This window comes from Mycolicibacterium palauense (genome assembly GCF_002592005.1).
Classification (GTDB): Bacteria; Actinomycetota; Actinomycetes; order Mycobacteriales; family Mycobacteriaceae; genus Mycobacterium; species Mycobacterium palauense.
In genome coordinates this window covers 113,115-200,069 of sequence record NZ_NVQF01000001.1, presented here as the reverse complement: position 1 = coordinate 200,069, position 86,955 = coordinate 113,115, and the positions used below count along the sequence as shown (strand labels likewise).

Here is an 86,955-nt window from a genome sequence, read left to right as displayed (position 1 = left end):
GCAGGCCGCGGCCGGATCAGCCGGGTCCGGCTGTCGATGCGGGGGCGGGGGCGGGTCGGGGCCCCGGCCGGTCACCCCCGGCGAACCGGCTAGGGGTTGATGGTGTGCTCGCCGATCTGCCGTCCCCACACGTACTCCGCGAGCAGGGGCTGGGCCGGCTCGAGGTGGTTGTAGGGGGCGATCGACGCTCCGGTGTCGGCCACCAGATACGGCGCCGGCCACAGCTCGCGGGTGATCGGCTGCCAGCATCCGGGTGCACCGCCCGGCCCGCCGTGCGCGTTCACCCGCGGCAGGTTGTCCGGATAGATGTAGGCGTTGGGGGTGGTCGAGGTGATCATGTAGAGGTGCATCGAGTAGCCGTTTCCACCGCCACTGTCGGCGATTTTGGGTGCGGCGTCGTGGTAGTTGCGGATCATGCAGAACAGTTCCGGGCTGTAGGTGTCGAGCACGGTGGAGGTCGGCGTCAGATCGGCCGCACCGCGCAGGAGGAACGGCTGCGCCCGGGTCAGCACATCGGTTCCCGTATCGGCGAATCCCACCGCTGCCATCAGCGCCGAGTCGAACTCGTCCTGCCGCAGGTCCAGCGTGCGCGCGGTGGTGACCGCGGCGTCCAGGGCTGCGAACAGATCCGGGGCCGTATCGGCGTAGAGGCCCGCCAGCTCCGCGATCCGGCGATTGTCGTAGCGGATCTGTGCCATCCGCGAGTTGAGGTCGTCGAGGATCGCCGTCGAGTCGACCAGCGCCCCACCCAGGCTGTCGCCGAGCCCCGTCAGCGACTCCGCCGCGGCCGAGAGCGTGGCATTGAGCTTCACCGGATCGACCCGCTCCGAGATCGCGGTGATGGTTTCGAACAGGGTGTTGAATTCCGTTGTCACCGAGGAGGCGTCGATCCTCGCCGAGGCGGAGATGTGTCGGGATGACGGATCGGTCGGCGAGGTCAGGGAGACGTACTTGCCGCCGAACACGGTGCTGGCGACGATGTCGGCGCGGACATTCGACGGGATCAGCGCGAGATAGCGCGGGGAGACCGCCAGCTGCAGTTGCGCCTCGGACGCCTCGGCGGTGCCGGCCCGGGCGTCGCGGTTCACCGCTTTGACCGAGGCCACCCGGCCGATCTGGACCCCGTTGAAGGTGACCCTGGCCCCGGGGTCCATCACCAGGCCGGAACGGTTGGTCACCAGGGTCAGCTGCTCGGTCGGGGTGAAGTAGCCGCGGAACTGCAGCCACACCAGCGCGACGATCGTGACCAGGGCGATGATCAGCACCCCGGCCGAGGTCTTCAGCGGTGGATCGTACTGCCAGCGGCGGAGCCGGAGACGGATCCGCCGCAGTGTCCGTTGCCCGGGGCTGGTCGGCGTGCTGGAGTCACCGGTGCGCAACGCTGTTTTGGCTCCTCGGGCCCGACGGACAGTGAAAAGCGGAAAAAAAGAGTGCCGGACCTCCGGCTGGACCTCCGACGATGCGGGACATGGTCCGGCCGATGATCTCGGCAAATAGTTTCTGGCGCAAAGCTTCTCGGACACCATGTCAGGCGGCATCCGGTCCTGCAACCGGACGGGGGTATGACTATGGTCACGGCCGTCTCCAGATGTGACCCGGGCCCCTCGTGGGGGCGCCCGCCCCGTGCGGCCGCGGGCCGACGCCGGCGGCGCACGAAACCCGTGACCGCGAGAGCTTCGCTCCCCGCTATCTCGTGGCGGCGTCCGTGGGTGCGGGTCGGCGCAGCCGTGGGAACAGCAAGCCGGTTCGGGCGCGGTAGGCGGCGAACCCGGGATGGCGGGCCATCGACCGATCCTTGTTGATCATGTTCCGAACGAAGAACCCGAAGATCCACGCGGCATTCACCGCGAACGGAATGGGATTCCAGGAGATGATCGCGAACCCGAGATAGGTCAGAATCTCGCCGAGGTAGTTCGGGTTGCGCGTCCGGGTGAACAATCCGTCGTCGATCAGCCCGGGGTGAACCCGGAGGGTGAAGTACTTCTGGGCGTCGGAGGTGAAGTGCAGGAAGATCCCGAACACATAGACGGTGACGCCGAGGCAGATGGCGAAGCCGGGAACCTCGGGATGCAGCCATGCCAGCAGGATCGGCGCAGCGTAGTAGCCGGCCAGGGGTAGGAAGACGAAAACGACCCCGACCCAGATCGGTACGGATTCCGCGAACCGGCGGTCGGGGTAGGTCCGGCCCTTGATCAGCCAGAGGATGGAGTAGCTGCCGTGCATGGCCAGGTAGAGCCACATCGCGGTGCTGTAGTTGGCGAAGACGAGCATCGCCGTGACGGTGACCGGGATGACGAGGGCCTTGTGCAGGTTGATGAAGAAACCGGTGGTTGCCATGTCTTCTCCGTGTGACGGTGCGGGCCGTGGGCGACTTCCTCGAAACGGGACTGGAAATGAGAGCGGGAGCAAGGGGTGCCGTTGTGCTAGATAGTAGAACTATCTAGTAAACAATGCAAGGGGCCGCCGAACGACCGCGTCGGCTTCGTGGCCATGTGCCGAACGGGTGGTGGCCGGACAGGTGGCGGCCCGACAGGAGGAACGGGTGCGGGTATCCGAATTGGCCGAATGCGCCGGTGTGTCCGTGGCGACGGTGAAGTACTACATCCGCGAAGGCATGCTCGCCGCAGGTGATCCAGCGGGGCCGCGGCGGGCGAACTACGACGAGTCCCACGTACGGCGGATTCGGCTGATTCAGGCGCTGACCGGTCCAGCGGGCCTCGCCCTGTCCCGGGCCAAGGCGATCCTGCAGATCATCGACCAACCGGGATTCGAGGTCATCGAGCGCCTGGCCGCCGCGACGAGGGTGCTCACCGACGCCGCCGGTGTGGACGGTGACGCCGAGGCGTTCTATCCCCGTGCCGAGCGGGTCGTGGCGTGGCTCGGTGACTCCTACCGGGCCGAGGCCCCGGCCGCCGCGCTGCTGGAGCGCGCGCTCGAGGCGGTGGAGGCGGCGGGTTTTCCGCTCGATCCCGATCAGTTCGCCGTCTACGGGGAGCACATGCTCGCCATTGCCGGCAGCGAGGTCGCCAATACCCCCGCCGACCCGGTCGAGGCCGTCCGGTACGTGGTGCTCGGCACCGTTCTCTTCGAGCCGGTCCTCGCCGCGATCCGCCGCCTCGGTCAGCAGAGCATCGTCAAATACGGCACCGGCGGCTGAGCCGGCCGCCCGGTCTTGACGCCACCGGCCCGCGGGCCGATACTCGGCATCGAACATACTTTCGAATGCGGTCCGGGGAGGTGTCGATGACCCTGTCGATGACCCGGACACCGTCGCGGGTGTTGGCGATCTGGTGCATGGACTGGCCGGCGGTGGCCGCCGCCGTGGCCGCAGACCTGCCGGCCACCGCCCCGGTGGCGGTGACCCTGGCCAACCGGGTGATCGCCTGTTCGGCGGCGGCGCGCTCGGCCGGTGTCCGGCGCGGACTGCGGCGCCGGGAGGCCCAGGGCCGCTGCCCGGATCTGCATGTCGTGGCTGCCGACCCGGACCGGGATGCCCGGTTCTTCGAGGCGGTCACGGTCGCGGTGGACGAGCTGGCGCCGCGCGCCGAGGTGTTGCGGCCGGGGTTGCTGGTGCTGGCGGTCCGTGGGGTCGCACGCTATTTCGGCTCCGAGCATCACGCGGCCGAACGGCTCGTCGACGCGGTGGCCGCCGCCGGCGCCGAGTGCCAGGTGGGCATCGCCGATCAGCTCGCCACCGCGGTCTTGGCGGCCCGGGCCGGCCGGGTGGTCGGCCCGGGCCGGGATCGCGAGTACCTGGCCCCATTGTCGATCCGGCAGCTGTCGGCCGAGCCGGCCCTGTCCGCACCCGGCCGGGACGATCTGGTGGACCTGTTGTGGCGGATGGGAATCCGCACCATCGGCGGGTTCGCGGAGCTGCCCCGCGCCGACGTGGTGTCGCGGTTCGGGGCCGACGCGACGGTGGCGTACCGGATCGCCTGCGCCGAATCGTTGCGGGGGCCGTCGGGACGGGAGCCTCCGGCCGACCTGGACGTGATGATGGACTGCGATCCACCGGTCGACCGGGTCGACGCGGCGGCCTTCGCCGGGCGCATGCTTGCCGGTCGCCTGCACCGCGGGCTGGAGGCGGCCGGGGTGGGGTGCACCCGGCTGGCCATCCACGCGGTCACCGCCGAGGGCGGGGAATTCTCGCGGGTGTGGCGATGCGCGGAACCGCTGACCGAGGATGCCACCGCCGATCGGGTGCGCTGGCAGCTCGACGGCTGGCTGAACCGGAGAAATCCCGCCGAGCGGCCGGCCGGACCGATCACGGTGCTGCGGCTGCAGCCGGTGGAGGTGATCTCCGCCGGTGCCCTGCAGCTGCCGCTGTGGGGAGGCGTCGGCGACGAGGACCGGCTGCGTGCCCGCCGCGCCCTGGTCCGCGTGCAGGGTCTGCTGGGTCCCGACGCGGTGCGGCTGCCGGTGCTCAGCGGCGGACGGGGGCCCGCCGAGCGCATCACCCTCACCCCGTTGGGCGACGAGGCGGTACCGCGGGCCGACCCGGACCTGCCATGGCCGGGCCGGCTGCCCGAGCCCGCTCCGGCGGTGCTCGTCGATGACCCGGTCGAACTGCTCGACGCCGATGGTCATCCGGTCCGGGTGACCGGGCGCGGGCTGTTCACCGCCGACCCGGTGCGCCTTGCCGGGCCCGGGGGCGACACCCGGAGTTGCCCATACCGGGGAACCCTGCGGTGGTGGACCGGCCCGTGGCCGGTGGACGAACGCTGGTGGGATCCGGCCGCGGGGCCGGGCGGCCGCACCGCCCGGGCGCAGGTGATGGTCGAAAACGGTTCGCGGCGGGGCGAACCCGGTCCGGCGCTGCTGCTGTGCTACCGGCAGCGCCGCTGGTATGTCGAGGGCGTCTACGAGTAGGGGCAGGGGGAAGGCAGGAGAAACGCAGGGGAGGGTCAGGTGGTGTCCGGTCCGAGGCGCCGGGCGAAGGCGCCCACCCGCTCGATGAAACGGTCGAAGAACGCCGCCGGGTCGACGTCGACACCGACCAGCGCATTGGGTTCCCGACCCCAGTGTCCGGACCAGTCGGCGATCGTCATCCCCCGGGTCAGCGTTCCGGTCAGCTCGACATCGACCGTCGCGGGTCTGCAGCCGACCACCTCCGGGTCCAGCGCCACCGCCGCCGCCAACGGATCGTGCAGGTGGGCCAGGTAGCCCTCGCCCTGGTCGTAGTGGAACTCGAAATAGAACCGCATGGCGTCCTCGAGCGCCCGGATCACGGGGCTGGCGGCCCCCGACCGGGTGCCCCGGGTATCCAGCACGCTCATCGTCATGGTCGCCGAATCCGAGGCGGCCGCGAGCCGGCTCAGGATCGCCGGGGTCATCGCGATGTGTTCGGTCAGGTTGAGTCCCAGCACGATCGGCAGGTGCTGGGGCGCCGACAGCCCCCAGGCGGCGTTCCAGGCCCGGAAGACCTCCGCGGCGGCCTCCGGGTCCACGCTGATGTTCCACTCGGCCACCGGGGTGGTGTTACCCCGGTAGCCGAACGAGCCGCCCATGATGACCAGTCGGCGCAGCAGCCTCGGCAGCGCGGGATCGATCCGCAACGCCAACGCCAGGTTCGTCAGCGGACCGGTGACCAGACCGACCAGTTCGCCGGGGTGGGTGTGGGCGGCCCGGATCCAGGCCTGCGCCGAGTCGTAGTCGGTCAGTGCCGCGGTCTCCGGGGGAAGTTCGGCATAACCGAGCCCGGCCGGGCCGTGCGTGTCCTCGGCGGTACGCAGCGATCCGTTCAGTGCGCGCTGGGCCCCGCGCGAGACCGGGACGTCGTCGGCGCCGCACAGTGCCAGTAACCGCAGATTGTTCACGCACACCTGGTCGACGGCGACATTCCCGCCCGTCGAGGCGATCCCGACCAGGTCGGCATCGGGACTGGCGAGCAGGTAGACCAGGGCCATCGCGTCGTCGACGCCGGTGTCGGTGTCGGCGAAGACCGGCAGTGTGGCCCCGGATGATCCTGCCGCTGAACCCATTCCGCTGACCTTACCGGTGCCGGACGGGATGTACCGGCTGCGGCGTGTCGGTCACGCCGTGGCCGGCGGACTCACCAGTGCACGCCGGGAACCAGGCGTACCGCCTGCTTCACCGGGCGCGGTACCCGCATCGCGCGCAGGGCCCGGGCCGGCGGACGCGGCCGTCGGCGCGGTCGCTCCCGCGGCTCCGGTGGTTCGGAAGCGGCGGGGTCCGGATGGCCGCGTGCCGCGGCGGGGTCCGGATGGCCGCGTGCCGCGGCGGGGTCCGGATGGCCGCGTGCCGCGGCGGGGTCCGGATAGCCGCGTGCCGCGGCGGAATCCGGATAGCCCAGATACAGCTGATGCAGCACCCGTCGGGACAGCCGTGGGGTGAAGTAGTTCCCGAGGTCCGACAGTGTGCCCAGTGGGGTGTCGATGCGCACCGGTTTGTCGATCAGTCCGCGCACCACCATGGCCGCGGCGTGCTCGGCGCTGATCGCCGGAACGGGGTTCAGCCGTTTCGACGGCGTGATCATCGGTGTGCGCACCAGCGGCATGTGGATGGTGGTGAAGGTGACGTGGTCGGACAGCGTCTCGGCGGCCACCACGTCGGCGAAGGTGTCCAGCGCGGCCTTGCTGGGCAGATAGGCCGAATACCGCGGGGAATTGGCCTGCACCCCGGCGCTGGAGACGTTGACGATATGGCCGAAGCGGCGTTCGCGCCAGTGGGGCAGCAGGGCTAGCACCATCCGGACGGCGCCGAAGTAGTTGACCGCCATCACCCGCTCGTAGTCGTGCAGTCGGCCGGTGGAGGCCTGCACCGACCGGCGGATGGACCGCCCGGCATTGTTCACCAGATAGTCGACGTGGCCGAACCGGTCGAGGATCTCCGAGACCGTCCGATCCACCGATTCGGTGTCGGTGACATCGCAGGTGAAGGCGTACCCCTGCCCGCCGGCGGCGCGGATCTCGCCGACCAGGCCGGACAGGGCCTCGCCGTTGCGGGCCAGCGCGAAGACCGTGGCGCCGCGTGCGGCCACCGCGAGCGCTGCGGCCCTGCCGATCCCGCTGGAGGCGCCGGTGATGATGACGTGGCGGCCCGCCAGCGGCTCGGTGTCGTCGACACGGCGGGTGCGGGCCGGGTCCAGGTGGGTGGCCCAGTAGCGCCACAGGGCCGGCGCATAGGCCGCGAAGTCGGGTACCGCGATCCCCGTTGCGCGCAGCGCCTCCCGGGTGCGCTCGGCGGTGAAGGTCGGGGCGAGGTCGACGACGTCGAGGATCTCGGCGGGCAGGCCCAGCTGGGTGGCGGCCATGTTGCGCCAGGCGCGGGCACGGCCCCGCGCGTCCAGCACCGGGCGGGCCAGCGCTCCCGGCAGCGACATCCGCAGCCGCGGCAGCCCCGCCGCCGGCGCCAGCGCCCGGTAGATGCCGGGCAGGCTGATGGCCCGGGGCGCGGTCAGATGGAAGGTCGCGCCGTCGTGGCCGTCGGCGCCGATGAGCGCCACCAGCGCCTCGGCCACATAGTCCACCGGCACGATGTTGGTGCGGCCGGTGTCGGGCAGGGCCACCGGCGCGAACGCGGGGAGTGCCGCCAGCCTGGCCAGCAGCCCGAAGAAGTAGTAGGGGCCGTCGACCTTGTCGATCTCCCCGGTGCGCGAGTCGCCGACCACCACCGCCGGCCGGTAGATGCGGTACCGCAGCCCCGCCGCCGTTCGGACCAGCGCCTCGGCCTGGAACTTCGTGCGGTGGTAAGGCGTCGGCAACGCCTGCCCGACGTCGAAGTCGTCCTCGGTGTACACCCCGGGATAGCTGCCGGCCACCGCGATCGAGGAGACGTGGTGCAGCGTCGCGTCCAGGTGCCGGGCCAGCCCGATCACCGCCCGGGTGCCCTCGACATTGGCGGCGTGCTGCCGGGCCTCGTCGGCGGTGAGGTCGTAGATCGCGGCGCAGTGCACGAGGTGGTCGACGGCGCCGAGCTCGGCGAGCGCGGTGGGCTCGAGGCCGAGCTGTGCAACCGTCAGGTCGCCGATCAGCGGTTGCGCCCGCGGGCCCCACCCGGCGGCCAGCCTCTCGAAGCGGGCCAGGCTGGGCCGGCGCACCAGGACCCACACCACGGCATCCGGGTCAGCGTCGAGCAGTGCGGTGACCACCCGGCGGCCGATGAACCCGGTACCGCCGGTAACGACATAACGCATGCGCGTCATCGTGGCCCGTCGCGGCGGAGTCCGTCAACACCTCGCGGCTGATTCGTCCGGGAGTTCGTCGGCCAGTCGTTCGACCCGGACGCGGCCGGAGTCCATCGCCGAGGTCTGCGACAGCGGATCCAGCGCCGCACCGTCCACCAGAAGGTTGCGGTTCACCCCGAACCGCTGCGGGTCGGTCCCTCCCGCGGGGTCGAAGATCCGCGAGCCCCAGCCGTGGTCGATGAGCACCATGCCCGGACGGGGCCGGTCGCTGATCACCGCGGCGAGCTCGACCGCGGCCACCGTCGAGGACACCCGGACCCGGTCACCGTCGCGCACGCCGAGGGCGCGGGCGTCGTGCGGATGGATCAGCACCTCGTTGGCCCGTCCCGCCGGGTGCAGCCCGGGCAGCTCGTTGAGCCACGAGTTCATCGAATGCCGGCGCCGCCGGTTGCCCAGCAGCAGTGGGAACTCCGCGGGAACGGCCGGTCGCGTCGCCGCCAGCAGCTCGTGGGCGCGGGCGACGAACGGTGCCGGCGCGGCGTGCACCCGGCCGTCGTCGGTGCGCAGCGCCGCGCGGAACCGGCCGTACTCCCGCGGGCCCAACACCATGCCGTGCGGGTGGGCGATCACGTCGCGCCAGCGCACCCGGCGCCCACCGAACCTGCGGGAGGTGGCCAGCACCAGCCGGTCCAGCCAGTGCGGCCCGAAGGCCAGGGCGGGGCGGCGGGTCAGCGCGGCCAGCCGGCGGGTGGCCGCGATGAACCCGTTGACGCCGCGCACCCCGAACAGCGGCCTGCGCATCGCCAGGGCGAGATCGGTGAAGACGCGCCATTCCTCGCGGACACCCGCGGGCGGGTCCAGCACCCGCGCTCCGTACTGGATGAACGGTTCGTCGTGCATGCCGCTGGTGAAGGCCAGCAGGTCGGCGCGCTCCAGCCAGTGCGCGGCCGGAAGCAGCCAGTGTGCGTGCCGGTGGCTTTCGCGTTGCACCAGATCGACGGCCACCAACAGATCCAGCTGTGCCAGCGCGGCGTCGAGGGCGGCTCCGTCGGGACCGGAGACCACGGGGTTGCCGCAGTTGAGCAGCACCGCGCGGATCCGGCCGGGCCCGGGCGTGGTGATCTCGGCGGGCAACTCGGCCAGGGCGTGCGCGCCGGCGACCATGGGCCGGCCGGTCACCCGGCTCAGGTGATCGGGATTCTTGGCCAGGCCCGCCATCCGCAGCGCGTCGACGTAGCCGGCCTCGAAGCGGCGTCCGCCGGGGCGATCCATCCGACCGGTGATCACGTTGAGCACCTGCCCCAGCCACTCGCCGACGGTGCCGGCCGGATGCAGCGAGACCCCCGTGCGGGTGATCGCCATCGCGGTGCGTGCCGTCGCGAACGACCGGGCCAGCCATTCGATCCGGGAGCGTGGAATGTCACAGCGCGCCGCCAGGTCATCGAGGTCGGCCGCAGCGGCCAGCCGGCGCAGATCGCCTACCCCGGTGGCCAGTTCGCGACAGTCGGCACGGTGCTCGAGGCCCTCGTCGAGGATGACCTTGACCATCCCGAGCAACAGCGCCCAGTCCTGGCCCGGGTACACGGCCAGGTGCGCATCGGCACGCTCCGCGGTCTCCGTACGCACCGGGTCGACGACGACGATCGTGGCCCCCCGCTGCTGCCGGTCCAGCGCGCGGCGCCATCCGCCGGGCACCGTCTCCAACCAGTTCCACGCCGACACCGCCGGATTGGTGCCCACCAGCAGGAAGAAGTCGCACTCGTCGACATCGGAGACCGGCACCATCAGCGACGAGCCGTACATCTCCTCGGCGACGACGTGCAGCGCGTTCTGGTCGACCGAGCCCACGGCGTAGCGGTTGCCGGTGCCGATCGCGTCCAGCAGCGCATTGAAGAAGATCAGGTTCGACGACGAATAGCCGGCGGGGTTTCCGTAGTAGGCGCCGACCGCGTCGGGGCCGTCGGCGTCGATCACCGCGTTGAGCCGCGCGGCGATGTCGGACAGGGCCTCCTCCCAGGATGCCTCGACGTAGCGGTATCCGGCCCCGACGGGCACCCGGCGCAGCGGGGTGCGCAGGCGGCGGGGATGCTCCACCATCTGGGCGGCGGTGCGGCCCTTGGCGCAGAAGTCCCGCCAGGTGTGCGGGTTCTGCCTGTCCGGGGAGATCTTCTCGGCGCGGTTGTCGCGTACCGTCACCTCGATGCCGCAGGCGGCGTGGCAGTACCGGCAGAACGTGTAGGTGGTGGCGGGGTCGGCCCGGGTCAATCGAAGTCCTCGATCCCGTCCCAGTCCACCAGTGTCCACCCGGTGACCGGGTTGCCCTTGATCACCACCCGTCCGGTGTTGGGCAGCGGATGCGACATCAGCAGGCTGTGATCGGGATTGCGCACGTTCATCTGCGTCCACAGCATGATCGCCGCGGCGTGGGAGAACGCCACCGGCTTGGTGTCTCCGCTGTCATAGATCTTGTGCACCGCCGCGCTGAACTGGTCGTTGAACTCGTTGCCGTCGATGGAACCCGGGATGGTCGCGCCGCGGAAGCCCTCGAGCCACTGCTCGGGTGCCAGCAGATACGTCGAGGCCGCCCCGGCCTCCGGGGTGCCCTCGAACCAGCCCGCGTCGATCTCGCGCAGGCCGGGCAGCACCTCGACCCGTTCGTCGAGGTCGGCCGCCAGCGGCGCGGCGGTCTGCTGGGAGCGCACCATCGTCGAGGCGTAGATCCCGTCGTAGTCGTTGCGGCGCAACGAGTCGGCGGCGTCCTCGGCCTGTTCGCGTCCCTCGGTGGTCAGGCCCGGTCCGGGCACCGCGGTGTTGATCAGGCCCGAGGCATTGCCCGCGGACTGGGCGTGGCGGACGAAGGTCAGGACGATCGACGGCGGTGGCGGCGGCCCGGAGCCGCAGGCGCCGACCATCGCGGCGGCCATCAGGGCGGCGGCCGCTTTGCCGAGATGCCCCAGAGATGTCCGTGTGCGCCGCAAGACCCGCCACCACCTCCCAGGTACCCCGACCCCGAGACCCTCAACGTCACCGTACCGACCGGTGCAGGCCGGCGGGTGCGGTTTGCCGGCTTGGATCGCACACCGGTATAGGGTCGGCAGCTATCGACCACGCAGCTCGACCCGGACCACAGCAGGGAGGCGCCGCATGCCGATCGACCCGAACGCCGTCGGCGCGACCACCGCGCCGTACACGTTCTCCTGGACGGACCGCGACACCCTGCTCTATGCGCTCGGTGTCGGTTGCGGGACCACGGATTTGGCGTTCACCACCGAGAACAGTCACGACGTGACCCAGCAGGTGTTGCCCACCTACGCGGTGATCGCCTGCAACGGGTTCGCCGCCGCCGGCGAGATCGGCGACTTCGACTTCGGCAGGCTGCTGCACGGATCCCAGCGGATCCGCCTGCACCGCCCCCTGCCGCCCGCGGGGCGGTTGAGCGTGGTCTGCGAGGTGGCCGACATCCAGGACAAGGGGCCGGGCAAGAACGCGATCGTGATGCTGCGCGCCCGCGGCAGTGACCCCGAGACCGACGAACCGGTCGCCGACACCGTGGCCACGTTCGTCATTCGCGGCGCCGGCGGGTTCGGCGGGGTGCAGGGCACACGGCCTCCGGCGCCGGAGGTGCCCGACCGTGACCCCGACTCCCGCACCGTCATGCCGACCCGCGAGGACCAGGCGCTGATCTACCGGCTTTCCGGTGACCGCAATCCACTGCACAGCGATCCGTGGTTCGCCCAGAACCTGGCCGGCTTTCCCCGGCCGATCCTGCACGGATTGTGTACCTACGGGTTCGCCGGCCGGGCGCTGGTGGCCGACCTCGGCGGTGGTGACGCGTCGCGGGTCACCGAGATCTCGGCGCGGTTCACCTCCCCGGTGTTTCCGGGTGAGACGCTGACGACCTCGGTGTGGCGCACCGACCCGGGCCGGGCGGTCTTCATGACCGAGGCCACCGCTCTTGACGGCTCGGGGTCCAGGGTCGTCCTGGCCGACGGGACCGCCGCCTACCAGAATTAGCCGCCCGCGGCCTGCCCTGAACCAGCCTGGTAGGGGACCTGTCGGGCCCCAACCCGGGCCATTGGTCCCTAGTCGGGTCGCGACTCGCGCGACGACCATGGTCTGCATCGGCGCCGGGTGGGAGCGCCGCCTGAGGGAGCAGTCATGTCAGTCATGTCGTCGCCCGGGTTCAGCACACGCCACTGGGTTCTGCGGGCTTTCGGCCGCAATCCGCTGGTGCGGCCCAGCGACCGGATCGAAGCCTCGGTGACGGTGCTGGCGGCGCTGGTCGTGCTGCTGGCCATCCCGTTCGTCGGCGCCGTCGGCACCGCCGTGCACGAGGACCGCGCCCATCTCTATGCCAGCCAGGCCGCGGCGTTGCACCCGGTGGAGGCGACGGTCACCCGGCGCAGCGTGACCGAACTGCGTGGATACTCGATCCGCATCTCGGCCCCGGTGGCCTGGGAGGATCCGGGACAGCGCTCCGGCGGCAAGCACACCGAGGTGGTGGCGCTGGATGCCCCCGTGCGCGCTGGCGACACCGTCAAGATCTGGCTGGACGACGGTGGCAATCGGGTCGATGCGCCCCCGGACCGCGCCCGGGCCGGGGCCGAGGCGGTCGCGGCAGCGCTCGCGCTGTGGGTCAGTGTCGCGACCGTCAGCGCCGTGCTCGTCGCCCTGGTGCACCTGCGGATGGGCAGGCTCCGCGCGCGGGCCTGGGACCGGGAACTGCAGCACCTCGTGGGGGACGACGGCGGACGGCGCTAGAGCCGCCGTCCGTTGACGATCAGGACCGAACAGTCCGAGTTGCGCAGGGCGGCCGAACCGTCGGGGCCCACCAGCGGGGCGACCTCGGTGCCCGCGGCGGCACCCGGTCGGCCGCCCTCGTCGATCCCGACGACGACGAGCTGGATGTGCGCGCCGTTGGCGGCGACGTAGTCGAGCAGGTTGCTGCGCACCACCTCGTCGTGGACGTCGAGGGCCGGATAGCGGTGCTGCCACTGCGCGATCCTGCGCTCGGCCCGCGCCACCAGCACGCGGTCGGCGTCACCGGCTGACGTCCCCGGCGACAGGGCCAGCACGTGCAGCGGTGCCCGTCGCAGCAGCGCCTCGTTGACCGCCGCCTCCAGGGCGGCGTCGCTGTCGGCGGACTGGTCGATCTCCACCACGACCCGGCCCGGTCCGCGTTCCCCGCCGCGGACCCGGTGCCGGATCACCGCCACCGGGCAGTGCGCGGCGGCCGCCAGCGCCTCGGCGGTGGAGCCGACGCGCCCATCGTCGAAGTGGTGCAGGCCGACGGCGCCGATGCAGATCATCGCCGCGGAGCGCGACGCCCGCCGCAGTACCTCCACCGGCGCGCCCTGGGCGATCTCGATCTCCACCTTGACCGGCTGCTCGGCGGCCTCGACCGCGGTGAAGGCATTGCGGACGGCCAGCTCGGCGGTGGCCAGCTTGTGCGCCTCCTCCTCGCCGGTGGCCGCGGACGCGGGATCGATGGCGTAGACCAGACGCAGCGGGATGCTGCGCTCCACCGCCTCGTCGACGGCCCACAGTGCGGCGCTCACCGCCGCCCGCGATCCGTCGATACCCACCACAACGCAGGGCGGCGACTCGTCGACCGTCACGGATCCTCCTTTCGCCCTGCCCGCCCGTCAGTCGGCGAACCGCAGCAGGTCGGATACTTCGCGCCGGGGTGTCGGGGACGGAACGCGTTCGAGTTCGGGTGCCATTCCCACCCGGACCAGCACCTGGGGGATCCCCGGATCGCCGACCAGCCCGGCGACGATCTTGCGCGCTCCCTCGGTCTCGGTCAGGTGGCTCACGGGGCAGGTGGCCAGGCCGAACGCGGTGCACTCCAGCAGAACCTTCGACAGCGCGGCACCGGCCTCCAGCGCGTCGCGCTGGGTGGAGTCCGGCGTCGAGACCACCAGGACCCGCGCCTGGTCGGAGCCCACCGACTGGCGGCGCTCGGCGTGCGCGCTGGCCGGGAACGTCCGGTTGAGGTCCACCCGGTCGGCCTCGGCGACGGAGTTCAGGGCACTGGGCGGGATGCCCTCGTTGAGGTCGAAGGGCGATGTCCACCAGTCCAGTTCGGCCTGATACTCCGAGTCGTACCGGCGCAGCCGGTCGGTCAGCCGGGACGCCTCGGCCAGTTCGGGATGCGCCGCGGCGGGCAATGCGTCCACGCGCGCCGAATCGGAGTCGACGAGCGCGTGCAACGCCGGCTCGATCGTGTCCCACTCCCCGGGGGGCAGAAACGGCAGCCGGTCGGTGCGCCGGCGCAGGATCGCGTTGGCGCGCGCGGTGACCGACTCCGGGATGTACTCCGATCGGCGGAAGCCGATGGTCACCAGATGCTCACGATCGTTCGGGTTGGGGAAGTACTCCACCAGCGACTCCCGGCCCGCGGCGGCCATCGCGGTGACGAGGTGGTCCAGCTCGGCCCCGCAACTGATCAAGGCCTGCCGTGCGGACGAATCCGTGTGCCGCACGATGCGGCTGCGGTCCAGGTGTAGCTGCAGTTCGGGCCCCACCGCCACCCAGTTCCACGGCTGGCTGTTGTGCAGCGACGGTGCCCGGGCCGCGAGCGCCACCGCATGCTTGATGAGGTCGCTGTCAACGATTGTGTCGGCCATGTCATCACTTCCTCTACATGGACCATCTTGGCCGTCGGCGCGCTGTGCGGCCAGAGTCATTGGTCCTCGGCATCGGGTCGTAGGACTACTTGGCGAAACGGCCGGCGGCTAGCACGATCGAAGTATGCACAGGGAATTCGACGTCCAGCCCGGCAGCGATCCCTACGTCGAGGTCCACGAAACCCACACCGGTGTCGTGGTCCTCGCCGGCGACCGAGCCTACAAGGCCAAGCGTCCCGTCGTCACCGACTTCCTCGATTTCAGCACCCGGGAGGCGCGGGAGCAGGCACTGATCCGCGAGCGGGAACTCAACGGCAGACTGGCCGCGCAGGCTTACCTGGGCATCGCCCACCTCACCGGTCCGCTGCCCGGTGACAGCGAACCGGTGCTGGTGATGCGCCGCTATCCGTCGCAGACCAGCCTGGCCGCGCGGGTGGCCGCCGACGCCGACGGGCTGGCCGCCAACGTGGTGCGGGTGGCCGACGATCTGGCCGACTTCCACGCCGACGCGGTGCGCAGCCGGGCCATCGATGCCTGCGCGCGGGTACCCGCGGTCACCGCGCGCTGGGACGACAACCTGCGCGAACTGGAGACCCACGCCGGTACCGTGATCCCGAAGGAGACCTTGGACCAGGTCAAAGACCTTGCCCACCAGTACATTCTCGGGCGCGCCGTGCTCTTCGCCGACAGGATCACGCTGCGTCGCGTGGTCGACGGACACGGCGACCTCACCGCCCCGGACATCTTCTGCCTCGACGACGGACCGGTGCTGCTGGACTGCCTGGACTTCGACGATCAGCTACGCCACGTGGATTGCGTCGATGACGCCGCGTTCCTGGCGATGGACCTGGAGTACCGGGGCCGGCGCGACCTCGCCGACGTGTTCATCGACCGCTACAGCCGGCGCGCCGACGAGCAGGCGCCGCGCTCGCTGTGGGACTTCTACATCGCCTACCGGGCCGTGGTCCGGGCCAAGGTCGACTGCATCCGCAGCGTCCAGGGCCACGCCGAGGCCGCCGAGCAGGCCCGCCGTCACCTCGATCTGGCCGCCGAGCACCTGCGCGCGGCCACGGTGCGGCTGATCGTGGTCGGTGGCGCGCCCGGCACCGGGAAGACCACCCTGGCGCGCTCGCTCGCCGGAAAACTTGGGGCCCAGGTGATCTCCACCGACGACGTCCGCAGGGACCTGCAGCGCGACGGGGTCATCGCCGGCAAGCCCGGCGAACTCGATGCCGGCCTGTACACCCCCGAGAATGTGGCGACCGTCTACAAGGTGGTGTTGCGGCGGGCCCACAGCGTGCTGGCGGCGGGCCGGTCGGTGATCCTGGACGGGACCTGGCGCGACCCGGCCGAACGCGGCCGCGCCCGCGAGCTGGCCGAGTCGGCCAACGCCAGGCTGCTGGAGATGGTCTGTTCGGCGCCGCTGGCCGAGGCCAAGAGCCGGGTGGGGGAGCGGACCGGCAGCAATTCGGACGCCACCGCAGACATCGCCGAGGCCCTGCACGGTGCGGACAACTCCGGCGAGCACGGCGGGGCCGAAGACCCGTGGCGCGGCCTTGCCCGGATCAATACCGAACGCCCCCTGGCCGATTCGGTCGCCGAAGCCCAGGAGCTGTGCCTGAGCGCCTAGCCGCGTGCCGGCCGGGCCCTCAGTCGAACCGGATGGTGTTGCCGGCCGCCAACCGCCGTACCCGGCCGTGGCACTGCACCTTCACCGACATCGCGTGGTCGGAATCGGCGCTGACCTCCACACCGCGGCCCAGTACCCGCACGTGCAGGCGCTGACCCCGGTAGTAGATCGGAAACACCAGTGGTCCTAGTGATTCGGGCCACATCGGATTGAGAACGAGCCGGTCCGCGCGCATTTCCAGGCCGGTGAAGCACCGCTGTACCAGGTCGATGCTGCCCGCCATCGCGGCCAGGTGGATCCCCTCGGCGGTGGTGCCCCCCTGGATGTCGGTGAGATCCGAGCGCAGCACGTCGCCGAAGAACTTCATCGCCTGATGGCGGTTACCGCGGGCCAGCACCCAGGCGTGCACGACGGCCGACAGCGTCGAGCCGTGCGAGGTCCGCTGCAGGTAGTACTCGACGGTCCGGGGGATCTGGTCCGGGGTGAACCGGTAACCCAGCCGGTCCAACAGCTCTCGCAGCTCGTCGGCCGAGAGCAGATAGAGCAGCATCAGCACGTCGGCCTGCTTGGCCGCCTTGTAGCGGTTGATGTCGTCGTTCTCGGATTCCAGGATGCGATCCAGCCGCGCGATGTCCGTGTAGCGCCGCCGGTACTCGTCCCAGTCGAGCTCCTCGAGCTCGGCGTAACCCTCGAACTGGCTGATCACCCCGTCGTGGAACGGCACGAACATGCGCCGGCTCACGTCGTCGAAACGTGCAAGTTCCTCCTCGCTCAGCCCGAGCCTCTCCACCAGCGCCAGCCGGTCACCGAACGCCAGCAGGGCCAGGGCGTCCAGGGCGCGGGTGATCACCCAGGTGGCCATCACATTCGTGTAGGCGTTGTTGTCGACGCCTTCGAACGGCCGGCCCGGGTATCCGGAATGGAACTCGTCGGGCCCGATCACCCCGCGGATGACGTATCTGTCGCGGTCGGGGTCGAACCGGGCCAGGCTCACCCAGAACCGGGCGATGTCGACCATCATCTCGGCGCCCTCGGCAACCAGGAAATCGACGTCGCCGGTGGACTGGTAGTACTGCCACACGTTGTAGGCCACCGCGATGCCGATGTGGTGCGCGCGAAAGCTGGCGTCGGGGTTCCACCGGCCCGACATCGGATTCAGGTGCAGCCGCTGGCTGTCCTCGCTGCCGTCGTTGCCGGACTGCCACGGGAACATCGCACCGCGGTGGCCGGCCTCGGCGGCCGCGCGCCGTGCCGCGGGCAACCGCCGGTAGCGGTAGGTCAGCAGCGCCCGGGTGACCGAGGGGATGCGCAGGTTCAGCACCGGGAACACGAACAGCTCGTCCCAGAAGATGTGCCCGCGGTAGGCCTCGCCGTGCAGGCCCCGCGCGGGCACACCGGCATCGAGGTCGCCGGTGTGCGTGGACACGGTCTGCAGCATGTGCATCAGGTGGAAGCGCAGCACCCGCAGATCGTCGAGGTCGGCGTCGAGATCGATGTACAGCTGCTCCCACAACCGGTCCCACGAGGTGCAGTGCGCGCCGTACAGCTCGGCGAAGCGGCCGAGACCCGGCAGGCACCGACGGGCCTGCTCGGCGGATTCGGCCATCGCGGGGTCACGGTCGGTCATCAGCACCGCGGTCTTCTCGACGGTGACGGGCTCGCCCCCGGTGACGGGCACCGCGACCACGTGCCCCACCCGGTGGTCGTCGGAGAAGAACCGCCGGGTCACCGCGGCGGGCCCGTCCGGGCCCCAGAAGGTGGTGCGCGCGCCGACCGCCACCCCGATCCGGGACTGCACCGTGTCGGCGGCCACCACAACGGAATCGGCGCCCAGCTCACCGGCCTCGCGGATGGCCAGGTGCCGTCCGGACAGGCCCCGGTAGCGTGCGACCCCGTCGTTCTCGACGTCGATGTCCACGGCGGTGAGGAATTCGACGTTGCCGCTGTAGTTCTCGGCGACCAGGATGCACTCCAGTGCGGCCACGTGCGGGCAGTGCATGGAGGTGAACCGGCGCTGGGTCAACCGGGTGATCCGCCCGTCGTCGTCGCGTACCCGGAACTCACGGATCAACACCGCGCGCTGCAGATCGATCCTCTGGTGGTAGGCGAGCACCTCGACCCCGTCGATGTCGAACCACGGCCCGCCGTCGACCCGGAACGTCAGCGCAAGCCAGTTGGGGAGGTTGACCATGCTCTCGTTGTCGACCTGTTTACCGGAGACCGTGTCGGAGAGGCGGTTGAAGATTCCCGCGTGGTAGGTGCCCGGGTAGTGGTGGACGCCGGGGCGGGCCTCGGGGGCGCACCCGCGGGTGGCGAAGACACCGTTACCGGTGGTGCACAGGGCCTCGCGCAACCGCTCCTGATCGGGGTGGTAGCCCTCGAACGTGAGCAGCCACGGGTCGTCGACCTGTGCCGTGACCGTGTCGAGGTGGTCGGCCAGCCGGTCCAGCAGCGCCCGCACGTGCTGTGGGGCGTCCAGCGCGAAGCGCGCCGCGGTCGGCCTGGCGGCGTCGTCGCCGGTGCCGACCACGATGCCCACCCCGTGGAAGCGCACCCGGTCGAAACCGTCCTCGGCCCCGGGCCCGGAGCCGACGACGATCGGCAGTAGCCGGGTCCCGTCGTCGGACATGGCCTCGACCGCCGACGCGAGATCGGTGAATTCGCCGAGGTGCCGGACACCGGCGGTGGCGTCCGGTTCGCCGCCGACGGTGGCCACCGGGCAGTGGGCGGCCAGCCGGGCCAACTCGGGAGCCGGGCCGTCGAGCAACCGCGACTCCACGATCACCGCCGGCGTGCGCCCGATCAACAGTGTGGCGATCTCGTCGAAGCAGCCCCGGGCGTCGGGCAGCGCGGTCGCGGGCACGAAGCCGTTGCGGACACCCACCTCACCCAGGTCGGTGACCACGGTGTCGGCCCCGCAGCTGCGCAGCGCCTCCGCGGCGCTGTCTTCCGGGCCGTGCCGGTCCACACCGATCACCAGCGCGAACCCGCCGCGGTGGCCGGCCTGCACCCCGGCCTCGGCGTCCTCGACGACCACGCTCCGGTCCGGGGGCACCCCGAGGCGGCGGGCCGCTTCGATCAGCACCGCCGGGTCGGGTTTGCCGGGTAGGCCCAACCGCTCGGCCTCCACGCCGTCGACGACGACCGGGAACAGGTCCTCGACACCGGCGACCCGCAGCACCTGCCGGCAGTTGCGGCTCGCGGAGTAGATCGCGACGGCGACGCCGGCGGCGCGCAGCCGGCAGATCAGCGCCACCGTGGTCTCGAAGGCGGGGACACCGTGCTCCAGCGCCCGCAGGAACGCCGCCTGTTTGCGGTTGGCCAGACCGTAGATCGTGGACTCGCCGTCGTCGTCGGGGTCGCCCTCGGGCAGCGAGACATTGCGGGCGGCGAGGAAGTCGCGCACGCCGTCGAGGCGGGACTTGCCGTCCACGTAGTGCAGGTAGTCGGTGTCGGTGAACGGCGAGGCGTCCTCACCGGGGCGGGCGCCCCGGCGGGCGAACATGCCGTCGAACAGATCCCGCCAGGCCGCGGCGTGCACCACCGCGGTGTCGGTGACGACACCGTCGAGGTCGAACAGCACGGCTCGGTGGCGGCGCACGTCGATGGATACCCGCATAACGACCTCCACGGTAACGTGAGGTCACGCCGGCGGGGCCGGGACGGACGGCCCCGCATTGGTTACCTGTTTCCCTTACCCGTGGTGCCTCAGGTCGGTACCGTCGATGGCGGATTGTGGTCGACGTTGACCGCGATCGGCGGAAGGAGAACGAAATGTCCACTCCCGCAGCGCATCGGGGCATCCTGGTCGGGGTCGACGGGTCGGCGCCGGCGAAGGTGGCCGTAGATTGGGCCGCGCGTGAGGCTGCACTGCGAAACGTCCCGCTGACGTTGGCCTATGTGTTGAGTCCGCCGCTGATGATGGCCTGGCCCGAGGTGCCGATGCCGCCGGAGTACGCGCAGTGGCAGGACCGGCAGGGCCGCAAGATGCTCGACGAAGCCGCGGAGGTGGCCAAGGCGGCGGCCGAGGACCGGGGCGGGGTGCGGGTGCACACCGAGATGCCGGTCGGCCCCACCCTGCCGACCATGGTGGACCTCAGCAAGGATTCCGAGTTGGTGGTCGTCGGAAGCCGCGGTCGCGGTGCGCTGGCGCGTGGTCTGCTGGGCTCGGTCAGTTCGGGGCTGGTGCGCCATGCGCACTGCCCGGTGGCGGTCATCCACGACGAGGACCCGCTGATGGAGAACCCGGCCCAGGCTCCGGTCGTCGTCGGTATCGACGGGTCGCGCGCCTCCGAAGAAGCCACCGGGATCGCCTTCGACGCGGCCTCGCGCCGGGGTGTCGACCTGGTGGCCGTGCATGCCATCAGCGACTCCGACGTGATCGAGATGCCCGGCCTGGACTACAACGCGCTGGAACAGCAGGCCCACGAGGTGCTCGGGGAGCGGCTGGCCGGCTGGCGCGAACGCTATCCGGACGTCGCGGTGCGCCGGGTCGTCGAATGGGCCCGGCCGGCGCGCGCCCTGCTCGAGGAGTCCAAGAACGCCCAGCTGCTGGTCGTCGGCAGTCACGGCCGCGGCGGATTCGCCGGGATGCTGCTGGGGTCGGTCAGTGCCTCGGTGGCGCAATCGGTTCGGATGCCGGTGATCGTGGCGCGCTGACGCGGGGCTCCGGGCGAACGCAGCCGGCTCAGCCGACCGGCACCGGTTCGGGGGCCTCGCCGAAGAGCCGTTCGACGTCGTCGCGGTCGCAGACCTCGGTGCCCGGGGTCAGCAGGGTCGCCGCCCCGGTGGCGGTGCCCAGCAGCACCGCCTTCTGCAGCGGCCAACCGCGCAGCAGGCCGACGGTGATGCCGGCGACCATCGCGTCGCCGGCCCCGACTCCGCTGCGCGACTGAACCGGAATCACGCCGAACCGCACCGCCTCGGCGGCCGAGACCAGCAGCGCCCCACGGCCGCCGAGCGAGACCACGACGTTGTCGGCGTGACCGGCGTCGATGACCGACCGCGCCGCGGCGATCTGGTCGGCCTCGGTGGTCAGCGAGCGCCCGCAGTGTTCGTTCAACTCGCGCAGGCTCGGCTTGAGCAGCAGCACCGCGGTGTCGAGGTATTTCAGGCAGTCCCCGGAGCTGTCCAGGATCAGCGGCGTGCCGAATTCCGCGCAGATGTCGGCGACGCGCTGGTAGAAGTCCGCGGGCACCCCCGGCGGCAGACTGCCGCTGGCCACCACGTAGTCGGCGACCCCGACGGTGTGGCGCAGCCGGTCCAGGCACTCGATCTGCTCGGCGTCGGTGAGCACGGGCCCGGGCAGGATGAACCGGAACTGCTTGCCGGTGCTGAGTTCGTTGACGGTGAAGCTCTCCCGGGTGGGCTCGGCGATCGGAATGCGGTCGGCGGGTATTCCGGCCATCCCGAGCAGCCGGCTCAGCGCCTCGCCGGTGACACCGCCGGCGGGAAAGATCGCCGACACCGGCGCGCCGAGCACCCGCGCCACCCGCGCCACGTTGATGCCGCCGCCGCCGGGATCGTACTGCGGTGTGCCGCAGCGCATCTTGTGGGTCGGCTGGACGGTGCCGATCTCGGTGGTGATGTCGAGCGCAGGGTTCATCGTCAGCGTGACGATCATCGCGTTCACAGTCCGCTCGGATAGGTCTCCGGGGTCTCACCGGCGATCCAGACACTGCTCGGCTCCAGCGGGTGCAGGGCCCGGGTGTGGTCGATGTGGATCATGGCGTCGTACTGATCGGAGGGCCGCACGTGGTAATAGTGGCTCTGCCGTTCGGTGGCCGGAAGGTAGATCACGCCGATCGCGCGCGCCAGCCGCACCGTCTCCAGGGTCTCGGCGGCCGCGCCCGCGTCGTGCATCGGCACCAGGAACGAGGGCAGCTCGGTGTGGTGGAACACCTCCTCGACGCTACCGGGCAGCGCCGGGCGGACCGTCTTGCGCTGCGCCTGGCCGCCCCAGCTGCTCGCGGCGGTGACGGTGCCGCTGTAGGTCGAGAAGCCGATCAGCCGGGCCTTGGTGCCGTAGCGCTGCCGGACGAGCTGACCCAGGGTGAGCTGGCCGTCGCCGCCGACCTCGGTGGCCCGGGCGTCGCCGACGTGGGAGTTGTGTGCCCACACCACGATCCGTGCCGGTGTGCCGCCGCGGGCGCCGCGGTGGCGGTCCAGATGGGCCAGCAGGGCATCCAGGGTCTGGGCCATGTGCTCGTCGCGCAGGTTCCACGAGGTGACCCGTCCGCCGAACATGGTCCGGTAGTACTCCTCGGCGTTTCGCACCGTCTGGGCGTTCTGCTGCGCGCAGAACAGTTCGTCCTCGGCGACCAGCCCGTCGCTGCGCAGGTACTCCAGGGCGTTGCGGTGCACCTCGACCAGCTGGGCGACGGCCTCGTGTTCGCACGACGGGCCGGCCCCGAACGCGGCCGCGTAGCCGTAGGCCTGCCCGTCCTCGGGTGAGGCGTGATCGAAGCAGGCGTAGCGGGCGCGGGCGCGTTCGGCCGCCGCCGGATCCACCCTGTCCAGGTAGCCGATCACCTCCTGGATCGAGCGGTGCAGGCTGTAGAGGTCCAGCCCGTAGAACCCGGCCGGCAGGCCGTCGGCGTAGGACGACTGGCGCTGGTTGTGCCAGCGCAGCCAGGTCACGAAGTCGCGGACCACCTCGTTGCGCCACATCCAGGCCGGGAACCGCTCGAATCCCGAGAGGGCCTCCTCGGCGGTGGTGTCGCCGCCCAGGCCGTGCGCGTAGCGGTTGACCCGGTAGGCGTCGGGCCAGTCCGCCTCGGCGGCCACCGCGGTGAATCCCTTGTGCTCGATGAGCCATTTGGTGATCTCGGCGCGCGCCTCGTAGAACTCGTGGGTGCCGTGCGAGCTCTCGCCGATGAGCACGACCCGGGCATCGCCGATCAGGTCGTCGAGTACGTCGGCGGGCGGCACTCCGCCGGGGGCGTCGACGGCCACCCGGGCGATCGACTGGGCCGGTGTCTCCGGCGCCGTCGGTGTCGGGGCGCTCGCCGGGGGTGTGGTGGGCGCCGACAGCAGGGAGCGCACCTCGTCGTCGCTGGTCTGGCTGAAGTCCCAGTAGGATTCGCCGACCGCCAGAAACGGCGTGGGCATCGAGGCGCACACCATGTCGTCGACCATGCCGGCGAACTCGCGGCAGGTGGACTCCGGCGCGGCCGGGACCGCCACCACGATCTGGGCGGGTTCGCACTCGCGCAGCGCGATGACCGCGGCCCGCATGCTCGCCCCGGTGGCCAGGCCGTCGTCGACGAGGATGACGGTCTTGCCGGCGACGTCCACCGGCGGTCGTTCGCCGCGGTAGGTGGCCTCGCGCCGATGCAGTTCGCGGGTCTCGCGCTCGGCGACCTCGCGCAGCTGCGTGGGGGTGACGCGCAGAGCGCGGACCACGTCGTCGTTGAGCACCACCCGCCCGCCTCCGGCGAGCGCGCCGACGGCGAATTCCTCGTGCCCGGGCGCGCCCAGCTTGCGCACGACGTAGGCGTCGAGCGGGGCGCCCAGCGCCCGGGCCACCTCGAAGGCGACCGGGACCCCGCCGCGGGCCAGCCCGAGGACGATCACGTCGGGCCGGCCCCGGTAGGAGTCCAGCAGCCGGGCCAGCACCCGGCCGGCTTCGCGCCGGTCGCGGAACAGCGGGCGGGGTTCGTTGCGTCGGGACGTGGAGGTGGTCGCGGGACTCATCGTGGCCCTCCCGGAGTTAGGGCCGCGGTCCCGGGGCCGACACGTCCCGGGACCGCGGGATTGTGGGTTATCTCGGCCGGAGATCTTCGGTGCTGGTGCTCTCCTTCATCTCAGCACCCGGTACCCGCCGTGCCCAGATTCTGAAGTCCCCGATTTCGCACCGGCGGGGCGGCCATTGGTCCCTGCGCGCGGTGACCATCCGACCGGAGGTGCGAGCCCTGCGACCGCTGGTGCCGGGCGGCGTCGCGGCGGCACGATCAGAGTGATTCGACCGGGAGGCAGCCATGACCGAAGCACAGCAGACCGCGACGATGGCGGCACAGGTCCGCGATTTCACCAAACTCAGTCTCGCCGACGCCGAGGAGGCCGGTGGCAAGGGGGCCAATCTGGGCGAGCTGGTGAGTGCCGGTCTGCCGGTGCCTCCCGGATTCGTGCTGCTGCGGGACTGCTACCGCGTCTCGATGCGGGCGGGCGGTGTCGCCGAGGAACTCGCGGAGCTGCACCGTCGGGCGCTGGGGGTGATCGCCGACTCCGACGAACTGACCACCCTGTGCCGGCAGATGGCCGACCTGGTCGCCAAGGCCGGCGTCGCCGACGAGGTGCGCACCGAGCTGCTGGCCGCCTACCACCGACTGGGTGACAACGTGGCGGTGGCGGTGCGCTCGTCGGCGACCGGCGAGGACGGACGCGACGCCTCTTTCGCGGGGATGAACGCCACGCTGACCGACATCACCGGTGACGACGAGCTGGTCGATGCGGTGCTCAAGTGCTGGATGTCGCTGTTCGGGCCCCGCGTGGTGGCCTACCGGGCCAGCCGCGGCTTCGAGGCCGAACCGGCCATGGCGGTGGTCGTGCAGCGCATGGTCACCTCGCAGCGGTCGGGAGTGGCCTTCACCGCCGACCCCAGCAGCGGCGACCGCGAGCACGTGGTGATCGAGGGTGCGTTCGGGCTGGGTGAGGTCGTGGTGTCGGGCCTGGTCCAGCCGGACACGTACACCGTCGACAAGGCCACGCTGAAGGAACTCGACGCCCACATCGGCCACCAGGACTTCCAGATCGTGCGCGGTGCCGACGGCCATGACCGCAACGAGCCGCTGAGCCCCGAGCAGGCCGATGCCCGCGTCCTCGACGGCGCCGCACTGCACCGGGTCGCCGAGCTGGCGGTCGCGGTGGAACGCCACCACGGCACCCCGCAGGACATCGAGTGGGCGGTGGACCCGGCCGGCGACACCTGGCTGGTGCAGGCCCGCCCGATCACCACGCTCGGCAACGGGGGACCGGCCGTGGGGACCGAGCTGGCCCGCGGGTTGGCCGCGGCGCCGGGCACCGCCTCGGGCACGGTGCGGGTGCTGCGCAGTCCCGACGAGGGCGGGCAGCTGGTCGACGGCGAGATCCTGGTGGCGCCGATGACCAACCCGGACTGGCTGCCGACGCTGCGCCGGGCGGCCGCGGTCGTCACCGACGCCGGTGGCATGACCTGTCACGCGGCCATCGTGGCGCGCGAACTCGGGGTGCCCTGTGTGGTCGGTGCGCGCAGCGCGACCAAGGACCTGGAGCCGGGCACGGTCGTCACCGTCGACGGCACGCACGGAAAGGTGCTCGCCGGGGCGGCCGCCGCACCCACGGTCAAGGCCGAGGACCGGCCGGCCGCGCCGGCGGGTCCGGCCGCCGAGGTGACCGCCACGAGGATCTACGTCAACCTCGCCATGCCGGACACCGCCGAGCGTGTCGCGGCCGGTGATGTGGACGGGGTGGGCCTGCTGCGGGCGGAGTTCATCCTCACCGAGGCGCTGGGCGGGCGTCACCCGCACGACCTGATCGCGCACGGCGAGGGTGACGCGGTGGTGCGGGCGCTGGTCGAATCGGTCGGCCGGATCGCCGCCGCGTTCGCGCCGCGGCCGGTGATCTACCGTGCCACCGACTTCCGCAGCAACGAGTTCCGCAAGCTGGTGGGCGGCGAGGCCTACGAGCCCGTCGAGCACAACCCGATGATCGGCTACCGGGGGTGCTTCCGCTACATCAAGGATCCCGAGCTGTTCAACCTGGAACTGCAGGCCCTGGCGCAGATCCGGGAGAGCAGCCCGAACCTCGGGCTGATGATCCCCTTCGTGCGCACCAAGTGGGAGCTGGAGGAGTGCCTGGCGTTGGTCGACGCCAGTCCGGCCGGCAGGCAGCGCGGTCTGCACCGGTGGGTGATGGCCGAGGTGCCTTCGGTGGTGCACTGGCTGCCGGAGTACATTGGCATGGGCATCGACGGGGTGTCCATCGGCAGCAACGACCTGACCCAGCTGATGCTCGGCGTGGACCGGGATTCGGAGATCTGCGCCGAGGTGTTCGACGAGGCCGACGGCGCGGTGCTCGACGCGATCGGCCGGATCGTCTCCACCGCACGCACGCACGGCATCACGTCCTCGCTGTGCGGGCAGCGCCCGTCGACGGACCCGGCGTTCGCCGAGAAGCTGGTCGCCATGGGCATCACGTCGATCTCGGTCAACCCCGACGCCGCCCCGGCCGCCCGCCACACCGTGGCCGCCGCCGAGCGCAGGCTGCTGTTGGAGTCGACCCGCACGTGATTTCGGTGCAGTAGGTCCCGCTGGGCGGGACGTACTGCACCGAAATCACCGTTTGGCCGCGAGTTCGGCCAGCCGCGCCACCGACCGTTCGATCCCGGTGGCGAGCACGTCGAGATCGGGTGCGCTGTCGTAGTCGGCGACGATGCCGAAGGTGAGGTCGTCGCCGTAGCTGAGCATGGCGATGCCGCTGCGCAGGTGCAGGGCGATGGGTGGGACGGGCAGCATGCGCACCACGTCGCGGCCCAGCACCTGCAGCCGTTGGCGGGGCCCGGGCACGTTGGTGGCCAGGCTGACCACCCCACGTTGTGGCAACCGGCTGAGCAGTCGCACCGCCCAGGCGGTCAGCGGGAACGGCAGCAGGCCGGCGACGCCCACCACCGAACTGCCGGCCTGCTTCTGGCCGCTGGACTTGGCCCTGGACATCCGCGAGCGCACGAGGCGCAGCTGATCGAGCGGGTTGGCCCGGTCCACCGGCAGCAGCGGCAGCATGATCGAGACCCGGTTGTCGGGGGTGTCCAGATCCTCGGTCTGCCGCACCGAGACCGGGACCAGCGTGCGCAGCGACGTGCGGTCGGGGCGCTCGCCCCGGCGCAGCAGCACCTCGCGGTAGCCCTGGGTGATGGCGGTCAGCGCGACGTCGTTGAGGGTCGCGTCGAAGGCGGCGCAGACGGCGTTGACCTCCGAGAGCGAGACGCGGGCGGCGTGATAGCGCCGCAGCGTGCTGACGGGTCCGTTGAGCGAGCTCGCCGCCGCCGGGCTCACCAGCCCGGACACCACCTCGACGGTGCCCCGCAGCGCCCGGGCGGCCACGGTGGTGGCGGTGGCCGACAGCTCCACCGCGCCGCGCCCCCAGTCCAGCGGGTTGAGCGGCAGCGACCGGCCCGCTCCGGTGGCCGCAGCGCTCTTGGTGGCGTTGATGTCGGTGGCGTTGATATCGGTGGCGTTGATATCGGTGGCGAAGGTGGTGGCCGACGCCCCGTTGTCGGACAGCCCGGTCACCATCCGGGTGGCGGAGATCCCGTCGGCGATGCAGTGGTGCACCTTCATCACCAGCGCCCAGCGGTCCTGCGCCAGGCCCTCGATGACCCAGCACTCCCACAGCGGGTGGTCCCGGTCCAGGCGCCGCTCGAAGATGTCGGCGATAGCGCGGAACAGGGTCGCGTCGTCGCCGGGCTGCGGCAACGCGGTGCGGCGGAAGTGGTGGCGCAGATCCAGCCCGGTGCGCTCGACCCATTCCGGTGGTTCCAGATCGAAGCGGTGGGTGCGCAGCACCCGACGCAGCCGCGGGACGGTCACCAGCCGCTCGGTCAGTGCGGTGACCAGCTCGTCGAAGTCGGGGACGGGACCATCGAGCACCGACACCCCGCCGATGGCCATGCTGATGTGCGGGTCGGAGTCCTCGACCTCCAGGAACCCGGCGTCGAGGGCCGACAAGTGTTCCATGACCCGTACCTCCGCGGTGAGATCCCGTTCACTTCACTATGCCTAATCCAGGGCCTAATCCAAGGCTTAATCCAGGGCCTTATCCAGGGCCCAATCCAGGGCCCAACCTATGCCTACTCTCGGCCCGTCCATTTCGGCCGTGGGTAAGAGGGCCGGACGCGGTGCGCCCGGGGACCAGCGACCCTATCCGGACGGGCGGCGAAGGCCGACGATGGGGTCATGACCGAGAGCGCGGCCGACGAGGCACTGGACAGGGCACCGACCGAGACGATCCTGGACGCCGTCCTGCCGCGCTTCGACGTGGTGCTCGCCGAACATCTGGTGGTCGGGGCCGACCCGGGCGACACCCTGCAGGCGGTGCAGAGCCTCGACCTGCTGACGGTGCGCTCGCCTCTGCTGGACGCCTCGATGTGGTTGCGGGGGTTGCCCGCACGCTTGTCGGGCACGGCGGTTCCGGTGGCGCCGAGAGTAGTGGTCGGGGAGGGCGGGCTGCCCGGTTGGCTGGTGTTGGGTGAATCCGGGAGTGAGTTCGCCTTCGTTGCGGTGGGCCGGTTCTGGCAACCGGTGATCGAGTGGTACGACGTGACCGGATGGGACGCGGAGCGGTTCGCCGCATTCGACGAGCCCGGCTGGGGCAAGATCGCCGCGAACTTCTCGGTGCGGCCCTATGGGCACGGAACGCTGCTCAGCTACGAATGCCGCACCGCCACCACCGATTCGGTGGCGCAGCGACGTTTCCTGCGCTACTGGTGGCTGATCCGGCCCTTCGTGGGGCACATCATGCGGGCCACCCTGCGCACGGTCAAGACGAACATCGAGTAGATCGAGGGGGGTGTGGCGATGCGTGTCCTGATCGCCTACGGATCCAAGCGCGGCGCCACCGCCGGGCTTGCGGTGATGATCGGCGACGCGTTCGCCGACGCGGGCGCCGAGGTCGACGTGGTGCGCGCCGGCGATGTGCACGACCTGAGCGGGTTCGACGCGGTGGTGGTCGCCGGAGCGCTGTATGCCAACAGGTGGCACCGTCATGCGCGCCGGTTCGTCCGGCGGCACGCCGCAGAGCTGCGCGGAAAGCCGGTCTGGCTGGTCAGCAGCGGCCCGCTGGACGACTCGGCGGCCCAGGGTGAGATAGCCCCGGTGCGCCAGGTGGCCAAGCTGGCGGCCCGGATCGGGGCGCGCGGGCACAAGACCTTCGGCGGGGCGCTGGACGCCGACGTGCGTGGCTTCCCGGCCAGTGCGCTGGCCAAGACGCACGCGGGGGACTGGCGCGATCCCGTCGCGGTGCGGGCCTGGGTGCAGGGCGTGCGGGCGCAGCTGCCCCTTTCCGAATCGAACTGATGTTCGATACCCTGGCGGGGTGGGCTGGCACAACGGCCCGCCCAGCTGGGCGGAGATGCAGCGCGTACTCAACAGCAAGCCGCGCCGTGCCGGCCTGCCCCTCGGTGAGCCTGCCGGCGACGGGGGTGACAGCCCGGCCTGGTCGAGCAGGCGGGTGCCCTACCAACCGGTCCCCGGGCCGGTGCAGGCCCGCTCGCGTGTTCCCTACGCCGAGCTGCACGCGCACTCGGCCTTCAGCTTCCTCGACGGGGCGAGCACTCCCGAGGAACTCGTCGAGGAGGCGGTGCGCCTGGATCTGCGCGCCATCGCCCTGACCGACCACGACGGTCTCTACGGTGTGGTCCGGTTCGCCGAGGCGGCCAAGGAGCTGGAGATGGCCACCGTGTTCGGCGCCGAACTGTCCCTGGGCAACGTGGCGCGCACCGAGCACCCCGACCCGCCGGGCCCGCATCTGCTGGTGCTGGCCCGCGGCCCGGAGGGGTATCGCCGACTGTCCCGGCAGCTGGCGGCCGCGCATCTGGCCGGCGGGGAGAAGGGCCGGCCACGGTATGACTTCGACGTCCTAGCCGAGAGTGCGGGTGGACACTGGCACATCCTCACCGGCTGTCGCAAAGGTCATGTCCAACAGGCATATTCGGCGAGTGGCCCGGAAGCGGCCGCGGCGGCGCTGGCCGGGCTGGTGGACCGGTTCGGCGCCGACCGGGTCAGCGTCGAGCTCACCTGCCACGGACACCCCCTCGACGGGGAGCGAAATGCGGCCCTGGCCGAACTCGCGGCGCGCTTCGGTGTCGGGATCGTGGCGACCACCGGGGCGCACTTCGCCGGCCCGTCCCGGGGTCGGCTGGCCATGGCGATGGGGGCCATCCGGGCCCGCCGGTCCCTCGACCAGGCGGAGGGGTGGCTGGCGCCGCTGGGCGGGGCCCATCTGAGGTCCGGGGACGAGCTGGCCCGGCTGCTGTCCCACTGTCCCGGCGCGGTCACCGCGGCGGCCGAACTCGGCGAGCAGTGCGCGTTCGAGCTGACGCTCATCGCCCCGCAGCTGCCGCCGTTTGACGTCCCCGACGGACACACCGAGGACAGCTGGCTGCGCGAGCTGGTACTGGCCGGCGCCGCGGGTCGGTACGGGCCGCGGGCGTCGGCGCCGCGGGCCTACGCCCAGATCGAGAAGGAACTGGCGATCATCGCCGAGCTGAAGTTTCCCGGCTATTTCCTGGTGGTTCACGACATCACCCGGTTCTGCCGGGAGAACGGGATCCTGTGCCAGGGCCGGGGATCGGCGGCCAACTCGGCGGTCTGCTACGCCCTCGGAGTCACCGCCGTGGACCCGATCGCCAACGAGCTGCTCTTCGAGCGGTTCCTGTCACCGGCGCGCGACGGGCCACCCGACATCGACATCGACATCGAATCCGACCTGCGCGAGCACGTCATCCAGTACGTCTATGAGCGGTACGGCCGCGACAACGCCGCCCAGGTCGCCAACGTCATCACCTATCGGGGGCGCAGCGCGGTCCGGGACATGGCCCGCGCGCTGGGGTTCTCCCAGGGACAGCAGGACGCCTGGAGCAAGCAGATCGGGGGGTGGGGCAACCTGGCCGACGCCGACCACGTCGAGGGCATCCCCGAATCGGTGATCGACCTGGCCGGCGAGATCAAGAACCTGCCGCGGCACATGGGCATCCACTCCGGGGGGATGGTCATCTGTGACCGGCCGATCGCCGACGTGTGTCCGGTGGAGTGGGCGCGCATGGACAACCGCAGTGTGTTGCAGTGGGACAAGGATGACTGCGCGGCAATCGGTTTGGTCAAGTTCGACCTGCTGGGGCTGGGCATGCTCTCGGCGTTGCACTACGCCGTGGACCTGCTGGCCGAGCACAAGGGCGTCGAGGTCGACTTCGCCCGGCTGGACCTGTCCGAACCGGCGGTCTACGAGATGCTGCAGCGCGCCGATTCCGTCGGGGTGTTCCAGGTGGAGTCGCGGGCCCAGATGGCTACCCTGCCGCGGCTGAAACCGCGGGTGTTCTACGACCTGGTGGTCGAGGTGGCGCTGATCCGCCCCGGCCCCATCCAGGGCGGTTCGGTGCACCCCTACATCAAGCGGCGCAACGGACTCGAACCCGTCACCTACGACCATCCGGCGATGGAGCCCGCCCTGCGCAAGACGCTGGGGGTGCCGCTGTTCCAGGAGCAGCTCATGCAGCTGGCGGTGGACTGTGCGGGGTTCTCGGCCGCCGAGGCCGACCAGCTGCGCCGGGCCATGGGCTCCAAGCGCTCGACCGAGAAGATGCGACGGCTGCGGGACCGGTTCTACGCCGGGATGGCGCAGCGGCACGGCATCACCGGCGAGGTGGCCGAACGGATCTACGAGAAACTGGAGGCCTTCGCCAATTTCGGCTTCCCGGAAAGCCATTCGTTGAGCTTCGCCTCGTTGGTCTTCTACTCGTCGTGGCTGAAGTTGCACCATCCCGCGGCGTTCTGCGCGGCCCTGCTGCGGGCCCAGCCGATGGGCTTCTATTCACCGCAGTCGCTGGTCGCCGACGCCCGCCGCCACGGGGTCGTGGTGCACGGGCCCGATGTCAACGCCTCGACGTCACACCCGGGGCTGCAGAACGGTGGCGACGAGGTCCGGCTGGGCCTGGCCGCGGTCCGTCACATCGGCGAGGATCTGGCCCAGCGGATCGTCGACGAACGCGAGGCCAACGGCGCGTTCGCCTCCCTGCTGGACCTGACCGGCCGGGTACGGCTCAGCGTCCCGCAGACCGAGGCGCTGGCGACCGCCGGTGCCCTGGGCTGCTTCGGGATCACCCGCCGCGAGGCCCTGTGGGCGGCGGGCGCGGCGGCCGTCGAACGTCCCGGCCGGTTGCCCGGGGTGGGGACGTCCTCGCACGTGCCGACGCTGCCCGGGATGAGCGAGGTGGAACTGGCCGCCGCCGACGTCTGGGCCACCGGGGTCTCCCCGGACAGCTATCCGACGCAGTTCCTGCGCGCGGATCTCGACGCTCTCGGTGTGGTGGCGGCCGCGGCGCTGCCGCAGGTGCCCGACGGCACCCGGGTGCTGGTTGCCGGGGCGGTGACCCACCGGCAGCGGCCGGCCACCGCGCAGGGGGTGACGTTCGTCAATCTCGAGGACGAGACGGGCATGGTCAACGTGCTCTGTTCGCCGGGGGTGTGGTCACGGCACCGCAGGCTGGCCCAGACCGCCTCGGCGTTGATGATCCGCGGCATCGTGCAGAACGCCAGCGGTGCGGTGACCGTGGTGGCCGATCGGATGGGGCGCATCGACATGCGGGTGGGCTCGCGGTCCCGGGACTTCCGTTAGTCCGGCCGCCTCGCCGGGCCGCGAATGTAGCCTGCGGGTATGACCCTCGACCTGTCCATCGATGAAGTGCTGACCACGACCCGCTCGGTGCGCAAACGGCTCGACTTCGACAAGCCGGTCCCGCGCGAGGTCCTGATGGAGTGTCTGGACCTGGCCCTGCAGGCGCCGACGGGATCAAACGCCCAGGGCTGGCAGTGGGTCTTCGTCGACGACCCCGCCACGAAGAAGGCCCTGGCCGACATCTACCGCGCCAACGCGACGCCCTACCTGGATCTGCCGAAGCCGGAACGCGGGGACATGCGCGACCAGCAGATGGACGCCGTGCTGAGCTCGGCGAAATACCTCAACGAGCACCTCGAGGAGGCGCCGGTCTTCCTGATCCCGTGCCTGGAGGGTCGCCCCGACGGCGTGTCGTCCGGGATGAGTGCGTCCTACTGGGGCTCGCTGCTGCCCGCGGTGTGGAGTTTCATGCTGGCGCTGCGCTCCCGCGGGCTGGGCACGGCCTGGACGACGCTGCACCTGGTGGAGGGCGGCGAGAAGCGGGCCGCCGAGGTGCTGGGCATCCCGTTCGACGACTACGCCCAGGGCGGCCTGTTCCCGATCGCCTACACCAAGGGCACCGACTTCAAGCGGGCCAAGCGGCTGCCCGCCGAGCAGCTCACCCACTGGAACACCTGGTAGCCGGGGCGGGCGCGATGCGGTGTCGGCGCCGCGAGAGTGTCAACCGCCAGTGTCAGCCGTCGGTGTCAGCCGCCAGTGTCAACCGTCGGTGTCAACCGCCATCTGCCGTGCCCCCGATGACGTTACGATGTCGCGGTGGACGGGCCAGTCTCGCGAACTGTCCGGAAGGCGCGGGTCTCCCCGGGCATCGTCGCCGTGGTGGTCATCATCGCGATCTACCTCGGCCTGATGTTGATCGGGTACTTCGCACTGGACCGTTCGTCGCCGACGCCGAAGACCGAGGACTTGGCGGGCACTCGCGAGACGGTGATCCTGCTCCAGCCCACCACGATCCGTGCCGTCGAGGACAGGTTCAGGGCGGAGGTGTTGCTGCTTCCGGGCGCCGAGTTCATCGACCCCGAGTTCGGGCTGCTCAACACCGATATGACGGTGCAGGTGTACGCATCGACCGGTTTGGGTGAGTTCACCTATTCCGAGGGGACCGCACCGGGGGTCGTCACCGTCTCCCTGTGGGCGTGGGGCGACACGAACAGGTACCCGTTCGACACCTATACGACGTCGCCCATCACCGCCAGCGTCACGGCCGGCTCCGATGATGCGCGGCGACTTGTCCCGGCGCGCATGGAGGTTGCCGGCGCGATCTACGGCTGGGAGATCGGGCACAACCACATGGGTCCGGCCGGCACCTACCATCGCGCCGACGACGACGCCATCATCACCTTCTCCAGGTCGCGTGTCACCATCGCCATGGCGCTCGGACTCTGCCTCGTTCTGCTGGCGCTGCCGCCGTTGGCGCTCTATGTCGCGGTGAACATCGCCCGGGGCGCCAAGAAGTTCCAGCCGCCGATGGTCGCCTGGTTCGCGGTGATGTTGTTCGCCGTCATCCCGATCCGAGAGGTGTTCCCCGAGAACCCTCCCACCGGAATCCTCTTCGACGAGTTCGGCGTGCTGTGGGTGCTCATCTCCCTGGTCACGGCGATGGTCATCTTCATCGTCGGCTGGGCCCGACACAGCGACTGACCTGACGGCGCCGGAGCCGACCGGGTCGGCCCGGAGGCCGGCTGTTTCGCTCCCCGTCGCTTCCCTGAAGCGATCCTGAAGGAAACACCGCCGAGGCGCCGGCTTCAGGTTCGCTTCAGGTAGCCCCACGAACGTCGACACCGCAAGTAACCGACAGGCGCCGCCGGAGAGTCTGGTTCCAGCGGTCGTCGACGAAAGGAGCTTCCATCATGACCGCATCCGACACCACCGCAGCCACCGTCGAGACCCGCCCGACCGTCGCCGCCCGGTCCGCCGGCGTCGGCGTCCATCTGCCCGTCACGGTGGGGCGCTACATCGTCGAAGCGATCGGCACACTGTTTCTGGTCTTCACCGTCGGGGCCAGTGTCCGCAGCGGCAGCATGCTGGCGCCGCTGGCCATCGGCGCGGTACTGATGGCGATGATCTACGCCGGGGGCCACATCTCGGGCGCCCACTACAACCCCGCGGTCACGGTGGCCGCGCTGGTGCGCGGCCGGATCGACACGCGCCAGGCGATCGGCTACTGGATCGCCCAGTTCGTCGGCGGCCTGATCGGCGCCGGAGCCGTGCTGGCCGTCGTGCCCGCCGGACAGACCGCGGCGACCGGCCTGTCGGGGCACGCGCTGATGGCCGCATTCGTCGCCGAACTGCTGTTCACCTTCGTCCTGTGCTACGTCGTGCTGAACGTCGCGACCAGCAAGGACCACCCCGACAACTCGTTCTACGGGCTGGCCATCGGTTTCACCGTGGCTGCCGGTGCGGTCGCGGTCGGCGGGGTGTCGGGCGCCGCGTTCAACCCCGCCGTGATGCTCGGCGGAGCCGCGATGGGGCTGTTCACCCTGCCGATGCTGCCGGTGTACTTCACGGCCCAGATCATCGCCGGTGTCGCCGCGGGCCTGGCGTTCCGGGCGTTGAACCCCGACGACAAGTGAGAAGCCAACGGAGAACCTGACACGCGCGCACCCCCGGGGCTCTCCTCCTGACCGGCGATCGGCGGGAGGAGAGCCTCGTCGTCGTTGCGGCACTGCCGAATCCCCACGCAGAGATCGGCACGGTGCGCGCCAAGCAGGCACGAGCGCAGTGTGGAAATCGTAGACTTCGCCGGAGAACACCGATTCGCGCTATCGCAGAGGCGGTGCGAGCGTGGCCAGCCAGTCCGACGACGACCACCCGTGGGCTGTCGACCGATCGAGGCGCAGCGCTCTGCGCGGGCTGGGCACACTCGCGGCGCTGACCGTGGCCGGGTCGGCACTGTCCTGCTCCCAGGAGCATCAAGCCGGGGACGACGGTGCCGGCGCGGCGTCACAGCGCGGCGACGCAACGAGCTACTTCGAAGCCGACGTCGCCCGGGCGGCCCGGCACCTCATCGCCGTCACCCCGGAAACGCAGCGCGCTCAGCTTGTCATGCCCTTCGACAGCGCGGCGCGCACCCGCGGACAGGACACCAGCCAGACCGAGGCCTTCTGCGCGGTCCTGCAGTGGTGCCCGTTGGGGTGGGGAGTCACGATCGGCTCGATGCCGGCACCGCAGCGCACCGCGGCGCACGCGCTGTTGAATCGGGCGATGTCGGCCGGTGGCTACCAAGCCCTGCTCGCCGTCGTGAACCGCAACCGGGTCATCGGTGAAATGGAGGACGTGGGCGACGGCGACGTCATCCGCAGGATCCTCGACGCCGATCCGACCGCCCGCGGTGCCGAATCGGTGTTCGACCTGGCGCCCAACCCGGATCCGTCCGCGCCGTGGTACCCCGTCGTCGGCGGGGCCAAGGAGTTTCTCGGCACCGGCACCGAGATCGATTGGAGCTGGGGCCTGCCGCCCGGTCTGGAGGCGCGCTACGAACAGTTCGTCAACTACACGATCGGGATCTTCGGGAACCCCGGCGACGATGCATGGGCCGTCCGGTTCGAAGGACACCACATCACATTCAATCTGACGTTTCGGAAGACCGCCGACGGCGGGGTCGACGTGCACTCCACGCCGCTGTTCTTCGGGGCGTTCCCGATGATCGTCCCGGAGGCCCCCTTCGGGGCCGACGACAAGGACAAGCAGTGGCATTGGACAACCGGCCAGGTGCTGATGTTGGGCGTCGTTCACCACCTTCGCGAGTTCTGGCGCGACCTCCCGGAGGCGGCGCGCCGGCAGGCGTTCATCGGCGCCGACCTGATGACCCAGGCGCCGCCGCTGCTGCTCGACACGCCTGCCTCCTCGATGATCGCCGCGCTGTCGCCCACGGTGGACCGGCAGGCGATCGCCGGGTACCCGCACATCGAGATCGATGCCGCCGATCTGAGCGAACCCGCGTTGTGGAACCTCCGGCAGGCCTTCGCCTTCTACACCGGGGCCATGAATCCCACTGTCGGTGACGCCTGTCTGGCCCGCTTCGACAGCGCCGTCCGAGACGGCGCGAGCCTGACGCTGTCCTGGGCCGGGGGAGAGTTGGAGGCGTTCGGGTCACACCACTACACCTACGCCGTGGTCGATGACCTGCTTCTGGAGGTTCTTCAGAGCAACCAATTCTCGGTCCAGCACGACCCGGCGGTCACGGGCAACCACCTGCACACGATGCTGCGCGATCTGCGGTTCGACTGGGAAGACCCGATGCGCCGCCATCACCACACCGACCACACGACGCCGTCGCGGTGACTCGGTGGGCTCAGTCGCCGGCCGTGCCGGGGCGCGGCGCCGGCTGGTGCAGCGGCAGTGACAGCCGGAACGTGGCACCGCCACCGCCGGGCAGGCAGATCAGCGAGCCGTGATGCGCCTCGGCGAGCGCCCGGGCTATCGGCAAACCGAGTCCCGCGCCACCGGAGTCCTGGTCTCTGGCGTCGTCGAGGCGGACCAGTCGGTCGAATATCCGCTCGCGGTCGCTTTCGCAAACACCGGGCCCGGTGTCGGTGACCGTGACTTGCGCTGTGCCGTCGAGGGTCTGGAGGTGCACTCGGATCCGACCGCCCGGAGGGGTGTGGCGGCGGGCGTTGTCGAGCAGATTGGACAGTATCTGCGCGACCCTGGTCGGGTCCGCGTCGATGCGGAGCTCCTGCTCGCCCGTGTGCTCGATGCTGACATCGGGTGCCAGCATCGCCGCACGATCCACCTCGTCGGCGACGATGCGTGCGAGGTCGGTGCCTTCGGGGCGCAGACTGAGGCCGGCGTCGATGCGGGCGATGTCGAGTAGGTCGTTGACCAACCTTGCAGCTCTTCGGGTTTCATTGCCCAATAGTTCGGCGTGCCGCTGAGTTCGCGCCCGCGCGCCGTCCGCACCGTCGGGCGCATCGGAGTGGTGGGCGACACCGGCGACGAGCTGATCGGCGACCGCCTGGATTCCCGCGAGCGGGGTCCGCAACTCGTGGGCGGCGTCGGAGAGAAAACGTCGCCCCTGCGCCTCGGCGCGACGCGCCACCGCGGCGGCTTCCCTTTCGTTCTGCTCGGCGGATTCCAGCGCATCGAGCATGCGGTCGAACGCCGCCGCGGCGTGTCCGAGTTCGGTACGAGGCCGGTCGGGATGCAGCCGGCGGCCCCGGTCACCGAGCGTGATGCCGTCGGCGGTGGTGGTCAGGCGCTGCAGCGGAGACAGCGCCCGCCCCACCGTGAAACGCACCACGACGGCGGCCAGCACGAGCGTGATCGCCGCACCGATCAGCATGTTGCGCCTCATGACGGCGCGGGTGCGGCTGATGCCGCTGGTGTCGGCCTGAATCGTCAGCAGCGATCCATCGGCCAGGACGCCGGTCACCTTCAGGCTCGGCAGGTCGCCCCAGGGCAACGGGGTGTGCGCCCCGGTGTCGATCGGAACGGGCCTGGGCAACGGGTGTAGGTGTTTGTCCGCCGGCACCAGTTGTGGATCGCCGTAGCGGGTGCCGTCGGCGGCGATCAGCTGGACCCGGAAATCGGTTTCCTGCAGGACGTCCACCAGTTCCTGTGGGCCGAGGCCCAGCTTCACCAGGGCCGGCGCGTCGTAGAAGAGGTCGGCCAGCTCGTCGTCGAGGTCGTCGGTCAGGCGCGCACCGAAGGCGATGTCGAACAGGACGCCGACCAGCATGAGCAGTACGGCGATGAGGCCGACGGCGGCGACGGTCACGCGCCGGTGCAGTGACGGCGTGGGCGTGGTTTCCGGGCTCACCGCTCGCCCGCCGACAGTCGATAGCCGATGCCGCGCACGGTGTGCAGCATGCGTGGGCCATGGGTCTCCAGCTTGCGCCGCAACGCGCTGATGTAGACCTCGACGAGATTGGGGTCGTAGGCGTCATAGCCCCACACCGCGGCAAGGATCTGATCCTTGCTGACCACTCGTCCACGCTGATCGGCCAGATAGGACAGCAGCCGCAGCTCGGTGGCCGTCAGATCCAGCACCGCCCCGGCCCGGCTGGCCGTCGAAGCGTCCATGTCGAGGACCAGGTCACCGAGCTGGATAGCCGAGGAGACCCGGCCCCGGCGCCGCAGTACCGCCGCAACCCGTGACAGCAACTCGGCCATCTCGAACGGTTTGACCAGATAGTCGTCGGCGCCGCTGTCGAGCCCGCGCAGTCGGTCCGCCAAGGCGTCGCGTGCCGTCAGGAGAACGATTCCGGCATCGCCGTATCCGCGCACCACATCGATCAGGGCGAACCCGTCGCGACCCGGCAGCATCACGTCGAGCACCACCACGTCCGGCCGGAACGCCGCCAGCACATCCTCGAGTCCACCGCCGTGGGTGCGGCCGCCACTGACATAGCCCGCGTCGGCGAGCGCTTCCACGACCATCTCGCGAATCGCGACCGAGTCTTCGACGATGAGCACCCGCGGGGGGCCGGCGCCTTTGCCGTGCTGGTTGGACACACCATGCATTGTCCTCGCCCAGACCTGAAGCGAGGCTGAAAGAAGCGATCTGATCGGGCTCTCTTCAGGTTCGCTTCAGTGTCGCCGACGAGCGTCGGCAACGTAGCAAACCGAAAGGGACGCCGGAGAACCGCCGACTGGCATCGAGTTCTCCAGTGGCCCAACGACGAAGGAGTTGTTGATCATGATCAAGAAGAGTCATATCGCCGCGCTGGCCGCCGGCGGGATCTGCGCGGTGTCGCTGGCTGTCGCCCCGATCGCGTCGGCGGCGCAGGCCACCCCGACGTGTTCGAACCTCAGTAGCCGGACCACGCTGTGCCAGTCCAACGGCAGCGCCAGTCTGCAGACGTCGCCCGAGGTGCGGGCCTACGGCTGGTCCCCGTACTGGTACGGCTATGGCGGCCACTATCACCGGTGACCGTTCGGCACGGCCCGGGAGGTTCGGAGTCGTTCGGCCACGGCAAACCCGTTGCAGTACTGCGAGTGTGGGCCGTGAGCGCCGATGACGATCGGTCCGTCCGGGCTGGTCTAGGTGGTGTCGGCGACGCGGCACCACGCCCCGACCTCGGAGCGCCCGATCACCGTCGACGAGGTTTGCTCGACCTCGTCGATCAGTCGCTGCGCGAGGGTGCCGAGTCCGGCTTCGGCCGCGGTGGCCACGCCCTGTGCCTCCATCGCAGGAAGGAGTGTCTCGACGATGTCGACCAGGGCGCGCAGCCAGGTCTGCGCTGCGGTGCCGGATCCGATGAAGGTCCGCATCCTCAACGTCGGGGCCGGCATTCCGGCTTCAGTGAAGGCGCCGTGCAGTCGATCCGCCATGTTCCAGGATGTCCGGGTTCGGTCCAGGGTCTCGAGCACCCACCGACAGCAGCGGTCGTGGTGCGGCGCGGGCGGAGAGGACCGGATGGCGCGCCAGTCCGGTTCGTGAAAAACGATGATGCCGCCCGGTGCGAGGTGCCGGGCCAGTCGGCGGATCATGGCCGCGGGATCCGGTTGGAAGGTCAGTACGTAGCGGCCGACGATCGCGTCGAATCGCTGGTCGAAGGTCAGTTCGGCGGGGTCGCCGGGCCGGAACCGCACGACTTCGGACAGGCCCCGGGCGGCGGCGGTCGCCGAGGCGGCATCCACCGCGGCCGCCGCCGTGTCGGTGCCGAGCACGGTGCCGCCGGGTGTCGTGAGCGCCGCCGCGAGGAACGCGACATCGCCGGCGCCGCTTCCCACGTCGAGGACACGCATCCCCGGTGTCAGACCGGCCGACAGCAGGTATTCGCGTGTGGTGGAGTCGAGCATCGCCGCCTGACGCCGCAAGCGGCCCAGCTCGTGATCCGAGTGGCCCAACACGTAGGGAGTTTCGTGCACCGCGCACACCTGCCTGCCGGACCGCCAGATGGCGTCAATGGTAGAGCGTGCGTCACGCCCGGCCGGCGATTCGGGCGGCCCCGTCCGAACCGCCCAGGACGACGGCTACTCCGGCAGGTGTGCGGTGAGCAGCCAGGCGGCCACCGACTTGCGCCCGCTGTCCTCCTGGCGGATGTCGCCGAACGGCGGGGCGTTCTCGCCGGCCGCGTCGGGGATGTTGGCATGGATGCGGGCGGGCCTGATCTCGTCGATGGTCCAGTACCTACCCACCACATCGCGCAGCTCGTCCTCGGTGACGCCGACGACCGGACCGTCGCCACGCATGTTCGTGCGGTCGAAGACCAGCACGATATACGAGGCGCCGGGTGCGGCCGCCCGCACGATCGACTGCTGATAGCCCTCGCGCAGGCTCGCCGGCATGGAGTGGAAAAGCGTGGAATCGATGATCGTGCCGAAGCGGCCGTCGTAGCCGGTGAAGGAGCTGATGTCGGCCACCTCGAAGGTCGCGTTGGTCAACCCCCGACGGGCCGCCTCCTCGCGGGCCAGCTTGATGCCGGTCGGTGACACGTCCAGGCCGACGGTGCGGAAGCCGCGTTCGGCCAGCACCATCGACACCGCGGCCTCGCCGCAGCCGGCATCGAGGACCTCGCCGTGGATCTTGCCGGCCTCGATCAGTGCGGCGATCTCGGGCTGTGGTTCGCCGATGCTCCAGGGCGGGCGACCGCCGTCGCCGATCTCCGGAGCCTCCCCCCGGTAGGCCGCTTCGAACATCGCTTCACTGGGCTCGGTCATCTTCGGCTCGGTCATACACCCGGTTTATCAACGTGGTTGATATATGTCAACATACCTGACATGAACGCCGGCAGTCAGCAGCCGCTGGGCTACCTGCTCTACCGGGTGGCTGCGGCGCTGCGCAGCGAGCTGGTCAGCACGGTGCTCGAACCGCTGGGGCTCAGCTTCCCGGAGTACATCTGCCTGCGGATGGTCTCGCAGTCCCCGGGGAAGACCAACGCCGAACTGGCGCGCGACGCCGGAGTGTCCCCGCAGGCGATGAATACGGTGCTGCGCGGACTCGTGCGGCGGGGGCTGGTCAGCCGCCCCGACACCGTGGCCTCCGGGCGTTCCCTGCCCGCCAAGCTGACCGGCCGGGGCGCCGCGCTGCTCACAGACATCGACTCCGGCACGCCGCAGGCCGAGGAGCGGGTGCTTTCGGTCCTCGACGCCCAGGATCGCCGGGATTTCCGGCGCATCCTGACGGCACTGGGTTGAGCCTCAGGTCGCCCCGGCGAATCCGTGCTGGCGCCAGGCCTCGTAGACGGCCACCGCCGCGGCGTTGGACAGGTTCAGCGACCGGCGCCCGGCCAGCATGGGGATCCGCACCTGGTCGGTGATGTGCGGGTCGGCCAGCGTCGCGGCGTCCAGGCCCGTGGGCTCGGGTCCGAACATCAGCACATCGTGCGGTCGGTAGCCGACGTCGGCGAACGAGCGGGTCGCCCCGGCGGTGAAGGCGAACACCCGCCCCGGACCCAACGCCGCCCACGCCGTCGGGAGATCGGCGTGCACAGTGACCGAGGCCAGGTCGTGGTAGTCCAGCCCGGCGCGGCGCAACCTGGGTTCGGACAGGTCGAATCCGAGTGGCTCGACCAGATGCAGCTCGGCGCCCGTGGCGGCGACCATACGGATCGCGTTGCCGGTGTTGGGCGCGATACGCGGCGAATAGAACAGAACCCGGAACATCCCACGATGATCCCAGGCCCCGCCGGGAGTTTGCTCGATGTCACCGGTCGTGCGATGTGGCGCATCGGCGCGGGGCTTCCGTTGCGGGTGAACTGTGGAACCGCCAGTCCCGGACTGTCATACTGCTCGAATTGCCAGGCGGATTGCGCCCCCGTACCTCCGTGGGCGAATCGACCGAGCGGGAAAGTCCGGAAAAGTCTATGAACCAGGCGGAAGCACAGAACAGCGCCGGGACCGGCGGGCGGGCCAACGGACCCGCGGTCCGGATGCCGGGGGCTGTGCGATGACGCTCTTCGACGGGGCCGAAGCCGATCACCCCGGTCCGGGCGGGCCGCCGCAGCCGAGCCCGGCGGTGGTCACGCGGCCGCGCCGGTGGGCGCCGGCGAACTGGCCGGTGCGCTGGAAGGTCTTCGCCATCGCGCTGGTTCCGCTGCTGCTGGCCGCGGTGTTCGGCGGCCTGCGCATCTATTCCAGCGCCGTCGATGCGCGCGATCTGCGGGTGGCCGCCGACCGCGCCGGCCTGGTCCCCTTCATCAGCGACTACATGGCCGGGCTGGAGAACGCGTTGGTCGTCAACGCCGCCGGCGGTGATGTCGCGCAGGCCAAATCGGAGTTCGACGAGAGCCGCGCGGCCCTGCAGGGCGCGCTGGCCGAGACCGGCGTCGTTCCCAACGTGCGTCTGGCCGTGACGACCCTGCTGACGATGGGTGCCGGGGTGCTCGACGAGGCGATGGCCGGTACCGCCGACATCCGCCAGCAGGTGCTCGACTTCGCGCCGCTGCTGCTGACCGCCGAGACCGCGATCACCGGCTCGGTCCGGGTCGACGACGAGGAGCTGCGCCTGCAGGCCACGGGGCTGGCCCGCGCGGTCGGCTCGCACGGTCAGATGTCGATGCAACGCATGCTGATCCAGGGCGGCTCCGCGCTGCCCGAACCGTTCCTGCGCAACGCGATGACGACGCTGGCCGGTACCGAGCCGCAGACGGTCATCGGCATGTCCCAACTGCTCGGCGGCGCCTCGGCGGAGGCCAACACCCTGCGTTCCCAGATGGTGCGGCGCCTGACGATGATGGCCGATCCCGCCGTCGCCCTGCTGGGTAACCCGGATTTGCTGCAGTCGATCGATGCCACCGACGCCATCGCGCGGCAGCTGATCGCCGACACCACGGCATCGATCACCGACACCATCGACGAGCAGGCCACCGCCCAGCGCAACAGTGCCATCCGCGACGCCGCCCTGGTGCTGGCCGCGCTGCTGATCGCGCTGGCCGTGGTGGTGCTGGTGGCCCGCTCGCTGACCCGTCCGCTGCGCCGGCTGCGCGACGGCGCGCTCGCCATCGCCCACGAGGAACTGCCGGCCGAGATCGACCGGGTCAAGGCCGGTGACGAACGCGAACCCGCCCCGCTGCCCATCCACACCACCGAGGAGATCGGTCAGGTCGCCCACGCCGTCGACGAGCTGCATGCGCGTGCGCTGCTGCTGGCCGGGGACGAGGCGCGGCTGAGGGTCGTCGTCAACGACATGTTCGAGACGCTCTCGCGTCGCAGCAGGTCGCTGGTCGATCAGCAGTTGTCGCTGATCGACCAGCTGGAACGCGACGAGGCCGACCCGCAGCGCCTCGACAGCCTGTTCCGGCTGGATCACCTGGCCACCCGGATGCGCCGCAACGGTGCCAACCTGCTGGTGCTCGCCGGGGCCGGCGCCGGGCGCGAGCATGGCGCCGCGGTGCCGTTGGCGTCGCTGGTCAACGCCGCGGCCTCGGAGGTCGAGGACTATCAACGGGTGCAGACGGGCAGCGTTCCCGACTGCTCACTGGCGGGCGTGGCCGCCGCCGACGCCGTGCATCTGCTGGCCGAGCTGATCGACAACGCACTGCGCTACTCCCCGCCGGACGAGCCCGTCCGGGTCAGTGCCGTGCACACCGGCGACGGGGGAGTGCTCATCGACATCGACGACGCCGGGCTGGGCATGACCGAGGCCGACCTGAGGATCGCCAACACGAGGCTCGGTGCCGGCGGCGAGGTCACCCCCGACAGCACCCGGCACATGGGCTTGTTCGTGGTGGGCCGGCTGGCCCGACGGCACGGTATGACCGTGCGCCTGCTGGCTGCGCCCACGGGCCGGGGAACCACCGCCGAACTCCACGTGCCCCCGGGGCTCGTGGAGGGCATGGCCGGTGAGGTGTTCGCCGCGCCCGCCCCTGCGGAGTCGTCCGCCCGCTCCGGACCCGGGCAGCCCGAGGCGCGCCCCTGGTCACCCACCGCGGGGTCACCCACCGGGGCGGGAAGCGGCGAGCCGGCCGGGCTGCTGCCGCGCCGCAGCCCGGGTTCCAGCGGGATCACCGGGGCGCCGGAGCGCCCCGACCACGCGCAGCAGTGGTGGGGCGGGCCGCGGCACCAGCACGTCGGCGCCCGCCCGGGTGCCGCCGAGCCGGGACCGCCGGCCGACACCTCGGGGTTCTTCGGGTCGCGGCGCCGTGCACGTGGTCAGGGTGCGCCACGGCCGCCGGCCGGACCCGCGGTTCCGGAGCGGGTCGAGCGGGTGCCGGCCGGGCCCTCCGCCGCCGGTGGCACCGCTCCGGAGGGGCGCGAGGGCACCGCTCCGGAGGGGCGCGAGGACACCGCTCCGGAGGGGCGCGAGGGCACCGCTCCGGAGGGGCGCGAGCACACCGATGACATGGACACCCCGACGATCGACCTGTCGGACATGCGCCGGCTGGCCGACGAACTGAGCCCGCACCCCACCGCCTCCGGTGTCGACCTGATCTACCAGAACATGCTCTCGGAGTGGCTGGTCGACCCGCACGAGCTCGCCCTACCGCAGGACTGGAAAACCGTGTGGGACAACGGGTGGGCCGCCGCGGCGGAGGCCGAGACCCGGCCGGTGGACGAGCACACCGACTCGGGCCTGCCGGTGCGGGAACCGGGGGCGCGGCTGGTCCCGGGCGGGGCTCCCGAGCCGTCCGGGCGGCACAGCAGTGACCGGGATCCCGACGCGATCCGCAACTCGATGAGCAACCATTTCGGCGGCGTGCGCGCGGCGCGGTCGCATGCCCACAACACGAACCGAGGATCCGATCAGCAATGAGCCACCCGTCGAGTTCGCCCCAGGACAACCCGTTGGACTGGTTGGTGTCGAAGTTCGCCCGGGATGTGCCCGGCGTGGCGCATGCGGTGCTGGTCTCCGTCGACGGGCTGCTCGTCGCCTCCAGCGAGCACCTGCCCCCCGAACGCGCCGACCAGCTCGCCGCGGTGACGTCCGGGCTGGCCAGTCTCTCGGCGGGGGCCGCGGAGTTGTTCGAGGGCGGCCGGGTGCTGCAGTCGGTGGTGGAGATGGACCACGGCTACGTCCTGATCATGGGCGTCGGCGACGGGTCCCAGCTGGCGGCGCTGGCGTCGAAGTCCTGCGACATCGGCCAGGTCGGCTACGAGATGGCGCTGCTGGTGGAACGCGTCGGGGCGACGGTGTCCACCGAGCGGCGCCGGGCGCCGGCTACGTGAGCCGCAGATGGACCCTGCACAGCGTGGCTCCCCGGAGCGGGCACCCAACCTGGTCCGCCCCTACACGCTGACCGCGGGACGCACCGACACCGCGGTCCACCTGCCCCTGGAGGCCCCGGTGCGCGCCCTGGCCACGGGCGGCGATCCGCGGTGGCCGGCCGGCGACGTCCGTGCCCGTATCGTCGAGATGTGCGCGGAAAGTCCGTCTGTGGCCGAGATCTCCGCGCGCCTGGATGTTCCCCTCGGGGTGGCTCGTGTCCTGGTCGGGGATCTGGTCGCCTCGGGTTACCTTCAGGTACAGACGTCGCTGACCGAGACGTCCAGTGCGGACGAGCGTCGCGAATTGATAGGAAGGACTCTGCGTGGCCTACGCGCACTCTGAGAGGCGTGCTGCCGCATCGACCAAGATCGTCGTCGCCGGCGGTTTCGGTGTCGGAAAGACCACCTTCGTCGGTGCGGTCTCCGAGATCATGCCGCTGCGCACCGAGGCGATGGTGACCGCGGCGTCGGCGGCCGTGGACAGCCTGGCGTCGACCCCGGCGAAGTCGACCACCACGGTGGCGATGGATTTCGGCCGGATCACCCTGGACGACGACCTGGTGCTCTACCTGTTCGGTACCCCCGGTCAGCGTCGCTTCTGGTTCATGTGGGATGACCTGGTGCACGGCGCGATCGGGGCGGTGGTGCTCGTCGACACCCGCCGGCTGGAGGACAGCTTCGCCGCGGTCGACTTCTTCGAGGCCCGCGGGATTCCGTTCATCATCGCCGTCAACGAGTTCGACGGTGCGCGGCGTTTTCCGGTGGAGGACGTCCGGCAGGCACTGACGATCGCGCAGGGCGTGCCGATCATCACCGTCGACGCCCGCGACCGCGAGTCCGCCAAGCGGGCGTTGATCGCCGTCAGCGAGTACGCGCTGGAATCACTGTCGGCCGCCGGTTGAGTCGTGGACCATATTCGTTGGGTGGACCGGGAATTCGCCGGCGTGGATTTCGGTGACGACGCCCAAGTCGACGAGGCGCCGGGCGCGCCGGATCTCAACGGGTTACGAACCGAGCGGGTCGTGTTCGACGGCTGCGACTTCAGCGGGGTGGACCTCGCCGAGTCCGATCACCGCGGATCGGCGTTTCGCAACTGCCGTTTCCACCGTACGTCGTTGTGGCACAGCACATTCAGCAACTGCAGCTTCATGGGTTCGGTGTTCACCGAGTGCCGGTTGCGGCCCGTCTCCTTCGATGAGATCGATTTCACGCTGGCGGTGCTCGGCGGCGCCGACCTGCGCGCGGTGGACCTCAGCGGGTGCCGGTTGCGGGAAACCTCGCTGGTGGAGGCCGACCTGCGCAAGGCGGTGCTGCGCGGCGCGGATCTGTCCGGGGCGCGCACCACGGGGGCCAAACTCGGCGACGCGGACCTGCGCGGCGCGCGGATCGACGCCACCCTGTGGACGACGGCGTCGCTGCGCGGGGCGAAGATCGACATCCACCAGGCGCTGGCGTTCGCCGCCGCACACGGCCTGAACGTGCACGGCGAATAGGTCGGCGCGGATGCCCCGCAGGGCATCCGCGCCGATGAGGCCGAACTTCAGAGCAGAACGGGTTCGCTGTTCAGAGGCATGGCGGGCGCCTCCTCTTCCTCGGAGAGCGGGTTGTAGAACGTGTACTCCGAGAAGCCCGCGGCCGCGTCGTACGTGGTGAACAGGGGAACCCGGCCCAGCGGGGTCACCCACTGGTACAGGAGCGCGTCGCCGCCGGAGTCCGAGGGCCGCGCCGAGTAGAAGTACCCGAAGCCGGACTTGTTCATCTGGAAGTTGAACACCGAGCCCGCCGGCGGGATGTCACCGACCGCGGTGCCGACGTCGCCCGAGATGACGTCGGTGACGATGATCGCCTTGCTGGTGCCGCCGTCGACGTCCCACTGGCTGGTCACGATCGCGTTGAAGCTGCCGACCTTGGTGTCGTTGGCGTCGTAGACGTCGTATTGCTGGTAGTTCTGGACGATCGCTTCCCGGGGCGGCAGTCCGTTGACGCCGACGGGCGTGGTGCTCTCGACGGGCACGAAGGTGTAACCGCCGGGCAACTCCATTGTGTCGTCGTAGGGCCTCGACGCGTTGAAGTCGATGCTCTTGATCGGGATGGTCCGCTTGGGCGTCACCAGCGTGGTCGAGTTGATGTCGCCGGACTCCGACGGCAGCGACGAGTAGATGGCGAACCGGTCGTCACTGCCCCAGTAGATGACGTTGAACACCGAGCCGACCGGGGGAGTGTCGCCGGCCTCGGTCCCGACGTTGGTCGCACCGTCGGTGGAGGTGACCAGGATCGCCTCGGTGTAGGTGCCCAGAACGTCGGCCGTGGTGGTCACGGTGCCCACGAAGGTGCCCACCTGCTCGTCGGTCGCCGAGTCGAAGACCCCGAACGTCTGGGTGCCCTGGACGGCGACGAACAGCGGCGGAAGCCCGGTGATCCCGGTGTATTCGGTGCTGTTGGGCGTTTCCGGCTTGAGGTAGTAACCGTTGGCGAGGTCGACCGGCCGGTCCGCCGCGGACTTGTCGTCGTAGCCCGCCGACGCGTCGAAGTTCGAGAAGAGCGGGATGTCCCCGAACGGCGTGTTGAACTTGTAGGTGACCACGTCGGTGTCACCGGAGGGCATGGACGCGTACGTGCTGCCGAACTTGCTGTTGCCCCACCGATAGCTGGAGATGATCGAGCCGACCGGCGGAACCTCGCCGGCGTCGGTGCCCGCGGTGCCCGACACGGTGTCGGTGACCAGGATCTCGACGTACTTGTTGCCGAGGCCGTCCTGATTGTTGCGGCTCACCAGGGCGTTGAAGGAGCCGACGGTGTCCCCGGACTCCGGGTCGACGAGGTCGAACTGCTGGCTACCCTGCACCACGCCCTGGAAACCGGGGAAGTTGGTGTACATGCCGTAGTAGGTGTTGACGTCCAGCGGGCCGGCTTCCACCACGTTGTAGCCGTCGAGCACGAACGTCGGGTTCGCAGAGGTGGTGGCGCTCGCCGAGCTGATGTTGGAGGAGGTGGTCCCGAAGATCTCCCGGCGGGCCGCGGCGAGCAGCGCCCACAGGGTGGGCGAGTCCGCGGGCGGGCTGTCGGGATCGGTGCCGGCCAGCGGGTTGAAGATCCGGCTGACCATGTTGGACAGGACGTTGGCGAAGGTGGGGGCCGCCTCCTCGTCCACCGCGTCGGCCTCGGTGGTGACCGTCGAGCTCGCCTCGTCCGAAGAGCTGTCGGCGGTCGAGTCCGCCGTGGAGACCGTCGTCGCGGCGCTCGGCGCGTCGGAACTGGGGCTCAGCAGCGACTTGGCGGTCGCCATCGCCACCGCGGCGATCGCCGACGTGTCCTGGGAGTCCTCGTCGGCGGTGCTGGTGTCGCTCTCGGACGCCGCGGAGTCCGAGCTTCCCGAGGTGGAGGCGGCCGAGCCGCCCGAGGACCCGCCGGACTGCGATGCCGTGCTGCCCGTCGTGGCGTCGCCGGATGCGGTGTCCCCGGTCGAGTCGTCGGTGCTGGAGTCGGTCGACTCGTCCGTCGTGGAGTCACCGGTCGTCTCGTCACCGGTGGTGCCGTCGGTGGCGGTCCCGCCGTCGCTGCTCGCCTCGTCGCCGGTCGAGTCGTCGCCGGTGGACGCGTCGCCCGCATCCGAGCTGTCGGTGTCGTCCCCGGAGTCCGCGGATGTCTCCGAGGCGGATTCATCCTTGGAGTCGGACTTTGAGTCGGACGACTCGGAGTCGGAATCGGACTTGGAGTCGGCCTTCGAGTCGGACTTGGAGTCGGCCTTCGAGTCGGCCTTGGAATCGGCCTTGGAATCGGCCTTCGAGTCGGCCTTCGAGTCGGCCTTCGAGTCGGAGTCGGAATCAGACGTGGAGGCGGACCCCGACTTCGAGTCGGAACCCGATTCGGAGTCGGACCCGGACGTGGTCGAGCTCTTGCTCGAACTCGTGGTCGAGCTCTTGGTGTCGGTCGAGGACTTCGCTGCGCTCCTCGTCTTGGCCGGCCCCGCGCCCGATGTGCTGCCAGAACCGGAGTTGCTGGTGGACGATCCCGACGAGTCCGTGGAATCGGCCCACGCGATGCCCGTACCGGTGAACGCCGCTGCGCCCACGCCCAGTGCCACGGCAAGTCCGCCGATCCGGCCGATATGACTCGAAGCCTTCATTGTGCTTCCCCTCGAACTTCAAACTTCGCGGTGCCCTCCGGACGAGGGGCGTGGGTTCCGCTCAGGTGCTGTTTGCTGACCCCGCAACAGTGGAGCATAGATGCAGGCATTGTCTCAAGGGCCGTTTTAGCCCGTTCGATCCGATAGTTGGTACTCGTCGTAGATGTAGGCCAGGTCTTTGCGGATGCGTTCGGCGCTGAGTCCGAACCGGTCCGGCGCATGCTTGTGCTTGCTCTGGTAACTGCGCTGGCGCTCGGCCTGCGCGCGCACCTCTTCGCGGAACGCCTCGGTGGGCTCGATCTCGGCGAACTCCAGGATCCGGTCGATGGTCGGCTCGAGGTTATCCAGCAGGTCGGTGTAGCGCACGACGCAGACGTTCTTCTCCGGGATGAGGCCGGCCTGCTGTGCCTCGTAGAACGATCCGAGCATCGCGCAGGAAGCCTGGTAGAGGTTCTCGATCCACCGCTCCTGGTCGCCCTTGCCGGTTCGGTTCCAGACGTCGTAACCGTTCTCGAGCACGCTGGCCAGCAGCGACATCCCGGACGGGATGACCTCGACCGGATCACGGATGATGTAGACGAGCTTGCAGTCCGGGTAGCGCTGGAGCACCTCGTCGAGACGGAAGGTGAGCATGCTGGTCTTGGCCAGAATGCGGTTGGCGCCCTTGTAGGTCAGGTTCCGTCGCCAGCACGCCTCGTAGTAGCGGAAGAAGCGCTCCTTCTCGTGCTCGGTCACCCCTTCGATCCCGAACTCGCGCCGGGACAGTTCGCTGCCCCAGGTGTCCTGCCAGGCGAGGAAGTACGCCCACGCGAACGGGCCGTCGAGGGTGCGGAAGAACCACGCCACGTCGTCGGTCTCGATGCCCCGCAGGCTGGTGTCGTGCACATCCGACGGGTGGTAGCGCGCGGGGGAGATCCGGTCCAGGCGCGGCACGATGCGGCCCAGCAGCTTGCGCGCGGTGATGGCCGGGAAGAGCATCTCCCATAGCTCGAACGCGGCCAGCCCGCCGGCGCCCAGCAGCAGCCGGTGCAGGAACGTGGTGCCGCTGCGGGGATTGCCGATGATGAACACCGGCCGGTCGATCTCCTGCTTGCGGTGGCGCGGGTACACGAGGTGGTCGAGTCCCAGGGTGGTCGCAGAGATCGCCTGCCGCACCTGGAGGACCAGAAACGTGCCGAGCGGCCGCAGCCTCAACCCGAACGTCTTGTTGATGATCCGGTAGAGGCGCAGGTAATGACTCACTCGCCCTCCCACTCCAGGGCGGCGCCGACGATGGTGAAGCCGGCCGCGGCACTGGCGAGCACGATCTTGTCGCCGGTCTGGACGTTGCCCTCCTTGAGGCGGTAGTCCAGCGCGAGGGCCCAGGCGGTGCTGGCGGTGTTGCCGAACATCGAGTGGGTGTGGATACAGGCCTGGGGGCGGGCGCCCAGCTCGGTGAAGACCCTTTCGAGCACGGCCTCGCTGGGCTGGTGGAAGGCGTAGTGGTCGATCTCCTCCGGGGACCAGCCGATGCCGGCCAACAGGGTGCGGATCTCCGGCGGGACGTGGACCGAGAGCGCGAACAGCTCCTTGGAGTGTGAGGTGAAGTGTCCGTCGACGGGGGTGCGGCACAGGTCGTAGTGCTCACAGAGCGTCTTGTGCAGCAGCCCGGTGACCCGCGCGCCGCCGGTGGCCAGTTGGTCGCGGGTGACCAGGAAGGCGGCCGCGGCGTTGCCCAGAGTCAGCCCGGCGGCAAACACCGACAGGTCCTCGAGGGACTGCATGTCGTAGGTGATGCGGTCGCGGGTCAGCTCGCCGGCGCAGATGAGTGCGGTGTTGATCTCCGGGTGGATGGCGAAGTAGCCCGTCACGACGTGCAGGGCCTCGATGAGTCCGGCGCAGGCGCAGGTCACGTCCATGGCGTGCAGGGGATTGGCGCCGATGCGCCCGGCGACCTCGGCCGCGGTCGCGGGCTCGAAGGCGTCGCGTGCGATACCGCCGTAGACCAGCAGATCGATGTCGGTGGCCGCGACGCCGTTCTCCTGCAGGCAGGCGCTGGCCGCGCGCGAGGCGAACTCACCGGGGGACAGTGTCGGGTCCTCCTCGAGGTAGCGCATCTTGCTGTTGCAGCGGTCGAACACGTACCGAATGCTTTGCTCGATGGTGTCCCATTCCGAGGCCTGGCCGCGGAACGATTCACGCACGCGAGCGAGCACCGTGTCGTTGTCGAAAGCCGCATCGGGAATGACGGTCGCGGGCCGGGACAGGTAGAGCCGAGGAAGCGTCATGCCGGTGATGCTATCGCCTTTGCGTGACGGTTTCAGGGCAAACCTTGGGATTGGAGAGGTTGCCACCGCGCAAGCCTGCTGCCGGACCGCCGTGCTCGGCGCGGAGGAAGCTGCGATGCTCCTTCTGAACTGCGGTTTCCTGTGTCCGCGGCATAACCCGACTTGTGGTCGGAGATGGAGCCGAACGCCCAGCGGCGGCGTGAAAATGTGCGTGATCCTAGCGTTTACAGCTCACTCGTCAGAATTTCGGTGATTCGCTGACAGGTATTTCCCAGTTTCGCCGAACCGGCGTCGCCGCGGCGCTCGGCGGATAGCGAATTTGCTGAGATTCCTGGGTCGGCTGTGACAGGTGTCAATTCAATGTGCGGAAGTGCCTGTCGGCGGACCGGAAGAACACGCATTCGACGTTGCTGGAGGAGCTTGCTGGGTCGTGGAGGAGCCCGCGCCTGCGCCCCGCAGGGCGTCGTGAACGGTGTCTCGCACCGAGCGCCCCGACGGGTTCGCGGCTCCCGCGTCCACCGCCAGGTGAACATCTGGCGAATTCCTCCCGTCGCCCCGTTGCGGGGTCGGTCCGCCGGGAGCGCCGGGGTCTCCCGGGGCTCGGCCAGGCCCCGAGATCAGGCCCCGAGATCAGGCCCCGAGATCAGGCCCCGAGATCAGGCCCCGAGATCAGGCCTTGAGCCGGATCTTCCACCGCACGAATGTCAGGTATCCGATGCTGAGCAGAGCCAGCATGGCCATGTCGAACCACCAGGTGCCCGCGGTGTGCTCCCAGTGCCGGTCCTTGGGGGTCAGCGGGCCGGGCACCAGCTTGATCAGATCGACCGTCGAGGCCGAGGCCGCAAAGCCCCACCGGGCCGGTGTGAACCAGGACAGCTGGTCGAGCACGACGCGGCCGGTCACCGGGATCATGCCGCCGGAGAACACCAACTGGCTCATGATCGCCACCACCAGCAGCGGCATGATCTGCTCGTGCGAGCGGGCCAGGGCCGACAGCGCCAGGCCCACCATCGCCGAGGTGACCGTCGTGGCGGCCATGACGATGAACAGTTCCAGCGACGGATTCCCGAAGACCACCGCCCCCTGGGTGGGGGTGCCCTTGCCCAGCAGCGTGATGGTGGTGACGATCGCCGACTGCACGATCGCGAACAGTGAGTACACCGCCACCTTGGCCAGCAGATAGGCCGTGGTGGACAGGCCGACGGCCTGTTCCCGGCGGAAGATCGCGCGTTCGCCGATGAGGTCGCGGATGGTCAGCGCGGTACCCATGAAGATGGCCCCGACATTGAGCAGAACCAGGATCTGACCGGGCTCGTTGGGTGCGTCGCCGTAGGGGTCGGGGATGCCGAAGCCGACGGTTCCGGGCACCGACAGCGACAGCACCCCCATGATGAACGGCAGCAGCGCCAGGAAGGCGAAGTATCCGCGGTCGGAGATGATCAGGCGCATCTGCCGGCGCGCGATCGTGGACAGCTGGCGCAGCAGGCTGGTCTTGGCGGGCTTGCCCAGGTCGCTGGGTTTCTCCGAGGCCGGCGCCGAGTCGGACGGGCCGCTGCGGGCCAGGAAGCGTTGATAGGCGGCGTCCGGCTCGGAGGCCACCGAACTGAAGATGTCGGCCCAGTTCGTCGTGCCCATCGACGGGCCGATCTCGTTGGGAGCGCCGCAGAACGCGGTCTTGCCGCCGGGGGCCAGCAGCAGCACCTGGTCGCAGACATCGAGATAGGTCAGCGAGTGCGTCACCACCAGCACGACGCGACCGGCGTCGGCGAGCTGGCGCAGCATCGTCATGACCTGACGGTCCAGCGCCGGATCCAGGCCCGAGGTCGGCTCGTCGAGAATCAACAGTGACGGCCCGGTCAGCAGCTCCATGGCCACCGAGGCACGCTTGCGCTGGCCACCCGAGAGCCTGTCCACCCGGGTCTCGGCGTGCTGGGACATCTCCAGCTCCTCGAGCACCTGCGCGACGACCTGGGCGCGGTCCTCCCTGGTGGTGTCCGGCGGCAACCGCAGTTCGGCGGCGTACATCAGGGCCTGGCTGACGGTGAGCTGGCGGTGCACCACGTCGTCCTGCGGCACCATCCCGATCCGGGAGCGCAGCGAGGCGTACTCGGCGTGGATGTCGTGGCCCTCGAAGGTGATGGTTCCGCTGGTCGGATGGGTCAGCCCGGCGACCTGACGGGCGAACGTCGACTTACCGGCACCCGACGGCCCGATCACGGCGGTCAGTGTTCCCGGCCGCGCGGCCAGCGAGATGTTCTCCAGCAGGGTCTTGTTGCCCTCGATGGTCCAGGTCAGGCCGTGCACCTCCAGGCCGCCGGTGCGGGTGGCGGCCTCGGTCTCCGAGCGGCGCGCCAGGGTGCCGTCGGCGAAGACGAGGTCGACGTTGCCGATCGTGACGACGTCGCCGTCGCGCAGCAGCGCAGCGTCGACCCGCTGACCGTTGACGAACGTGCCGTTGATGCTGCGGTTGTCCTGGATCTCCGTGCCGGCCGGCGTCGGGACCAGTGAGGCGTGATGGCGGGAGGCCAGCACGTCGGGGATGACGATGTCGTTGTCGGTGGCCCGACCGATGGTCGTCGCCCCCTCGGGGGTGTCCGCGGCCCGGCCGGGACGCAGGATCTTCAGCATCGTCGTCGCGATGTTGCCGTCGGAGGACTTGGGGGGCACCGCCGTCGGGCCCATCTGGGTGGGCATGTTGGCCGGCTGGGTCGAGGACGGGGCCGCCGCGTGCGGCGCGGTCGCCGGCCGTGGCGGCGAAGCGGGAGGCTCGGTCGGGTAGCGCGGCTCCGGTCGAGACACCGGCCGTGCCACCGGAGGTGGGGTGGGAGGCGCCGCCGGCGGTGGCGGTGGCGCCCAACCTCCTCCGGTGGGCATCGCCGGCTGCGACTGGTAGTCCACCGCCGCGGTCATCGGCATCGACGATGTCTGCGGGGGACGCCCCACCGAACCGGTGTGCTGGACGAGCTCGAAGACCAGCTGCGGGCCGTCCGGGTTGCCGATGTTGACCGTCAGCCCGTTGTGGATCTCGGCCGCGGGCACCCGCCGGCCGTTGACGAACATGCCGTTGAGCGACCCGTTGTCGATCGCCATCCACCGGCCGCCGCCGGCGTGCGGGTCGAACCGCAGCACCAGGTGGGCCCGTGAGATCAGCGGGTGTGCGATGCGCACGTCGGCCCGCAGATCACGGCCCACGACGACGTCGTGGCCTGCGGCGAAGGTCCGGTGTGACCCGTCGTACCGAACGGTGAGAGCGGGTGCGACTGGTCGAGTCATCGCGTTCACTGTAACGGTATGCCGACCGCCAGCGCGGATTCGCCCGCGCGCTCCTCAGCGGGCCGCTCAGCGGTCCGGCGCACCAGTCAGGACGCAGTGGGTATGGCTGTAGATGGTGGGCATGCACTGATTGCAGTGAGTGCACACCGAGCGCACCGAATGCGCGTCGCCGTCCGCGCGGATGCGGTTGAGCAGATCGGGTTCGGCCAGCAGGGCCCGGCCCATCGCCACGAAGTCGAATCCCTCGGCCATCGCGGTGTCCATGGTGTCGCGGTTTGTGATGCCGCCCAACAGGATCAGCGGCATCGTCAGCTCCGAGCGGAACAACCTGGCGTCGCGCAGCAGGTAGGCCTCGCGGTAGGGGTACTCGCGCAGGAACTTCTTGCCCATCATTCGCACCCCCCAACGCATCGGCGGGGCGAACGCGTTGGCGAACTCCCTGACCGGTGCGTCGCCGCGGAACAGGTACATCGGGTTGACCAGCGAGCTCCCGGCGGTCAGTTCCAGGGCGTCCAGGCCGCCGTCCTCCTCGAGCCACTTCGCCGTCTGCACCGACTCCTCGGTGGTGATACCGCCACGCACGCCGTCTGCCATGTTCAGCTTGGCGGTGACCGCGATGCGCCCACCCAGCTCGTCGACCGCGCGGCGCACCGAGCGCACCACCCCGCGGGCGACCTTGGCCCGGTTGGCCAGTGAGCCGCCGAACTCGTCGGTGCGGCGGTTGATCAGCGGGCTCAGGAACGAACTCGCCAGGTAGTTGTGGCCGAGGTGGATCTCGACGGCGTCGAAGCCGGACTCGACGGCCAGCCGCGCGGCGTTGGCGTGGGCGGCCATGACGTCGTCGATGTCGGCGCGGGTGGCCTTCCTGGCGAAGCGCATCGACATGGGGTTGAAGAACCGTACGGGCGCCAGCGCCGGGGCCTTGTTCGTGCGGGCGTTGGCCACCGGCCCGGCGTGCCCGATCTGGGCGCTGATGGCCGCCCCCTCGGCGTGGATCGCGTCGGTGAGCCGGCGCAGGCCGGGAACCGCCTCGGGGCGCATCCAGATCTGCCAGCCGTCGGTCCGGCCCCCGGGTGTGACGGCGCAGTAGGCGACCGTGGTCATGCCGACGCCGCCGGCGGCCGGGCGGCGGTGGTAGTTGATGAGGTCGTCGGTCACCAGTGAATCGGGGGTGGCGGCCTCGAACGTCGCGGCCTTGATGATGCGGTTGCGCAGCGTCAGCGGGCCGAGCTTGGCCGGACTGAACACATTGGGCTGTGTGTCCACAGGTGTAGCCCAGCACGGCGCCGACCGCACTGTCAAAGGTGTGCTGTCGCGGGAGTGCCGGCCGACGGTGCCAGAATGGCAGGCGTGGGTGCAACGGTTCTGGACGGCAAGGCCACGCGGGACGAGATCTTCGTCGATCTCACCGAGCGGGTGGCGAAACTGAACGCGGCGGGTCGCACGCCCGGGCTGGGCACCATCCTCGTCGGCGACGACCCGGGTTCGCAGGCCTACGTGCGGGGCAAGCACGCCGACTGCGCGAAGGTGGGGATCAACTCGATCCGGCGCGACCTGCCGGCCGACGTCAGCCAGGCCGAGCTGAACGCGACCATCGACGAGCTCAACGACAACCCCGAGTGCACCGGCTACATCGTGCAGCTGCCGCTGCCGCGTCACCTGGACGAGAATGCCGCGCTGGAGCGGGTGGACCCCGACAAGGACGCCGACGGACTGCATCCGACGAATCTGGGCCGGCTGGTGCTCGGCAAGGAGGCGCCGCTGCCGTGCACCCCGCGCGGCATCGTGCACCTGCTGCGCCGGTTCGACGTCGAGATCGCCGGCGCCCACGTGGTGGTGATCGGCCGCGGGATCACGGTGGGGCGCCCAATCGGCCTGCTGCTGACCCGCCGGTCGGAGAACGCCACGGTCACGTTGTGCCACACCGGAACCCGTGATCTTCCGGCGCTGACCCGCCAGGCCGACATCATCATCGCGGCCGTCGGGGTGCCGCACATGGTGACCGCCGACATGGTGCGTCCCGGCGCGGCGGTCGTCGACGTCGGTGTCAGCCGCGTCGAGGGCAAGCTGACCGGCGATGTCGCGCCCGGTGTCTGGGACGTCGCCGGGCATGTCTCGCCGAACCCGGGGGGTGTGGGACCGCTCACCCGCGCGTTCCTGCTCACTAACGTCGTCGAGCGGGCCGAGAGCGCGCGGTGAGCCTGCGCACCGCCGTCCGGGCGCAGTGGCCGATCCTCGTCGTCGCGGCGATCTTGGTCCTGGCCTTCGTCCTGGTCGCCGCGAACTTCTGGCGGCGCGGCGCGCTGCTACTCGGGATCGGGGTGGGGGTGGCGGCCGCGCTGCGGCTGGTGCTCTCCGAGGACCGCGCGGGGCTGCTGGCGGTGCGCAGCAGACCGGTCGACTTCGCGATGACCGCGACCGTCGGCGCGACCGTCATCTACACGGCGTGGACGATCGACCCGCTGGGCACGGCCTGACCCGAACCATTAGCCCAGCGTCGCCCGGATGCCGACCGTCACATACGGCAACGCGACACCGGGGGCGCCGGCCAGCGCCGGGTGGGTGGCCAGCAGATGGCGTACCCGGTCGAGGGTGCGGGTGCGCACCGCGTCCGGGGAGGTGATGCAGTAGCTGCGGGAGGCCACCAGGTCGACGACCGCCTGCGGGGTCAGGTAGTTGGTCCACTCCACCTGATGCCGCTGCTGATCGGCGAACGGCGCCGGCAGTGCGACCTCGTGGCTGAACGGGTCGTGTTCGTGCCCGATGATCCGGCCCAGCTCCTTGACCCAGCCCAGCCGTTCGTCGCGGGTGTTCCACACCAGGCCCAACCGGCCGCCGGGCCGCAGCACCCGGGCCACCTCGGCCAGCGCCAGCTCCGGGTCGAACCAGTGCCAGGCCTGGGCCACCAGCACGGTGTCGACGCTGTCGTCCGCCAGCGGGATCTCCTCGGCTGTGCCCAGCAGCGCCGGGGTCTGGGGCAAGGAGGACCGCAGCACCTCCAGCATCTCGGGCAGCGGATCCACGGCGGTGACGTCCAGCCCGCGCTCGACGAGCCGGGCGGTCAGCTTTCCCGTCCCGGCCCCCAGATCGAGGACGGACACCGCGGCCGGGGGCAGCAGCCAGTCGATCGCCTCCGGCGGGTAGGAGGGCCGGCCGCGCTCGTAGGCGGCGGCCTCGGCGCCGAAGGACAGACCGGATGACAGCGAGCGCTCCCCGTGGGCCCCGCTCACCGGCCGGCCAGGTGCAGGGTCTGCCGGATCAGCTCCCCGACCGCCTCGGTCTCGACGAGGAAGCCGTCGTGGCCGTAGATGGAGTCCACCACCTCCAGCCCCGAGCAGCCGGGCAGCAGATCGGCCAGTTCCTGTTGCAGCCGAAGCGGATACAGCCGGTCGGAGGTGATGCCGCCGACGACCACCGGGGCCCGGCAGGACCGCAGCGCCGCGGCCACCCCGCCGCGGCCCCGCCCGACGTCGTGGCTCGACAGCGAATCGGACAGGGTCACATAGCTGCCGGCGTCGAAGCGCGACACCAGTTTTCCGCCCTGGTGTTCCAGGTAGCTCTGCACCGCGTAGCGGCCGCCGGCCTGCGGGTCCTCGTCGTCCTGGGCGGAGTTGGCGAAGCGGGTGTCCAGCTCGACCTCACCGCGATAGGTCAGGTGCGCCACCCGGCGCGCGATCTGCAGTCCGTTCTCCGGTGCGCGCCCGGTGCCGTGGTAGTCACCGCCCTGCCAGTCGGGATCGGCCTTGATGGCCGCGATCTGGGTGCTCTGGGTGCCGATCTGATCGGCGGTGGCCCGGGCACCGACGGCCAGCACCAGGCCGGTCCGCACGGTGTCGGGATGGCCGATGAGCCACTCCAACGCCCGGGCGCCGCCCATCGAGCCGCCGACCACCGCGGCCACCTCGGTGATGCCGAGGGCGGCGAGTGCGGCCAGGTCGGCGGTGACCTGGTCGCGGATCGTGATCAGCGGGAACCGCGAACCCCAGGGCCGCCCGTCGCGGGCCAGGGAGCCGGGGCCGGTCGAGCCGCGGCAGCCGCCCAGCACGTTGGTGGCCACGGCGCACCAGCGGTCGGTGTCGATCGGTGCCCCCGGGCCGGCCACACCGTCCCACCAACCGGAGGTGGGGTGGCCCGGGCCGGCGGGGCCGACGACGTGGGAGTCGCCGGTCAGGGCGTGTAACACCATGACGACGTTGTCGCGGTTCGGCGACAGCTCGCCCCACCGCTGGACGGCGATCGAGACGTCGTCGAGCACCTGGCCGTTCTCCAGCGTCAGGGGCCCGATGTCGACGACGCCGACCTCCCCCTCGGGGGGAAGCGGCAGCGCGGCGGCCGTCCGGGGGGTGGACAGCCCGTCGCGGTGTCCGTTGGTGCGGGGCTCGGCGTGTACGCGTTCTTCGGCGATGGTCATGTCCGGCTCACTCAAAAGGCCGCCACGGCCTGCGGATCGGCGTTGCTGGTGGTGAAGGCCGACGCGGCGGCGAAACCGCGCTCCAGATCGGCCAGGATGTCGTTGATGCCCTCGATGCCGACGGCCAGCCGCACCAGCCCGGGGGTCACCCCCGTCGCGGCCTGCTCCTCGGGGGAGAGCTGCTGGTGGGTCGTCGAGGCGGGGTGGATCACCAGGGAGCGCACGTCGCCGATGTTGGCCACGTGACTGTGCAGGCTCAGCGCGTTGACGAAGGCCTTGCCGGCGTCGATGCCACCGGCCAACTCGAACGACAACACCGCTCCGGTTCCCTTCGGCGCCAACCGTTTTCCGAGTTCGTACCACGGCGACCCGGGCAGGCCCGCGTAGTTGACCGACAGCACGTCGTCGCGTGCGGCCAGGAACTTCGCGACGCGCTGGGCATTGGCGACGTGGCGTTCGATGCGCAGGCTCAGTGTCTCCAGGCCCTGGGCGACGAGGAAGGCGTTGAACGGCGCGGGCGCCGAGCCCAGGTCGCGCAGCAGCTGCACCCGTGCCTTGAGCGCGAAGGCCGGTGCCCCCAGATCGGCGAAGACCACACCGTGGTAGCTGGGATCGGGGGTGGTGAAGCCGGGGTGGCGTCCCTGGGTCCAGTCGAAGGTGCCGCCGTCGACGATGACGCCGGCGATCGCGGTGCCGTGACCACCGAGGTACTTCGTCGCCGAGTGCACCACGATGTCCGCACCCTGGTCCAGCGGCCGGATCAGGTACGGGGTGGCGATGGTGTTGTCGACGATCAGTGGCACGCCGTGCTCGTGCGCCACGGCCGAGACCCCCGGGGTATCGAGGATGTCGATCTGGGGGTTGGAGATGGTCTCGCCGTAGAAGGCCTTGGTGTTGGGCCGCACCGCCGCGCGCCACGCATCGAGGTCGTCGGGGTCCTCGACGAAGCTGACCTCGATGCCCAGTTTGGGCAGCGTGTAGTGGAACAGGTTGTAGGTGCCGCCGTAGAGCCGTGGGCTCGACACGATGTGGTCGCCGGCGCTGGCCAGGTTGAGGATCGCCAGGGTCTCGGCGGCCTGACCCGAGGACAGGAACAGGGCCGCCACCCCGCCCTCGAGGGCGGCGATGCGCTGCTCGACGACGTCGGTGGTGGGGTTCATGATCCGGGTGTAGATGTTGCCGGGCTCGGCCAGGCTGAACAGCGCCGCGGCGTGGTCGGTGTTGTCGAAGGTGTACGACGTGGTCTGGTAGATCGGCAGGGCCCGCGCGTTGGTCGCCGCATCGGGGGACTGCCCCGCGTGGACCTGCTTCGTCTCGAACGACCAGTCGGCGGTCGGATCCTGGGCTTCGGTGCTCATGGAACGAGGTTCTCCTGGGTGTGGCGCCCGTCGCCGCTGTGCGAAGCGGCCGAGGGGCGGAAGGCGTTCGGGCTGGGGCTGGGTCTCAGTGGTTCAGCGACAGCTACACAATGTGGGCTCCATCAGGTTTCCCTGTCTCTCCTGGGGCCCGTAACGCCGGACCCGCGCTTGCCGTGTAACCCGGTATGGGTTACTCAACCTGGTCATCACCCGGGGCACCCCACCGCGGTTGGAGGGTTGCCGGCCAGCAAGCCGGGGCTTATCGCTGGCACTCATGACCGATACGAAGACTATCGCACCGATGCGCCGGGCGGCCAGTGGCCCCCGAAGGCGCTGGTCAGAGGGTGTGGGCCGGGGCGCACGCCCGGCCGTCGCACCTGGGGCCGTCCGGTCTCAGGCCCGTCGCTCGCTGTTCGCCGGGGTGCTGTGTTCGTCGACGAAGTCGGCGATGAGGTCGCCGATCACCTCGGGGGCCTCCAGCATCGGAATGTGGCCGACCCCCTCCAGCAGGCTCATCCGGGAAGTGGGCGGGAGGTTGTCGGTGAAGTGCCTGCTGAACCGCGGGTGCGGCACCACCCGGTCGTGCTCGCAGGTCACCAGGTGTACCGGGGCCTTGGCGTGCTCGAGCTCCTGCAGTCCCGGGGCCAGCAGCGTCTTGACCAGCAGCTGGATGTAGGCCGGGCAGTGGGTGGCGTCGCGCATCAGCGAGAGCAGGTCGGCGTCGCTGGGTCCGTCGGCGGGGCCGCTGACCGCCAGCGTGGCGATCCGGCGCGCGAACGGCAGCCGCAGGATCGGCGCGCCGATCAGCCGGGCCGCCAGCAGGACCGGCCCGCCGGCCACGAACTTGCCGACCACCTCGAATTTCACCGGCGAGTACCGGGTCCAGCCGCCGGCCGGGGCGATGGCGGTGATGGTGCGGGCCCGGCCGCGCCGCTCCAGCTCGAAGGACACCCAGCCGCCCAGCGAGTTCCCCACGATGTGGGCGGTCTCCCAGCCCAGCTCGTCGAGGTGACGCTCGACCGCGTCGGCGAAGACGTGGGTGTCCAGCAGCCAGCGGTCGGCCCGGGGCCCGCCGTAGTGGCCCACCATGGTGGGGGCGGTCACCTCGAAGCGCCCGGTGCCCGCGAGGCGGTGCGCCACGGTGGACCACACCTGCTGCGAGCACAGGAACGGGTGCAGCAACAGCACCGGCTCGCCCGTGCCGAGGTGGAGGGGTTCGCGGCGGAAGGTCATGGCACCGACCCTAACAAGAACCCGGTACCGACGGTATCGGGTTGCGGGGTTCGGGTGCCCGCGCCGGGTCGCTAGGGTGCAGGCCGTGATTGTCAGCACCATCAACGTCAACGGGATCCGGGCGGCGGTCAAACAACGCTCCGACGAGAACCCCGGCCTGCTGCCCTGGCTGATGCAGACCCGTGCCGAGGTGGTGTGCCTGCAGGAGACCCGCGCCGACGACGAGCAACTGGCCGCGGCGCTGGCCCCGGCCCTGGACGACGGCTGGCAGCTGGCCTCGGCGGCCCCACATCTCAAGGGCCGCAACGGCGTTGCCGTGCTCAGTCGAATCCCCTTCTCGGCCGTCAGGGTCGGCTGGGGGGACGGCGAATTCGTCGACCACGGGCGCTATCTCGAGGTCGACCTGGACTCCGGTGTCACCGTGGGCAGCGTCTACGTCCACACCGGCGAGGCCCAGACGCCGCGCCAACTGGAGAAGGAACGCTTCATGGCGGCGCTGGCCGCGCGGATGGCCGAGCTGGCCGGCGATTCTGCCCGCGAAACGGTGATCTGCGGGGACTGGAACATCGCCCACACCGAGAACGACATCAAGGCCTGGAAGGCCAACGTCAAGAAGTCGGGGTTCCTGCCCACCGAACGTCAGTGGGTCAGCGATCTGCTGGCGGGGGGCTGGGTCGACGTGGTTCGGCAGCAGCACCCCGACACCGCCGGCCCCTACAGCTGGTGGTCCTGGCGGGGCAAGGCCTTCGACAACGACGCCGGCTGGCGGATCGACTATCAGCTGGCCACCGCGGGCCTGGCCCGCCGGGTGGTGGCCGCGGGCACCGAGCGGCCCGCCGCCTACGCGCTGCGCTGGTCGGATCACGCCCCGGTCAGCGTCGAATACGACCTCCCTATCTAGCGATTTCGGTGCACTGGGTCCCGCCAGGCGGGACCCAGCGCACCGAAATCGCGACGGGGACCGCCGGGCGGCGGGGATCGGCGGCCATGAGAAAATCTCGGACATCATGAATGCCACCGCCGAACCGCGCCGGGTCGTCTTCTCCGGCGTCCAGCCCACCTCCGATTCCATGCACCTGGGAAATGCGCTGGGGGCGGTCACTCAGTGGGTCGGCATGCAGGACGATTACGAGCCGTTCTTCTGCGTGGTGGACCTGCACGCGATCACCGTCCCGCAGGACGTGGAGCCCGCGGTGCTGCGCCGGCGCACCCTGGTGACCGCGGCGCAGTACCTCGCGCTGGGCATCGACCCGGCACGCAGCACCATCTTCGTGCAGAGCCATGTGCCCGCCCACACCCAGCTGGCGTGGGTGCTGGGCTGTTTCACCGGGTTCGGGCAGGCATCGCGGATGACGCAGTTCAAGGACAAGTCGGCCCGGCAGGGGGCCGACGCCACCACCGTCGGCCTGTTCACCTACCCGGTGCTGATGGCCGCCGACATCCTGCTCTACGACACCGATCTGGTGCCCGTCGGTGAGGATCAGCGACAGCACCTGGAGCTGTCGCGCGACGTGGCCCAGCGGTTCAACGCCCGCTTCCCCGGAACCTTCGTGATCCCGGAGCCGATGATCCCCAAGGCCACCGCCAAGATCTACGACCTTGCCGACCCGACGGCCAAGATGAGCAAGTCCGCCGCCACCGAGGCGGGCCTGATCGCGCTGCTCGACGATCCGGCCAAGACCGCCAAGAAGATCCGCTCGGCGGTCACCGATTCCGAGCGCGAGATCCGCTACGACCCGCAGGCCAAGCCGGGGGTGTCCAACCTGCTCACCATCCAGTCGGCGGTCACCGGCGCCGACATGGACAAGCTCGTCGAGTCCTACGCCGGCCGCGGTTACGGCGATCTGAAGAAGGAGACCGCGGAGGCGGTCGTGGAGTTCGTCACACCGATCAAGACCAGGGTCGACGAATTGCTCTCCGACCCAGCCGAGCTGGAGAACGTGCTGGCCGCCGGGGCCCGCAAGGCCCGGGAAGTGTCCGGCAAAACCGTGCAACGGGTATATGACGCACTAGGGTTTCTACCGGCCGGTGTGGACCGCGCCGCAGACGGGGACCAGTAGGAACGCGACGACCGACAGCTCGGGAGGCCGGCATGGCGGAACGGGTGGGCGCCGACACCGCCGACCGCGACGACAAGCCCGGGCGGATCGACCGGCTACGGGCACGGCTGCCGTGGTTCGACCACGTGATGCGCGCCCAGAAGCGCTACAAAGACAGTAAGGGCGATTTCTACGCCGCGGGCATCACCTACTTCACGATCTTCGCGATGTTTCCACTGCTCATGGTCGGTTTCGCCGTCGGCGGGTTCATCCTGGCCAGCCACCCCGAGTGGCTCGCGCAGATCGAGGACGCCATCCGCCGCACCGTGTCCGGGGACCTGGGCAAGCAGCTGATCACGCTGATGGATTCGGCCATCGAGTCGCGTACCTCGGTCGGGGTGATCGGCCTGGCGACGGCGGCGTGGGCCGGTCTGGGTTTCATGAACAACTTCCGCGAGGCGCTCAGCCAGATGTGGGGGCTCTACCGCGAGGAGCGCGACGGCTTCCTCCGAACCAAGCTGTCGGACCTGTTGGCGCTGCTGTCGGGGTTCATCGCGGTCGTCCTGACGCTCGCGCTGACCGCCCTGGGGCAGGCCTCGGTGATGAAGGGGGTGCTTGCGTGGTTCGGCATCCACGACTTCCCCGCGCTCGGGATGCTGCTGCAGGCGGCATCGATCGTGATGTCGCTGGTGGTGTCGTGGCTGCTGTTCACCTGGGTGATCGCCCGGCTGCCCCGTGAATCGATCAGCCTGCGCAGCAGTGTCTGGGCGGGGCTGATCGCCGCCGTCGGCTTCGAGATCTTCAAGCAGATCGGATCGATCTACCTTCAGCGGGTCGTCAGCGGACCGGCCGGGGCGACCTTCGGGCCGGTGCTCGGGCTGATGGTGTTCGCCTACATCACCGCCCGGCTGCTGTTGTTCTCCACCGCCTGGGCGGCCACCGCCAAGGACAATCTGCGCGAGGACGTCGTCCCGCCGCCGGGCCCGGCGGTCATCACCGCCCGGGTGGTGACCCGGCCGGGGCTCGGGCCGCTGCAGGTCGCGGCGGCAGCCGCCGTCGGAGCGGTTGGGGCGCTGAGCCTCTCGCGGCTGACGGGGCGCCGCGGCTGACGCCTGCCGGACCAGCGCTCGCGACTAGTGTTGCGGCCGCCGATTCAGCGACCTCGCGCCCATGATCAGGCCGAACACGATCACCGACCCGATCACCGCGACCCCCACGCGTACCGGCGTGGCATCCACGGGGGGGAGGGCCGTGGCCCGGGCCGCGATGTCGGTGCTGTCGGTTTCCGCGTCGCCGGGGTCCTTCGGCAGCAGGGTGGGGTCGGGATCGACCAACGTGCCCACGGTCGTGCCCGCGGGGGTGGCGAAGCCGTAGTCGAGCAGGCGGCTGGCCTGCTGCCAGGGCGCGTCGGGCACCCGGGTCCCGCGCATCATGATCGCGACCAGCCGCCGGCCGTCGCGCTCGGCGGCGCCGACGAAGGTCTGGCCCGCGTCGTCGGTGTATCCGGTCTTGCCGCCGAGGGCGCCCGGATAGTTCTCCAGCATCTTGTTGTCGTTGACGATCTCGTAGGGCGGGTTCCCGTCCCGGCCGGGGAACTGGTAGGACTTCGTGGCCACGATGCCGGCGAAAGTGGGGTTCTGCCAGGCATAGCGATAGAAGAGCGCCATGTCGTAGGCCGAGGTGCTCATGCCGGGGCCGTCGAGGCCCGACGGGGTGGCCGCCCGGGTGTCGCGCCCGCCCAGCCGGCTGGCCAGGGTGTTGATCTTGCCGATCGCGGTGTCCATGCCGCCCACCTGCATGGCCAGCGCGTGGGCGGCGTCGTTGCCGGAGTGCATCAGCAGCCCGTGCAGCAGGTCGTTGATGGTGTACTGCCCGCCCGGTGCCACCCCGACGCGGGTGCCCTCGGCGTTGGCGTCCTCCTGGGTGCCGGGCACCCGCTTGTTGAGGTTGAGTTCGTTGAGCGCCACCAGGGCGGTGAGCACCTTGATGATCGAGGCGGGGCGATGCCGGCCGTGCGGGTCCTTGGCGGCGATCACCTCACCGGAGTCCAGGTCGGCGAGCACCCACGCCTCGGCCGAGATGTCCTGCGGCAGTGGTGGTGTGTTGGGGGCGGTGACCAACCCGCAGCTGGCCATCGCATCGCCACCGACCGTCTTGACCGGGACCGGCAGCGGCGCCGGCGGGTCACCGGAGGTGGGCACCTCCGAGGAGTCGACCGCGGGCGGGGTGGTCAGCTTGTACGGGCAGGTGCCCCCGTCGGCGGCCGGTTCGGGTTCGGCGTGGGCCAGCGCTGGCGCACCCAGCAGCATCAGTGCGCCGGCCACGGCGGTGCCCCGGAGCACAGCGCGCCGGACTGTGGTCTTGAAGGTCCCCATCGTGGGTGCAGGTTAGGCCAGCGCACGGCGTTTCCGGCGGAGCCGCGCTGTGACTGGTGTGGTTTATGTTGCGATTGTTATCTTCGCGCACCCGCCGCACGCATTGATCCGGTACTGAGAGCGACGATCGCCGACGACGATCGCTCTCAGTACCGAATCAATCCTGGTGGGGTGCCTGGGGGGTGCCTGGTGGGACGGAGTTGCGCCGGGCGGCTCAGGGCAGCGGGGCGTGGGCCAGCGCCGGGTAGGCGATGCTCGACATCCACAACCGGCCCTGGTGCTCGACCAGGCCGGTGACGGTGCCGAACTGCGGATGGGTCATGGCGATGCCGGCGACCGCGGCCCCGCTGTCCGGGTCGAACGCGACGACCCACACCCGCGGCTCGATCTGCGGGTGCAGCCGCTCAGGCAGTCGCCAGATCAGCTTGCGCAGAATCGGCGAGCGTGGCGCCAGGCCGTCGGCGACGACGTTGACCGGGGAGACCAGCGCGCACCAGATCCGGCCGTCGGACCCCGTCGAGAGGTTGTCGGGCATACCCGGCAGCTCGGTGACCAGCGGGGTGACGGTGCCCGCCCGCGGCCCGGTGAGCCAGTACTTCGACAACCGCCGGGCCTGGGTCTCGGCGAACACCAGGGCCGTGCCGTCGGCGGTGGGGGTCACACCGTTGGCGAAGTACAGGCCGCCGGCCACCGTGCTGACCGCCCCGTCGGTGTCCAGCCGGAACAGTGCACCGTCCCCGCGGGCCTCCAGGATCGCGCCCTTGTAGTGCGCGTAGGTGAACGTGCTGGTGGACTCGGTGAAATAGATGGTGCCGTCGGGCAGTTCGGTGGCATTGGAACAGAACTGCAGGTGCCGCCCGCCCACCGAATCCACCAGATCCGTGAGCACGCCGGTGTCGCGGTCCATCGCCAGCAGACCGCGCGGGCTGTCACAGATCAGCAGCCGGCCGTCGTCGGTCGGCGCCAGTCCCAGCGGGCGGCTGCCGGTGTCGGCGACCACCCGCGTCGAGCCGTCCGGGTCGATCCGCACGATCCGGCCGTCCTCCAGCCCGGTCCACAGAAAGCCGTCGGGGTCGACGACGACGTCCTCGGGGGCCTGCCCGGGCATCGGCACCACCGTCAGCTCGGCGGGGCCGAACTCCGGCAGCGCCGCCACGGGCGGCGGCTGCCAGCGCACGGGGCGGACGGCGGGGCGCGACATCGTGATCACAACATCCGTGTCACAGCAGCGCCGAGGCCTCGCTGAGGACCCGGTGCAGGATGTCGTAGATGGCGTCGAACTCCTTCTTGCCGCAGGTCAGCGGCGGCGCCAGCTGCACCACCGGGTCGCCGCGATCGTCGGCGCGGCAGTACAGCCCGGCCTCGAACAGCGCCGCCGACAGGAACCCGCGCAGCAGGCGCTCGCTCTCGTCCTCGTCGAAGGTCTCCTTGGTGGCCTTGTCCTTCACCAGTTCGATGCCGTAGAAGAAGCCCTCGCCGCGCACGTCACCGACGATCGGCAGCTCCAGCAGCTGCTCGAGAGTGGCCCGGAAGATGGGGGCGTTCGTCTTGACGTGGTCGTTGAGCCCCTCCCGCTCGAAGATGTCCAGGTTGGCCAGTGCGACCGCCGAGGACACCGGGTGCCCACCGAAGGTGTAGCCGTGCCCGAAGACCGTCTTGCCGTCGTTGAACGGCTCGAAGAGCTTGTCGCTGGCGATCATTGCGCCGATCGGGGAGTAGCCCGACGTCATGCCCTTGGCGCAGGTGATCATGTCCGGCTGGTAGCCGATGTCCTCGCAGGCGAACATCGAACCGATGCGGCCGAACGCGCAGATCACCTCGTCGGAGACCAGCAGCACGTCGTACTCGTCGCAGATCTCGCGGACCCGCTCGAAATAGCCGGGCGGGGGCGGGAAGCAGCCGCCGGCGTTCTGCACCGGCTCCAGGAACACCGCGGCGACCGTGTCCGGCCCCTCGAACTCGATGGCCTCTGCGATGCGGTCCGCGCAGTACTGCCCGAACGCCTTGGCGTCGGTCTCGTAGGGAGCGGGCGCACGGTAGAAGTTGGTGTTGGGCACCCGGAAGCCGCCCGGCGTCAACGGTTCGAAGGGCTTCTTGAAGTCGGGCAGGCCGGTGATGGCCAGCGCGCCCTGCGGGGTGCCGTGGTAGGCGATGGCGCGGGAGATCACCTTGTACTTGCCCGGCTTGCCCGTCAGCTTGAAGTACTGCTTGGCCAGCTTCCACGCCGTCTCCACGGCCTCGCCGCCGCCGGTCGTGAAGAACACCCGGTTCAGGTCGCCGGGGGCGTAGCCGGCGAGCCGGTCGGCCAGCTCGATGGCCGGCGGTGTCGCATATGACCAGAGCGGGAAGAACGAGAGCGTCTCGGCCTGCCTGGCGGCGGCCTCCGCCAGTTCCTTGCGGCCGTGGCCCACCTGCACCACGAATAGGCCGGACAGGCCGTCGATGTAGCTCTTGCCCTTGTCGTCCCAGATGGTCACGCCCTCGCCACGGGTGATGATCGGCGGCGTGATGCCCCTGCCGTGCCGCGCGAAGTGTCCCCACAGGTGGCGGTCGGCCTTGGCCGGCAGATCACTCGCCACGTCGGTGCGGGATTCGGTTGTCGTCATCGTGTGCCCCAATTGTATTGTTGTTTAACGAGTTTCAGGTAGACGAGGGTTTCGGTGGAGTGCACCCCGGGGACCGCGCGGATCCGGGTGTTCAGCAGGTCGAGCAGGTCGTCGTCGTCCTCGCAGACCACTTCGACGATGGCGTCGAAGGTGCCCGCGGTCAGCACCACGTAGTCCACGCTCTCGATGGCGGCCAGCAGCTCGGCGACCTTGAGGGTGTCGCCGGTGCACCGGATGCCGATCATCGCCTGACGCGCGAAGCCCAGCTGCATCGGGTCGGTCACGGCGACGATCTGCATGACCCCGCTGTCGACCATGCGCTGCACCCGCTGGCGCACCGCGGCCTCGGACAGCCCGACCGCCTTGCCGATACCCGCGTAGGACCGCCGGCCGTCCTGCTGGAGCTTCTCGATAATGGCCTTGGACAGGTCGTCGAGTTGCATCGCTCGACCCGCGGGGCCGCCCATCATGGGCCGCAGAGGGGTCGGGCCGGATGTCGCGCCCGAGTCAGCCATCTCCCGATTGTGCACGGAATCAGTTGTCAGGGGCAACTAGTACCGCCAGTTTCCGATGTCAGCGGGTGTCTTGTCGCCGTAATGCGTAGGTAACCGTCTGGAACGCGGCACTCGGTTGGGCTACCGTTGGGCCATGACCGCGACGGTGAGCGACAAGTCTCTACACGTGGCAGGCAGCTTCATCGACGGGGCCCCGGTGGTGACCGGCGGCCCGGCGCACCGGGTGGTCAACCCGGCCACCGGTGCGGCCGTCGCCGAGATGGCGCTGGCCACCGCCACCGACGTCGACGTGGCGGTGGCCTCGGCGCGTGCGGCCCAGCGGGCCTGGGGCAGCGCCCCACCGGTCGAGCGGGCGAGCGTGCTGGGCAAGCTCGCCGAGCTGATGGAGGCCAGTTCGGAGGTGTTCATCGCCGAAGAGGTCGCCCAGTGCGGAAAACCCGTGCGGCTGGCCACCGAGTTCGACGTCCCGGGCAGCATCGACAACGTCGCGTTCTTCGCCGGGGCCGCAAGGCATCTGGAGGGTAAGGCCACCGCGGAGTATTCGGGTGACCACACCTCGAGCATCCGCCGGGAGGCCGTCGGCGTGGTCGGCACCATCGCGCCGTGGAACTACCCGCTGCAGATGGCGGTGTGGAAGGTGATGCCCGCGCTCGCGGCCGGCTGCGCCGTGGTGATCAAACCGGCGGAACTGACGCCGCTGACCACGCTGACGCTGGCCCGCATCGCCAAGGAAGCGGGACTGCCCGACGGCGTGCTCAACGTGGTGACCGGCACCGGCGCCGAGGTGGGCGCGGCGCTGGCCGGGCACCGCGACGTCGACGTGGTGACCTTCACCGGGTCCACGGCAGTGGGCCGGAAGGTGATGGCCGCCGCCGCGGTGCACGGTCACCGCACCCAGTTGGAGCTTGGCGGCAAGGCGCCGTTCGTGGTGTTCGACGACGCCGATCTGGACGCGGCGGTGCAGGGTGCCGTGGCCGCGGCACTGATCAACACCGGGCAGGACTGCACGGCGGCCGCCCGGGCGATCGTCGCGCGCGATCTCTACGACGACTTCGTCGCGGGGGTGGGTGAGGTGATGGGCAAGATCGTCGTCGGGGATCCCACCGACCCCGACACCGACCTCGGGCCGCTGATCTCGACGGCGCACCGCGACAAGGTGGCCGGCATGGTGTCCCGGGCCCCCGACCAGGGCGGCCGCATCGTCACCGGTGGCACCGCACCGGACGGCCCGGGCGCCTTCTACCGGCCCACCCTGATCGCCGACGTCGACGAGAGCTCCGAGGTCTACCGCGACGAGATCTTCGGGCCGGTGCTGACCGTGCGCGCCTTCACCGACGACGACGACGCGCTGCGGCAGGCCAACGACACCGAGTACGGGCTCGCGGCGTCGGCCTGGACCCGCGACGTCTACCGCGCGCAGCGTGCCTCACGGGAGATCAGCGCCGGCTGCGTGTGGATCAACGACCACATCCCGATCATTTCCGAGATGCCACACGGCGGTGTGGGCGCCTCCGGCTTCGGCAAGGACATGAGCGACTACTCCTTCGAGGAGTACCTCACCATCAAGCACGTCATGAGCGACATCACCGGCACACCCGACAAGGAATGGCACCGAACGGTCTTCACCAAGCGCGGCTGACGCCGAAACCGCACATTCTGTACCGATAACTCGAGTGGACCCGGCAGAATCTGCGGGCTCGGCGGCCGGGGTCACTCGTCGCGAGGAATCACCACGACGGGTGCGTCGGTGCCGGCCAGGATGCGGGCCCCGGTGGAGCCCAGAAAGATCCGTCGTGGGGCGGCGAACCGGCTGGAGCCGACGACCAGCAGGTCGGATTCGTCCCAGCTGAGCTTCTTCAGGGCCGACTCCAGCGTCATGCCGTCGGCCACCAGCGACTCGATCTCCGGGGCATCGGGCACTGCGCGCGCGGCCACCTCGAGGTTCTGCTCGGCGGCGCTGATCTGCAGCCGCCGCAGCTCGGCAAGGTCCTCGGCCTCGGCGAGGTTCTCCGAGGACACCAGCGAGAGCATCCGAATCGGCAGGTCGGCGGCGCTGGCCAGGGTCAGCGCGAACGGCAGCGGATTGTCCGCCCCGGGCTTGGTGGGTACCGCCGCGGTCACCGAGGTGATCGCCGGCGGCGGATCCTCGGCATAGCCGCGCGGCGCCAGCGCCACCGGGATGGTGGAGCGGTGCAACAACGCGCTGGTCACCGGTCCGATCACGTGGCCGCCGAAGAAGCCGTCACGGGCGGCGACCACCACGAGCAGGTCCGAGTCGTGCCCCTCGGCGAAGTCCAGCAGTGACTCCGCCGGCGACTCGCCCACCACCACGTTGGGTGTGGCCGACACACCCGCGGCGCTCAGCCGCGCAAGGGGTGCGCTGATCCAGCTGCGGCCGAGGTCGAGCAGGTACTGCTGGTACTGCGCGCGGCCGGGGTGCCCGTCGGGCAGCTCCTCGCGCACCACCAGCACGACGTCGACCGTCGCGTCGAACGTCCTGGCCAGTGCCGAGGCCAGCGCCACGCCGTCGTCGCCGGTCGGGGTGGCCAGATAGCCGACTGTCAGATGCATGCGCGCACCGTCACTTTCGCCTGATCAGTAGATGTCGGGGACCTTGACCTCGGTCCGGGCGTTGAGCGTCTCGCCGCGGAAGAATCGCTTGGTGCCGAACGCGAAACAGGCCAGCATCAGCGGGATGCCGAGCACCAGCATCCCCACCCCGAGCACGAACACCCCGCCGACGGGCCCGAAGGCGGTGTAACCGTAGTCGGGGGCGATCATGTCCTTGGCACTCTGGGCGAAGGCCCACGTCATCGCGATACCGCCCAGCAGCGGGAAGATGCCGCGGAAGAACAGGTTGCGCGCCGAGGCCAACAGCGTCCGGCGGAAATACCACACGCAGGCGAACGCGGTGATGCCGTAGTAGAAGGCCACGGCCAGGCCCAGCGAGGCCACCGAGTCGGCGAGCGCGTTCTCCGACAGGAACGTCAACAGCAGGTAGAAGAACAGCGCGGAGAGGCCCATCACGATGGTGCCGAACGCCGGGGTCATGTAGCGCGGGTGCACGTAGGCGAACCGCTTGGGGATGGCCTCGTAGACCGCCATCGACAGGGTGCCGCGCGCGGTCGGCAGGATCGTGGTCTGCGTGGAGGACAGCGCCGACACCGACACGGTGAGCACCAGCAGCGAGGCGGCGATCGAGCCCGCCACCGGCTGGCCCAGCACGGTCAGCACGTCGTCGGTGTTGTTCGCGTTGTTCAGGCCGATGCCCACGTAACCGAACCCGGCGAAGGACTGCACCGCGAAGGCGACCAGCACATAGGTGCAGACCAGGATCAGCGTGGTGATCACCGCGGCGATGCCGGGGGTGCGGTCGGCGTTCTTGGTCTCCTCGCCGACGGCCAGGCACGCGTCCCAGCCCCAGTAGATGAAGATGCACAGGATGATCGCCGCGGCGATCGACGAGGCGTCCAGACCCCCGGGCCACAGCCAGGACAGTTGCGGCGTGATCGCCTGGGCGCCGGCGGTGCCGGAGAACACCCGGACCAGCGCGATGACGCTGACCACGATCAGCACCCCGAACTGGATGGCGATCAGCACGTTCTGCATCCGTTCGGACACCACGATGCCGCGCGCGCTGACCAGCGTCATGAAGATGATGAAGAAGGAGCCCAGCAGCACCTTGGCGAACAGGTTGTCGGCCAGTCCCTCCAGCCCGAGGAACTTGAACAGGTAGATGGCCGCGATCTCGGCCACGTTGGCCAGCACGATGATCGCCGAGACCGCCAGGCCCCAGCCGCCGATCCACCCGATCCACGGGCCGAACGCCTTGGTGCCCCACGTGAAGGTGGTGCCGCAGTCCGGGGTGTCCTGCGAGAGTTCCTTGTAGGCGAAGGCCACCAGTAGCATCGGGATGAATGCCAGCACGAACATCGCCGGTGCCTTGTCCTGCACGTGCAGCACCACATACCCGAGCGTGGCGGCCAGGCTGTAGGCCGGTGCGACCGCCGCGAGGCCGATGACGATGTTGCCGACGAGGCCCAACGCGCCCGCCTGCAGACCCTTGTCGGTGACCGCGGCGGGCGGTGCGGCGGGCGGTTCAGCGATTGTCATGCGTGGAATATACGGTCCAACAGGCATTTCTGGTCGGTATTGCCCAGCGCGCGACACCGGGCGAAGGGAGGTGGCCGAAGGATGACGGGCCGAGGTGAGTTGTCGCTGGCCTCGCTGGTGTCGATCGGCGTCGGCGGCATGGTCGGCGGCGGTATCTTCTCGGTGCTGGGCCTGACGGTCCAGATCGCCGGGCCGGGCGCCTACCTGTCGTTCCTGGCCGGCGGGGTGGTGGCCGCACTGACCGGGTGTTCCTACGCCTGGCTGTCGGTGCACATCCGGGATCGAGGCGGGACCGCGACGTTCCTGGACCGCTGCCTGGGCCCGGCGGTGGCCGGCCCGCTGAACGTGCTGCTGTGGTTGAGCTACTTCGTGATGCTCGGGCTGTACGCGACCGCCTTCGGCGCCTACCTGTCGGCGGTGCTCGGGCTGGCCACCCACGGCCTGTGGGCCCGGCTGTTCGCCAGCGCGGTGGTGGTGGCCTTCGCCGTGCTCAACGTGTCCGGTGCGCGGATCGTCGGCCGCGCGGAATCGGTGCTGGTGTATCTCAAACTGGCTGTCCTGCTGGTGTTCTGCGCCGGCGGCCTGGCGTTCGTGGACCCGCACCGGGTGTCGCCCGCCGAGTATCCGAGCCTGGGTGTCATCGTCTACGCCGGCGCCCTGATCTTCCTGGGCTACGAGGGGTTCGAGCTGATCGCCAACGCCGCCGAGGATGCCCGGGACCCGCGCCGCAACCTGCCGCGCGCCTACGCGATCTCGATCGGCCTGGTGATCGGGCTCTACATGCTGGTGGCCTTCGTGGCGGTCGGCAACCTCACCGCCGGACAGATCGCCGACAGCCGCGACTACGCGCTGGCGGTCGCCGCCGAGCCGTTCTTCGGCACGGCGGGCTTCGTGCTCATCGCCGGGGCGGCGGTCGTCTCCACCGCCAGCGCCATCAACGCCACGCTGTACGGCACCGCCAAGTTCACCTATCTGATGGCCCGCCACGGCGAGCTGCCGGCCCGGCTGGCCCGCCCGGTGTGGAACCGGCCGATCGGCGGACTGCTGGCCACCACCATCGGCACCCTGCTGGTGGTCAACACCATCGATCTGGAACGCATCAGCCTGATCGGTTCGGCGGGGTTCCTGTTGATCTTCGCGGCGGTGAACCTGGCCGCCGCGCGCACCGCCCGCCACCGGGCGGTGCGCGCGGCCGCCGTCGCCGGCGTCGTGTGCTGCCTGGGATCGCTGGCGGCGCTGGTGACCTACACCGCCCGGGTGGCACCGACCCAGCTGTGGGTCCTGGTCGGTTTCGTCACCGCCGCGGTGGGCGCCGAGAGCGCGATCCGCCTGCGCGGGCGCCGGCCGCAACGGGCGGGGGTCCGCTGAGCGCGGCCCCGCAGGCCCGCGCTCAGGAGATGCCGGCGTCGGCCGCGCGTGCCCGGCCGACATGTGTGCCGACGTGTGGGTCGTGGTCGGGGTCGCCGACCCGCTCCAGGCTGAGCCCCTTGGTCTCGATCGCGAAGACCACGGTGATGACCGCACCCAGCAGGAAGGCGCCCACCAGGATGAACAGCAGTGCCCCGGTGCCGATCTCGACCAGCAGCACCGGGAACAGGAACGCCGTCAGCACCGCCCCGACCTTGGCGAACGAGGCCGCGAACCCCGCGCCGCGGCCGCGCAGGTTGGTGGGAAAGACCTCCCCGGCCAGCAGGTAGGTCATCGCGTTGGGACCCAGATTGGTCATGAAGTAGAAGAGCATGAACCCGGCGAACAACAGCACCATGTTGTGCTCCCCGTCCGCCCGGATGGATACGGCGGCCAGCGCCAGGCCGAGCGCGCACCCGATGAAGCCCACCGTCTGCAGTTTGATCCGGCCGACCCGGTCCACCAGCAGGATCGCGAACACGATGCCGACGAAGAACAGCACGTCCATCAGCGCCGAGCCCTTGGCGGCCAGCAGGTCGTTGTGGATCACCCCGGACAGCGTGTGCGAATCGGACTGGGCTCCGATGACCGCGGCCAGGATCGTCGGCGTGAAGATGCCGATCCCGTAGGTGCCGAGGTCCTGCAGGAACCAGGGCACCGACGCCAGGATGGTCGCCTTGCGGTTCTTCCGCGCGAACAGGGCGGCGAATCCGGCCTCGCCGCGGGCAGCCGGCGCCGCCACCGCGAGGTGCGACAGCGAGACGTCGGTGGGGTAGGGCGGGGTGCGGCTGAGCAGCCGGCGGGTTTCGCGTTCCGCCTCGGCGGTGCGCCCCTGGGAGATCAGCCAGTGCGGGCTGTCGGTGATGTAGAACCGTCCGACGATCACCAGGACCGCGGGGACGATCGCGGTGGCATACATCCAGCGCCAGGCTCCCACGTCGGGGTTCTCGTGCAGCACGACGAAGCCCACCACCGTGCCGAACAGGGCGCCGACGGACTGGAACGCGAAGGCGCTCAGCACCAGCCGGCCCCGCATGGAGGTCGGGATGCTCTCGGAGATCACCATGTGCGCGGTCGGGTAGTCACAGCCCAGCGCGAGCCCGGTGCCGAACAGGAAGACCACCAGCAGGATGGCGCTGGGGGAGAAGGTCAGCGCCACCAGGAAGACGGTGAAGATGATCATCTCGATGATGAACATGCGCTTGCGTCCGTAGACGTCGGCCATGGAGCCCAGCAGCGTCGCCCCGACCAGGATGCCGGCCAGCGATGCCGAGGTGACGAAGCCCTTCTCCGTGGTCGACAGGCCGAACTCGATGGATAGCAGCGGCAGGGCCACGCCCGTCATGAAGACGACCATGCCCTCGAAGAACTTGCCGGCCGAGGCCAGCGACCAGATTCGCCACTGCATGGCGGTCATCGGGGTGGAGGACGTCGCGGTGCCGTCCGACCACGCCGGGCGCTCATCGATGTAGTCCTGGACCGTCCTGGGGACGATGGGGCGCGGCGGAGCACTGTCTGACATTTCGAACATCCCGGGCGTCGGTGGCTTGGGGTGGCTGTGGGCTGGCTTGGGGGCGGCCGGGAGCCGGCTGGCGACCGCCTCGGTGTGCCGCAGAAAAACCTACCTACGCTGCGCCCGAGAGCTATTCGAGCACGCAGTGTTCGCTCGCCGTCCATCTGCGGTTCGCATTGCGGCGCTCCCGTCCACCCGTCGCCGGCCGAGTCGTTTCGAAGTGGTTCGGGAACCGGTTCAGAAACCGACCCATCCGCTCGTGCCGCGGATCCGAATAGTCCAACAGGAGCGGCCCGGGGTCGGGTCAGGGTCGGGAAGGAACAGGGGCAGTTGAGCAGCGGTGAGCGTGCGACACGGGAGCAGGTCGACGTGCGGGCCCGGGTGGGCTCACCCGACTGGCATGACGAGGTGCGCGACGCCGTGCTGGCGCACCTGGCCGATTTCGTGCGGCGGGACTGCATCGACCGGCTGGGGGGCGCCCACGTCGACGTCGCCGCCGAACTGCTGACCGGCTTTCTCACCGGCGGCAAATGCGTCCGGTCGACCTTCATGTATCTGGGCTGGCTGTGCGGGGCGCCCGAGGACGAGGCGGCGCTGCGTGCGGCGGCCAGCCTGGAACTGCTGCACGCGTTCGCGCTGGTGCAGGACGACGTGATGGACTGCTCCCCGTTGCGCCGGGGCCGCCCGGCCGCCCACGTGGTCTTCGGGCGCTGGCACGCCGAGCGTCAGCTGACCGGTTCGGCGCAACGGTTCGGCGAATCGGCGGCGATCCTGCTGGGCGACCTGTGCCTGGTGTGGGCCGAGGCGATGCTGCGCACCAGCGGTGTCGGGGAGCCGGCGCTGGCCCGGGTGTGGCCGCGCTACGACGACATGCGCACCGAGCTGGCGGTCGGCCAGTTCGCCGATCTGGTCAACTCCGCGCGGCAGTTCCCGACGCTGGAGGCGGTGCTCGACGTGCTGCGCCGCAAGTCGGGCAACTACACCGTGCGGCGCCCGCTGGAGATCGGGGCGGCCATGGCGGGTTGCCCGCGACCGGTGCTCGACGCGCTGGCCGGGTACGGGTCGGGCATCGGCGAGGCCTTCCAGCTGCGCGACGACCTGCTCGACGTCTTCGGGTCGCCGGCGCTGACCGGGAAGTCCACCGGAGCCGACCTAACCGCGCACAAGGCCACCAGCGTCGTCGTGGCCGCCCACCGACTGGCCGAACCTGGACTGCGCCGCGAACTCGAGGAGCTGATGAGTGGGCCGGCGCCGGGCCCCGCCGACGCCGAACGCTGGCGCGCGATGATCGTGGCCAGCGGGGCGGTGCAGTGGATCGAACAGCTCATCGCCGAACGGTTCGCCCGCGCGCTTACCCACCTCGACGTCTCCGGTATCCCCGAGACCACCCGCACCGCGCTGGCCGGGATGGCCGTCGTGTGCACCGAGCGGGCCGCCTGATGCGCGCCGTGAGCGGACCCACCGACCGGGTCGTCGTCGTGGGGGCCGGGCTGTCGGGGCTCTCGGCCGCACTGCAACTGGCCGGGCGGGGCCGCGCCGTCACCGTCGTCGAACGCGGTGCGCACCCGGGCGGCCGCGTCGGGCGCGTGGACATCGGCGGCTACCGGCTCGACACCGGGCCCACCGTCCTGACGATGCCGGAGATCATCGACGACGCCTTCGCCGCCGTCGGCACCACCCTGGCCGACCGGCTCGACCTGCACTCCGTCGATCCGGCATACCGGGCGATGTTCGCCGACGGCAGCGGCGTGGCCGTGCACACCGATGCCGGCGCGATGGCCGCCGAGATCGAACGGTTCGCCGGCACCCGCGAGGCCGACGGCTACCTGCGGTTGCGTGACTGGCTGACCCGGCTCTACCGCACCGAGTTCGACGGGTTCATCGCCGCCAACTTCGATTCGCCGCTGTCGCTGGTGACCCCGCAGCTGGCCCGGCTGGCCGCCATCGGCGGGTTCCGCCGCTGGGACACGATGGTGCGCCGTTTCCTGCACGACGAGCGGTTGATGCGGGTGTTCACCTTCCAGGCCCTCTACGCGGGGGTGCCGCCGCAGAGCGCGCTGGCCGTCTACGCGGTGATCGCCTACATGGATACCGTCTCCGGGGTGTACTTCCCGCGCGGGGGCATGCGCGCACTGCCCGACGCGATGGCCGCCGCGGCCGCCGACGCCGGCGTCGAGTTCGTGTACGGGGCCTCCGTGTCGGCGTTGGAGCGCAGCGGATCCCGCGTCACCGCGGTGCGCACCGCGCAGGGCCACCGGGTGCCCGCCGACGCGGTGGTGCTGACCACCGAACTGCCCGACACCTACCGGCTGCTGGGCCGCACACCGCGCCGCCCCCGGCGGCTGCGCCCGGCCCCCTCGGCCGTCGTCGCCCACGTCGGGTGCCGCGCGCTGCCGGGCGACGCCGCCGGGGCCGAGTCGGCGCACCACACCATCCTGTTCGGCCGGCAGTGGCGGCAGACCTTCGCCGACATCATCGACGACGGGCAGGTGATGGGGGACCCGTCGCTGCTGGTGACCCGCCCGACCGCCGGGGACCCGAGCCTGGCCCCGCCCGGACGCGACCTGCTCTACGTCCTGGCGCCCGCGCCCAACCTCGAGGTGGGCACCGTCGACTGGAGCGCCGCCGGGTCGGGTTATGCCGAGCAGATGATGGACCTGGTGGCCGCTCGGTTGCCCCACCTGGCCCACCACACCGAGCTGTTGCACGTGGACACCCCGGCCGACTGGGCCCGGCAGGGCATGGCCGCGGGCACGCCGTTCGCCCTGGCGCACACCTTCGGTCAGACCGGCCCGTTCCGGCCGGCCAACACCGTGCGCGGCGTCGACAACGCCGTGCTCGCCGGCTCGTCGACGGTGCCCGGAGTCGGGGTGCCCACGGCGATCCTGTCCGGGCGGCTGGCGGCCGACCGGATCACCGGAGTCCCCACCCGTCGATCCCACCCCGAGGTGCAGCAATCATGATCGGCTCCGAACTCGACGCCGCCGGCGTCCGCGAACCCGCGCTGCGGGAGGCCTACCGGCGGTGCCGCGAGGTCAACGCCCGGTACGGCCGGACCTTCTTCCTGGCCACCCGGCTGCTGGCCCCGCACCAGCGTCCGGCGGTGCACGCGCTGTACGGCTTCGCGCGCAGCGCCGACGACATCCTCGACGACATCGACGACGAACGGGGTGTCGAGGCCCGCCGTGAGCAGCTGCAGCGGTTGTCGACCCGGTTGTTCGGCAGCCTGGTCGAACACCAGCCCTGCGACGACGACCCGGTGCTGGCCGCCGTGGTGCACACCGCGCGCCACTACGGCATCGGCTGGGACCTCTTCGACGACTTCCTGGCCTCGATGCGCATGGACCTGTCGGTGACCGACTACGCCGACCGGGCCGCCCTGGAGCGCTACATGTACGGCTCGGCGGAGGTGATCGGGCTGCAGATGCTGCCCGTGCTGGACACCGTGGTCCCGCCCGAAGACGCCGCCCCGCACGCCGCGGCGCTGGGAAAGGCCTTCCAGCTCACCAACTTCCTGCGCGACGTCGACGAAGACCTGCGTCGCGGCCGGGTCTACCTGCCCGCCGACGAGCTGGCCGCCCACGGTGTCGACCGCGACCTCCTGGGCTGGTGCCAGACGAACCGGCGCACCGAACCGCGGGTGCGCCGCGCGCTGGCCGAGCAGCACGCCATCACGCGCACGGTCTACGCCCAGGCCCGCCCCGGAATCGCCATGCTGGCCCCCGGTTCCCGGCCCTGTGTGAGTGCCGCCCTGACGTTGTACTCGGAGATCCTGGCGCGGATCGAGGCCATCGACTTCGAGATCTTCGGCCAGCGCGCCTCCGTCGGAACACCGCGTCGGGTCGTGGTGGCCGCGGCCGGCGCCACCCGCGCCTGGGCCCACCGGGCCGTGCACGGGAGCAGGTGAGCCGTGGACCGTTGGCAGTATCTGCTCGTGCTGGGCGCCTGCCTGTTGATCACCGCACCGTTGGAGGCCTTCGGTGCCGGTGTGTACCGCCAACCGCGGCGCACGGTGGCGGCCATCGCCCCGGTGGCCGCGGTCTTCCTGATCTGGGACGCCGTCGCGGTCGCCGGGGGAGTGTGGTCCTACAACCCGCACTACATCGTCGGCGTCATCGCACCCGGCGACCTGCCGGTGGAGGAGGTGCTGTTCTTCGTGGTGATCCCGTTGTGCGGGTTGTTGACCTATTCGGCGGTGGACACCATGCTGGCCTCGGTGGGGAGCCGATGGCGGAAGCGGCGCGGCCGGTGAGCGGGCTGGGCTACACCCTGCCCGCCGTGCTCGCCGTCGTCGCGGTCTGCGCGCTGGAACTCCTCGTGCTGCGCACCGGGCTGCTGCGCCGCCCCGCCTACTGGATCTCGATGGTGATCGTGCTCGGGTTCCAGATCCCCGTCGACGGCTGGCTGACCAAGCTCAGCGCGCCCATCGTCCGCTACGACGAGTCGCACACCAGTGGTATCCGGTTTCCCTGGGACATCCCCGTCGAGGACTTCCTGTTCGGCTTCGCGCTGGTGACGGCGGTGCTGCTGCTGTGGGAACGCGGCCGGCCGCGCGCGGCACACCGGGAGCGCCGATGAGCGCATCCGACCGGCGCCGCGAAACCCTGCCCGCCGCGCCGGGACGGACCAGCGCCCGCGCGCTGGACCGCGTCCCGCGGGTGGTGGTCGCCGGCGGGGGCATCGCGGGCCTGGCCGCGGCCGCGGGACTGGCCGAGCGCGGGGTCGGCGTCGACCTCGTCGAGCGTCACGACCACCTCGGCGGGCGGGCCGGCGGGTGGACCGAGAAGCTCCGCGACGGTTCGACGGTGGGGATGAACCGAGGCTTCCACGCGTTCTTCCGCCAGTACTACAACCTGCGGGCGCTGCTGCGGCGCGCCGATCCGGGGCTCTCGGCACTGGCCCCGCTGGTCGACTACCCGCTCATCGACGGGGTGGGGCGCCGCGACACCTTCCGCGGGCTGCCGCGCACGCCACCGCTGAACGCGTTGGCGTTCTCGTTGCGCAGCCCCACCTTCCGGCTGCGCGACATGCTGCGGCTGGACGCGCGGGCGGCCGCCCCGCTGGCCGCCGTGTCGGTGCCGCAGACCTACGCCGAACTCGACGGCACCGACGCCGGGACGTTCCTGCGCGACATCAACTTCCCCGACGCCGCCCGGCACCTGGCCTTCGAGGTCTTCGCCCGCAGTTTCTTCGCCCGGCCCGAGGCGCTGTCGGCCGGGGAGCTGGCGACCATGTTCCACATCTACTTCCTGGGCTCCAGCGAGGGATTGGTGTTCGATGTCGCCAACGCGAACTTCGATGTCGCCCTGTGGAATCCGATCTGCCACTATCTGCAGCGCAGGAATGTGCGGGTGCATACCGGCGACGAGGTGCAGGCCGTGGGCTCGCGGGACGGGCGGGTGGTGGTCACCTGCGGCAGCGGGCGCGAGCTGCGCGCCGACGCGGTGGTGCTGGCCACCGACGTGGCGGCCCTGCGCGGAATCGTCGCGGCCTCCCCGGGGCTGGGCACCGGGGGCTGGCGCGACCGGATCGCCGCGCTGGGCACCGCGCCGCCGTTCGTCGTGCTGCGGTTGTGGCTGGACCGCCCGGTACGGCCCGAGCGGGCCGCCTTCGTCGGAACGGGTGGGCGCCCGCCGCTGGACAACATCAGCGTACTGGAACGCTACGAGCACGAGGCCGCCGAATGGTCCTCCCGCACAGGAGGTTCCGTGATCGAGCTGCACGCCTACTCGGTGCCGGACAGCGAGCCCGACGACGGGGTGCGCGAGCAACTGCTGATGCGCATGCGCGAACTGTATCCGGAGACCGCCGAGGCGGCGATCGTCGACGAACGCCTGCTGCGCCGCGCCGACTGCCCGCGGTTCGCGCCCGGCGACTTCGGCCCGCGACCCACCGTGGCCACACCGGATCCGCGCGTGGTGCTCGCCGGCGACGGCATCCGCATCGACCTGCCGGTGGCGCTGATGGAGCGCGCCGCCACCACCGGCTGGGCGGCGGCCAACGAGCTGCTCGGCCGATTCGGCCTGATGGGCCACCCGCTGCATACCGTGCCCAACCGCGGCCGCTCGGCGTTGCTGCGCCGAGCGGCCGCCCGTGCCGGGAAGGGAGATGGCGCCCGGTGAGCGTGTTCACCCGGATCCGCGCCGGCGTCGCCGCGCCGCTGCGCGGGTTGCCCTTCCGGAGACTGCCGCCGACGGACTGGTCGGCGCAGGCACCGACCTACGCCGAGGCCAGCCCGGCGTTGATCGCCTCGGCGCTGACCCGCGCACAGCGCCGGCCCAGCGGCAACTGGTACGTCTTCGCGGCCAGCTCCGACATCGCGTCGGCCGCGGTGGGCACCACCGTGGCCGGTGTGGAACTGGTGGCCTGGCGCGGTCCCGGTGACCGGCTGCTGGTGGCGCCGCGCGCCTGCCCGCATCTCGGTGCGGATCTGGCGACCGCGCCCGTGCACCGGGGGGCGTTGGTGTGCCCGTGGCACGGCCTGCGCCTGCGGGAGGATGGGTACGGGGCGTTCAAGCCCTATCCCGCGCATGACGACGGGGTGCTGTGCTGGGTGCGCCTGGACGCCGTCGGCGGTGAGTCGCCGACCGAGGCGCCGATCGTCCCACCGCGGCCGGGACATCCGCGGCTGGCCGCCGTCGCCCGCGCCGAGGGGGTCTGCGAACCCCGTGACGTCGTCGCCAACCGGCTCGACCCCTGGCACGGATCGTGGTTCCACCCGTACTCGTTCACCCGGCTGGAGGTGCTGTCGGCGCCGCCGGCCGACGACGGCCTCGCCGAGCACCTGGACCGGTTCGTCGTGGCCGTCACCTTCCGCCTCGGTCGTCTCGGGGTGCCGGTGACCGCCGAGTTCACCACCCCCGAGCCGCGCACGGTGGTGATGCGGATCGTCGAGGGCGAGGGGCGTGGCAGCGTCGTGGAAACCCACGCGACCCCGCTGGGGCGCGGGCCCGACGGGCGGGCCCGCACCGCCGTGCTGGAGGCCGTCATCGCCCACTCGGACCGGCCACACTTCGGGAAATCGCTGCCGGTGGCGCCGCTGATCAGACCGCTGATGCGGCACGCGGCCACCCGGTTGTGGCGCGACGACATGGCCTATGCCGAGCGGCTGTTCGAACTGCGGTCCTGACCCGACGCCGGCGAGCCGACGCCGGCGGCCTCCAGCAGCGGCACCTGCTCGGCCGCCCACGGGCTGATCGCCCAGCCCCACCGGGCCGCCGCGCGCAGCTGTTCCCACGGCACCCAGGCGTGGTCCATGGTCTCCTCGGGGTCGGGCCGCACGGCCCCGGCGGTGCGGGCGCAGAACACCGGGCAGACCTCGTTCTCCACCACCCCGTCGGCGGCCACCGCCTGGTACCGGAATGCTGGCAGCACGCAACGCAGGCCGGTGATCTCCACGCCCAGTTCCTGGCGGACCCGGCGCTGCACGGCCAGGGCGGGCGACTCACCGGGGGCCGGATGCCCGCACACCGCGTTGGTCCACACCCCGGCGAAGGTGCGTTTGTGCAGGGCGCGGCGGGTCAGCAGCACCCGGCCGGCGTCGTCGAAGAGGTAACAGGAGAAGGCCAGGTGCAGCGGGGTGGATTCGTGGTGGACCTCCGCCTTGGGCGCCGAGCCGATGCTGCGGCCCTGCTCGTCGAGCAGCACCACCAACTCCTGGCCGTTGGCCGTGTCCTTGGTCACCGTCATGCACACCACCGCGAGTTCGCCGGACCGATCGGCAGAGCGACCGCCCTGCCTTCACTACCCATTCGTCGCCGACACAGCCCCGGATCGGTCGCGATTTCGGTGCGCTGGGTCCCGCTCAGCGGGACCAGCTGCACCGAAATCGCAGGTTAGCGCGCGAACATCAGCGCGCGCTTGACCTCCTGGATCGCCTTGGTCACCTCGATGCCGCGCGGGCAGGCCTCGGTGCAGTTGAACGTGGTGCGGCACCGCCACACCCCGTCGACCTCGTTGAGGATGTCCAGGCGTTCGGCGGCGGCCTCGTCGCGGGAGTCGAAGATGAACCGGTGGGCGTTGACGATCGCCGCGGGGCCGAAGTACGAGCCGTCGTTCCAGTACACCGGGCAGCTGGTCGTGCAGCAGGCGCACAGGATGCACTTGGTGGTGTCGTCGTAGCGGGCCCGGTCGGTCTGGCTCTGGATCCGCTCACGAGTGGGCGGGTTGCCGCTGGTGATCAGGAACGGCTTGACCGCCCGGTAGGCGTCGAAGAACGGCTCCATGTTCACCACCAGATCCTTCTCCACGGGCAGGCCGCGGATCGGTTCGACGGTGATGGTCAGCTGCTTGTCCGGGTTCTTCGGCAGCATGTCGCGCATCAGCACCTTGCACGCCAGCCGGTTGACCCCGTTGATGCGCATGGCGTCCGAGCCGCACACGCCGTGGGCGCACGACCGGCGGAACGTCAGCGTGCCGTCCAGATAGCTCTTGACGTAGATCAGCAGGTTGAGCAGCCGGTCGGTGGGCAGGCACGGCACCCGGAAGCTCTGGAAACCGTGGGAATCGGCGTGTGCGTCCGGGTTCTCGGGGTTGAAGCGCGCGATCTTGAGGGTGACCATGACCGCGCCGTCGGGGATCGGCGGCAGCGGCGGATCGCCGGCTTCGGGCTTGTCGGTGACCTCGGCGACGGGTGCCATCTAGTACTTCCGTTCCATCGGCTCGTACCGGGTCTGGACCACGGGCTTGTAGTCCAGCCGGATGTCGGACAGCAGTTCGGAGCCCTGCTTGTAGGCCATGGTGTGCCGCATGTAGTTGGTGTCGTCGCGGTTGGGGTAGTCCTCGCGGGCGTGCCCGCCGCGGGACTCCTTGCGGTTGAGCGCACCCGCGACGGTGACCTCGGCCAGCTCCAGCAGGAAGCCCAGTTCGATGGCCTCCAGCAGATCGCTGTTGAAGCGCTTGCCCTTGTCGTGCACGGTGATCCGGGAGTAGCGCTCCTTGAGCGCGTGGATGTCGGTCAGCGCCTGCTTGAGGGTCTCCTCGGTGCGGAACACCGCGGCGTTGTTGTCCATCGACTGCTGCAGCGCGCTGCGGATGTCGGCGACGCGCTCGTTGCCGTGCTCGGAGAGGACGTCGGCCACCCAGCCCACGACCATGTTCGCCGGTTCCGGTGGCAGCTCGACGAAGTCGTGCCCCAGCGCGTAGTCGGCCGCGGCGATCCCGGCGCGGCGGCCGAACACGTTGATGTCCAGCAGCGAGTTGGTGCCCAGCCGGTTGGCGCCGTGCACCGACACGCACGCGCACTCGCCCGCCGCGTACAGCCCGGGCACGGTGTTGTTGTTGTCGCGCAGCACCTGACCGGTGACGGTGGTGGGGATACCGCCCATCACGTAGTGGCAGGTCGGGTAGACCGGCACCAGTTCCTTCACCGGGTCCACACCGAGGTAGGTGCGGGCGAACTCGGTGATGTCGGGCAGCTTCGCCTCCAGGACGTCCTCGCCCAGATGGCGCACGTCGATGTAGACGTAGTCCTTGTGCGGTCCGGCGCCGCGCCCCTCCAGCACTTCCAGCACCATCGAGCGCGCGACGATGTCACGCGGGGCCAGGTCGACGATCGTGGGCGCGTAGCGCTCCATGAAGCGCTCGCCCTCGCCGTTGAGCAACCGGCCGCCCTCGCCGCGCACGGCCTCGGAGATCAGGATGCCCAGCCCGGCCAGCCCGGTCGGATGGAACTGGTGGAACTCCATGTCCTCCAGGGGAAGTCCCTTGCGGAAGACGATGCCCAGGCCGTCGCCGGTCAGGGTGTGGGCGTTGGACGTGGTCTTGTACATCCGGCCCGAACCGCCGGTGGCGAACAC

General features: G+C 70.5%; 71 protein-coding genes and 1 riboswitch (1 of these 72 cut by a window edge). Of the genes, 35 read left to right on the top strand and 36 right to left on the bottom strand.

Going from position 1 to position 86,955, the window contains the following annotated elements:
• Nucleotides 1-89: 89 nt before the first annotated feature.
• Together CSR00_RS00910 and CSR00_RS00905 are read right to left on the bottom strand one after the other, a co-directional pair.
• Nucleotides 90-1,331 carry an MCE family protein gene (locus tag CSR00_RS00910; RefSeq protein WP_407662385.1) on the bottom strand — a complete coding sequence of 414 codons (1,242 nt, stop codon included), beginning with the start codon at nt 1,329-1,331 and terminating at the stop codon, nt 90-92.
• Nucleotides 1,332-1,686: 355 nt separating this feature from the next.
• Nucleotides 1,687-2,337: a DUF1295 domain-containing protein gene (locus CSR00_RS00905; protein WP_099020488.1), complete on the bottom strand. Its 651-nt coding sequence runs from the start codon at nt 2,335-2,337 to the stop codon at nt 1,687-1,689.
• Nucleotides 2,338-2,542: 205 nt separating this feature from the next.
• Between CSR00_RS00905 and CSR00_RS00900 the strand changes: the two genes are divergently transcribed.
• Nucleotides 2,543-3,157 carry a MerR family transcriptional regulator gene (locus tag CSR00_RS00900; protein WP_176561841.1) on the top strand — a complete coding sequence of 205 codons (615 nt, stop codon included), beginning with the start codon at nt 2,543-2,545 and terminating at the stop codon, nt 3,155-3,157.
• Nucleotides 3,158-3,243: 86 nt separating this feature from the next.
• Nucleotides 3,244-4,869, top strand: a complete 1,626-nt coding sequence (locus CSR00_RS00895) for a DNA polymerase Y family protein (RefSeq protein ID WP_099020524.1) — start codon at nt 3,244-3,246, stop codon at nt 4,867-4,869.
• Between the two features lie 35 nt (nt 4,870-4,904).
• Here the strand turns inward: CSR00_RS00895 and CSR00_RS00890 are convergent, their stop codons facing one another.
• The 4 genes from CSR00_RS00890 to CSR00_RS00875 form a co-directional block, all read right to left on the bottom strand.
• The gene (locus CSR00_RS00890) at nt 4,905-5,981 is read right to left on the bottom strand and encodes a nucleoside hydrolase (protein WP_176561840.1); all 1,077 of its coding nucleotides are present in this window, start codon (nt 5,979-5,981) and stop codon (nt 4,905-4,907) included.
• Between the two features lie 71 nt (nt 5,982-6,052).
• On the bottom strand, nt 6,053-8,155 hold the full coding sequence (locus CSR00_RS00885; protein WP_176561839.1) for an SDR family oxidoreductase: 2,103 nt from the start codon (nt 8,153-8,155) through the stop codon (nt 6,053-6,055).
• A 33-nt stretch (nt 8,156-8,188) separates the two neighbouring features.
• Entirely contained in the window at nt 8,189-10,411 is a 2,223-nt protein-coding gene (locus CSR00_RS00880) for a molybdopterin-containing oxidoreductase family protein (protein ID WP_099020485.1), read from the bottom strand.
• Nucleotides 10,408-11,070: a histidine phosphatase family protein gene (locus CSR00_RS00875; protein ID WP_099020484.1), complete on the bottom strand. Its 663-nt coding sequence runs from the start codon at nt 11,068-11,070 to the stop codon at nt 10,408-10,410. The genes CSR00_RS00880 and CSR00_RS00875 overlap by 4 nt, the downstream gene beginning before the upstream one ends.
• 220 nt (nt 11,071-11,290) lie before the next feature.
• Between CSR00_RS00875 and CSR00_RS00870 the strand changes: the two genes are divergently transcribed.
• A complete protein-coding gene (locus CSR00_RS00870; protein ID WP_099020483.1) occupies nt 11,291-12,160 on the top strand; it encodes a MaoC/PaaZ C-terminal domain-containing protein in 870 nt (289 codons plus the stop codon).
• A 144-nt stretch (nt 12,161-12,304) separates the two neighbouring features.
• Nucleotides 12,305-12,907: an Rv1733c family protein gene (locus CSR00_RS00865; RefSeq protein WP_141564209.1), complete on the top strand. Its 603-nt coding sequence runs from the start codon at nt 12,305-12,307 to the stop codon at nt 12,905-12,907.
• Here CSR00_RS00865 and CSR00_RS00860 read toward each other — a convergent pair.
• Entirely contained in the window at nt 12,904-13,764 is an 861-nt protein-coding gene (locus CSR00_RS00860) for a universal stress protein (RefSeq protein WP_099020481.1), read from the bottom strand. The genes CSR00_RS00865 and CSR00_RS00860 overlap by 4 nt on opposite strands.
• A 27-nt stretch (nt 13,765-13,791) precedes the next feature.
• Nucleotides 13,792-14,775 carry an Acg family FMN-binding oxidoreductase gene (locus CSR00_RS00855; RefSeq protein ID WP_099020480.1) on the bottom strand — a complete coding sequence of 328 codons (984 nt, stop codon included), beginning with the start codon at nt 14,773-14,775 and terminating at the stop codon, nt 13,792-13,794.
• A gap of 124 nt (nt 14,776-14,899) precedes the next feature.
• Here CSR00_RS00855 and CSR00_RS00850 point away from each other — a divergent pair, with 124 nt between their 5' ends.
• Entirely contained in the window at nt 14,900-16,405 is a 1,506-nt protein-coding gene (locus CSR00_RS00850; protein WP_099020479.1) for a bifunctional aminoglycoside phosphotransferase/ATP-binding protein, read from the top strand.
• A 19-nt stretch (nt 16,406-16,424) separates the two neighbouring features.
• Here the strand turns inward: CSR00_RS00850 and CSR00_RS00845 are convergent, their stop codons facing one another.
• A complete protein-coding gene (locus CSR00_RS00845; RefSeq protein ID WP_099020478.1) occupies nt 16,425-20,024 on the bottom strand; it encodes an HAD-IA family hydrolase in 3,600 nt (1,199 codons plus the stop codon).
• 155 nt (nt 20,025-20,179) lie between these two features.
• Here CSR00_RS00845 and CSR00_RS00840 point away from each other — a divergent pair, with 155 nt between their 5' ends.
• A complete protein-coding gene (locus CSR00_RS00840; RefSeq protein WP_099020522.1) occupies nt 20,180-21,064 on the top strand; it encodes a universal stress protein in 885 nt (294 codons plus the stop codon).
• Nucleotides 21,065-21,092: 28 nt separating this feature from the next.
• On the opposite strand, the gene CSR00_RS00835 is transcribed toward CSR00_RS00840, so the two are convergent.
• Nucleotides 21,093-22,028 carry a 1-phosphofructokinase family hexose kinase gene (locus CSR00_RS00835; protein WP_218014403.1) on the bottom strand — a complete coding sequence of 312 codons (936 nt, stop codon included), beginning with the start codon at nt 22,026-22,028 and terminating at the stop codon, nt 21,093-21,095.
• Between the two features lie 5 nt (nt 22,029-22,033).
• On the bottom strand, nt 22,034-24,100 hold the full coding sequence (locus CSR00_RS00830) for an erythromycin esterase family protein (protein ID WP_099020477.1): 2,067 nt from the start codon (nt 24,098-24,100) through the stop codon (nt 22,034-22,036).
• Nucleotides 24,101-24,384: 284 nt separating this feature from the next.
• On the opposite strand from CSR00_RS00830, the gene ppsA reads away from it, so the two are divergent.
• Nucleotides 24,385-26,673, top strand: coding sequence for a phosphoenolpyruvate synthase (gene ppsA, locus CSR00_RS00825; protein ID WP_245905758.1), 2,289 nt, complete (start codon nt 24,385-24,387; stop codon nt 26,671-26,673).
• Between the two features lie 45 nt (nt 26,674-26,718).
• Here the strand turns inward: ppsA and CSR00_RS00820 are convergent, their stop codons facing one another.
• Nucleotides 26,719-28,116: a WS/DGAT/MGAT family O-acyltransferase gene (locus CSR00_RS00820; RefSeq protein WP_099020476.1), complete on the bottom strand. Its 1,398-nt coding sequence runs from the start codon at nt 28,114-28,116 to the stop codon at nt 26,719-26,721.
• Nucleotides 28,117-28,335: 219 nt separating this feature from the next.
• Between CSR00_RS00820 and CSR00_RS00815 the strand changes: the two genes are divergently transcribed.
• From CSR00_RS00815 to CSR00_RS00785, 7 genes are all read left to right on the top strand, one after another.
• Nucleotides 28,336-28,938 (top strand): hypothetical protein, encoded by a 603-nt coding sequence (locus tag CSR00_RS00815; RefSeq protein WP_099020475.1) that lies wholly within the window; start codon nt 28,336-28,338, stop codon nt 28,936-28,938.
• Between the two features lie 18 nt (nt 28,939-28,956).
• Nucleotides 28,957-29,454, top strand: coding sequence for a flavodoxin domain-containing protein (locus CSR00_RS00810; protein WP_218014402.1), 498 nt, complete (start codon nt 28,957-28,959; stop codon nt 29,452-29,454).
• Between the two features lie 19 nt (nt 29,455-29,473).
• The gene (locus tag CSR00_RS00805) at nt 29,474-32,770 is read left to right on the top strand and encodes an error-prone DNA polymerase (RefSeq protein WP_099020473.1); all 3,297 of its coding nucleotides are present in this window, start codon (nt 29,474-29,476) and stop codon (nt 32,768-32,770) included.
• Nucleotides 32,771-32,809: 39 nt separating this feature from the next.
• Nucleotides 32,810-33,451, top strand: coding sequence for a nitroreductase family protein (locus CSR00_RS00800; protein ID WP_099020472.1), 642 nt, complete (start codon nt 32,810-32,812; stop codon nt 33,449-33,451).
• 135 nt (nt 33,452-33,586) lie between these two features.
• On the top strand, nt 33,587-34,471 hold the full coding sequence (locus tag CSR00_RS00795; RefSeq protein ID WP_099020471.1) for a DUF4436 family protein: 885 nt from the start codon (nt 33,587-33,589) through the stop codon (nt 34,469-34,471).
• Between the two features lie 209 nt (nt 34,472-34,680).
• Nucleotides 34,681-35,403, top strand: coding sequence for an MIP/aquaporin family protein (locus CSR00_RS00790; protein WP_099020470.1), 723 nt, complete (start codon nt 34,681-34,683; stop codon nt 35,401-35,403).
• Between the two features lie 211 nt (nt 35,404-35,614).
• Nucleotides 35,615-37,114, top strand: a complete 1,500-nt coding sequence (locus CSR00_RS00785) for a DUF3500 domain-containing protein (protein WP_099020469.1) — start codon at nt 35,615-35,617, stop codon at nt 37,112-37,114.
• Between the two features lie 10 nt (nt 37,115-37,124).
• On the opposite strand, the gene CSR00_RS00780 is transcribed toward CSR00_RS00785, so the two are convergent.
• Nucleotides 37,125-38,591 (bottom strand): sensor histidine kinase, encoded by a 1,467-nt coding sequence (locus tag CSR00_RS00780; protein WP_245905757.1) that lies wholly within the window; start codon nt 38,589-38,591, stop codon nt 37,125-37,127.
• Nucleotides 38,588-39,286, bottom strand: a complete 699-nt coding sequence (locus tag CSR00_RS00775) for a response regulator transcription factor (protein WP_245905756.1) — start codon at nt 39,284-39,286, stop codon at nt 38,588-38,590. Before CSR00_RS00775 ends, CSR00_RS00780 begins: the two co-directional genes overlap by 4 nt.
• A 184-nt stretch (nt 39,287-39,470) precedes the next feature.
• On the opposite strand from CSR00_RS00775, the gene CSR00_RS00770 reads away from it, so the two are divergent.
• The gene (locus CSR00_RS00770) at nt 39,471-39,704 is read left to right on the top strand and encodes a hypothetical protein (RefSeq protein ID WP_099020467.1); all 234 of its coding nucleotides are present in this window, start codon (nt 39,471-39,473) and stop codon (nt 39,702-39,704) included.
• Nucleotides 39,705-39,814: 110 nt separating this feature from the next.
• Here CSR00_RS00770 and CSR00_RS00765 read toward each other — a convergent pair whose 3' ends face one another.
• On the bottom strand, nt 39,815-40,645 hold the full coding sequence (locus tag CSR00_RS00765; RefSeq protein ID WP_245905755.1) for a class I SAM-dependent methyltransferase: 831 nt from the start codon (nt 40,643-40,645) through the stop codon (nt 39,815-39,817).
• Between the two features lie 105 nt (nt 40,646-40,750).
• The gene (locus CSR00_RS00760; protein WP_099020517.1) at nt 40,751-41,437 is read right to left on the bottom strand and encodes a class I SAM-dependent methyltransferase; all 687 of its coding nucleotides are present in this window, start codon (nt 41,435-41,437) and stop codon (nt 40,751-40,753) included.
• A 60-nt stretch (nt 41,438-41,497) separates the two neighbouring features.
• On the opposite strand from CSR00_RS00760, the gene CSR00_RS00755 reads away from it, so the two are divergent.
• Nucleotides 41,498-41,914 carry a MarR family winged helix-turn-helix transcriptional regulator gene (locus CSR00_RS00755; protein WP_099020466.1) on the top strand — a complete coding sequence of 139 codons (417 nt, stop codon included), beginning with the start codon at nt 41,498-41,500 and terminating at the stop codon, nt 41,912-41,914.
• 3 nt (nt 41,915-41,917) lie between these two features.
• On the opposite strand, the gene CSR00_RS00750 is transcribed toward CSR00_RS00755, so the two are convergent.
• The gene (locus CSR00_RS00750; RefSeq protein WP_099020465.1) at nt 41,918-42,382 is read right to left on the bottom strand and encodes a tRNA (cytidine(34)-2'-O)-methyltransferase; all 465 of its coding nucleotides are present in this window, start codon (nt 42,380-42,382) and stop codon (nt 41,918-41,920) included.
• 283 nt (nt 42,383-42,665) lie between these two features.
• Between CSR00_RS00750 and CSR00_RS00745 the strand changes: the two genes are divergently transcribed.
• From CSR00_RS00745 to CSR00_RS00725, 5 genes are read left to right on the top strand one after another with little or no spacing between them, the layout of a single operon-like run.
• Nucleotides 42,666-45,470, top strand: coding sequence for a sensor histidine kinase (locus CSR00_RS00745; RefSeq protein ID WP_099020464.1), 2,805 nt, complete (start codon nt 42,666-42,668; stop codon nt 45,468-45,470).
• Nucleotides 45,467-45,883, top strand: coding sequence for a roadblock/LC7 domain-containing protein (locus CSR00_RS00740; protein ID WP_099020463.1), 417 nt, complete (start codon nt 45,467-45,469; stop codon nt 45,881-45,883). The genes CSR00_RS00745 and CSR00_RS00740 overlap by 4 nt, the downstream gene beginning before the upstream one ends.
• A 7-nt stretch (nt 45,884-45,890) precedes the next feature.
• Nucleotides 45,891-46,265: a DUF742 domain-containing protein gene (locus tag CSR00_RS00735; RefSeq protein ID WP_099020462.1), complete on the top strand. Its 375-nt coding sequence runs from the start codon at nt 45,891-45,893 to the stop codon at nt 46,263-46,265.
• The gene (locus CSR00_RS00730; RefSeq protein WP_099020461.1) at nt 46,246-46,824 is read left to right on the top strand and encodes a GTP-binding protein; all 579 of its coding nucleotides are present in this window, start codon (nt 46,246-46,248) and stop codon (nt 46,822-46,824) included. Before CSR00_RS00735 ends, CSR00_RS00730 begins: the two co-directional genes overlap by 20 nt.
• A gap of 12 nt (nt 46,825-46,836) precedes the next feature.
• A complete protein-coding gene (locus CSR00_RS00725; RefSeq protein ID WP_099020516.1) occupies nt 46,837-47,415 on the top strand; it encodes a pentapeptide repeat-containing protein in 579 nt (192 codons plus the stop codon).
• Nucleotides 47,416-47,462: 47 nt separating this feature from the next.
• Here the strand turns inward: CSR00_RS00725 and CSR00_RS30490 are convergent, their stop codons facing one another.
• The 5 genes from CSR00_RS30490 to CSR00_RS00695 all read right to left on the bottom strand — a co-directional run bounded on the left by CSR00_RS30490 (nt 47,463) and on the right by CSR00_RS00695 (nt 56,854).
• Nucleotides 47,463-50,048, bottom strand: coding sequence for a hypothetical protein (locus tag CSR00_RS30490; RefSeq protein ID WP_176561838.1), 2,586 nt, complete (start codon nt 50,046-50,048; stop codon nt 47,463-47,465).
• 126 nt (nt 50,049-50,174) lie between these two features.
• Complete coding sequence (locus tag CSR00_RS00710) at nt 50,175-51,290, bottom strand: sulfotransferase family protein (protein ID WP_176561837.1); 1,116 nt, start codon at nt 51,288-51,290, stop codon at nt 50,175-50,177.
• Nucleotides 51,287-52,315, bottom strand: a complete 1,029-nt coding sequence (locus CSR00_RS00705) for a 3-oxoacyl-ACP synthase III family protein (RefSeq protein ID WP_099020458.1) — start codon at nt 52,313-52,315, stop codon at nt 51,287-51,289. Before CSR00_RS00705 ends, CSR00_RS00710 begins: the two co-directional genes overlap by 4 nt.
• Before the next feature lie 669 nt (nt 52,316-52,984).
• Nucleotides 52,985-55,588, bottom strand: coding sequence for an FHA domain-containing protein (locus tag CSR00_RS00700; RefSeq protein WP_099020515.1), 2,604 nt, complete (start codon nt 55,586-55,588; stop codon nt 52,985-52,987).
• A 66-nt stretch (nt 55,589-55,654) separates the two neighbouring features.
• Complete coding sequence (locus tag CSR00_RS00695; RefSeq protein WP_099020457.1) at nt 55,655-56,854, bottom strand: NADH:flavin oxidoreductase; 1,200 nt, start codon at nt 56,852-56,854, stop codon at nt 55,655-55,657.
• A gap of 84 nt (nt 56,855-56,938) precedes the next feature.
• Here CSR00_RS00695 and CSR00_RS00690 point away from each other — a divergent pair, with 84 nt between their 5' ends.
• Together CSR00_RS00690 and CSR00_RS00685 are read left to right on the top strand one after the other, a co-directional pair.
• Nucleotides 56,939-57,787 carry a bifunctional methylenetetrahydrofolate dehydrogenase/methenyltetrahydrofolate cyclohydrolase gene (locus tag CSR00_RS00690; RefSeq protein ID WP_099020456.1) on the top strand — a complete coding sequence of 283 codons (849 nt, stop codon included), beginning with the start codon at nt 56,939-56,941 and terminating at the stop codon, nt 57,785-57,787.
• The gene (locus CSR00_RS00685) at nt 57,784-58,065 is read left to right on the top strand and encodes a DUF3017 domain-containing protein (RefSeq protein WP_099020455.1); all 282 of its coding nucleotides are present in this window, start codon (nt 57,784-57,786) and stop codon (nt 58,063-58,065) included. Before CSR00_RS00690 ends, CSR00_RS00685 begins: the two co-directional genes overlap by 4 nt.
• 9 nt (nt 58,066-58,074) lie before the next feature.
• Here the strand turns inward: CSR00_RS00685 and CSR00_RS00680 are convergent, their stop codons facing one another.
• From CSR00_RS00680 to CSR00_RS00665, 4 genes are all read right to left on the bottom strand, one after another.
• Entirely contained in the window at nt 58,075-58,818 is a 744-nt protein-coding gene (locus CSR00_RS00680) for a class I SAM-dependent methyltransferase (protein WP_176561836.1), read from the bottom strand.
• Nucleotides 58,815-59,999 (bottom strand): homoserine O-acetyltransferase MetX, encoded by a 1,185-nt coding sequence (metX, locus tag CSR00_RS00675; RefSeq protein ID WP_099020454.1) that lies wholly within the window; start codon nt 59,997-59,999, stop codon nt 58,815-58,817. The genes CSR00_RS00680 and metX overlap by 4 nt, the downstream gene beginning before the upstream one ends.
• Before the next feature lie 11 nt (nt 60,000-60,010).
• Nucleotides 60,011-61,357, bottom strand: coding sequence for a bifunctional o-acetylhomoserine/o-acetylserine sulfhydrylase (locus CSR00_RS00670; RefSeq protein WP_099020453.1), 1,347 nt, complete (start codon nt 61,355-61,357; stop codon nt 60,011-60,013).
• A 159-nt stretch (nt 61,358-61,516) separates the two neighbouring features.
• A riboswitch (SAM riboswitch) is annotated at nt 61,517-61,637 on the bottom strand.
• 113 nt (nt 61,638-61,750) lie between these two features.
• The gene (locus CSR00_RS00665) at nt 61,751-62,590 is read right to left on the bottom strand and encodes an epoxide hydrolase EphH (RefSeq protein ID WP_099020452.1); all 840 of its coding nucleotides are present in this window, start codon (nt 62,588-62,590) and stop codon (nt 61,751-61,753) included.
• A gap of 85 nt (nt 62,591-62,675) precedes the next feature.
• On the opposite strand from CSR00_RS00665, the gene CSR00_RS00660 reads away from it, so the two are divergent.
• The 3 genes from CSR00_RS00660 (at nt 62,676) to yhjD (ending at nt 65,738) form a co-directional block, all read left to right on the top strand.
• Nucleotides 62,676-63,491: an exodeoxyribonuclease III gene (locus CSR00_RS00660; protein ID WP_099020513.1), complete on the top strand. Its 816-nt coding sequence runs from the start codon at nt 62,676-62,678 to the stop codon at nt 63,489-63,491.
• Nucleotides 63,492-63,597: 106 nt separating this feature from the next.
• Nucleotides 63,598-64,650 (top strand): tryptophan--tRNA ligase, encoded by a 1,053-nt coding sequence (gene trpS / locus CSR00_RS00655; RefSeq protein ID WP_099020451.1) that lies wholly within the window; start codon nt 63,598-63,600, stop codon nt 64,648-64,650.
• Between the two features lie 32 nt (nt 64,651-64,682).
• Nucleotides 64,683-65,738: an inner membrane protein YhjD gene (gene yhjD, locus CSR00_RS00650; protein WP_099020450.1), complete on the top strand. Its 1,056-nt coding sequence runs from the start codon at nt 64,683-64,685 to the stop codon at nt 65,736-65,738.
• Nucleotides 65,739-65,762: 24 nt separating this feature from the next.
• Here the strand turns inward: yhjD and CSR00_RS00645 are convergent, their stop codons facing one another.
• The 4 genes from CSR00_RS00645 to CSR00_RS00630 form a co-directional block, all read right to left on the bottom strand.
• Nucleotides 65,763-67,004 (bottom strand): D-alanyl-D-alanine carboxypeptidase, encoded by a 1,242-nt coding sequence (locus CSR00_RS00645; protein ID WP_099020449.1) that lies wholly within the window; start codon nt 67,002-67,004, stop codon nt 65,763-65,765.
• Nucleotides 67,005-67,218: 214 nt separating this feature from the next.
• A complete protein-coding gene (locus CSR00_RS00640) occupies nt 67,219-68,205 on the bottom strand; it encodes an SMP-30/gluconolactonase/LRE family protein (protein ID WP_099020512.1) in 987 nt (328 codons plus the stop codon).
• A gap of 19 nt (nt 68,206-68,224) precedes the next feature.
• Nucleotides 68,225-69,610, bottom strand: coding sequence for an aspartate aminotransferase family protein (locus CSR00_RS00635; protein ID WP_099020448.1), 1,386 nt, complete (start codon nt 69,608-69,610; stop codon nt 68,225-68,227).
• Nucleotides 69,607-70,125 carry an Lrp/AsnC family transcriptional regulator gene (locus CSR00_RS00630; protein ID WP_407662380.1) on the bottom strand — a complete coding sequence of 173 codons (519 nt, stop codon included), beginning with the start codon at nt 70,123-70,125 and terminating at the stop codon, nt 69,607-69,609. The genes CSR00_RS00635 and CSR00_RS00630 overlap by 4 nt, the downstream gene beginning before the upstream one ends.
• Before the next feature lie 133 nt (nt 70,126-70,258).
• Here CSR00_RS00630 and CSR00_RS00625 point away from each other — a divergent pair, with 133 nt between their 5' ends.
• On the top strand, nt 70,259-71,764 hold the full coding sequence (locus CSR00_RS00625; RefSeq protein ID WP_099020447.1) for a gamma-aminobutyraldehyde dehydrogenase: 1,506 nt from the start codon (nt 70,259-70,261) through the stop codon (nt 71,762-71,764).
• Between the two features lie 71 nt (nt 71,765-71,835).
• On the opposite strand, the gene CSR00_RS00620 is transcribed toward CSR00_RS00625, so the two are convergent.
• Together CSR00_RS00620 and CSR00_RS00615 are read right to left on the bottom strand one after the other, a co-directional pair.
• Complete coding sequence (locus CSR00_RS00620; RefSeq protein ID WP_099020446.1) at nt 71,836-72,696, bottom strand: universal stress protein; 861 nt, start codon at nt 72,694-72,696, stop codon at nt 71,836-71,838.
• 24 nt (nt 72,697-72,720) lie between these two features.
• A complete protein-coding gene (locus CSR00_RS00615) occupies nt 72,721-74,238 on the bottom strand; it encodes an APC family permease (protein WP_099020445.1) in 1,518 nt (505 codons plus the stop codon).
• 81 nt (nt 74,239-74,319) lie between these two features.
• On the opposite strand from CSR00_RS00615, the gene CSR00_RS00610 reads away from it, so the two are divergent.
• Nucleotides 74,320-75,606 carry an APC family permease gene (locus CSR00_RS00610; protein WP_099020444.1) on the top strand — a complete coding sequence of 429 codons (1,287 nt, stop codon included), beginning with the start codon at nt 74,320-74,322 and terminating at the stop codon, nt 75,604-75,606.
• 22 nt (nt 75,607-75,628) lie between these two features.
• Here CSR00_RS00610 and CSR00_RS00605 read toward each other — a convergent pair whose 3' ends face one another.
• Nucleotides 75,629-77,167, bottom strand: coding sequence for an MFS transporter (locus CSR00_RS00605; protein WP_218014401.1), 1,539 nt, complete (start codon nt 77,165-77,167; stop codon nt 75,629-75,631).
• 360 nt (nt 77,168-77,527) lie between these two features.
• Between CSR00_RS00605 and CSR00_RS00600 the strand changes: the two genes are divergently transcribed.
• The 7 genes from CSR00_RS00600 to CSR00_RS00570 are packed head-to-tail and all read left to right on the top strand — an operon-like array spanning nt 77,528 to nt 84,287.
• Nucleotides 77,528-78,598: a polyprenyl synthetase family protein gene (locus CSR00_RS00600; RefSeq protein ID WP_176561845.1), complete on the top strand. Its 1,071-nt coding sequence runs from the start codon at nt 77,528-77,530 to the stop codon at nt 78,596-78,598.
• A complete protein-coding gene (gene crtI / locus CSR00_RS00595; RefSeq protein WP_099020510.1) occupies nt 78,598-80,121 on the top strand; it encodes a phytoene desaturase family protein in 1,524 nt (507 codons plus the stop codon). The genes CSR00_RS00600 and crtI overlap by 1 nt, the downstream gene beginning before the upstream one ends.
• A complete protein-coding gene (locus CSR00_RS00590; RefSeq protein ID WP_099020442.1) occupies nt 80,118-81,065 on the top strand; it encodes a phytoene/squalene synthase family protein in 948 nt (315 codons plus the stop codon). The genes crtI and CSR00_RS00590 overlap by 4 nt, the downstream gene beginning before the upstream one ends.
• A 3-nt stretch (nt 81,066-81,068) precedes the next feature.
• Nucleotides 81,069-81,410, top strand: a complete 342-nt coding sequence (locus CSR00_RS00585; protein WP_099020441.1) for a lycopene cyclase domain-containing protein — start codon at nt 81,069-81,071, stop codon at nt 81,408-81,410.
• Nucleotides 81,407-81,736, top strand: coding sequence for a lycopene cyclase domain-containing protein (locus CSR00_RS00580; RefSeq protein ID WP_099020509.1), 330 nt, complete (start codon nt 81,407-81,409; stop codon nt 81,734-81,736). The genes CSR00_RS00585 and CSR00_RS00580 overlap by 4 nt, the downstream gene beginning before the upstream one ends.
• A complete protein-coding gene (locus CSR00_RS00575) occupies nt 81,733-83,280 on the top strand; it encodes an FAD-dependent oxidoreductase (protein WP_099020508.1) in 1,548 nt (515 codons plus the stop codon). Before CSR00_RS00580 ends, CSR00_RS00575 begins: the two co-directional genes overlap by 4 nt.
• Complete coding sequence (locus CSR00_RS00570; protein WP_407662379.1) at nt 83,277-84,287, top strand: DUF5914 domain-containing Rieske (2Fe-2S) protein; 1,011 nt, start codon at nt 83,277-83,279, stop codon at nt 84,285-84,287. Before CSR00_RS00575 ends, CSR00_RS00570 begins: the two co-directional genes overlap by 4 nt.
• Here CSR00_RS00570 and idi read toward each other — a convergent pair.
• The 3 genes from idi to sdhA all read right to left on the bottom strand — a co-directional run.
• Complete coding sequence (gene idi / locus CSR00_RS00565) at nt 84,254-84,847, bottom strand: isopentenyl-diphosphate Delta-isomerase (RefSeq protein ID WP_099020506.1); 594 nt, start codon at nt 84,845-84,847, stop codon at nt 84,254-84,256. The genes CSR00_RS00570 and idi overlap by 34 nt on opposite strands.
• Before the next feature lie 146 nt (nt 84,848-84,993).
• Nucleotides 84,994-85,797, bottom strand: coding sequence for a succinate dehydrogenase iron-sulfur subunit (locus tag CSR00_RS00560; protein WP_099020440.1), 804 nt, complete (start codon nt 85,795-85,797; stop codon nt 84,994-84,996).
• Nucleotides 85,798-86,955, bottom strand: partial view of a succinate dehydrogenase flavoprotein subunit gene (gene sdhA, locus CSR00_RS00555; protein ID WP_099020439.1) — the 3' portion only. It continues 597 nt past the right edge of the window; 1,158 of the gene's 1,755 nt are visible here — the last part of the coding sequence; its start codon lies beyond the right edge, outside the window; it ends in the stop codon at nt 85,798-85,800.

What these genes read in the sequence shown, in the direction of transcription:
- CSR00_RS00740 (WP_099020463.1), top strand. Translation starts at nt 45,467, where the DNA reads ATGAGCCACCCGTCGAGTTCGCCCCAGGACAACCCGTTGGACTGGTTG.
- ppsA (WP_245905758.1), top strand. Translation starts at nt 24,385, where the DNA reads ATGACCGAAGCACAGCAGACCGCGACGATGGCGGCACAGGTCCGCGAT.
- CSR00_RS00760 (WP_099020517.1), bottom strand. Translation starts at nt 41,437, where the DNA reads ATGACCGAGCCCAGTGAAGCGATGTTCGAAGCGGCCTACCGGGGGGAG.
- trpS (WP_099020451.1), top strand. Translation starts at nt 63,598, where the DNA reads ATGAATGCCACCGCCGAACCGCGCCGGGTCGTCTTCTCCGGCGTCCAG.
- CSR00_RS00590 (WP_099020442.1), top strand. Translation starts at nt 80,118, where the DNA reads ATGATCGGCTCCGAACTCGACGCCGCCGGCGTCCGCGAACCCGCGCTG.
- CSR00_RS00800 (WP_099020472.1), top strand. Translation starts at nt 32,810, where the DNA reads ATGACCCTCGACCTGTCCATCGATGAAGTGCTGACCACGACCCGCTCG.
- CSR00_RS30490 (WP_176561838.1), bottom strand. Translation starts at nt 50,048, where the DNA reads ATGAAGGCTTCGAGTCATATCGGCCGGATCGGCGGACTTGCCGTGGCA.
- CSR00_RS00745 (WP_099020464.1), top strand. Translation starts at nt 42,666, where the DNA reads ATGACGCTCTTCGACGGGGCCGAAGCCGATCACCCCGGTCCGGGCGGG.
- CSR00_RS00855 (WP_099020480.1), bottom strand. Translation starts at nt 14,775, where the DNA reads ATGGCCGACACAATCGTTGACAGCGACCTCATCAAGCATGCGGTGGCG.
- CSR00_RS00820 (WP_099020476.1), bottom strand. Translation starts at nt 28,116, where the DNA reads ATGGAACACTTGTCGGCCCTCGACGCCGGGTTCCTGGAGGTCGAGGAC.
- CSR00_RS00750 (WP_099020465.1), bottom strand. Translation starts at nt 42,382, where the DNA reads ATGTTCCGGGTTCTGTTCTATTCGCCGCGTATCGCGCCCAACACCGGC.
- CSR00_RS00635 (WP_099020448.1), bottom strand. Translation starts at nt 69,610, where the DNA reads ATGACGACAACCGAATCCCGCACCGACGTGGCGAGTGATCTGCCGGCC.
- CSR00_RS00865 (WP_141564209.1), top strand. Translation starts at nt 12,305, where the DNA reads ATGTCAGTCATGTCGTCGCCCGGGTTCAGCACACGCCACTGGGTTCTG.
- CSR00_RS00615 (WP_099020445.1), bottom strand. Translation starts at nt 74,238, where the DNA reads ATGACAATCGCTGAACCGCCCGCCGCACCGCCCGCCGCGGTCACCGAC.
- CSR00_RS00885 (WP_176561839.1), bottom strand. Translation starts at nt 8,155, where the DNA reads ATGCGTTATGTCGTTACCGGCGGTACCGGGTTCATCGGCCGCCGGGTG.
- CSR00_RS00620 (WP_099020446.1), bottom strand. Translation starts at nt 72,696, where the DNA reads ATGCATCTGACAGTCGGCTATCTGGCCACCCCGACCGGCGACGACGGC.
- CSR00_RS00790 (WP_099020470.1), top strand. Translation starts at nt 34,681, where the DNA reads ATGACCGCATCCGACACCACCGCAGCCACCGTCGAGACCCGCCCGACC.
- CSR00_RS00905 (WP_099020488.1), bottom strand. Translation starts at nt 2,337, where the DNA reads ATGGCAACCACCGGTTTCTTCATCAACCTGCACAAGGCCCTCGTCATC.
- CSR00_RS00770 (WP_099020467.1), top strand. Translation starts at nt 39,471, where the DNA reads ATGATCAAGAAGAGTCATATCGCCGCGCTGGCCGCCGGCGGGATCTGC.
- metX (WP_099020454.1), bottom strand. Translation starts at nt 59,999, where the DNA reads ATGACCATCGCCGAAGAACGCGTACACGCCGAGCCCCGCACCAACGGA.
- CSR00_RS00705 (WP_099020458.1), bottom strand. Translation starts at nt 52,315, where the DNA reads ATGACGCTTCCTCGGCTCTACCTGTCCCGGCCCGCGACCGTCATTCCC.
- CSR00_RS00645 (WP_099020449.1), bottom strand. Translation starts at nt 67,004, where the DNA reads ATGGGGACCTTCAAGACCACAGTCCGGCGCGCTGTGCTCCGGGGCACC.
- CSR00_RS00625 (WP_099020447.1), top strand. Translation starts at nt 70,259, where the DNA reads ATGACCGCGACGGTGAGCGACAAGTCTCTACACGTGGCAGGCAGCTTC.
- crtI (WP_099020510.1), top strand. Translation starts at nt 78,598, where the DNA reads ATGCGCGCCGTGAGCGGACCCACCGACCGGGTCGTCGTCGTGGGGGCC.
- CSR00_RS00815 (WP_099020475.1), top strand. Translation starts at nt 28,336, where the DNA reads ATGACCGAGAGCGCGGCCGACGAGGCACTGGACAGGGCACCGACCGAG.
- CSR00_RS00670 (WP_099020453.1), bottom strand. Translation starts at nt 61,357, where the DNA reads ATGAGCACCGAAGCCCAGGATCCGACCGCCGACTGGTCGTTCGAGACG.
- CSR00_RS00755 (WP_099020466.1), top strand. Translation starts at nt 41,498, where the DNA reads ATGAACGCCGGCAGTCAGCAGCCGCTGGGCTACCTGCTCTACCGGGTG.
- yhjD (WP_099020450.1), top strand. Translation starts at nt 64,683, where the DNA reads ATGGCGGAACGGGTGGGCGCCGACACCGCCGACCGCGACGACAAGCCC.
- CSR00_RS00575 (WP_099020508.1), top strand. Translation starts at nt 81,733, where the DNA reads ATGAGCGCATCCGACCGGCGCCGCGAAACCCTGCCCGCCGCGCCGGGA.
- CSR00_RS00870 (WP_099020483.1), top strand. Translation starts at nt 11,291, where the DNA reads ATGCCGATCGACCCGAACGCCGTCGGCGCGACCACCGCGCCGTACACG.
- CSR00_RS00665 (WP_099020452.1), bottom strand. Translation starts at nt 62,590, where the DNA reads ATGACCTTCCGCCGCGAACCCCTCCACCTCGGCACGGGCGAGCCGGTG.
- CSR00_RS00890 (WP_176561840.1), bottom strand. Translation starts at nt 5,981, where the DNA reads ATGGGTTCAGCGGCAGGATCATCCGGGGCCACACTGCCGGTCTTCGCC.
- CSR00_RS00850 (WP_099020479.1), top strand. Translation starts at nt 14,900, where the DNA reads ATGCACAGGGAATTCGACGTCCAGCCCGGCAGCGATCCCTACGTCGAG.
- CSR00_RS00605 (WP_218014401.1), bottom strand. Translation starts at nt 77,167, where the DNA reads ATGTCAGACAGTGCTCCGCCGCGCCCCATCGTCCCCAGGACGGTCCAG.
- CSR00_RS00630 (WP_407662380.1), bottom strand. Translation starts at nt 70,125, where the DNA reads ATGGCTGACTCGGGCGCGACATCCGGCCCGACCCCTCTGCGGCCCATG.
- CSR00_RS00875 (WP_099020484.1), bottom strand. Translation starts at nt 11,070, where the DNA reads ATGGCCGCCGCGATGGTCGGCGCCTGCGGCTCCGGGCCGCCGCCACCG.
- CSR00_RS00640 (WP_099020512.1), bottom strand. Translation starts at nt 68,205, where the DNA reads ATGTCGCGCCCCGCCGTCCGCCCCGTGCGCTGGCAGCCGCCGCCCGTG.
- CSR00_RS00840 (WP_099020522.1), top strand. Translation starts at nt 20,180, where the DNA reads ATGTCCACTCCCGCAGCGCATCGGGGCATCCTGGTCGGGGTCGACGGG.
- CSR00_RS00830 (WP_099020477.1), bottom strand. Translation starts at nt 24,100, where the DNA reads ATGAGTCCCGCGACCACCTCCACGTCCCGACGCAACGAACCCCGCCCG.
- CSR00_RS00810 (WP_218014402.1), top strand. Translation starts at nt 28,957, where the DNA reads ATGCGTGTCCTGATCGCCTACGGATCCAAGCGCGGCGCCACCGCCGGG.
- CSR00_RS00835 (WP_218014403.1), bottom strand. Translation starts at nt 22,028, where the DNA reads ATGATCGTCACGCTGACGATGAACCCTGCGCTCGACATCACCACCGAG.
- CSR00_RS00610 (WP_099020444.1), top strand. Translation starts at nt 74,320, where the DNA reads ATGACGGGCCGAGGTGAGTTGTCGCTGGCCTCGCTGGTGTCGATCGGC.
- CSR00_RS00845 (WP_099020478.1), bottom strand. Translation starts at nt 20,024, where the DNA reads ATGCGGGTATCCATCGACGTGCGCCGCCACCGAGCCGTGCTGTTCGAC.
- idi (WP_099020506.1), bottom strand. Translation starts at nt 84,847, where the DNA reads ATGACGGTGACCAAGGACACGGCCAACGGCCAGGAGTTGGTGGTGCTG.
- CSR00_RS00735 (WP_099020462.1), top strand. Translation starts at nt 45,891, where the DNA reads ATGGACCCTGCACAGCGTGGCTCCCCGGAGCGGGCACCCAACCTGGTC.
- CSR00_RS00895 (WP_099020524.1), top strand. Translation starts at nt 3,244, where the DNA reads ATGACCCTGTCGATGACCCGGACACCGTCGCGGGTGTTGGCGATCTGG.
- CSR00_RS00700 (WP_099020515.1), bottom strand. Translation starts at nt 55,588, where the DNA reads ATGACTCGACCAGTCGCACCCGCTCTCACCGTTCGGTACGACGGGTCA.
- CSR00_RS00560 (WP_099020440.1), bottom strand. Translation starts at nt 85,797, where the DNA reads ATGGCACCCGTCGCCGAGGTCACCGACAAGCCCGAAGCCGGCGATCCG.